The organism is Woodsholea maritima DSM 17123 (assembly GCF_000382325.1).
Lineage (GTDB): Bacteria > Pseudomonadota > Alphaproteobacteria > Caulobacterales > Maricaulaceae > Woodsholea > Woodsholea maritima.
In genome coordinates, this window is sequence record NZ_KB908056.1 from 168,976 (window position 1) to 273,096 (window position 104,121).

100 protein-coding genes, 1 tRNA gene and 1 pseudogene (1 of these 102 only partly in view) are annotated in these 104,121 nt (G+C 55.9%); 55 read left to right on the top strand and 47 right to left on the bottom strand.

Translation table 11 applies throughout. From position 1 onward, the window contains the following. Both H151_RS0100875 and H151_RS0100880 read left to right on the top strand, forming a co-directional pair. On the top strand, positions 1 to 598 hold the 3' portion of the coding sequence (locus H151_RS0100875; protein WP_019959728.1) for an MlaA family lipoprotein. The gene continues 143 nt to the left of window position 1, outside the view; only the last 598 of its 741 coding nucleotides appear in the window; the start codon falls outside the window, past its left edge; it ends in the stop codon at positions 596 to 598. Positions 599 to 832: 234 nt separating this feature from the next. After that, positions 833 to 1,459, top strand: a complete 627-nt coding sequence (locus H151_RS0100880; protein ID WP_019959729.1) for an MlaC/ttg2D family ABC transporter substrate-binding protein — start codon at positions 833 to 835, stop codon at positions 1,457 to 1,459. Between the two features lie 33 nt (positions 1,460 to 1,492). On the opposite strand, the gene H151_RS0100885 is transcribed toward H151_RS0100880, so the two are convergent. After that, positions 1,493 to 1,957, bottom strand: coding sequence for a hypothetical protein (locus H151_RS0100885; RefSeq protein ID WP_156823325.1), 465 nt, complete (start codon positions 1,955 to 1,957; stop codon positions 1,493 to 1,495). 1 nt (position 1,958) lies between these two features. Beyond that, a complete protein-coding gene (ettA, locus tag H151_RS0100890) occupies positions 1,959 to 3,623 on the bottom strand; it encodes an energy-dependent translational throttle protein EttA (protein ID WP_019959731.1) in 1,665 nt (554 codons plus the stop codon). A 196-nt stretch (positions 3,624 to 3,819) separates the two neighbouring features. Between ettA and H151_RS0100895 the strand changes: the two genes are divergently transcribed. The 4 genes from H151_RS0100895 (at position 3,820) to H151_RS0100910 (ending at position 9,213) form a co-directional block, all read left to right on the top strand. Next, on the top strand, positions 3,820 to 4,605 hold the full coding sequence (locus tag H151_RS0100895) for an SIMPL domain-containing protein (RefSeq protein ID WP_169336685.1): 786 nt from the start codon (positions 3,820 to 3,822) through the stop codon (positions 4,603 to 4,605). Between the two features lie 151 nt (positions 4,606 to 4,756). Beyond that, positions 4,757 to 7,075, top strand: a complete 2,319-nt coding sequence (locus H151_RS0100900) for a S9 family peptidase (RefSeq protein WP_083918337.1) — start codon at positions 4,757 to 4,759, stop codon at positions 7,073 to 7,075. Between the two features lie 245 nt (positions 7,076 to 7,320). Continuing rightward, positions 7,321 to 8,559, top strand: a complete 1,239-nt coding sequence (locus tag H151_RS0100905; RefSeq protein WP_019959734.1) for a hypothetical protein — start codon at positions 7,321 to 7,323, stop codon at positions 8,557 to 8,559. 21 nt (positions 8,560 to 8,580) lie between these two features. Beyond that, positions 8,581 to 9,213: a hypothetical protein gene (locus H151_RS0100910; RefSeq protein ID WP_019959735.1), complete on the top strand. Its 633-nt coding sequence runs from the start codon at positions 8,581 to 8,583 to the stop codon at positions 9,211 to 9,213. Between the two features lie 67 nt (positions 9,214 to 9,280). Here H151_RS0100910 and H151_RS0100915 read toward each other — a convergent pair whose 3' ends face one another. The 3 genes from H151_RS0100915 to H151_RS0100925 form a co-directional block, all read right to left on the bottom strand. Then, positions 9,281 to 9,793: a GAF domain-containing protein gene (locus H151_RS0100915; protein WP_019959736.1), complete on the bottom strand. Its 513-nt coding sequence runs from the start codon at positions 9,791 to 9,793 to the stop codon at positions 9,281 to 9,283. Positions 9,794 to 9,804: 11 nt separating this feature from the next. Continuing rightward, positions 9,805 to 11,595 carry a GGDEF domain-containing phosphodiesterase gene (locus H151_RS0100920; RefSeq protein WP_019959737.1) on the bottom strand — a complete coding sequence of 597 codons (1,791 nt, stop codon included), beginning with the start codon at positions 11,593 to 11,595 and terminating at the stop codon, positions 9,805 to 9,807. 476 nt (positions 11,596 to 12,071) lie between these two features. Then, a tRNA-Ile gene (locus tag H151_RS0100925) sits at positions 12,072 to 12,148 on the bottom strand. Between the two features lie 260 nt (positions 12,149 to 12,408). Between H151_RS0100925 and H151_RS0100930 the strand changes: the two genes are divergently transcribed. Then, positions 12,409 to 13,152, top strand: coding sequence for an SIMPL domain-containing protein (locus H151_RS0100930; RefSeq protein ID WP_019959738.1), 744 nt, complete (start codon positions 12,409 to 12,411; stop codon positions 13,150 to 13,152). Between the two features lie 58 nt (positions 13,153 to 13,210). Here the strand turns inward: H151_RS0100930 and H151_RS0100935 are convergent, their stop codons facing one another. Then, positions 13,211 to 13,939: a helix-turn-helix transcriptional regulator gene (locus H151_RS0100935; protein ID WP_019959739.1), complete on the bottom strand. Its 729-nt coding sequence runs from the start codon at positions 13,937 to 13,939 to the stop codon at positions 13,211 to 13,213. A gap of 82 nt (positions 13,940 to 14,021) precedes the next feature. Between H151_RS0100935 and H151_RS0100940 the strand changes: the two genes are divergently transcribed. Next, positions 14,022 to 14,387, top strand: a complete 366-nt coding sequence (locus tag H151_RS0100940; RefSeq protein ID WP_019959740.1) for a VOC family protein — start codon at positions 14,022 to 14,024, stop codon at positions 14,385 to 14,387. Between the two features lie 60 nt (positions 14,388 to 14,447). Here H151_RS0100940 and H151_RS0100945 read toward each other — a convergent pair whose 3' ends face one another. Both H151_RS0100945 and panD read right to left on the bottom strand, forming a co-directional pair. Next, a complete protein-coding gene (locus H151_RS0100945; RefSeq protein WP_019959741.1) occupies positions 14,448 to 15,176 on the bottom strand; it encodes a carbonic anhydrase in 729 nt (242 codons plus the stop codon). Positions 15,177 to 15,349: 173 nt separating this feature from the next. Beyond that, positions 15,350 to 15,715, bottom strand: a complete 366-nt coding sequence (gene panD, locus H151_RS0100950; protein WP_019959742.1) for an aspartate 1-decarboxylase — start codon at positions 15,713 to 15,715, stop codon at positions 15,350 to 15,352. A 150-nt stretch (positions 15,716 to 15,865) separates the two neighbouring features. On the opposite strand from panD, the gene H151_RS15090 reads away from it, so the two are divergent. From H151_RS15090 to H151_RS0100965, 3 genes are all read left to right on the top strand, one after another. Beyond that, a complete protein-coding gene (locus tag H151_RS15090) occupies positions 15,866 to 16,675 on the top strand; it encodes a carbon-nitrogen hydrolase family protein (RefSeq protein WP_019959743.1) in 810 nt (269 codons plus the stop codon). Between the two features lie 79 nt (positions 16,676 to 16,754). After that, a complete protein-coding gene (locus tag H151_RS0100960) occupies positions 16,755 to 17,498 on the top strand; it encodes a hypothetical protein (protein WP_040758258.1) in 744 nt (247 codons plus the stop codon). Positions 17,499 to 17,500: 2 nt separating this feature from the next. Beyond that, positions 17,501 to 18,352, top strand: coding sequence for a M23 family metallopeptidase (locus H151_RS0100965; RefSeq protein WP_019959745.1), 852 nt, complete (start codon positions 17,501 to 17,503; stop codon positions 18,350 to 18,352). A 48-nt stretch (positions 18,353 to 18,400) separates the two neighbouring features. On the opposite strand, the gene H151_RS0100970 is transcribed toward H151_RS0100965, so the two are convergent. Beyond that, positions 18,401 to 18,697: a hypothetical protein gene (locus H151_RS0100970; protein WP_019959746.1), complete on the bottom strand. Its 297-nt coding sequence runs from the start codon at positions 18,695 to 18,697 to the stop codon at positions 18,401 to 18,403. Between the two features lie 179 nt (positions 18,698 to 18,876). Here H151_RS0100970 and H151_RS16750 point away from each other — a divergent pair, with 179 nt between their 5' ends. Beyond that, on the top strand, positions 18,877 to 19,281 hold the full coding sequence (locus H151_RS16750; RefSeq protein ID WP_169336686.1) for a bacteriohemerythrin: 405 nt from the start codon (positions 18,877 to 18,879) through the stop codon (positions 19,279 to 19,281). Between the two features lie 78 nt (positions 19,282 to 19,359). Beyond that, a complete protein-coding gene (locus H151_RS16755) occupies positions 19,360 to 19,758 on the top strand; it encodes a bacteriohemerythrin (RefSeq protein WP_019959748.1) in 399 nt (132 codons plus the stop codon). Here the strand turns inward: H151_RS16755 and H151_RS0100985 are convergent. Continuing rightward, positions 19,755 to 20,204 (bottom strand): hypothetical protein, encoded by a 450-nt coding sequence (locus H151_RS0100985; protein ID WP_156823327.1) that lies wholly within the window; start codon positions 20,202 to 20,204, stop codon positions 19,755 to 19,757. The two genes, H151_RS16755 and H151_RS0100985, sit on opposite strands and share 4 nt — an antisense overlap. A 373-nt stretch (positions 20,205 to 20,577) precedes the next feature. Between H151_RS0100985 and H151_RS0100990 the strand changes: the two genes are divergently transcribed. Beyond that, positions 20,578 to 23,058: an ATP-binding protein gene (locus tag H151_RS0100990; RefSeq protein ID WP_019959750.1), complete on the top strand. Its 2,481-nt coding sequence runs from the start codon at positions 20,578 to 20,580 to the stop codon at positions 23,056 to 23,058. A gap of 35 nt (positions 23,059 to 23,093) precedes the next feature. Here H151_RS0100990 and rpoD read toward each other — a convergent pair whose 3' ends face one another. From rpoD to H151_RS0101005, 3 genes are all read right to left on the bottom strand, one after another. Further along, a complete protein-coding gene (rpoD, locus tag H151_RS0100995; protein ID WP_019959751.1) occupies positions 23,094 to 25,166 on the bottom strand; it encodes an RNA polymerase sigma factor RpoD in 2,073 nt (690 codons plus the stop codon). 52 nt (positions 25,167 to 25,218) lie between these two features. After that, positions 25,219 to 27,057, bottom strand: a complete 1,839-nt coding sequence (gene dnaG, locus H151_RS0101000; RefSeq protein ID WP_019959752.1) for a DNA primase — start codon at positions 27,055 to 27,057, stop codon at positions 25,219 to 25,221. Positions 27,058 to 27,143: 86 nt separating this feature from the next. After that, positions 27,144 to 27,611, bottom strand: coding sequence for a GatB/YqeY domain-containing protein (locus H151_RS0101005; protein WP_019959753.1), 468 nt, complete (start codon positions 27,609 to 27,611; stop codon positions 27,144 to 27,146). Positions 27,612 to 27,803: 192 nt separating this feature from the next. Between H151_RS0101005 and carA the strand changes: the two genes are divergently transcribed. Both carA and H151_RS0101015 read left to right on the top strand, forming a co-directional pair. Continuing rightward, positions 27,804 to 29,003, top strand: coding sequence for a glutamine-hydrolyzing carbamoyl-phosphate synthase small subunit (gene carA / locus H151_RS0101010; protein ID WP_019959754.1), 1,200 nt, complete (start codon positions 27,804 to 27,806; stop codon positions 29,001 to 29,003). 96 nt (positions 29,004 to 29,099) lie between these two features. Next, the gene (locus H151_RS0101015; protein ID WP_019959755.1) at positions 29,100 to 31,361 is read left to right on the top strand and encodes a S8 family peptidase; all 2,262 of its coding nucleotides are present in this window, start codon (positions 29,100 to 29,102) and stop codon (positions 31,359 to 31,361) included. A gap of 9 nt (positions 31,362 to 31,370) precedes the next feature. Here H151_RS0101015 and H151_RS0101020 read toward each other — a convergent pair whose 3' ends face one another. From H151_RS0101020 to H151_RS0101030, 3 genes are read right to left on the bottom strand one after another with little or no spacing between them, the layout of a single operon-like run. Further along, complete coding sequence (locus H151_RS0101020) at positions 31,371 to 31,613, bottom strand: helix-turn-helix domain-containing protein (protein ID WP_019959756.1); 243 nt, start codon at positions 31,611 to 31,613, stop codon at positions 31,371 to 31,373. Positions 31,614 to 31,616: 3 nt separating this feature from the next. Further along, positions 31,617 to 32,168, bottom strand: a complete 552-nt coding sequence (locus H151_RS0101025) for a hypothetical protein (RefSeq protein WP_019959757.1) — start codon at positions 32,166 to 32,168, stop codon at positions 31,617 to 31,619. After that, complete coding sequence (locus H151_RS0101030; RefSeq protein ID WP_019959758.1) at positions 32,169 to 32,687, bottom strand: hypothetical protein; 519 nt, start codon at positions 32,685 to 32,687, stop codon at positions 32,169 to 32,171. It abuts the gene before it with no gap. 365 nt (positions 32,688 to 33,052) lie between these two features. Here H151_RS0101030 and carB point away from each other — a divergent pair, with 365 nt between their 5' ends. Continuing rightward, complete coding sequence (carB, locus tag H151_RS0101035; RefSeq protein WP_019959759.1) at positions 33,053 to 36,313, top strand: carbamoyl-phosphate synthase large subunit; 3,261 nt, start codon at positions 33,053 to 33,055, stop codon at positions 36,311 to 36,313. 64 nt (positions 36,314 to 36,377) lie between these two features. Further along, the gene (gene greA, locus H151_RS0101040; RefSeq protein WP_026353748.1) at positions 36,378 to 36,851 is read left to right on the top strand and encodes a transcription elongation factor GreA; all 474 of its coding nucleotides are present in this window, start codon (positions 36,378 to 36,380) and stop codon (positions 36,849 to 36,851) included. Between the two features lie 96 nt (positions 36,852 to 36,947). Here the strand turns inward: greA and H151_RS0101045 are convergent, their stop codons facing one another. Continuing rightward, positions 36,948 to 38,339, bottom strand: coding sequence for a M23/M56 family metallopeptidase (locus tag H151_RS0101045; RefSeq protein WP_019959761.1), 1,392 nt, complete (start codon positions 38,337 to 38,339; stop codon positions 36,948 to 36,950). After that, complete coding sequence (locus tag H151_RS0101050; RefSeq protein ID WP_019959762.1) at positions 38,336 to 38,719, bottom strand: BlaI/MecI/CopY family transcriptional regulator; 384 nt, start codon at positions 38,717 to 38,719, stop codon at positions 38,336 to 38,338. The genes H151_RS0101045 and H151_RS0101050 overlap by 4 nt, the downstream gene beginning before the upstream one ends. A gap of 73 nt (positions 38,720 to 38,792) precedes the next feature. Between H151_RS0101050 and H151_RS0101055 the strand changes: the two genes are divergently transcribed. From H151_RS0101055 to H151_RS0101075, 5 genes are all read left to right on the top strand, one after another. Then, positions 38,793 to 39,752: a mitochondrial fission ELM1 family protein gene (locus tag H151_RS0101055; RefSeq protein ID WP_019959763.1), complete on the top strand. Its 960-nt coding sequence runs from the start codon at positions 38,793 to 38,795 to the stop codon at positions 39,750 to 39,752. 67 nt (positions 39,753 to 39,819) lie between these two features. Continuing rightward, positions 39,820 to 40,794, top strand: coding sequence for a thioredoxin-disulfide reductase (gene trxB, locus H151_RS0101060; protein WP_019959764.1), 975 nt, complete (start codon positions 39,820 to 39,822; stop codon positions 40,792 to 40,794). Positions 40,795 to 40,845: 51 nt separating this feature from the next. Next, entirely contained in the window at positions 40,846 to 41,544 is a 699-nt protein-coding gene (locus tag H151_RS0101065) for an ABC transporter ATP-binding protein (protein ID WP_019959765.1), read from the top strand. After that, complete coding sequence (locus H151_RS0101070) at positions 41,541 to 42,845, top strand: ABC transporter permease (RefSeq protein WP_019959766.1); 1,305 nt, start codon at positions 41,541 to 41,543, stop codon at positions 42,843 to 42,845. Before H151_RS0101065 ends, H151_RS0101070 begins: the two co-directional genes overlap by 4 nt. Positions 42,846 to 42,919: 74 nt before the next feature. Continuing rightward, positions 42,920 to 43,828 (top strand): LysR family transcriptional regulator, encoded by a 909-nt coding sequence (locus tag H151_RS0101075; protein WP_019959767.1) that lies wholly within the window; start codon positions 42,920 to 42,922, stop codon positions 43,826 to 43,828. A gap of 250 nt (positions 43,829 to 44,078) precedes the next feature. On the opposite strand, the gene H151_RS0101080 is transcribed toward H151_RS0101075, so the two are convergent. From H151_RS0101080 to H151_RS0101090, 3 genes are all read right to left on the bottom strand, one after another. After that, positions 44,079 to 44,822: a CPBP family intramembrane glutamic endopeptidase gene (locus H151_RS0101080; RefSeq protein WP_019959768.1), complete on the bottom strand. Its 744-nt coding sequence runs from the start codon at positions 44,820 to 44,822 to the stop codon at positions 44,079 to 44,081. A gap of 153 nt (positions 44,823 to 44,975) precedes the next feature. Then, complete coding sequence (locus H151_RS0101085) at positions 44,976 to 45,443, bottom strand: Dps family protein (RefSeq protein ID WP_019959769.1); 468 nt, start codon at positions 45,441 to 45,443, stop codon at positions 44,976 to 44,978. Positions 45,444 to 45,585: 142 nt separating this feature from the next. Beyond that, positions 45,586 to 46,800: a pyridoxal phosphate-dependent aminotransferase gene (locus H151_RS0101090; RefSeq protein ID WP_019959770.1), complete on the bottom strand. Its 1,215-nt coding sequence runs from the start codon at positions 46,798 to 46,800 to the stop codon at positions 45,586 to 45,588. A gap of 233 nt (positions 46,801 to 47,033) precedes the next feature. Here H151_RS0101090 and H151_RS0101095 point away from each other — a divergent pair, with 233 nt between their 5' ends. From H151_RS0101095 to H151_RS0101110, 4 genes are all read left to right on the top strand, one after another. Next, on the top strand, positions 47,034 to 47,267 hold the full coding sequence (locus tag H151_RS0101095) for a hypothetical protein (RefSeq protein WP_156823328.1): 234 nt from the start codon (positions 47,034 to 47,036) through the stop codon (positions 47,265 to 47,267). A gap of 36 nt (positions 47,268 to 47,303) precedes the next feature. After that, on the top strand, positions 47,304 to 48,605 hold the full coding sequence (locus tag H151_RS0101100) for a hypothetical protein (protein WP_156823329.1): 1,302 nt from the start codon (positions 47,304 to 47,306) through the stop codon (positions 48,603 to 48,605). After that, on the top strand, positions 48,606 to 49,628 hold the full coding sequence (locus tag H151_RS0101105) for a threonine aldolase family protein (RefSeq protein ID WP_019959773.1): 1,023 nt from the start codon (positions 48,606 to 48,608) through the stop codon (positions 49,626 to 49,628). It begins immediately after the preceding gene. Between the two features lie 96 nt (positions 49,629 to 49,724). Next, positions 49,725 to 51,191, top strand: coding sequence for a glycoside hydrolase 64/thaumatin family protein (locus H151_RS0101110; protein ID WP_019959774.1), 1,467 nt, complete (start codon positions 49,725 to 49,727; stop codon positions 51,189 to 51,191). A gap of 26 nt (positions 51,192 to 51,217) precedes the next feature. Here H151_RS0101110 and H151_RS15105 read toward each other — a convergent pair whose 3' ends face one another. The 3 genes from H151_RS15105 to H151_RS0101120 all read right to left on the bottom strand — a co-directional run bounded on the left by H151_RS15105 (position 51,218) and on the right by H151_RS0101120 (position 52,533). After that, positions 51,218 to 51,496 carry a hypothetical protein gene (locus H151_RS15105; RefSeq protein WP_019959775.1) on the bottom strand — a complete coding sequence of 93 codons (279 nt, stop codon included), beginning with the start codon at positions 51,494 to 51,496 and terminating at the stop codon, positions 51,218 to 51,220. A gap of 142 nt (positions 51,497 to 51,638) precedes the next feature. Further along, positions 51,639 to 52,172 carry a response regulator gene (locus H151_RS0101115; RefSeq protein ID WP_040758261.1) on the bottom strand — a complete coding sequence of 178 codons (534 nt, stop codon included), beginning with the start codon at positions 52,170 to 52,172 and terminating at the stop codon, positions 51,639 to 51,641. A gap of 160 nt (positions 52,173 to 52,332) precedes the next feature. Next, positions 52,333 to 52,533, bottom strand: a complete 201-nt coding sequence (locus tag H151_RS0101120) for a hypothetical protein (RefSeq protein ID WP_019959777.1) — start codon at positions 52,531 to 52,533, stop codon at positions 52,333 to 52,335. A 176-nt stretch (positions 52,534 to 52,709) separates the two neighbouring features. Between H151_RS0101120 and uvrB the strand changes: the two genes are divergently transcribed. The 3 genes and pseudogenes from uvrB to H151_RS17855 all read left to right on the top strand — a co-directional run. Further along, on the top strand, positions 52,710 to 54,953 hold the full coding sequence (uvrB, locus tag H151_RS0101125; protein WP_019959778.1) for an excinuclease ABC subunit UvrB: 2,244 nt from the start codon (positions 52,710 to 52,712) through the stop codon (positions 54,951 to 54,953). A gap of 25 nt (positions 54,954 to 54,978) precedes the next feature. Further along, a complete protein-coding gene (locus H151_RS0101130) occupies positions 54,979 to 56,280 on the top strand; it encodes a KAP family P-loop NTPase fold protein (RefSeq protein ID WP_019959779.1) in 1,302 nt (433 codons plus the stop codon). Between the two features lie 83 nt (positions 56,281 to 56,363). Further along, a pseudogene (locus tag H151_RS17855) lies at positions 56,364 to 56,477 on the top strand (UvrB/UvrC motif-containing protein); the annotation flags it as partial. A 310-nt stretch (positions 56,478 to 56,787) separates the two neighbouring features. Here the strand turns inward: H151_RS17855 and argS are convergent. Both argS and H151_RS0101140 read right to left on the bottom strand, forming a co-directional pair. After that, positions 56,788 to 58,551: an arginine--tRNA ligase gene (argS, locus tag H151_RS0101135; RefSeq protein WP_019959780.1), complete on the bottom strand. Its 1,764-nt coding sequence runs from the start codon at positions 58,549 to 58,551 to the stop codon at positions 56,788 to 56,790. 42 nt (positions 58,552 to 58,593) lie between these two features. Then, positions 58,594 to 59,160 carry a hypothetical protein gene (locus tag H151_RS0101140; RefSeq protein ID WP_019959781.1) on the bottom strand — a complete coding sequence of 189 codons (567 nt, stop codon included), beginning with the start codon at positions 59,158 to 59,160 and terminating at the stop codon, positions 58,594 to 58,596. Between the two features lie 140 nt (positions 59,161 to 59,300). Here H151_RS0101140 and ispH point away from each other — a divergent pair, with 140 nt between their 5' ends. The 3 genes from ispH to rnhA are packed head-to-tail and all read left to right on the top strand — an operon-like array spanning position 59,301 to position 61,152. Next, on the top strand, positions 59,301 to 60,251 hold the full coding sequence (gene ispH / locus H151_RS0101145) for a 4-hydroxy-3-methylbut-2-enyl diphosphate reductase (RefSeq protein WP_019959782.1): 951 nt from the start codon (positions 59,301 to 59,303) through the stop codon (positions 60,249 to 60,251). Beyond that, entirely contained in the window at positions 60,248 to 60,676 is a 429-nt protein-coding gene (locus tag H151_RS0101150; RefSeq protein ID WP_019959783.1) for a DUF1801 domain-containing protein, read from the top strand. The genes ispH and H151_RS0101150 overlap by 4 nt, the downstream gene beginning before the upstream one ends. Then, positions 60,673 to 61,152: a ribonuclease HI gene (rnhA, locus tag H151_RS0101155; RefSeq protein ID WP_019959784.1), complete on the top strand. Its 480-nt coding sequence runs from the start codon at positions 60,673 to 60,675 to the stop codon at positions 61,150 to 61,152. Before H151_RS0101150 ends, rnhA begins: the two co-directional genes overlap by 4 nt. On the opposite strand, the gene H151_RS0101160 is transcribed toward rnhA, so the two are convergent. The 4 genes from H151_RS0101160 to H151_RS0101175 form a co-directional block, all read right to left on the bottom strand. Further along, positions 61,149 to 61,484: a hypothetical protein gene (locus tag H151_RS0101160; RefSeq protein ID WP_019959785.1), complete on the bottom strand. Its 336-nt coding sequence runs from the start codon at positions 61,482 to 61,484 to the stop codon at positions 61,149 to 61,151. The genes rnhA and H151_RS0101160 overlap by 4 nt on opposite strands. Before the next feature lie 82 nt (positions 61,485 to 61,566). Continuing rightward, a complete protein-coding gene (locus H151_RS0101165; protein ID WP_019959786.1) occupies positions 61,567 to 62,034 on the bottom strand; it encodes an NfeD family protein in 468 nt (155 codons plus the stop codon). Between the two features lie 30 nt (positions 62,035 to 62,064). After that, the gene (locus tag H151_RS0101170) at positions 62,065 to 63,039 is read right to left on the bottom strand and encodes an SPFH domain-containing protein (RefSeq protein ID WP_019959787.1); all 975 of its coding nucleotides are present in this window, start codon (positions 63,037 to 63,039) and stop codon (positions 62,065 to 62,067) included. A gap of 94 nt (positions 63,040 to 63,133) precedes the next feature. Then, positions 63,134 to 63,616: a peroxiredoxin gene (locus H151_RS0101175; RefSeq protein ID WP_026353751.1), complete on the bottom strand. Its 483-nt coding sequence runs from the start codon at positions 63,614 to 63,616 to the stop codon at positions 63,134 to 63,136. Positions 63,617 to 63,738: 122 nt separating this feature from the next. On the opposite strand from H151_RS0101175, the gene H151_RS0101180 reads away from it, so the two are divergent. Beyond that, entirely contained in the window at positions 63,739 to 64,323 is a 585-nt protein-coding gene (locus tag H151_RS0101180; RefSeq protein WP_019959789.1) for a YqgE/AlgH family protein, read from the top strand. Here the strand turns inward: H151_RS0101180 and H151_RS15110 are convergent. The 10 genes from H151_RS15110 to coxB all read right to left on the bottom strand — a co-directional run bounded on the left by H151_RS15110 (position 64,314) and on the right by coxB (position 72,568). Further along, complete coding sequence (locus tag H151_RS15110) at positions 64,314 to 65,441, bottom strand: EAL domain-containing protein (RefSeq protein WP_019959790.1); 1,128 nt, start codon at positions 65,439 to 65,441, stop codon at positions 64,314 to 64,316. The two genes, H151_RS0101180 and H151_RS15110, sit on opposite strands and share 10 nt — an antisense overlap. Before the next feature lie 32 nt (positions 65,442 to 65,473). After that, positions 65,474 to 66,052 carry a GNAT family N-acetyltransferase gene (locus H151_RS0101190; RefSeq protein WP_019959791.1) on the bottom strand — a complete coding sequence of 193 codons (579 nt, stop codon included), beginning with the start codon at positions 66,050 to 66,052 and terminating at the stop codon, positions 65,474 to 65,476. A gap of 86 nt (positions 66,053 to 66,138) precedes the next feature. Then, a complete protein-coding gene (locus tag H151_RS0101195) occupies positions 66,139 to 66,843 on the bottom strand; it encodes an SURF1 family protein (protein ID WP_019959792.1) in 705 nt (234 codons plus the stop codon). A 9-nt stretch (positions 66,844 to 66,852) separates the two neighbouring features. Further along, positions 66,853 to 67,263, bottom strand: a complete 411-nt coding sequence (locus tag H151_RS0101200; RefSeq protein WP_019959793.1) for a DUF983 domain-containing protein — start codon at positions 67,261 to 67,263, stop codon at positions 66,853 to 66,855. Next, positions 67,263 to 68,159: a cytochrome c oxidase subunit 3 gene (locus H151_RS0101205; protein WP_019959794.1), complete on the bottom strand. Its 897-nt coding sequence runs from the start codon at positions 68,157 to 68,159 to the stop codon at positions 67,263 to 67,265. The genes H151_RS0101200 and H151_RS0101205 overlap by 1 nt, the downstream gene beginning before the upstream one ends. Positions 68,160 to 68,223: 64 nt before the next feature. Then, complete coding sequence (locus H151_RS0101210; protein WP_019959795.1) at positions 68,224 to 68,811, bottom strand: cytochrome c oxidase assembly protein; 588 nt, start codon at positions 68,809 to 68,811, stop codon at positions 68,224 to 68,226. Further along, positions 68,812 to 69,027, bottom strand: coding sequence for a hypothetical protein (locus tag H151_RS15115; RefSeq protein ID WP_019959796.1), 216 nt, complete (start codon positions 69,025 to 69,027; stop codon positions 68,812 to 68,814). It lies immediately after the preceding gene. Further along, entirely contained in the window at positions 69,028 to 70,002 is a 975-nt protein-coding gene (locus tag H151_RS0101220; protein ID WP_019959797.1) for a heme o synthase, read from the bottom strand. 34 nt (positions 70,003 to 70,036) lie between these two features. After that, on the bottom strand, positions 70,037 to 71,668 hold the full coding sequence (ctaD, locus tag H151_RS0101225) for a cytochrome c oxidase subunit I (protein WP_026353752.1): 1,632 nt from the start codon (positions 71,666 to 71,668) through the stop codon (positions 70,037 to 70,039). A 12-nt stretch (positions 71,669 to 71,680) separates the two neighbouring features. Then, on the bottom strand, positions 71,681 to 72,568 hold the full coding sequence (gene coxB / locus H151_RS0101230) for a cytochrome c oxidase subunit II (protein ID WP_019959799.1): 888 nt from the start codon (positions 72,566 to 72,568) through the stop codon (positions 71,681 to 71,683). Positions 72,569 to 72,786: 218 nt separating this feature from the next. Here coxB and H151_RS0101235 point away from each other — a divergent pair, with 218 nt between their 5' ends. The 4 genes from H151_RS0101235 to H151_RS0101250 all read left to right on the top strand — a co-directional run bounded on the left by H151_RS0101235 (position 72,787) and on the right by H151_RS0101250 (position 78,524). Further along, positions 72,787 to 73,437, top strand: a complete 651-nt coding sequence (locus H151_RS0101235; protein ID WP_019959800.1) for a hypothetical protein — start codon at positions 72,787 to 72,789, stop codon at positions 73,435 to 73,437. Between the two features lie 118 nt (positions 73,438 to 73,555). Next, positions 73,556 to 74,968: a metallopeptidase TldD-related protein gene (locus H151_RS0101240; protein ID WP_019959801.1), complete on the top strand. Its 1,413-nt coding sequence runs from the start codon at positions 73,556 to 73,558 to the stop codon at positions 74,966 to 74,968. Positions 74,969 to 75,472: 504 nt separating this feature from the next. Further along, positions 75,473 to 77,539, top strand: coding sequence for a TonB-dependent receptor domain-containing protein (locus H151_RS0101245; protein ID WP_019959802.1), 2,067 nt, complete (start codon positions 75,473 to 75,475; stop codon positions 77,537 to 77,539). Next, positions 77,487 to 78,524, top strand: coding sequence for a pepsin/retropepsin-like aspartic protease family protein (locus tag H151_RS0101250; RefSeq protein ID WP_169336687.1), 1,038 nt, complete (start codon positions 77,487 to 77,489; stop codon positions 78,522 to 78,524). Before H151_RS0101245 ends, H151_RS0101250 begins: the two co-directional genes overlap by 53 nt. 78 nt (positions 78,525 to 78,602) lie before the next feature. On the opposite strand, the gene H151_RS0101255 is transcribed toward H151_RS0101250, so the two are convergent. The 3 genes from H151_RS0101255 to H151_RS0101265 form a co-directional block, all read right to left on the bottom strand. Then, on the bottom strand, positions 78,603 to 80,504 hold the full coding sequence (locus tag H151_RS0101255; protein ID WP_026353753.1) for a peptide MFS transporter: 1,902 nt from the start codon (positions 80,502 to 80,504) through the stop codon (positions 78,603 to 78,605). 138 nt (positions 80,505 to 80,642) lie between these two features. Next, positions 80,643 to 82,019 (bottom strand): glutamate--cysteine ligase, encoded by a 1,377-nt coding sequence (locus H151_RS0101260; protein ID WP_019959805.1) that lies wholly within the window; start codon positions 82,017 to 82,019, stop codon positions 80,643 to 80,645. A 110-nt stretch (positions 82,020 to 82,129) separates the two neighbouring features. Then, complete coding sequence (locus H151_RS0101265) at positions 82,130 to 82,909, bottom strand: 16S rRNA (uracil(1498)-N(3))-methyltransferase (RefSeq protein WP_019959806.1); 780 nt, start codon at positions 82,907 to 82,909, stop codon at positions 82,130 to 82,132. Positions 82,910 to 83,059: 150 nt separating this feature from the next. On the opposite strand from H151_RS0101265, the gene ubiA reads away from it, so the two are divergent. The 13 genes from ubiA (at position 83,060) to H151_RS0101330 (ending at position 96,813) form a co-directional block, all read left to right on the top strand. Further along, a complete protein-coding gene (gene ubiA, locus H151_RS0101270; protein ID WP_019959807.1) occupies positions 83,060 to 83,992 on the top strand; it encodes a 4-hydroxybenzoate octaprenyltransferase in 933 nt (310 codons plus the stop codon). A gap of 57 nt (positions 83,993 to 84,049) precedes the next feature. Further along, positions 84,050 to 84,487 carry a MarR family winged helix-turn-helix transcriptional regulator gene (locus H151_RS0101275; RefSeq protein WP_019959808.1) on the top strand — a complete coding sequence of 146 codons (438 nt, stop codon included), beginning with the start codon at positions 84,050 to 84,052 and terminating at the stop codon, positions 84,485 to 84,487. An 88-nt stretch (positions 84,488 to 84,575) separates the two neighbouring features. Continuing rightward, positions 84,576 to 85,355: an enoyl-CoA hydratase-related protein gene (locus tag H151_RS0101280; RefSeq protein WP_019959809.1), complete on the top strand. Its 780-nt coding sequence runs from the start codon at positions 84,576 to 84,578 to the stop codon at positions 85,353 to 85,355. 65 nt (positions 85,356 to 85,420) lie between these two features. Then, on the top strand, positions 85,421 to 85,765 hold the full coding sequence (locus H151_RS15120; RefSeq protein WP_019959810.1) for a GNAT family N-acetyltransferase: 345 nt from the start codon (positions 85,421 to 85,423) through the stop codon (positions 85,763 to 85,765). Between the two features lie 370 nt (positions 85,766 to 86,135). Next, complete coding sequence (locus tag H151_RS0101290) at positions 86,136 to 87,635, top strand: UbiD family decarboxylase (protein ID WP_019959811.1); 1,500 nt, start codon at positions 86,136 to 86,138, stop codon at positions 87,633 to 87,635. Between the two features lie 99 nt (positions 87,636 to 87,734). Further along, positions 87,735 to 88,694, top strand: a complete 960-nt coding sequence (locus H151_RS15125) for a GGDEF domain-containing response regulator (protein WP_019959812.1) — start codon at positions 87,735 to 87,737, stop codon at positions 88,692 to 88,694. Positions 88,695 to 90,010: 1,316 nt separating this feature from the next. Next, complete coding sequence (locus H151_RS0101300; RefSeq protein ID WP_040758265.1) at positions 90,011 to 91,360, top strand: dicarboxylate/amino acid:cation symporter; 1,350 nt, start codon at positions 90,011 to 90,013, stop codon at positions 91,358 to 91,360. Positions 91,361 to 91,402: 42 nt separating this feature from the next. Further along, complete coding sequence (locus tag H151_RS15130) at positions 91,403 to 91,861, top strand: winged helix-turn-helix transcriptional regulator (RefSeq protein WP_019959814.1); 459 nt, start codon at positions 91,403 to 91,405, stop codon at positions 91,859 to 91,861. Between the two features lie 3 nt (positions 91,862 to 91,864). Next, entirely contained in the window at positions 91,865 to 92,533 is a 669-nt protein-coding gene (locus H151_RS0101310) for a DsbA family oxidoreductase (RefSeq protein ID WP_019959815.1), read from the top strand. Positions 92,534 to 92,638: 105 nt separating this feature from the next. Continuing rightward, entirely contained in the window at positions 92,639 to 94,000 is a 1,362-nt protein-coding gene (locus H151_RS0101315) for a TldD/PmbA family protein (protein ID WP_019959816.1), read from the top strand. Next, positions 93,969 to 94,763, top strand: a complete 795-nt coding sequence (locus tag H151_RS0101320) for a 3'(2'),5'-bisphosphate nucleotidase CysQ (protein ID WP_026353756.1) — start codon at positions 93,969 to 93,971, stop codon at positions 94,761 to 94,763. Before H151_RS0101315 ends, H151_RS0101320 begins: the two co-directional genes overlap by 32 nt. Before the next feature lie 3 nt (positions 94,764 to 94,766). After that, on the top strand, positions 94,767 to 94,997 hold the full coding sequence (locus H151_RS0101325) for a DUF4170 domain-containing protein (protein WP_019959818.1): 231 nt from the start codon (positions 94,767 to 94,769) through the stop codon (positions 94,995 to 94,997). A 166-nt stretch (positions 94,998 to 95,163) separates the two neighbouring features. Then, positions 95,164 to 96,813, top strand: a complete 1,650-nt coding sequence (locus H151_RS0101330) for an ABC transporter ATP-binding protein (RefSeq protein WP_083918347.1) — start codon at positions 95,164 to 95,166, stop codon at positions 96,811 to 96,813. Between the two features lie 749 nt (positions 96,814 to 97,562). Here the strand turns inward: H151_RS0101330 and arfB are convergent. Next, positions 97,563 to 97,991 (bottom strand): alternative ribosome rescue aminoacyl-tRNA hydrolase ArfB, encoded by a 429-nt coding sequence (gene arfB, locus H151_RS0101340; RefSeq protein ID WP_019959821.1) that lies wholly within the window; start codon positions 97,989 to 97,991, stop codon positions 97,563 to 97,565. Between the two features lie 12 nt (positions 97,992 to 98,003). Beyond that, the gene (locus H151_RS0101345; RefSeq protein WP_019959822.1) at positions 98,004 to 98,666 is read right to left on the bottom strand and encodes a fused DSP-PTPase phosphatase/NAD kinase-like protein; all 663 of its coding nucleotides are present in this window, start codon (positions 98,664 to 98,666) and stop codon (positions 98,004 to 98,006) included. 86 nt (positions 98,667 to 98,752) lie between these two features. Here H151_RS0101345 and H151_RS15135 point away from each other — a divergent pair, with 86 nt between their 5' ends. From H151_RS15135 to H151_RS0101365, 4 genes are read left to right on the top strand one after another with little or no spacing between them, the layout of a single operon-like run. Beyond that, positions 98,753 to 99,577, top strand: a complete 825-nt coding sequence (locus H151_RS15135) for a lysophospholipid acyltransferase family protein (RefSeq protein WP_019959823.1) — start codon at positions 98,753 to 98,755, stop codon at positions 99,575 to 99,577. Then, positions 99,574 to 100,851, top strand: a complete 1,278-nt coding sequence (locus tag H151_RS0101355) for a 3-deoxy-D-manno-octulosonic acid transferase (RefSeq protein ID WP_019959824.1) — start codon at positions 99,574 to 99,576, stop codon at positions 100,849 to 100,851. The genes H151_RS15135 and H151_RS0101355 overlap by 4 nt, the downstream gene beginning before the upstream one ends. Positions 100,852 to 100,854: 3 nt before the next feature. Then, a complete protein-coding gene (gene lpxK / locus H151_RS0101360; protein WP_019959825.1) occupies positions 100,855 to 101,865 on the top strand; it encodes a tetraacyldisaccharide 4'-kinase in 1,011 nt (336 codons plus the stop codon). A gap of 10 nt (positions 101,866 to 101,875) precedes the next feature. Continuing rightward, positions 101,876 to 102,787, top strand: coding sequence for a lysophospholipid acyltransferase family protein (locus H151_RS0101365; RefSeq protein ID WP_019959826.1), 912 nt, complete (start codon positions 101,876 to 101,878; stop codon positions 102,785 to 102,787). Here H151_RS0101365 and H151_RS0101370 read toward each other — a convergent pair. Next, entirely contained in the window at positions 102,766 to 103,599 is an 834-nt protein-coding gene (locus H151_RS0101370) for a M23 family metallopeptidase (protein ID WP_019959827.1), read from the bottom strand. The genes H151_RS0101365 and H151_RS0101370 overlap by 22 nt on opposite strands. 24 nt (positions 103,600 to 103,623) lie before the next feature. Continuing rightward, positions 103,624 to 103,851 carry a DUF2093 domain-containing protein gene (locus H151_RS0101375; RefSeq protein ID WP_019959828.1) on the bottom strand — a complete coding sequence of 76 codons (228 nt, stop codon included), beginning with the start codon at positions 103,849 to 103,851 and terminating at the stop codon, positions 103,624 to 103,626. Between the last annotated feature and the right edge of the window lie 270 nt (positions 103,852 to 104,121).

Sequence of the window (104,121 nt, forward strand, 5' to 3'; positions counted from 1 at the left end):
TAACACCACAATGGATGAGGTGTTTTTTGAGCCCGCTTCAAAGACCTATGTCGCTGTAACCCCCAAGGTGGGCCGCGAGATGGTCGGCAATGTCATGACCACGCTTAATCAGCCGGTGGTTTTTGCCAACACCACGCTTCAAGGTGACTTTGAAGGCTCGCTGATCACGCTGGCGCGCTTCGGCATGAATGCCACATTAGGCGTTGCAGGATTGTTTGATGTCGCGACTGTCGCGGGCCTACCCGAACGCCATGAAGATTTTGGCCAGACGCTGGGCGTTTGGGGCGTAGAGAGCGGGCCTTATCTGATGCTGCCAGTCTTTGGACCTTCGAATTTACGCGACACAACAGGGCGCTTTGCCGACCGGTATGCGCACCCGCTGAAGTGGAATGAAGATGAACCCGCATCCTCGACCAAAATTGGGATCCGCGTTCTCAATGGCATCCATCAACGTGCTGAGCTGCAGGACGCTATCGACAGCCTGGACCGCACCGCGATTGATCCCTATGTGCAATTGCGCACGACCTATCACCAGCGCCGGAATATGGCCATAACAAATGGTGAGGATGCCTATGCAGACTTACCAGAGTTTGACTAACCCTCACCTTACACGGCAAATTTATCACACTTTTTGAGCGATACAGACTCTGTCTCGCCATACTCTGGACGCATAGGCCAGGGATACTTATGTGCGTGTGCGCGTTCTTGAAGAAGGGCGCGCTTGCGCCTTTCTGATTATACACGCCTGCCTTCAAACAAAACACATATCCGCCAATAAATGGGTCGATCACAAAATGGGTAAGGCGGATCATAACAAAAGCGAGACTTTGACATGAACCGCCTTTCTCTCTCCCCTGTTATCATAGGCCTCTCCGCCCTCATTCTTATAGTTAGCAGTTTCAATACGGCCCAAGCCAGCAGCCCGCAGGACGCTGAGAATTTTGTGCAGACCAATGCCCAAGCCGTGATTTCCACGCTGCGCGATTATCGCAGCGGCGGCACCGATCTCAGCGCCGTTAAGCGTGAATTTCGCCAAAAGATTGACGTTCTGGCCGATGTTGATCGCGTGACTAATTTTGTCCTGGGCCGCTATCGCCGCAGCGCAGACCCCGCCGCCCTAGAGGAATTTCGCGGCGTGTTTCGCGAATTTGCCATCAATGCGTATGAGCGTGAGCTGGCCAATTATGGTGGCCAAACCTTAGAGGTTACGGGCTCGGTCCAACGCGGTGAAGGCGATTATATCGTCAATTCGCGCATTTATGGCGGGCCAGAAGGGCGTGAATATGACGTCAAATGGCGCGTCTTAGAGCATAATGGCCAATATAAAGTCGTGGATGCAGAAGTGCTGGGCATTTGGTTGGCGCAAAGCCAACGCGACCAGGTCACCTCCATCATTGGCGATCATGGCGGCGATGTCAGTGCCGCAACCCGCCAACTCCGTAACCGAATGCAGGGCTAAATCCGATGAGCTTCAAGCCTTAGCGCTTGAAGCTCAGGCCTTGGCCAAAGACGCGATATCCAACACAAAATTCGACGCCAAGCCATGGGTGACAATAACACTCTGGCCCGATGACACGCTTTGAGCGAACGCAGCGGAAATTTCAAAGCTCTTATCACCAATATCGAGCATATGGCGCTTGGGCGCTAACAGGCCCACACCGCCCGTTTGGCGCAGGCTTGCCACGCCGCTGGTGCGCATATAAGTGCCGTTTGAGAGATCTTTAGCCGCTTTCTGATAGCGCCCAAGGCACGGCCACAGCGCCCAGATCCAGATCAGGCTGAGCGGTAAAAGGATCACGACAGGGTTAATGAAAAAAGCAAATCCCGGCAGAGCCCATAGCCCTAAGGCGACGCTTAACCCGACCAAGGCCAGACCCAACCCCATCAAGCCAAAGGCCTGGCGTTGACGCCAGGCCTTTAACTTTGCGATGCCCTCAACCGAGACCATCTTGTCCAACTTAACGCTCAAATTTCTGGAATTTGATGCGTCTTGGCATATCCGCATCCGGACCCAGACGGCGTTTCTTGTCTTCCAGATAATCAGAGAATGAACCTTCGAACCATTCCACATGGCTATCGCCTTCAAAGGCCAGCATATGGGTGGCAATCCGGTCAAGGAAGAAGCGATCGTGCGAGATCACCACGGCACAGCCTGGGAAATCTTCCAGCGCCGCTTCCAGCGCGGTCAACGTCTCAACGTCCAAATCATTGGTCGGTTCATCGAGGAGTAAGAGATTACCACCCTCTTTGAGCATTTTCGCCAAGTGGACCCGGTTACGCTCACCCCCAGACAGAACGCCCAGCTTCTTCTGCTGATCGCCGCCCTTGAAGTTGAACGCACCCACATAGGCGCGGCTGGAGACCTCTTGGTCACCCAACATCATCATGTCATTGCCGCCAGAGATTTCTTCCCAGACCGTTTTATTCGGGTCGAGATTATCGCGGCTCTGATCGACATAGCCCAGCTTAACCGTATCGCCCAAAGTCAAAGTGCCACCATCAGGGGTGTCCTGACCGGTGATCATCTTGAACAGAGTTGATTTACCCGCACCGTTGGGACCGATCACGCCCACAACACCGCCCGGGGGCAGAGAGAAAGTCAGATCACGCACCAGCAATTTATCGCCGAAGGCTTTATTAAGATGCTCAACTTCCAGCACTTTACCCCCCAGGCGCGGGCCCGGTGGGATGCGAATGGTGGCGGTTGAGATTTTTTCCTTATCGGCCTTATCGCGCATTTCCTCATAAGCTGAAATACGCGCTTTAGACTTGGCTTGGCGCGCTTTCGGGCTGGAGCGGATCCACTCCAGCTCGCGGGCCAGAGCCTTTTGCTTAGCGCCCTCTTCACGCGATTCTTGCGCGAGACGTTTTTGCTTCTGCTCCAACCAGGACGAATAATTGCCCTCATAAGGGATGCCCTGACCGCGGTCGAGCTCCAACGTCCAATTGGTCAACGCATCCAGGAAGTAACGGTCGTGGGTCACGACCAACAACGCGCCATCATAATTGGACAAGTGATGCTGCAGCCATTGCACGCTTTCGGCGTCCAAGTGGTTGGTCGGTTCGTCGAGCAGCAGCATATGCGGCTTTGAAAGCAGCAAACGGCACAGCGCCACGCGCCGGCGCTCACCGCCCGACAGATTGGTGACATCGGCTTCGGCGGGCGGACAGCGTAAGGCCTCCATCGCCATTTCGATCTTGGAATCGATATCCCATGCATCGCGCGCATCGATCTGCTCTTGCAGAGCGGTCATCTTTTCCATGGCTTCGTCGGTATATTCTTCCGCGATCGCCATCGCAGCCGCGTTGTAATCGTCGTAGATTTTTTTGTCTTCCGAGCCTTCGATTACGTTTTCCCAAACGGTTTTATTGGGATCGAGCTGGGGTTCCTGCGGCAGATAACCCACGCGCACGCCCTTTTCCGCCCAGGCTTCACCGGTGAAGTCCTGATCAAAACCGGCCATAATGCGCAACAGTGATGATTTACCTGCACCGTTAACACCGACCACGCCGATCTTGGCGTCAGGCAGGAAGTGAAGAGAAATGCCAGAGAAAACCTGCTTACCACCGGGATAGGTCTTTGCCAGTTTATCCATGTGGTAGACGTATTGATAAGCCGCCATGTGCCGGACGCGCTCCTAAGGAAGAGGGGGAAGATTAAAATTTAACCCATGCCTATATCCGATCCCGACCGGGTGTGGCAATGGACCCGGTGAGATTTCGCCGTTATCCATCTCAGACAAAGGTCTGACTAAATCGAGCTATACGTTACGCCCCTTACGCGATATCATAATGGCATTGTTTTTTTTGGGGGATGTAATGATTAAATATTTAGTGGGCTTAGGCCTTACGCTTTCTGGTTTGTTCCTGTCGGGATGTGCACCGGAAGAACCCAGAACAATAACAGTCAGCGTTATGGGAGAAGTCACTCAGCCTGCTGAGACTTTTGCTATATCTGTTAGTGTAAACGCCCAGGCTTCTTCTCAATCTGAAGCGTTATCTGATTTGAGCCAGCGTTCAGCACAATTGCTTGAAGTTTTAGGCCAAATGGAAGGACTATCGCACTTCGTAGTCGAAACAGACGGTGTATACGCTAACGCCTTATGCATGAGCGAGCAATCTCGATACAATTCAGATAGGAATACCTCAGCGTGCAATGGCGAATTTATCTATGCAACATCACAAAACATTAGTGTTCGAGCCGCTCCAGCCAACATGCTTGGCAACATGATTAGCCTCGCCATGGAGCATGGAGCCCATTCAGCCCAGTTTCAAAACTTTGGTATCTTTGATGAGATCCAACTTGCAGATTTGACTGTTATTGATGCACTCGCAAAAGCAAGGCGCGAAGCATCCCTTATTGCAGAAGGTCTTAATGGTCGTGTGGGTGATGTCTTAACCGTGACGCCTCGGGTTAGTCGAGAAAGCAGTTACCTACTTCGCCAAGCCCAAAACATGGGTGAACCGCAACAAATTGTTATGCACGCTGCTGCGCCTAGAATTCCTATCCCGACCCAACCCAGTCCCATTATACATAATGAAATTATGACCATCACTTTCGAGCTTTTGCCGAAGGATGAAAGTGAAGCTTCGGATATAGAATAGCCACCCAGCGCCCCACCCAAAAGGTGGGGCTTTTTCATCGCTTGATGTTATCTGATAACACATCCTTCATTGCGCATTTGAAAAAGGCGATTTAGCCTGCCTGCCAAAGGGCGAAATCGCCCATGGTAATAAACGCGGGGAGGAGACGTTTATGCTACGAGTTTTATTACTCTCAGGGGCCAGCCTGGGATTACTGAGCGCATGTGCAGACAATACCGGCGGGGTGGAGCCCCATGCCTTCCGCGGGTCTGCCGCCTATGCCAGCGAAACCGCGCGCCAGATGGCTGCGCCGGTGGATACTCATACTGGGCCCAAGCTGGATATCGAGCGGCTTTATGGTTCGCCCAGCCTTTATGGTGCAACACCGCGCGGTTTGACATTCTCACCAGATGGCGAACGCATCACCTTCCTGCTACCGAAAGAAACCGACCGGCTAAAGCTGGATCTCTGGGCCATGGATGTCGCCGATGGGAATACATACCAGCTGGTAGACAGTGATGTTCTGGCCCCCGAAGAGCGGGCCTTGACCGAGGCCGAGATCCAATATCGCGAGCGTGCACGGATCTCTAATACCGGTATCGTCAGCTATGACTGGGATGCCAATGGCGATGCGGTTCTGGTGCCGCTGGATGGCGATGTCTTCTATGTCGATGTGGAGACCAAAGTCGCACGCCGCCTGAGCGAAACCGAAGCCTTTGAAACCGACGCCCGTGTCAGCCCCGAAGGCGGGTGGGTGTCGTTCATTCGCGACCAAAATCTGTGGATCTATAATCTGGCCACCGGCCAGGAAGGCCCTGTCACGAACGAAGGCGGCGATCTCATCTCCTGGGGTGTGGCTGAATTTGTCGCCCAGGAAGAGATGCAGCGTTATACCGGGTATTGGTGGTCGCCCGATGATCGCAAGATCGCCCTGACCCGTGTCGATGAGAGCCCCGTGGATGTCGTGGAGCGCTTTGAAATTGGCCCCGATGGCGTGGTCGTCCATGATCAACGCTATCCGCGCGCGGGTAAGAATAACGCCTTGGTATCCCTGCATGTCTATGACATTCGCACCAGCCGCATGGTCAATGTCGATCTGGGGGCAGACACCGACATCTATGTCGCGCGCGTCAACTGGTCGGCCGATGGCTCGACCCTCTATGTCCAACGTCAAAATCGTGAACAGAGCCGTTTGGATCTGTTGGCGGTCGATCCCAATACCGGGCGCTCGCGCATTGTCTTGAGCGAAGATGCTGGCCAGTGGATCAACCTCACCAATGACTTCACGCCTTTGGAAGACGGCGGCTTCATCTGGACCTCGGAGCGGACAGGCTTCCGCCATGTCTATCACTATGACGCTGAGGGCAATGCCCGCACCTTGACCTCGGGCGAGTGGGTGGTCGGCAATATCACCCATGTCGATGAAGACAGCCAAGTGGTCTATTTTGAAGGCTGGATGGAGGATCCCACCCAGCGCCATCTCTATTCGGTGTCTTACGGCCCGGATGGGGCCTCAACGCCGCATCAAATCACCTCCGGCGAAGGGCGCTGGGGCGTGTCCATGGGCGAAGGCGGGGCCTTTATCGGATCTTATTCCGACATTCGCACCCCGACCCAGACCGGGCTTTATAATGTCAATGGCGAGCGTGTGGCCTGGATTGAGGAAAATGCCCTCAATGAAGATCATCCCTACTTCCCTTATCTCGATCGCCACGTCTATCCTGAGTTTGGCACCGTGATGGCCGCTGATGGCACGACCGAGTTGCAGTATGAAATCTACCGTCCCGAGGGCTGTGATGGCGCTCATCCCTGCCCCGCCATTGTCGAGGTTTATGGCGGCCCGCACGCCCAGCGCGTCACCAAAGGCTGGCAGTCTTTGAACGATCAGCTCTATGTCCAGGCGGGCTATGTCTATTTCCGCCTCGACAACCGGGGCTCATGGAACCGGGGTCACGCCTTCGAAGCGGCGCTTCATCGCGATATGGGCAATGTGGAGGTTCAAGACCAATTAAAAGGCCTCGACTATCTCAAAAGTCTCGACTTTGTCGATGGCGAGCGGGTCGGTCTATGGGGCTGGTCTTATGGCGGCTATATGACCTTGATGACCACTTTGCAGGCGCCTGGAGCCTATGCGGCAGCCGTATCCGGCGCACCGGTCAGTGATTGGTCGCTTTATGATACGCACTATACTGAGCGCTATATGGGCACCCCTGAGAATAATCCCGACGGCTATGCGCGCTCGGATGTCATGACCCATATCGAAAACTATCAGACGCCAACCTTGATGATCCACGGCATGTCCGATGACAATGTGACCTTCGATCATGCGACACGGGTCTATCACGCCCTGCAAGGGGCCAATCAACCCTTCGAAATGATGACCTATCCGGGTCAACGCCACGGCATTCGCGGCACGGAGCGTCAACGCCATCTGTTGCGCGTCATCTCTGACTTCTTTGCGCGTAAGCTAGATGGGGAGCGTTTGGACTAAGTCCAAGCGTCAAGCCTCAAACACAACCCCCGCAAGCGCGCCTTGCGGGGGTTTTTTATGGCATGGCCCGTGCATGAATAAAATTACGCTCACGCTTTGATTTTTTACTTATCTTGGCGTGCGCACCGCGTTAAGTTTCACTTAACATAGGACCTCCGGCCCGCTATGGTCTGGGGGATAGATGACATAAAATTCGGGCGCGATGTGGGGACATCATCGCCAAAGGTATGAGGGGGAAGCCATCCATGACGTCTGAAGTGATGATCATGAACCGACAGGCCATCGCGCTGGCCGCAGATAGTGCCGTGACCTATGGCGGGGGCACCGACAGCGTTGTGACGTTGGAGGCGGAGAAAATCCTCACCCTCTCACCCACGATCGCCTTGATGGTGTATTCGCGCGGTGATGTGCTGGGCCGCTCCTGGTCACAGATTGCCCATGCCTTCCGCAAGGAATATGGCGATCAAGACTATGCCAGCGTCGAAGAGTGCGCCGCGACCTTCTTTGCTTTCATCGACAATAATCGCCGCCTTTTCCCGGAAGACGACGAGCGCGAAGAGTTTGAAGATCTGTTGCGCGCGGCCTTCTCCACCGTGCTCGATTATGCCAAAGGCCTGCGCAATTATCCCCATTCGCCCTACGCCTCCGATGAAAGCGCGTTCGAAGCCGCCCTCGATATGTATCGCCGCATGCTGGCGCTGGATGAAGGCGGGGAGGTGCGCGACACCTTGGCCGTTTTTGAAGATTTCACTCAAGAAGACTTTAATGGCCTTTATGGCGCGCTCATTGACGCCCTGATCATCGAGGCGCTAGGCATCTATGGCGAAGATGAAGCGGTCCGCGCCAAGCTTTATGACTTTGCCTATATGCTGATGGTCAAACCGGCCTTTTTGGAAACCTATGCCGGTCTCGTCTTTGCCGGCTTTGGTCAGGACGATATCTTCCCGGTATACTCCCATTATTATGCCTCCATCCTGGTCAATGGCGTGATGAAACGCGGCCATGATGAAACCATCCATGTCGCCGTCGATGATGGGCCCAGCGCCTTCGTGCGCACCTTCGCCCAGGCCGACATGACCCACGCCTTCTTGCGCGGTGTTCATCCCACCATGTTCGATCTGATGATCTCGTTGAACATGCGCGCCAATGAAATTGCGGCCGAAGTGGCGTTGACCGAAGCGGGCCTCTCGCGCGATCAAGTCGTCGAGGTCATGGGCCGGATGCAGGATCATGTGCTGCCCGAGCTCTCCATGGAGTTTATTCGAGTCAGCCAAGCCGTTTCACAAGAAGAATTTATCGACCCCTTCATCAAGGTCGTGTCGGCATCGGGTAAGCGCCAAATCGCGGAAACCGCCAAATCACTGGTTGATCTTAACATCCTCAAAACCAATCTCCATATGGTACAGACCGGTGTGGGCGGGGATGTCGATGTCGTGATGATCTCGCGCACGCACGGGGTCGAATGGTTTGCACAAAAGTCCTAATGGATGAAAAGGTTTAGTCCCATGACTACGGACAATACCCGCTTGAATATCGAACGCGCGCGTGAAGCGCTTCACCGCGCCAAACCCTCCAGCTTGGCCGCCATTCGCTCACCGCGTCCGGTGGATCTGCGCCAATTGGATGCTGAGCAAACCCAGCGCGCCAAAATTGACCTGCACGCCGATGCCTTCCGCCACACTTTGCGGGAAAAACTGGGCGTCCATACTTTCAATGGCGATTATCAACCGATGATGACGCCCACGGCGCGCGCATTGATGAATGATCCCATGTGCGATGCGGATGTGTGTATGCCGCGAAGCCTGTCCTCTTTAATGCCGCAACCGGCCCCCGCCCCGCGCCTGGATCGCGGTGAGGACGCACAGATTGATATCAACGCGGTTCTTGAAACCGGGGTCGCCCTGCGTGACGCTCAAGGCGATGACGCCGCCATCACGCCAGAGATCGAGATCACACCCGAAGAAGAGCCCGTAAGTACCGAAGCTCATGCGGAGGTTACGCCCTCCCCCTCTATCGCGACGCACGACAAGGCAATCGAAAGCGACGTTGAGATCGAGAGCCAAGAAGCGCCTTTGACTGAAATGAGCCCGGCCTCTGAAGCGCCGAAGAAGCGCAAAAAATTCCTCGGCCTTTTCTAAGCGGATACGAAGTTACAAAAAAAGCGGTCTCCGGCGAGACCGCTTTTTTTGTTGAATGAGCCAGCCCTTAAGCGACGAGCAGGCGCGCGCAAATCGCCTCCAAGCCCTCTTGGTCAATCTCATCAAAGGCCGCGGGCTGATCACTGTCGACATCCAACACGGCCCGTAAGCGCCCTTCGCCGTCGAACACAGGGACCACGATTTCTGACTGACTGCGCGCATCACAGGCAATATGGCCAGGAAAAGCGTGCACATCGCGCACCAGCTGGGTCTCCCCCGCTTGCGCGGCCGCCCCGCACACCCCTCGCCCGAAGGGAATGCGTAAACAGCCCAAAGTGCCCTGATAGGGACCGACCACCAATTCGTTGGGCTTATGGGGATCGACTTCATAAAAGCCGGTCCAGAAAAAGCGGGGCGCAAAACTAAGGGCCAAAATACAGGCCGCGCTGGCATAGCGGGCCGTGGTGCTGGTTTCACCGGCGACAACGCTTTCAATTTCTTTTAAAAGCTCACGATAGCGCGCGCGCTTGTCCGCAGGTGAGGCCTCTTGCGCCAGGGCTTCGATAGTGGGTTCCGCCATACTGAGTCCCGTTATAGCTGTTGCTCTTGCGCGCTAATATCGGGGTCTTGATGCGATTTGGGAACCACCCGGCTCATCATCGTCAACATATAGCGCTGCATAAAATCACTGACCCGATCGCCCGGCACGGGATGACCCAGCGCATAGCCCTGAACGCCATCACATCCCAATCGACGCAGCACGTCCATCTCGCCCTGGGTTTGTGCCCCCATACCGATGACGTCACTCTTCAGCGCCCGGCCCAAAGCGATCAAGGCCCCCAAAACCTGGCCCTTATGACGGTCCTGATCGGCTTCAGCGATCAGACTGCGGGCAATCTTGATTTGATCAAAGCGAAAATCATTGAGCGCATGTAGGTTAGACAGCCCCGCCCCAAATTCATCCAAGGCCAGTTTAAAGCCCAGAATGCGTAAACGCTCCAGCAAGGGTAAATGGCGCGCCAAATGATCACCCAGGGCCACTTCACTGATTTCCAAACACATCCGCTCTGGCTGAATATCAAATTCCTTCACATAACCTTTTAAAAGCTTTTCCAGATCTGGGTCATCCAATTGCGCTTCTGCTAGATTGACCGACATCGTCAAGCTTTCAGGCCAAAGCTTCAGACGTTCAAAAGCCCGGCGTAAAATCACCCGCCCCAACCCTTGCATCAGTCCACGGTCTTGCGCGATGGGCAGGAATTCCTGCGGCCCCACGGGGGGATCTTGACGCGGCCAGCGGGCCAAAGCCTCAAAGCCGCGAATTTTACCGGTCACCAAGCACGCTTGAGCTTGAAACGCTAAATCAATGCGGCGCGCCTCGATCGCTTCACTTAAAGAGATCTCCAAGGCGAAGCGGCGCTGGCGCGTGGTATTCATAGCTTCATTATAAAAGACGATGATATCTTCACTGTCGCGGATCAACGCACTATCGGTATGCTTTAATAAAGTCTCGCCATCTGCGCCATCAAAGGGATAGACCGCAACCGAGAATTTGAACTCCAAATCCTTTTCCACCGGTTCGTCATGCTTGAGATAGGCTTGGAGCTGGCCCAAAAGGCGCTCTAAGTGAGAGGACAGGGCCTCGACATCCCCACACTCTCGGATGAGCAGCGCAAATCCATCTTCCGTCAGCCGACCCAAGCGCATGGTTTTATCACTCATCGCGCGCAAGGCCTGGGCAACATGCATCAAGCAGGCATCTCGCCCCCCCGGCACATCACTCAAGCGTCCCTTCTTAAACCCAACCCCCATGCGCACGACGGCCAGGTGTTCGTGGTGCGTGGCCGCGTAATTGATCGCGCTATTGACCGCCTCAATAAACAAGCCCCGGCGCGGCAATTGGGTGATACTGTCATGGGTTGCCAGGCGATGCATTTCATCACGGCTGGTTTCCATTTGGCGCAAATCGCGTACCGCCGTGACATAACCATCGCCGCAAAATAACCGCCGGGTTTGCATCTCAACCGGGATATGGTCTTGCATGCCCTTTAAAGTCCCCGGCGCATTGGCACTGTGATAGGGTAAATCATCGCGCGGCCAACCGACTTCAAATAAATCGCTGACTTTAGTGCCTGTTAAAACATGCGCGGGCCATCCGATAAGGTGTGCAAAGGTGACGTTGACATCTACGATGCGTCCGTTTTTGTGAATGATCAAACCTTCAAAGGCGGCGTTGGCCAAATCGCGCATGGCGCGCATTTGACGACGCGCATGCCATAGCCAGGCCCCAAGGCCAGCCACACTCAGCCCCATCGCCCCAATGCCGATCAGGCTCACCACACCCGTGTGCTGGGCCAGCCACGTTACAATTGCCCCAATCATATGTGCGCCTATTGACGATCTCACCAGCCCCTAGGGCTAGCAAACCAGCCTTAAAGGGGCGTTGCACATACGGGCTGAGCATCGCTTACCTTCACGTCGTTTTCCGGTTCATCCCCGCGTGTGTGGGAAGGCTCAGTTTAAGACGTTGCGCAGGGCCTGATAAGGACGAGCTTTCAAAGTCGACATTCGAGGACAGCCCTTACCATCCAATCACCAACATCCACCGCGCGCTCGGGAACAGAGCGCATATGAACTAAGCTCCCGCTCAGTGCGCGCCTATAAGGGTCGTGAGTGACCAAACACCGGCCTGCCAGGCAGCAGCCTGGCATCACAAAGCGCTCTGAAATAAAGGAAAGGGTGGAGCTCAATGAGCCATAACCGAACCCAACGGGTTCGCAAGCGCAAACGCGCGCCGCCCGGCCAGGCCGCCCAATCGGAGGCGTCCGCGACGCGGACTGCCGCGAGATCGATGGAAATGGTGGGCCCGGAGGGACTTGAACCCCCAACCAAGCGGTTATGAGCCGCCGGCTCTAACCAGTTGAGCTACAGGCCCACAAAACTGGCGAGCGAGGAGGTATAGCGGCTCTTTTCGCCCATGCAAGGGCCTAGACCAGCCTGGTGTGATGAAGATGAACGAAGCCCGCGCACGCATTTCAGGGCGCGTTCATCGCGTGGTGTTTAGATCTGCAACGATCAACGGGCCGGGCGCGTTAACACCAGATGGACAAATGCTTGCCTTTTTCTCGCCTTCAACGAAGAGTGGGATGGCCCTTCGAGGGACAAGCGAATATTCGCTTTTTTGGGAGATACCACATGCTACGCACCGCCCTATTATCTTGCGTTTTGGCCTTACCGGTTTTGAACGCCACGCCGAGCTTCGCCCAAGGCGTCCAGATCGTCGATCAACAACCCAGCCTGACTTTAAATGTCGCCGGTGAAGTGCGCGCGGCCCCCGACATGGCCAGCGTCTCTGCCGGGGTCGTCACCCGCGGTGAAAGCGCCGCCGAAGCGCTGGCTGAAAATGCCCGCGTCATGAACGAGGTGTTTGCCCAGCTTAACCGCTCTGGCATTGCTGAACGTGACCGCCAGACCACCAATCTCAGCGTCCAGCCGGTTTATGAAAACCGCCCCTATAATGCCAATGAAGAAGAGCGTGCGCCGCGCATTGTCGCCTATGAAGCGCGCAACACAGTGACGGCGATTGTACGCGATTTGGACAAGGTCGGGCGCACCATTGACGCCTTGGTCAATTCCGGGGCCAATCAATTACAAGGCGTGGAATTTGGCCTGCAAGACCAAAGCATGATCGAAGATCAGGCCCGCCGCCAGGCCATGACCAAGTTGCGCGAACGTGCAAACCTCTATGGCGAAGCGGGTGGATTTGAAATCGGGCGTATTCTGACTTTGAGCGAAAGCGGATCTTACCGCCCCAGCCCTGTCATGTATGCGCGCGCCGAAATGGCCTTTAATGATGGCGCAGCGCCCAGCCCCGTTGCCGGGGGTGAATTGGTGGTCAGCGTCAATGTCAATGCCAGCTTCGCGATCATCGAAGACTAAGGCTCTTACACTGCCAAACACAAAAATGAAGGGAGCTCTTGGGCTCCCTTTTTTTGTCTTACGTGCCTTCAGGCTCTGATTTCGGTAGAAAGTCTTCAACCGGCCTCAGCGCAAAAGACCGCCCCGTGGCGCGTGCGCTTTGCAAGCGGTCACAGCGAAAGGTACGCGGGCCTTCACGTAGATCATCCTGGGCGATGACATACCAGACCGGATATTTCAGCAACAGATAATGCGGCTCAATCACGCGGCGCGAGAGCGCGCCATCTTCGCGCTGATAGCTGATCTCCAGCGCCTCTTGATCCATAAACGCCTGGTGGAGGGCTTGGACCACGGGTTTCGACGGTGGCGCGATGCTCGATTGCACCGGAAGAGAGGCCGTCGGCCCGATCAAGATCCGCGACTTCAAACGCTCTATCCTGGCGCGCTTTTCTGGAGAGAAAGAGGCCACCAATTGGCGACGCACCGCGCCCAGATTACCCAGAAAGATCGCCGAGCCCATATGCTCAGCCACCTCAATACTGATCAGCAAATCAACCGCTTCGGCGTAGGCAAGATTTAACCGCCCCACACCCCATCTGCGATCCAAGCGTACCCCGCCGCCACGTCCGCGATCGGCATCCAGGGGCAGGCCTTGCTCGCGCATCAAGGCCAGATCGCGCGTGATCGTGCGGGCGCTGACGCCATGATGACGCGCCAAATCCTGGACCGTGCAAAGCACATCCTCTTTCAACTGCGCGGCCAGCAGATCCAACCGCCGCATACGATCTTGGGTTTTCGCACGGGTCATCGAACAAATACGACATAAAATGTCGCATTTGACAATAAGAAGCCCTCCACAGCCCTCCCCCCCCTTAAGGAAAGGTCCTCTTATGAAAATCAGCTATTGTGTACTCGGCACCAATGACCGGGCCGCCGCCACATCGTTTTATGACGCCCTCTTCGCCCTGAAAGGCATTACCCAGGTCGCCGCCACCGATCGTATGACCTATTGGCAAACGCCCGATTTTGCCTTTGCTGTGGCCACGCCCTTTGATGAACAACCCGCCACCCATGGCAATGGCACGATGGTGGGCTTTTGCGTCGGCACGAAGGATGATGTCAAAGCCTTCCATCAAAAAGCCTTAGACTTAGGTGGCACCTGCGAAGGTCAGCCCGGCGAGCGCGGGCCGTTCTATTCCGCCTATGTGCGCGATCTGGACCACAATAAGCTCTGCTTCTTCGCCGATTTTGCCTAAGGCCCAATCAAAAAGGGAGCCCACCGGGCTCCCTTCGTTTTATGCTCTCAATGCATAGGCTTAGTGGCCCATAAAGACCTCACGCCCATGCAGATCCTGCACCGGGCGCGCATTTTCATGGAAGATATGGGCGAAAGCTTCGATCTGATCATGCGAGGCTTCCAGCGCGTGGCTCATCACCGTCCAGGACACAATTTCTGAGCAAGGCGGCGTGGTCAAAGAGCCCTGATAGCGATAACCGGCGTGATCACTGGGCAAGAAGGCGGTATAATCAATCGCGCCATCAATATCATGGCTGCCGACATCGCCGGGAATAGCGGACCAAATCTTGGCCAGCTCCGCATTCTCCGCGCCTTCTTCGAAGAAGACACCAACCACGGCGAGATTGCCATTTTCTGCGGCATGCACGAAATGCACTTCCAACGGATAGGCATGGCCATCCACAGTATGCTCACTCATATGGTGGAAGTGAAACTGGATGAGGTTATAGGTCACCCCATCAAGCACCAAGGAACTGCCCGCAGGGGTATTCACCTGGGCGGTGTGACCATTATTCGCAACCTGCAGATGATCGCCGCCGGTCCAATGCAGCTCTGGCATATGGCCATCACCGGCATGGGCATTATGAAGATCAACGGGCGATTGCTGATGCCCCGCGCTGCACACGGCAAATTCCGCGCTGATTTCGCCCCAATGTTCTGGGCCATGCGCACCGTGATAGCCCCACTCATCGCCATAAGCGAGGCTGGAGCCGAACATGACCAATGCAAGAGAAAGTGCCAGCTTCATATTAAACGTCCCTAATTGGGCCCAACCGTAGAGAAGCGGAGGGGCAGGATGGAGTTCAAATTTCAGCCAAGCATCACCCTAAGGAGTGCATACTTCTTAAACCACATATCCAAAAATTAGACCACAAAAAACCCGGCGCGCGGCCGGGTTTTTTTCAGTGTCTTTTGTAGAGCTTAAGCCGCTTTAGGCGCACTGACCACATCATTATGTTCATCCAGCAGGACAACTGTGGGCTTATACGCTTTCGCCGCTTCGGCGGCCATGGCCGCATAGGCCACCACGATGATCCGGTCGCCGACCTGGGCCAGGCGCGCGGCCGCACCATTAATGCCAAAGGTTTTCGAACCGCGCGGTGCCTCAATCGCATACGTGGTGAAGCGATCACCGGTATTGATGTTCAACACATCAACCTGCTCGTGGGGTAAGATACCAGCCGCATCCAGCAGATCGGCATCAATGGAAATGGAGCCTTCATAATGAAGGTCAGCCTGGGTCACCGCCGCGCGGTGAAGCTTGGCTTTCATCATGGTGAGCTGCATAGGGCTGCATCCTTTATAAGTCTTGGGGCCTAACGGGCGTTTTTTCTTGCCAAGAACACATGAGCCCGCATCATACTGGCGCGGGGTATACCTGATCTTACCCCACCAATATAGGGCCTGGACGCACACAGCTAAAGGGGGAGACAAGCGATGAGTGTCATTCGCACAGCGGTTTTACAACATGCCATGCAGGCCGATATGGACCTGAATGCGGATACGGGCGTGCGCATGATTGCCGAGGCCGGTGAGGCCGGGGTTCAATTGGGCGTCTTCCCCGAGGTCCAACTCTCCCCCTTCTTTGCCAAGCATAAGGGCGGCGATGCCAGCGCCTGGGCCATAGATCTTCACCATCCGATCTTGAAGCGCTTTTGCGATGCCGCGCGCGCCGCGCGCATGGTGGTGGTGGCCAATATCTATCTGGAAGATGAGGGAAAACGCTATGACGCCTCGCCGGTTTTCGATGCCGATGGGCGCCTGTTAGGCGTCTCAAAAATGGTTCATATCGCCCAGTTTGATGGCTTTTGGGAGCGTGATTACTACACCCCCGGATCGCGCTTTGCTGTCTATGACACGGCCATCGGGAAGCTGGGCGTGGTGATCTGTTATGACCGCCATTTCCCCGAAAGCTATCGCGCCTGTGCGCTGGCGGGCGCGGAATTTATCGCCACACCAACCTGTGTGGAGCGCGATGAACCCCATGACCTGTTTGAGGCCGAGTTACGCACATTGTCCTATCACAATTCCATCTATGCCCTGTTCGCCAATCGCTGCGGGGATGAAGACGGGCGCAGCTATGCCGGACGATCCGCGATTTACGGCCCTCAAGGTGATCAATTGGCCCGCGCCGGCGACGAGGCCTGCGTATTGATGGCTGATTGCGACAAAGAATTTCGCCAACGGGTCGCACAAAGCATGGATTTCTTAGGGCAATTAAAAAAAGGCCCCTTTGGCAAACCTTAAATTGCGCCCAATTTCGCCTTCTGCCTTTTCCTGACCCCAAGGGTTATGATAAAGTTAACGCAAATTGGGGGATGTGCCGATGCGTGAGCCGAATTCAGGACCCTTATCGCGATTAAAACACCTCTGGCCCATGATCGTGGGTATTGCGGTGATCATCGTGTTCGCCCTGGCCATGAGCCGCCCGGCACATAGCCAACAAGAACGCCCCCAAGCCCAAAACTTTTCCCAAAGCTTTCCCCAAAACATTCAACGCGTCCAAGCTGAAACCCCTGATACGCGCCTTCGCCCCATTGACTGGGACGCGGTCGAACGCGATCTGGCGATCCAGGCCCGGCGTAATCTCTCTTCCACTCAAGCCTTTGCCAGTCAGCCGAATTTCTTGCCTGTGAATGGGGCGAGCCAGGAAGATGTCGCGGCCGCGCGCCTACCGCTTTTGCTACCGCGCATCCGCCTAGCCTATACCTCCCCGCCAGAATTTGACGGGGCTGAGCGCGGTCTCTTCCTGTTTGCTCGTCCTAATTTCTACACCGCGACCTTCTATGTGAACGGCGCGATGGTGGAGCTGATGGGCACGCGCGTCATTCATGTGCGCCTGCCCGCCACGACACAAAGCCAACGGGTCGGCGTCCTCCTCAATAGCGAAAATGGCTTTGTCACCCGCACTGAAAGCGGCATAGAGATGAGCTTTGATCGCTATGGCGCAAGCTATACAATCACCCTCAGCTGCGATGATATGGAGGGCGATCCGCGGTGTTTAGAGCCTGATTATATTCAGTCCATCGCGCGTAGCCTTGAAATACGCGGCGGGCAAAGCGGGGAGTAATCATGAAAAGCATGAAGCTCTCTTACATCCTCGCCGCCGCTGTGGCCGTGATTGCGCTGTTTCTCTTATTCTTTTGGGAGCGCCCAGCCCCGGATCGCACTCCCGATCCGGATGGACCGCATGAACCCGGCGATCCGGACCCCAATCCAGATCCAGATCCCACTCCGGATCCTGACCCCGCGCCCCCTGTAGATAGCGCAGGCATCGAGGTGAGCTTTGGCGATCCCGGCGATCTGGTGGAAGAGTCTGGCACAGGCTTAGAACTGGATTTAAACTTCGCACCGGGCATGCGCTTCCCCGTTGAAAGGCCCCGCGCCTTTGCCAACAGCCAGGTCTATGGCGTCGGCGGTCTTCATGGCCCCGCCGGCGGGCAATGCGATGCGCGCAATTACAGCTATCCCTGGCGCGATAATTTCTGTGAGACGCGCGGCTATGCCACGCCCATGTGTCCCGCAGGAACCGGCCATCAAGGCCAGGATATTCGCCCGCCCCATTGCCCCCCGGCGCAACCGGACGATCAGCGCACCTTCTATGCGGTTGCGACCTTTGACGGCCAAATCACGGGCCTGCATCGTCATGTCATGACCCTGACAGACACTGTGGGCCGCCAGTATAAATATCTCCATCTTGATCCCAATCAGTATGAGGTCGCGTTAGGGGACCTGGTGAGCCGAGGTCAGCGCCTGGGCGTCATCTCCAATTATTTTGGCGACACACCCACCACCTATCATCTGCACTTTGAGATGCGCCAATCGGTGGAGCTGGGTGGGGCTTATGTCATGACCCCCGTCTCGCCTTATGTGGCTTTACGCGAGGCTTATCTGCGCTTGATAGAGGGCGATGAAGACGCATAAAAAAAGGGGAGCGCCAAGCTCCCCTTTTAAACGATTGAGATCTGGGCCTTAACCCTTTTTATGCTCATCGCGCCAACGCTCCATGGACGCTGAGATACCAAAGGTTTCACGGTATTTGGGCGAGCCGGTCGGACGCGGTGGATTGTCTGCGGTGAAATTCATGATCTCGGCCAGCTTGTTATGCGCTGCGCCCGATTGCCCAGCCCCGATATAAGCGTGCAGCTCAACCAGCGCATTGGACAAAGGATCATCGGCCCGGATGACGAAATACGGCTCGTCTTCGGCCAAATGGGGCAAGCAATCAAATTGAGAGGGGTTGGCTTTGGAGCCGAGGGGGGCGGTCATGGCGCGCTCCTGAAAATGGATATGATCTTATGTTAACCCTAACCTAGATTTTGACTTTCGAGGAGCCTCTTTTCCAGCCCATTCTCACAGACCCAGGGGGCGATAGATCGACGCGGGTGATTAAGACTGTACCCACCTTTGCGCGCGAGACTATGGACAAAATTCGTGAGGAGATGCGCATGCCTATTATGCTTTGGGATGACAGCCTGGATATCGGCGTGGCCGAGATGAACCGCGAGCATCAGGGCCTTCTCGACCTCATGAATGCGCTCTATGACGCCTCGCACGGGGGTAAAACCGGACCTGAAGTGCTTGACCTTCTCAAAAAGCTGGAAACCGCTACGGTTGAACATTTTCGCGATGAAGAAGCCTATATGGACAAGATCGGCTTTCCTGGCGCGCCCGGCCATAAGCTGATCCATAAGGATCTGTTGGAGAAATTTGGCACCCATGCCAACGCCATTCGTGCCCAGAACGGCCAAATCAGTGAAGACTTCTTCAAATTTCTGCGCTTTTGGCTGTCCGCGCACATTCGTGGCATCGACATTAAATATGGCCAGATGAGCCACGCCAAGGCGGGCTAAGCCCCGCTCTGCGCAAAGTCTTCTCCAAGCCTTACGAATCCGCCATACTAGAGCCTTCGCATAAGGGGTTCGCACCGTATGAGCGCTTGGAGCTCCAGATTTCAATGGAAACCCACCATGGCCACCGGGATTGAGGCCATGGATATTGACCATCAGGTTCTGATCGGTCTGATGGCGGTGATCGAAACGCGCCACCACGCGGGCCAAAGCGGCGATGACATCCTGGACGCGATCATTGCGCTAGCCAATGCCACGATGGACCATTTTGCCGCTGAAGAAGCCCATATGGCCGAAGTGGAGCACCCGGCCCTGACCCGTCACGCCCTGATCCATCGCGATCTGATGGAGCGTTTTGCGGGCCATGCCGAACGCATCGGCCATGCCGGCGGACAGGCCGATGAGGCCTTCTTCAACTTCTTAGAGTTCTGGGTTCTCACTCATATCAACGGGCTGGATAAAGACTACGCTGAACTTTAGCCCTGGGGTGTTTCGTGATTTTCAGGGTCACTTGGCGCGATGTCGCTCTCATACATTCCCGCCTCAACCACATTCTCAACCTTAGGGCGGCCAAACACGTCAACCTGAGCGCTTAACGGGTGATAGACCATGCGGAAAATAACGCTAAGGACCGCCCCGCCCGCATAAAACATCCATGCGGAAAGCCCCCATTTGAACATCTGATCCAAAGTCATCGCCACCGCGCGCATCAAAGTGCCACCCAATAAGGCCACCGCGATCATTAAACCCCAGTACACAATCATCCCAGCGATATGCGAGCGATTATAAATCCAGACCATGACATGGCCTTCCATGCGCTCTAACGCTAAAATCGGCCCACGCGAGCCAATAAGCGCCCCGATGATCAGACCCATCATAATGAAAGCGAGTACAATCTGCAGGATACCATTATCCGTCGTTTTCATGAAATGGCTCACCGGCAATATCAAAATCACCAAAATGAAGAGATATATAAAAAAGGACAGAGGCCGTTTGACACCTTGATAAACAAACCAAAAAATCGAACCGATAAGCGCAACAATTAATCCGATGAACCCACCAACCTGACCTGCACTTTGCTCAGCTTCGTATTGATCTCGACTTACCCAGCGTGTCATTCTTGCCCCCCATGTACGGACATAGCTTAGTGAATACCTTATTTTTTATAGAAGATTTATGACCCCAGCATGAATAGCCCTATTTTCTTTATGGTAGGCTGCAGCACAATGTCCAAGGTCTGATTAAGACCATCCCCATAAACTGCGCGCTATGTCCCACACGCGATTGAGGCCTGCTGGCATGTCATGGCGACATTCCTTTTTACCGATCCTTGCCGGTCTGACGTGCTTAATTTTATTTTGCCTTCTGGCCTGGTTCAGCCACCTCCAGGAAGAGCGTGCGGTTGCCGTTCAACTGGAACAACGCATTCACCATATCGAACATGAAACGAATGCGCGCCTGAATGCCATCACCAGCGCCCTGGACCGCATGGCGAAACATTGGATCGCCGAAAGCGGAACGCCACGAGACTTGTGGGAAAGTGGTGCTTATCACCTGGTCGAAGACCACCCTGAACTGCGCGCTGTCGAATGGGCATCGCCCGATTTAAAGGTCCAATGGGTTGTCCCCCTTGAAGGCAATGAAGCCATCATCGGGCTCGACTTAATGTTCGAAGAAGACCGTGCCCGATCAGTACGCGAGGCCATCGAACGGCGCGACCTCTACACCACCCACGCCATTGACCTGGTTCAGGGCGGTGTGGGATTTTTGATCTATTTCCCGTTATTTTTTGAAGATGAATTTGATGGTCTCATCGTGGGGGTTATTCAAATTGACCGGGTGATCAACAGCGTTCTGGCCGAGACCGATGAGCGTTTCATCGACCTCACCGTAATGGAAAATGGGCGACAAGTCTTTGAAAGCGGGGCCCCTGGCGTTGGCAGTATGTCCACAACCCGCACGATCGAAGTTCCTGGATCGCTATGGACCATTACCGCACGGCCAAGCCAAGCCTTGATTAACGGCGAACGCAATCAGACCAGCTGGATGCTGTTGACGATCGGTTTTTTCACTGCCCTTACCCTGGGCGGGACGGTAACCGCCCTGGTAGTTTCCAATATTCGCCGCGACATTCTTATCCAGGAACGCGGCCAAGCTCTACAAGAGCTTAAAACTCATCAAGATCGCTTCGAACTGGCGGTACGCGGATCATCAGACGGAATTTGGGACTGGGACGTCAAAGAGGATGTCGCCTATTTTTCCCCCCGCTTTAAAGAGTTGTTGGGCTATAACAATGATGAATTACCCAACTCCATGAAAGCCTTAACAAAAATCTTGCACCCTGAGGACAAACGGAGCACCTATCAAGCGCTGAGCGATCACCTTGATCAAGGCATCCCCTTTAATCACCAAGTGCGCCTCAAACATAAAAACGGTCAGTATCGCTGGTTTTCAACCCGCGGCATGGCGATCCATGATGAGAGCGAAGCCCCCATTCGTATGGCGGGTTCAATCAGTGATATTACCGAATTAGTGAGCGCCCGTGAACGCGCTGAAATCGCCAATACCGCCAAGTCCGAATTCCTCGCCAATATGAGCCATGAGATCCGTACACCTATGAATGGTATTCTGGGCATGGCCCGGATTATGGAAAAGTCAGACCTTCCCGCCAGCGCCAAAGAACGCCTGCAGGTGATTTTGAACTGCGGCGACAGCTTGATGCATATTCTCAATGACATCTTGGACCTCTCCAAAATTGAGGCCGGCCAGCTGGAGATTAATAAAAGCCCCTTCGAGCTGATGCCCTTGTTGTTACGTGTCACCACGCTTTATGGCGATCAAACGCGCAAAAAGGGACTTATTTTAACGCTAAAGACCGACGAGCCAGCGTGGCGCATACGCGAGGGCGATCCCATTCGCTTGACACAATTGCTCAACAATCTCGTCTCAAATGCCTTGAAATTCACTGAAAAAGGACGAATTGACATCACGGTCAAAGCGCGCGAAGCCCACCAGAAAAATCATATTCTGATCGAAGTGCGCGATACCGGCATCGGTATGGATGAGCGCCAACAGCGCCATGTCTTTGATAAATTCGTTCAAGCCGATAGCTCCATTACCCGGCGCTTTGGGGGAACAGGCCTAGGGCTGGCCATCTGTCAGGGACTTGCGCAAAAAATGGGCGCTAAAATTTATCTTGAAAGTCGCATCGGGGTGGGAAGTACTTTCACGATCGACATTCCCATGCCCATCTTGTCCGATGGTCAACCCGAAAACAAAAGCCCCATTCGGCACACCGAAACCCTCCTGCCCATCACAGTGGCGGGGTGCCCAGCCCGCCTGTTGGCCGCCGATGATAATGCCATCAATCGTACAGTGCTCAAGACCTTCCTGGAAACCTTGGATATTGATGTGACGATCGTCAATGATGGTAAAATGGCGTTAGAGGCGTTTTATAAAAACAACTATGACCTCATACTCTTAGACATTCAAATGCCCGTCATTGACGGTGAAGAGGCACTATATTTCATGCGCGACCATGAAGCCAATAATAGGCTTGAGCCCACGCCGATTATCGCCCTGACCGCCAATGCCATGGTCGAACAGGTCCAGACCTATCTCGAACAGGGCTTTGATGCGGTGGTTGAAAAGCCTATCAATCCTCAGCGCCTCTATCAGGCTATGCGTCAAATGCTGTATTATGGCACACGCGTTCGCATCCCGACGGCCCATATCGAAACCTTTCAAAGCGAACGAGAAAAGAAAAAGGCGCCCCCTTAGAGCCGCCTTTTTCAATCTGTAATCCGTGAAATGCCTTAGCTGTCCAAGAAAGAGCGCAGCTTGCGGCTACGGCTTGGATGCTTGAGCTTACGCAGCGCCTTGGCTTCAATCTGACGGATCCGCTCACGCGTGACCGAGAATTGCTGACCCACTTCTTCCAAAGTGTGGTCGGTATTCATCCCGATACCAAAGCGCATACGCAGCACGCGCTCTTCACGCGGGGTGAGGCTGGCCAGGACCAAAGTCGTGGTTTCACGAAGGTTGGAATGGATCGCGGCATCAATCGGCAGAACCGCATTCTTATCTTCGATGAAATCGCCCAGATGGCTGTCTTCCTCGTCCCCGATCGGAGTTTCAAGGGAGATCGGCTCCTTGGCGATCTTCATGACTTTACGCACTTTTTCCAGCGGCATGGAGAGCTTTTCCGCCAGCTCTTCCGGGGTTGGCTCACGGCCAATCTCATGGAGCATCTGACGGCTGGTGCGTACGATTTTATTGATCGTTTCGATCATATGGACCGGGATACGGATCGTGCGGGCCTGATCGGCGATAGAGCGCGTGATCGCCTGACGGATCCACCAGGTCGCATAGGTGGAGAATTTATACCCGCGCCGGTATTCGAACTTATCCACCGCTTTCATCAAACCAATATTACCTTCCTGGATCAGATCCAGGAATTGCAGGCCGCGATTGGTGTATTTCTTGGCGATGGAGATCACCAAGCGCAGATTGGCCTCGACCATTTCCTTCTTGGCGACGCGCGCTTCGCGGGCCCCTTTCTGGACGGTCTGAACGATCCGGCGGAAGTCATCGACCGGCACACCACATTCTTGCGCCAATTCGGAGATTTCCCCGCGCAAGATCTCGGTCGCTTCCGCTTCACGGTCGATATATTTATCCCAGGCTTTCGATTTGCCCTTGTAAGGCTCCAGCCAGTCGGGATTAAGCTCATTGCCTTGATAGGCTTGCAGGAATTGCATGCGCGGCACGCCGTGCGCGTCGGCCATGCGAACCAGCTTACTTTCCAAGCTAATCAGACGCTTATTGATCGCATCAAGCTGTTCGACCAGCGCCTCGATCCGCGCATTGTTCAAATGCAGCGAATTCAAAGATGTCACGATGCGCTCAAACACACCGTCATAGGTTTCCTGATCTTTCGCAGCGAGATTCTTGCCCTTCAGGCGCGCCTCAACCAGCTTATCCTGCAAGCGACGGAAATTGACGAAATCGCCCGCAATCGCGTCCAGGGTTTCCATAACCCCGTCGCGCAGCTCAGCTTCCATGGCCGCGAGCGACATGTTCGCGCCATCATCATCATCGTCTTCGTCGTCTTCAGAATTCGCTTCGCCCTCTTCACCCTCTTCAGTTTCATCATCCTCAGAGCCTTCAGAGCGCGCTTTAGAGCCCTCTTCACTCTCGTCTTCAGAGGTCGTGGCGGCGGGGGCTTCGTCTTCGTCCTCCTCCTCGGCGTCTACGCCTTGGGCGAAGGCCATGGAGTTATCTTCCTTATTGCCACCCATGGTGGCATCCAGGTCGATAATATCACGCAGAAGAACCTGACCGGTCTGCAATTCTTCGCGCCAGACCATGATCGCTTCAAAGGTCAGCGGGCTTTCGCACAGCCCGCGGATCATCGCATTGCGGCCCGCCTCGATGCGCTTGGCAATCGCGATCTCACCTTCACGCGAGAGCAGCTCCACCGAGCCCATTTCGCGCAGATACATACGCACAGGGTCGTCAGTACGGTCCTGGCTGGCATTGGTGTTCTGACCCGAAACGACTTCACCGGCGCTTTTGCGTGCGACGGCCGTGGTTTTACCCTCGTCCTCGTCGTCATCGCCGTCATCATCACTCTCTGCGCCTTCGTATTCGTCTTCACTATCGACAACCGTGATGCCCATCTCTGAAAGCTGGGCCAACACGTCTTCGATTTGCTCAGAAGAAAACTCTTCAGAAGGCAGAACCTTGTTCAGCTCATCATGGGTCACATACCCACGCTTTTTCGCCGTCTTGATCATCGCCTTGACCGACTGATCGGTCAGATCGAGCAAGGGGCTGTCGCCGCTTTCTGGATTATTATCTGCTGCTTCTGTTGCCGTTTTTGTCATTCGCCGTCCCGCTCCTTTATGAGCGTTGTAAAAAGTCCGCCCACAGGGGCCATTAATCCAGACTGCCAGAACGCGTCCGGCCCTTATGAAGTCCTGCAACCATACGCTTGATTTGTTCGGATTTGCCTTCTCCGATCATCGTCTCCAGTCGCGCACGAACTTCCGCGTCTCGGCTTTTAGACTGTGTACGCTCCATATAAGATGTTGCGCGCTTTCGCCAAGCCTCGGCCCGTGCATCCAGATCTGCGTCCTCTCCCCCAAATGCGGCCCGCATGGGCGCACGATCCAGCTCCAAGCGACGTAACATGTCCTCATATCCGCGCCGAATCAATGCAGCACGAAGGCTGTCGCGGTCCGCGACATCCCCAGAGGAGCAGGCGTCTAGAATGGCGTCACCCAGGCTGTCAAGCCCATCGAAGGAAAGTTCTGCAATTGTTTCCAAGAAAATCTCAGCCAGAACGGGCCATTCGATCAAGGCCAAAATCAGTTGGCGCGCGTCAGGCGAGCTGGTTTTTTGAAGCCGGGCACGGCGTAACGCCGCGCTAGGCCCTTCTGGAACACCCTTTTTCGCGCTCCAGCTGCGGGTAAAATTTTTCTGTGGATTGCTGGCGCGCCCAAAGGCCGTTTCCAAGCGGCGATCAAATTCGGCCTTATACTCGGCCTTGATATCGGGATCGGCGATTTTCGCGGTCAGGGCGCGAAGTCGCTTGCGAAATCCCGCGCGCCGATCTGGATCGCTCAGCGGTTCTTGATCAAATTCCCGCTGCCAGAGCACATCGACCAAGGGCTTGGCCCCGGCAATAACCGCTCGCAACGCGGAAGAGCCAGCCTCACGCAGTAAATCATCAGGGTCCTGACCATCAGGCAGGAACACAAAGCGCAGGCTCCGGCCCGGCTCCAGTAAAGGCAAGGCGCGCTCCGCGGCCAGGCCCGCCGCCTTGGTGCCCGCACTATCCCCATCCAGACAGAAGACCGGCTCCGGCCCGGCCCGCCAGAGAAGGCGCAACTGGTCTTCGGTCACGGCGGTGCCCAGCGGAGCCACCGCCTGCTTCATCCCGGCGCGCGCAAAGGCGATGACATCCATATAGCCTTCCGCCACGATGACGCCTTTCAGACCCGAGGTCGGCTCGGCCACAGCTGTGCGGGCCTCAGGATAATGATAGAGCAAGCTTCCCTTGTGGAAGATCGGGGTTTCGGGCGAGTTGAGATATTTCGCGCGCGCTTCTTTATTGAGGGCGCGTCCGCCAAACCCGACCAAGCGCTTGCGCGGATCATGGATCGGGAACATCACCCGGCCGCGAAACCGGTCATAGGGCGCACCGCCATCATCGGGGGCAATCAATAGCCCGGCCTCGACCAATTCCTTCATCGGCGCGCCTTCGGCCAGCAGGAAGTCTTTCAGGGCTGAACGCCGATCGGGCGCATAACCCAGACCAAACTCGTCCCACACATCAGGATTGACCCCGCGCCGGGTCAGATATTCACGCGCGATCGCCCCATCATCACTTTTCAGCTTGCGATGGAAAAACCGTCCGGCCAACTCCATCCACTCGATAAGACCGCGCCGGCGCTCTTCTTTCTGGGCCGCTAGGGGATCGGCTTTAGGCACTTCCATGCCAGCTTCTTGAGCGAGGACTTCAATCGCCTCGCCAAACGACAAACCTTGGGTTTCTTGCAGCCAGGAAAACACATCGCCATGCTTTTGCGTGGCAAAGCAATGATAGAACCCTTTGTCATCATTGACGAAGAAAGAGGGCGTGCGTTCTTTTTTAAACGGCGACAGGCCCACGAATTCACGGCCCTGACGCTTAAGCGCAACGGTGCGACCAATCAATTCTGACGGGCGAATACGCGCTTTAATTTCATCGACAAAGCCATCAGGCACACGCATTGCATTGCTCACAAGGCCAGACCAAAGACCTTGAACCACGCATTGCGCGCGGTCAAAGCCTATTTACTGCTGAAGGTGGCAATCGCTTAGGCGTGTGCGCCCAGAAGGGATTTAATTTCGGCCCCAGCCTTGGCAAAATCCATCCGCCCGGCAAAGCGCGTTTTCAATGCGCCCATGCATTTACCCATATCTTTCAAGCCTGACGCATCCAGCTCATCGACCACGGTGCGGGCCGCGGCTTTAATTTCAGCCTCATTCATCGGCACAGGCAGATAGCTGCGCACAATCTCGGCTTCTTCACGCTCACGCTCAGACAGATCCAGACGGCCCGCATCTTCATAGGTCTGAGCGCTGTCTTCACGCTGTTTCACCAGTTTTTGCAAGATGGAGAGAATTTCACTCTCCTCACATCCCTCGCACCGATCCTCGGCACGCGCCGCGATGTCGCGGTCTTTGATCGCAGTTTGAATGAGCCGCAAGGTGCCCACGCGAAGGCTATCTTTGGCCTTCATCGCCGTTTTTACATCTTGCGTAATTTGCTCGCGCACTGACATTGTTTTCCAACCTCAAGGGCTTGCGCAGTGATTTTCTGCTAACCCTTTAAAAATCCAACCGTATTTTTGCGAAGCTAAGAACTTGACCTTGCTTCATCACTCCCTTACCGTCCGCGCGTTTATCTGCCCCCAGGCGGGGCAGTGCTGATCCCAGCGGAACGTCACAGGCGGTGCACTAAGGAGCGGGCAAATATGCCGGATACGATCAAGAATCAAGACCAGGACCGTTCAACTCTTACCACGAGCCCCCTTGCCACAGGCTTAATCGTGCTTTCCGACGGGACGGTTTATCGCGGATTTGGCGCAGGCACAACGGGCCAAGCCCTTGGCGAAGTTTGCTTTAATACCGCCATGACCGGGCATCAGGAAATTCTGGCTGACCCCTCTTATGCGGGTCAAATTTTATGCTTCACATTTCCGCATATCGGCAATGTCGGGGCGAATAGTGAAGATGAAGAGGCCAGTTGTGGGCGCGCGCAACGCGCCGCCGTCGGCATGATCGCGAAATCTGAAATCACCGCGCCGGCCAACTGGCGCGCCAGCCAAACCTTCAATGAATGGCTGCTCACCCGCGGCATCATCGCCGTCACCGGCGTCGACACCCGCGCGCTGACCCGTAAGCTACGCGTTGAGGGCATGCAGATCGCCGCCATCGCGCACGCCAAAGACGGTCACTTCGATATTGAGGCCCTTAAAGCCCTCGCCAAAAATGCGCCCACCATGGAAGGCAAGGAATTGGCCCGTGATGTGACGCGCGAGGAAGCAGGTGATTGGAAAGAAGGCGACTGGGATTGGCCCAATGGCTTTAAAAATGGCCCTGAAGACGGACCCAAAGTCGTCGTGCTCGACTATGGCGTGAAGTCGAACATTCTGCGTCGTTTGACCTCTGCGGGTGCGCATGTCGTGGTCAAGCCGGGTTCGGCTTCGGCTGAAGAGGTATTGGCTGAAAACCCGGATGGTGTTGTCGTTTCTAACGGCCCCGGCGATCCAGCGGCGACCGGCGAATATGCGTTGGAGACCCTGCGCGCCCTCTTGGACAAAAACATTCCGATGTTGGGCATTTGTCTGGGCCATCAAATGCTGGCGCTGGCCCTGGGCGCGAAGACGTTGAAAATGGCCCAAGGCCACCATGGCGCAAACCATCCGGTGAAGAATTTCGATACCGGTCAGGTGGAAATCGTCTCCATGAACCATGGCTTTGCCGTGGATGGTGACAGCCTGCCCGCCAACGCACAACAGACCCATATCTCTTTGTTTGATGGGACGAATTGTGGCTTCAAGCTGAACGACAAGCCTGTGTTTGCCGTACAACACCACCCTGAAGCCAGCCCTGGCCCGCAAGACTCTTTCAATGTTTTTGAGGGTTTCATTGAGGCTATCAAGGCGCGTTAAAATTAGTCTTTTCTAAATTACACCTCAGCTAAGACGCGCTATAGTTAATCTGTCGCGCGTCTTTTTGTAAGCGCGCACAGGCATAAGGGGAATGCCATGTCGCTGCGTCGGATTTTGTTGAGTGCGGTTTTCACCACCGCGGCCTTGGCCGTTGCAGGATGTGGCGGTGGGGGCGGCTCCTCTGGGGGCACGCCCGTGATCACGCCGCCTCCCCCACCGCCGCCACCTCCCCCCCCTCCTCCGCCGCCCCCTCCGCCACCGCCACCGCCCGCGAGTGCATTCGAGACGGCAGAGTATAATTACCAAGACGGCCTCGGTGTCATTCACGCCTCCTCTGCCTATGCCAAAGGGGCCAGCGGTGAAGGCGTGTTGGTTGCTGTCATCGATAGCGGGGCCAACCGCACCCATCCCGATCTAGCGGGACAGTTTTCCTCAGCCTCAACCGATATTGTCGCCAATCGCGGCGTGACGGATATCGATGGTCACGGCACGGCTGTGTCCGGAGTTATTGCCGCACTAAAGAACAATCAGGGTGCACATGGGGTCGCCTATAATGCTCAGATCCTTGCCATCCGCACTGACGAGGTTGGCAGTTGCGAAGAAGATGGCGGTGAGGGCTGTAATTTCACAGACACCGATGTTGCGGCAGCCATTGATTATGCGCGCACGCATGGGGCCAAAGTGATCAATCTCTCTCTCGGCGGAGAATCCAGCAGTTCAGATTATCTCACCGCGACCTTTGCCGCGATGCGCCGTGCTGTTTATGAGGGCATTTTCATCGTCGTGTCATCGGGCAACCAAGGTGATGACGAAGACACCCCCTCACCGAGCCCGTCTTTCCCCGCGACCTTTGCCGGCGATTCTGGCGCGTTCGGATTTGCGGTCGCCGTCGGATCTGTCGATGATAATGGCGTCATCTCAGATTTCTCTTATCGCGCCCAAGGCTATGAAAATTATTTTCTTGTGGCACCCGGTGAAAGGGTTGAAACCCCTTATCTCGACGAAGATTATGTGCGCGCCAGTGGCACATCCTTTGCCGCCCCGCATGTCGCTGGGGCCTTGGCGCTGATCTTAGATGCTTTCCCGAACCTGCAAGGCAATGACGCGCTCGACATCCTGTTTGAGAGCGCGCGCGATCTGGGTTCACCGGGCGCGGATTCGACCTATGGCCGCGGCCTGATTGATCTCGAAGCGGCCTTCCGCCCCTTAGGAACCACCAATGTCGCGATGGCCAAAAGTTCAGCGCCCGTGTCCACCGATATTGTGTTTGCCCGCCCTGAAGGGGCCAGCGGCGATTGGATCTGGAACAGTGGCCTGTTTGCCGCTTCGGTATTGCGCGATAAATATAATCGGCCTTTCACCTTCGATCCTGCCGCGCCTGAAGCCTCCGCCGATACCAGTGTTGCGATACTTGAAAACGCGGCCCATCAGCAATTGGCGCAGGTTAAATCCGTAGGCGCAGGCCCGCTAGGCGTGACCTTACGTCTGGATGAAGATCGTCCCCATCCGCTTAAAAACTTGCCCGAAGAGCTCAACAAGGCTCAACCCGATATGATGATCCGCTTTTCCCAAGGTGATCTGACTTTGGAGGCGGGCCGTGGCTTTGCGCCGCGCGCGCCGCTACCGGGCGCGGGTCAATCTCACCTTTCCAGCACCCATTTCACGGGCGCGGCGGCCAGCCTCGCCGATCAACGCGATTGGGTGGCTGTGGGGTATGATTTTGACAATCTGACCGTGTCGCTGCGCGCGGCCGGTCATGACGGTGAAGGCTTCAGTGCGGCGGCCCTGACCTATCATTTCGATGATCAAGCCATCGGCTTTGAAGTCGGCCAAGCCCAAGAGCGTGACCGCGCGCTGGGCGGCAATTTTGCGGCCCGCTTCGGCGAAGACGATCACACCCGCTCCACTTTCACCGCCCTCCAATGGCACGGCAATTTGCCCGCCGGGTGGCAAGGGGCTGCACGCTTTGAGATGGCCAATGCCAACCTCACCCTGCCCGCCGGGCTTCAGCTTCACGAGGATGTGTGGGCCAGCGCCTGGAGCTTTGGGGCCGATCGCGCCTTCATGGGCGGACGCTTTGGCGTCACACTGGCTCAACCCCTTCGCGTAGAAAGCGGCAGCGTGCGCGCCGATATTGCCGTTAGCGTTGATCGTAAAACTGATCTGGCGGTCTATGAAACCCGCACCGCCAGCCTGACCCCATCAGGACGCGAACTATCCATGGAAGCCAGTTATCGCTGGGCCATTAATGATCGCCTGGATGCGGGTGTATCGCTGCGCCAAACTTTTGAGCCTAATCACCGCCGCGATGAAGGCTCCCAAAGCCTGGTCTGGTTTGGTGTGAAGTCGAACTTCTAGTATGCGGCACTAATTATCACCCTCGAGGGTGGGGGCTGCGGCTCCCTCCTCGCGGACAAACTCCAAAATATCACCGGGCTGACAATCAAGCGTATCGCAAATCGCGATCAGTGTTGAAAAGCGCACGCCCTTGATGCGCCCGGTCTTGATCTGGGATAGCGCCTGTTCAGACACGCCAATCACTTCGGCCAATTCCTTGGACCGCATCTTACGCTTGGCCAGCATAACATCGAGATTGACGACAATACGCATCGATTACAAAAAGCTTTCCACTTCTTCTTGAGCTTTTTGAGCCCGCACCAGCATATGCGTGATCAAGAAGAACACGCCCGCGACAAAAACTTCCCAGAGGGTGTTGCTGCCAAACATCAAGGACATCACACCTTCGGCCTCAGGCGCGTTGACACTCATCCACACAATGACGGCTGCTCGTGTAAAGGGCGCAAGAATGGCCGAAATTAAAATGCACATCGCAAAGGCGCGAAACGCCTGAATGGCTTTCAAAGAAAATAAAGCACCGGTGATACTGCTTTGAAAGTATAAGAATATTCTCATCAAGCCATAAATCGAAATCGCATCTGAAAGACTATCCAACACCAGACCGATCAGCCGGACCTTTATCGTGAACCAGCTGGGGTCGATCACAACCCCCGGCACATCCCAGAACAGGGTGCCCGTGGGTAAGTCCCAGAACCAGTCATAAAGCCGCAAACCGATCAGGGCGACACAGCCAATCGCGATGATAGCCTGCAATATGCGGGCAATGATGCGCATCATGGCCAGTTGGGGGGGATGAGACACCAGCATCTAAAGAAAGCTATCCACTTCATCTTGATGGACTTTGGAAATCTCAAGAGCATAGCTAAACCAGATAAACATCAGCCCAACTCCGGCTTGCCACAACAGGCGAAGTGAAGGATCCACCATCCACACCGTATCCGCGATCGGGGAAAAACTGGTGATATAGGCCATCACCAAGCTGCCTTGGATGGGCTCTAACAACGCTGAGATCAAAACGCCCAAAGCAAAGATCCGAAAACTGCGAATCGCCGTAATCGTAAAAGGGTCGCCATCAATAACCGCTTGAAAAAACTTGCGAACATACCATAGCCCTACCAAGGCTGGCACACAGGCCACACACATAATCACCGCTAAACCAACACGCGCGGCCAGACCCATCTGGCCCACGGTTTGACTGAGTTGAGGATAATCAAAAGCCACTTCCAAAAAGGTTTGCGTGTAAACAAATCCGGCCAGGTGAGACGCCACCAGAATTAAAATCCAAATCAGGGATGAAACTTTCAGTACGCGCGCGATCCATTTCATACGGCCTGAAGGAAAGTTCGAATTTAGCATTGCCGTGACCAAAGCACACCCCAGAAATTAAAGTTTTACTTTAATTTTCATCATAGATATATGAATTCATACCCCAGCTTGCGCCCGGCGCAAAGCCAGTCATGCGCCAAGATCACGCCAGTTTTATGTCCATAGACATCATCCCCTTAGGGACCTGCAGTCATACCCACCCCTCGTCCAAGTGTTATGGGATCAAAAATCACTGGCCTCCCCCCTCGCCAAGCCAGCATTTTCGGGTTAAGCCTTCCGCTCACGATCTATTTCCATACACCTTCGCGCTTGGTCCCGCCCCTCGGGCCCCGGTATGCGAGGGCGCGCGCACGTGAGCCAAGCCCATGCCCAAAAGAACTGACCTGAAATCCATCCTGATCATCGGCGCTGGACCCATCGTTATCGGCCAAGCCTGTGAGTTTGACTATTCTGGCGTCCAGGCGGTGAAAGCCCTGCGCGCGGAAGGGTATCGGGTGATCCTGGTCAATTCCAACCCCGCCACCATCATGACGGACCCGGATCTGGCCGATGCGACCTATATCGAGCCGATCACGCCGGAGATGGTCGCCAAGGTGATCGAGAAAGAGCGCCCCGATGCGCTGCTGCCGACCATGGGCGGGCAAACCGCGCTCAATTGTGCGCTGGAGCTGGAGCGCCGCGGGGTTCTTGATCTTTTCAATGTGGAGATGATCGGGGCCAAGGCCGATGTGATTGACAAGGCCGAAGACCGGGAACGCTTCCGCCAGGCCATGGATAAGATCGGGCTGGAATCCCCACGCTCCCGCACCGTGAATAATCTGATCGAAGCTGAAACTGTGATGGAAGAGCTGGGCCTTCCCTGCGTGATCCGTCCGTCCTTCACCCTGGGCGGTACGGGCGGCGGTATCGCCTATAATATCGAAGAATTCCGCGAGATCATTGCCTCGGGTCTCTATGCCAGCCCGGTCAATGAAGTGCTGGTCGAAGAATCCGTTCTGGGCTGGAAAGAATATGAGATGGAAGTCGTTCGCGATAAGAACGATAACTGCATCATCATCTGCTCGATCGAAAACTTGGACCCGATGGGTGTGCATACGGGTGATTCGATCACCGTCGCCCCGGCCATGACCCTGACCGATAAAGAATATCAGCGCATGCGCTCGGCCTCGATTGCGGTCTTGCGTGAAATCGGCGTCGAAACCGGCGGCTCCAACGTCCAATTCGCGGTCAATCCCAAAGATGGCCGCATGGTCGTCATCGAGATGAACCCGCGCGTGTCACGCTCGTCGGCCTTGGCCTCAAAAGCCACCGGCTTTCCGATTGCCAAGGTCGCCGCAAAGCTGGCGGTCGGATATACGCTCGACGAGATCGACAACGAAATCACCGGCGGGGCGATGCCAGCATCCTTTGAGCCGACGATTGACTATGTCGTAACTAAAATTCCACGCTTTGCCTTTGAGAAATACCCAGGCGCCGAAGCCAAGCTGTCGACCTCGATGAAGTCTGTCGGCGAAGCCATGGCCATGGGCCGCACCTTCCAGGAATCGCTACAAAAGGCTTTGCGCTCTTTGGAAACCGGGCTGTCGGGTCTCGATGAGATTGAGATCCCCGGCTATGACAGCGCCGAAGATGGCGCGGGTCGTCACCAAGCCGTTCTCAGCCTGTTGGCCCAGCCCACCCCGGATCGCCTGCGCGTGATCGCTCAAGCCTTGCGTGCGGGCCTCAGCGTCGAGCAGATCCACAATGCCTGCGCCTATGAGCCTTGGTTCCTGCGTCAAATCGAAGAGATCATCCAGGTAGAGGAAGATCTTTCTACCCTGGGCCTTCCGGATACGGCCGAAGCGATGCGTAAGCTCAAATCCATGGGCTTTGGCGATGCGCGCCTGGCCAAGCTGACCGGTCAGAGCGAAAAGGCCGTACGGGCCCATCGCCGCGCCCTGGGCGTGCGCCCGGTCTATAAGCGGGTAGACACCTGCGCGGCGGAGTTCGAATCCGTCACCCCTTACATGTACTCCACCTATGAAGTGCCTGGGGCCTTTGCTGAACCTGAAGATGAAGCCCAGCCGAGCGATCGCAAGAAGGCGATCATTCTGGGCGGTGGTCCGAACCGGATCGGTCAAGGGATCGAGTTTGACTATTGCTGCTGTCACGCGGCCTTTGCCTTTGCCGAGATGGATATCGAATCCATCATGGTCAATTGTAACCCCGAAACCGTCTCTACCGATTATGACACGGCAGACCGGCTGTATTTCGAGCCGCTGACCGCCGAAGACGTGCTGGAGCTGATCGAGACCGAACGCTCCAATGGCGAATTGCTGGGCGTCGTCGTGCAATATGGCGGTCAAACGCCGTTGAAACTGGCCGCCGCCTTGGAAGAGGCCGGGATCCCGATCCTGGGCACTCAGCCGGACGCGATTGACCTGGCTGAAGACCGCGAGCGCTTCAAGGCGCTACTCGACAAGCTGGGCCTGAAGCAACCGCCCAATGCCATCGTCAAATCCGAAGATGGTGCGCGTGAAGCGGCCAAAACCTTGGGCTTCCCGCTGGTACTGCGCCCGTCTTACGTCCTGGGCGGACGTGCGATGGAGATCGTGCGCGATAGCGAAAGCCTGGAGCGTTATATCCGCGACGCCGTCAATGTCTCTGGCGATACGCCGCTCTTGATCGACCGCTATTTGACCGACGCCTCTGAAGTCGATGTCGATGCGATTTGTGACGGTGAAGAGGTTTGGGTCGCCGGCGTGATGGAGCATATCGAAGAGGCCGGCGTGCACTCGGGCGATAGCGCCTGTTCGCTGCCACCTTATTCCTTGAGCGATGAGATAATCGCAGAGTTGAAGCGTCAAACGGAAGCGCTGGCCATGGCCATCGGCGTTAAAGGCCTGATGAATGTTCAGTTCGCGGTCAAAGACGGCGAGATCTTCCTGATCGAGGTCAATCCGCGCGCCTCGCGCACCGTGCCTTTCGTCGCCAAGGCCCTGGGTGGGCCTGTCGCCGCGATCGCCGCCAAAGTCATGGCGGGGGCCAAGTTGAAAGACTGCACCCTGCCCTCAACCAACCCTGAGCATATCTCCGTCAAAGAAGCCGTGATGCCCTTTGCGCGCTTCCAAAATGTTGACCCGATGTTGGGCCCTGAGATGCGCTCAACCGGTGAGGTGATGGGCATCGACACCCGCTTTGAAGCTGCCTTTGCCAAGGCGGAGCTGGGGGCGGGCGTGGCGCTGCCGCGTACCGGCGGCGTCTTCGTGTCCTTGAAGGACAGCGATAAGGCCGCGATGATCGAGCCCTGCCGCATGCTGACACAAATGGGCCTGACGTTAATGGCCACGGGCGGTACGGCAACCACCCTTCAAGAGGCGGGCGTCGAGGTCAAACGCGTCAATAAGGTCTTTGAAGGGCGTCCACACATCGTTGACGCCATCAAGAACGGTGAAGTACAGTTGATTTTCAACACCACCGAAGGGCGACAGTCACAAATTGACAGCTACTCCATTCGCCGTACAGCGTTGGAAATGCGGGTACCTTGCTACACGACGGCCTCGGCCAGCCGTGCAGCTGTGAAATCACTTGCAGCGATTGACGCAGGAGAGCTTGAACCGCGCCCCTTGCAATCCTATCGTAAGTAATGACTTGATCGCGCCACTCCTGCAGGGCTAATCTCCTGCGTTCGTTAAAGCGAGACGAACATTCATGAACAAAATTCCAATGACCGTTGAGGGTCACCAGGCCCTCGACGATGAACTCAAACACTTGAAAGCTGTGGAACGTCCCGCAGTGATTGCGGCTATCTCTGAAGCCCGCGAGCATGGCGATCTTTCTGAGAACGCTGAATATCATGCTGCGAAAGAGCGCCAAGGCTATATCGAAGGCCGCGTGCAAGAGCTTGAAGACAAGCTGGCGCGCGCCCAGGTTATCGATGTGTCGAAGATGAGCGGCGATCAAGTAAAATTTGGGGCCACGGTCACGGTGATCGATGAAGATACCGAGGAAGAGGCCAGCTACAAAATCGTCGGCGACGATGAGTCCGATGTAAGATCGGGCAAAATCTCGCTGTCATCTCCGATCGCGCGTGCGCTGATCAATAAAGAGGTCGGCGATATTGTCGAGTTTAACGCCCCCGGCGGGGTCAAATCCTATGAGATCTTGAAGGTGGAGTGGGTCTAACCCCTTCCTCCGTCCCTGCCTTTTTCGCGATCAAGCAAAAACCCCCGGCGTTTACGCCGGGGGTTTTGTTTGGCCCTGATGATAGGGGTTCGGGCTCTATCGGGCCAAACCGGGAAGATGCTCAGCCGGATCCAGGGCCTCGCCATTATGATAGACTTCGACATGCAGATGCGGCCCGGTCGACAATCCCGTCGTGCCGACATAGCCAATGACATCGCCGACATGGACGCTATCGCCTTCGCTCACCGCAAAGCCTTGCATATGGGCATAGACGGTCTGCCAGCCTTCGCCATGGTCTAAAACCAACAGATTGCCATAGCGCTCATGCGCTTGGGTTTTGATCACCCGTCCCGGCGCAGGTGCGATAATTTCAGTGCCTTCAGCGGCCTTGATGTCATGACCGCGGTGGAAACGCGGCACATCCAGCTGCGGTAAATCCCGCGGGCCAAAGCGCGAGGTAGTTTCCCCCACCAAGGGGCTGGCGGTAAAGGCCACCGGGCCGGAAGCCGCCAGATAGATATAGCTGATCTGGGCAAGCGCCAGCGGGGTCATCACCCCGGCCAGAAACACACTGATCGCGGCCATCAGGCCCATTCGGTTCGGGGTCGGTTTTAAAAGCGCAGTCAAACGCATGGTCAAAGCCTTTTTACTATCTACGCCAAATCCCATCGCAGGCGAGATCCCCGAACCGACCCGCACCACGTCCAGCAAGGTACGGGCGTAGCGGCGCACCTCTGTCTGATCTGAAAACAGTTTCAAGGCCGCACGATCACAGGCCTGCTCAACGCCCACACGGCGCTGGCGCTCGAGTGCGAACCAAAAGGGGTTGAACCACAGCGCGCAGCCGATCAGGCGCAGCGCAAGCGTTTTGATCCAATCGTTACGGCAGATATGGCTCAACTCATGCGCCAGGATCAGGGCGAGCTGATCACGCGATACACTCTCATACACCGCACGCGGTATCATGATCTGCGCGCATCCCAGGCCACAGGTGAACGGGCTTAAACGCCCCTCTATCAGACCCAGGCGCGCAGTCCTCGCCAGCCCCAGGCGTGATGACAAAGCGCTTAGCTGATCTTGCATTTCCTGCGGTGCAGGTATGGCAGCGCGTAGGAGCGCGATCAGGCGCAGCTCGCGGCGCACTTCCAACCCGAAACGCATAAGCCCGCCCAGGCCCCATAGGCTGACCCCAAGAAGGGACCAAGGCACAGACAGGCCGGATGCAGACACCGCCGGTCCAGGCTTTACGTTCAAGACATAAGGCTCAGGCGTATCAAAGCCCATCATCACAGGGCCAGGATGCGGCAGATGCGCCATGACCCCCGGCAACACACTCATCAAGAGCAGCGGCAACATTACGCTGACAAGGCCCAGCGCCCACAGGCTTTCGCGGCGCGGCTCTGATCCCCCATTTAAACGGCTTAAAGCGCCATAACTCAGCGCCCCAATAGGAAGGCTGAGGCCCAGGGCGAGGAGAAGATCGCTCATGCGCCCTCCCCTTGCGATGTGGGCTCGTTCAACAGGCCCTCAAGCTCGGCCAGATCATCGGCGCTCAACAGGGGGCTCTCAGCAAAGGCTGACGCGGCAATCGGGGCGTCCAGATCGAAAACCTGAGCCGAAAATGTCCGCACCATGGCGCTTAACACCTTGGCTTTGCTGTACGTCGCGGTGAAGACCGCAAGGCCATGCACCGCTTCACGCGCGATCAAGCCCTTTTCCGCCATCCGGGTTAACAGCGTGCGCGTGGTGGAATAGGACCAGTCTTGCGCGGCCCCGATCTGATCTTGCACCTCACGCGCGCTTTGTGGCCCATGATGCCAGAGCACTTTCAAAATCGCCATTTCACTGGGGCTAGGGGCCGTTTGCATGTCTACCTCGTCATAACATTGCTACAGATGTAACACGCTCGCGATATTCGTCAACCCTCCATGAGGAGATGACTTGACGCTGGGCGTAGAAAGCCGTTCAACCAAAACCATGAGTGCAGATCATAAAACCTGTTTTGTCGTGTCCGATGGCCGCCGGGGCATCGAGAATCAGGCCCTGGGCCTGGGCGAGGCTTTGGCCCGCAAGATGGCCTTGCAAATCATGCCGATCCAAGTGCCCCGCACGGGAGCCATTCCCGATCCAGGCTCCATCGCGCCCGATATCTGGATCGGGTGCGGACGCGCAGCCGTGCGCGCCGCGCGCTTGCATAAACGCGCCTTTCCCAAGGCGAAATTCGTCTATGTTCAAGATCCGCGCGCGGGCCATGAGCTGTTTGATTTGATCGTGCCGCCCTTTCATGATGATCTCAAAGGCCCCAATGTTTTACCGATTTTGGGCTCGCCCAATCGCGTCACCCCGGCGCGTCTGAAAGATGGGGTTGAGCCTTTCAAGGCCCGTATCGCGACCCTGGCCGGGCCGCGCATTGCGGTGCTGATTGGCGGTGATAGCAAGCATCATCATTTCACCCCGGCGGTCGGCCATTATCTGTTGGAGCGCTTGGAGGATTTGCGCGATCTGGGCGCGAGCTTGATGATCACCACTTCGCGGCGCACACCTGAGGCATTTGTGGGGCTTTTAAAAACCCGCTTCATGGATGATTCTCGCGTTTGGCTGCACGAGGGTGAGGGGCCGAACCCCTATTTTGCCTTCTTGGCGAGCGCCAATTGGATCTTCGTCACTGAAGATTCTACCAATATGTTGACCGAGGCTGCGGCCACTGGCACACCGGTTTACCGCCTGCCGCTGGAAGGTAAGCCCAGCAAATTCACTCGCCTTTATGAGCAGTTAGAAGGCCATGGCAGTGTTCGCCCCTGGCTGGGCCAGCTTGAAGACTGGACCTATAGCCCGCTTCGCGAAACTGAACGTGTGGCACAGCGCCTACTTGAAATGATGGGCCAAAAGCCTGACCTTTAGGCCCAAGATCGTAAGAGCTATCGCGCCTGCCGGGGGCGGCGCGCAAGACAAGAAAGGAAGGGCCAGCATGAGCGAGACCCGTCACCAGAAAGTTGTGATCATCGGTTCCGGCGCGGCCGGATATACCGCCGCCATTTATGCCGCGCGCGCCATGTTGGAACCGGTCTTGATTGCGGGCCTGCAACCAGGCGGTCAATTGACCATCACCACCGATGTTGAAAACTATCCCGGTTTCGCCGATCCGATCCAAGGCCCTTGGCTGATGGATCAAATGAAGGATCAGGCCGTCAATATGGGCACCGAGATTATTTCCGACATCATCGTCAAAGCTGAGCTGGAAGAGCGTCCCTTCAAGCTGACCGGCGATAGCGGCACGATTTACACCGCCGATGTTGTCATCATCGCGACCGGGGCGTCTGCCAAATGGCTGGGCCTGGACTCAGAGCAAACCTATCAAGGCTTTGGCGTTTCGGCCTGTGCGACCTGTGATGGCTTCTTCTATCGCGGCAAGGAGGTCGTTGTTGTGGGCGGCGGCAATACCGCCGTCGAAGAAGCGCTCTTCTTGACGAATTTCGCCAGCAAAGTGACCCTGGTGCACCGCCGTGACAGCCTGCGTGCAGAAAAAGTCATGCAAGAACGTCTGTTCAAGCATCCCAAGGTCGAAGTGATCTGGGACAGCACCCTGGAAGAAGTGGTCGGCGAAGACAATCCGCGCGGCGTGACGGGCGTGAAATTGCGCAATGTCTTGAGCGATGAGATCAAAGACGTGCCCGCGCACGGCGTCTTCATCGCCATTGGTCACGCCCCGGCGACATCGCTGTTCGCCGGTCAATTGGACATGAAAGAAGGCGGGTATCTGAAAACCCAACCCGACAGCACCGCGACCAATATTCCAGGGGTTTTTGCCGCCGGGGATGTCACCGATGATGTCTATCGCCAAGCCATTACCGCCGCGGGCATGGGCTGTATGGCTGCCCTGGAGGCGGAGCGCTATCTCGCTGCGCACGAAAGCGCGCACGAAGCCGAAGCCAACGCCGCTTAACACCGCATAATTCACTTGGCGCAGGCCGAAACCTACGTTACTCAGTAACGCATGTCTTCGCCTGCGCTTCGTCTTTGTGATCTGCAATTTTCCTATACACGCCGGGGTCCGCGCGTGATCGACATCGCGCATTTTGCGCTCGATGCCGGGGAAAAAGTCTTCCTTAAAGGGGCCAGCGGTTCGGGCAAATCAACCCTTCTGGGCCTGATCTCCGGCATTCTCAGTGCCCGCGCGGGCTCGATTGAATTTGCCGGTGAGGATCTGGCCCAGCTCTCGCCCGCGCGCCGTGATGATCTGCGCGCCAGCCATATGGGCGTCATCTTTCAGCTGTTTAACCTGTTGCCTTATCTTCCCGTGGCGGAAAACATCCTGCTCCCCACGCAGTTCTCCTCCGCGCGCCATCGCGCCTGCCTTGAGCATGGCGGCCCGACGAAGGAAGGCCAGCGCATTCTGGCCCGTCTGGGTCTGGATCCTGCCCTCTATTGGCATGCGAAAACCCGTGATCTCAGCGTCGGGCAACAGCAAAGGGTGGCCGCAGCGCGCGCGCTGATCGGGCGGCCCAAGCTGGTGCTGGCCGATGAGCCAACCTCGGCCCTTGATAGCGATAGCCGCGATGCCTTTATCGAGCTGGTCAAAGACGAGTGCGCCCATTCCGGTGCGGCCCTGCTCTTCGTCAGTCATGACGCCTCACTGGCGCAGCATTTTGACCGCACGGTGATCTTGCAAGAGCTCAATAGGAGCGCCGCATGAGCCGCGCCCCGATCACAACCCTGGCCTTGCGCTCGGTCTTTAACCGCCGCCTGACCGCCTTTTTAACGGTGTTAACGGTGGCCATTGCGGTCTGCCTGTTCTTGAGCGTGCAAAAGGTGCGCGATGGCGCGCGCGACAGCTTTGAAAACACCATATCCGGCACCGATCTGATTGTTGGCGCACGCTCCAGCCCGGTGAATTTGCTGCTCTATTCGGTCTTTCATATTGGCGATGCCACCAATAATATCACCTGGGATAGCTATCAGGCCGTCGCCAACGCCCCCGGCGTGGCATGGACCGTGCCCTTGTCCCTGGGCGATTCGCATCGCGGCTATCGCGTGGTCGGCACGAATAATGATCTCTTCGCGCGCTATGAATATGGTCATAATCGTCAGGTCCGTTTTGAACAGGGGCAGGCGCTGGACCAGCTTTTCGATGTCGTCCTGGGGGCCAGTGTCGCGGGCGATTTGGGCTATGATCTCGGCGATAGCCTCGTCTTAGCCCATGGCGGGGGCGAGGTGGGCTTTATTGAGCATGACCATAACCCCTTCACGGTGGTCGGCATTCTCGCGCCGACGGGAACGCCGCTTGATCGCTCACTCTTCGTCAGCCTGGAAGCCATTGAGGCCATCCATGTCGCAGGCCCCACCGGGCGCGGCATGGATATGGACCACCACGATCATAGCCATGAGGGCGAGCCAGAGGGTGATGATCACGCAGCGGCTTATGATCTTGAGGCCCTGCAGCCCGATCAAATCACCGCCTTCCTGGTGGGGCTTAATAGCCCCGTTGCGGCCCTACGCCTGCAGCGCGCAGTCAATACCTATCCGCAAGAAGCTTTACAGGCCATCATTCCGGGCCTCGCCCTGGCCCAGCTGTGGGGCCTTGTTTCCATTGCAGAAAAAGCTTTGACGATTGTGGCAGCCTTCGTGGTTGCCTCGGGTCTCATTACAATTTTAATCTCGATCCTCACCAGCCTGAATGAGCGCCGCCGTGAAATGGCGATTCTGCGCGCACTGGGGGCACGCCCAGGCCATATTTTCGTTTTACTGGTCAGTGAAGCGGGCATTCTCGCCGCGCTGGGGGCCGTAACGGGGCTTCTTCTGACCTATGGCGGATTATATATAACCGCGCCCATTGTTGAAGCTGAATACGGCTTTGCCCTGCCCGCCTTTAGCCCAAACCTCAATGACTTGGCCCTCGTCGGCATTGTCACCTTGGCCGCCGGCCTGCTGGGCATGATCCCAGCCTGGCGCGCCTATCGCAATTCTCTTGCTGACGGCATGAGCATTCGCCTCTAAGCTTCTTTTCATACCAAGATGACATAAGCCCAGGCGACTTGTTCACAAGCGTACCATGGGACGGGGACTGCCAAATGGATTGGGACAAACTCAAAACCTTTCACGCTGCCGCTGAGGCGGGCTCGCTGACCGGTGCGGCAGAGGCCTTAAACCTCTCGCAATCAGCGGTCAGTCGTCAGATTTCCGCGCTGGAAACGGATATGGGCATTAAGCTGTTCCACCGTCATGCGCGCGGTCTGATCGTGACGGAGCCGGGCCGGATCCTGCATGAAACTACCCGCCAGGTGTCAACCCAGATTACCTTTGCTGAGGTTCAGGTCCAAGACTGCCGCGATGAACCCTCGGGCCTGTTACGCGTCACGGCGCCCACGGCCCTGGGCGCATTGTGGATTGCCCCGCGCCTGACCCGGTTCAAGGCGATGTATCCCAGCATCAATCTGCGCCTGATCTTTGTCGATAACGAGCTGGATCTTGCCAATCTGGAAGCCGATTGCGCGGTAAGACCGTGGGCCTCCAGCCAAAATGATCTGATCCAACGTAAAGTCATGGAAGTGCCCCAGCATCTTTATGGATCTGAGGCCTATTTTGCCCGGTTGGGCGAACCCAAAAGCCTGGCTGATCTTGATTCGGGTAAGCACGATCTCATCACCTATGGCCCGCGCAAGCATGCCCCCCTGCCAAATCTCAACTGGATTTTGGATATTGGCCGCAGCGAGCAGCAAGGACCACGCAAACCTGCGATTGAAATTAATACGATCAATGGCATGGTTAAATTGGCTGAAGCGGGGCTGGGTTTGACCGGTTTACCCGATTATGTCGCCCGCGAAAATGCGATGTTAAAGCCAGTTTTGCCTGATTTATTAGGCCCCCCTTTTGAGATTTTCTTTGTATATCCCAATGAGTTAAAGGGATCGCGGCGCATTGCGGCTTTCCGTGAATTTTTGATGCTGGAGATCAAAAATTGGGACGTCGCCCAGCTGTAAAGAAAGCGTTAAACAACTGTCAGCTTTGCGTCACAATTGGTAAACCCTAACAGCTTGCCGCAAAAATGCATAGCTCCCCTACCCAAACATCTCTTCTGGTCATGCATGGATATGCGTATAACCCCCCTCGACGACAGCGGCGCTGTCTTCCCCTTTTGCGCATACCCGTCTCCTCCCCGATCAGGTATGCTAGACTGAGCCAGTCTGCTGAGGCAGCCTGGCTCTTTTTTTTTCTAGCGATCTGTTGAGCTTAAATATCCGCCCCGGTGTAGAGCGCGGTGAACATCAAGCTATCGACCAGCGCATGGCCAATCACCAGCGGCCAGATATTTCGCTTATAAACTAAAAACAATGTCCCCAGGATCAAGCCGATCGCGCCCGTGGTGATCAAACCGCGCAGGCCCTGATAATACATATGGCCCATACCAAACAGTGTCGCCGCCGCAATCACACCCAGGACATTGGCCAAGGGCAGCCCCCGGAAGGCACGCTCAAACCGGGTGATCAGAAAGCCGCGAAACATGATCTCCTCGCCCAGGCCCGCACCCAGCCAGGCAATGACCATCCAAAGCAGATATTTGTTTAAATTCCCGGCAATCTCGCCAAAACGCTCTTCAATGCCCTCTGGCACCGTCTGGAAGGCGGGAATGCCCATGGCTTCACCCACAACGGCGATGCCCCCGCCGGTGACCAGAATGGCCACGACACACAATAAAGCTTGAGGGATAAGCAGCCCCATGGATTTAAGACTTGAAAGATCACGCAAACCCAAATGCGAAAAAGGTTCTTTTTTCCAGATTAAATAAACCCCCAAAACGCCCAAGAGGGCGATGAGGGATACAGGCCCCGCATAACGCCAGATAAAAATAGCGAGCACCGCTTTACTGACTAAGGCTAAAGTAATGAAAAATATAAGCTCCACCAAAGCGACACTTCGCTTTGGCTTTATGCCTTGATCCTGAACGTCAAGATCCGTTGATGTCTGTTGCAGCATTGACCGTCTCCTTGTTGATACCTCCAAGATGAGTGTCAAAGCGCGAATGGATGCATTTCTTTATGATTTTCTAAAATAAAACCCGCCCATGAGATGCAAAAAAACGCCCACCCCCTAGGGTGAGCGTTTTTAAACTCTAGTATCAGAAGCGTGTTAGCCCAAAGTGGCCCGCAGCATCCACGCGGTTTTCTCGTGGGCCGTCACGCGCGGGGCCACCAGATCTGCCGTTGCCTCATCTTCATGCTCGCCCGCCAATTTCAGAGCGGCGCGCGCGGTATGCACAACCTGCTCATGACCGGCGATTAGATTTGCGACCATCTGATCGGCCGAAGGCGTTTCTGTGTCCACTTCGATAGAAGCCGACTTCACCATCTCGGTGTAGGAAATCGGCGCTTTGAAACCTAGTGCGCGGATACGCTCTGCGATGTCATCGGTTGCGGTCCACAGCTCAGTATATTGCACTTCAAACATCGCATGAAGATCATGGAAACGCGGACCGGTGACATTCCAGTGATAGGCATGCGTCTTGAAATAAAGCGCATAGGTGTCGGCCAGCAATTGTGTGACCGCTTCTGCCATGGTTTTACGCTGGTCTTCAGTTAAGCCCATATTGATTTTCATGACGAGGTCTCCTTGTACGGTATGCCGCGCCGTGTTGGCCCGACCTGTTCTACACCAGAGATATAGGCTCTGATGAGCCATAAAGCCAATAAATCGTTTGATTAAGAGGTATAGTGCGACACTATACCTCGTATTGCGTATCTTAAGCCGTCAAACCCTCACAGAAGCGGCGAATACGCTTGCCCGCCTCGATCAAGGCCTCATCAGAGGTCGCATAAGAAATGCGGAAGCCTGGCTCCGCGCCAAAGGCCACGCCGGGAACCACCGCAACGCCTTCATCTTCCAGTAACGCGCCGCAGAAATCGAGATCATTGGTGATCTTCTGGCCTTTGGCGGTGGTCTTACCCATCGCGCCAGAGCAATCGGCGAACACATAGAAAGCCCCTTCTGGGGTCGGCGCGCTCAAACCCGGTGCGGCGGCAATATCGGCCAGCACCAAATCCCGGCGACGTTTAAACGCTTCGTTGCGCGGCACCAAGAAATCATGCGAGCCATTGAGCGCAGCGACCGCGGCCCATTGCGAGATCGAGCACGGGTTAGATGTCGTCTGGGTCATCACCTTACGCATCGCCGAGATCAGCTTTTCTGGACCACCCGCATAGCCAATCCGCCAACCGGTCATCGAATAGGCTTTAGAGACGCCATTCATGGTCAAGGTGCGGTCATAAAGATCAGGGGCGACTTGCGCGATGGTTGCGAATTTATAATCGTCATAGACCAGATGCTCATACATATCGTCGGTCATGATCATGACATGAGGGTGACGACGCAGAACCTCGGCCAGGGCTTTCAAATCATCCGCCGTATAGCCGACCCCGGTGGGGTTAGACGGCGAGTTCAAGATCAGCCAGCGGGTGCGCGGGGTAATGGCCGCGTCGAGCTTTTGCGGACTTAGCTTGAAGCCTTCTTCGAAAGTCGCTGTGGCAATCACCGGCTCACCGCCGCACATGCGCACCATTTCCGGGTAAGACACCCAATAAGGCGCAGGGATCACCACTTCATCACCGGGGTTCAAAGTCGCGAGCAGCGCATTATAAATCACCGGCTTACCGCCCGGCCCGACATTGATTTGCGCAGGCGTATAGGTCAGACCATTATCACGCTTGAATTTCTCAACAATGGCGGCTTTCAGCTCAGCAATACCATCGGTCGCGGTATATTTGGTCTCACCGCGAGTAATCGCGTCGATGGCGGCCGCTTTAATGTGATCGGGCGTGTCGAAATCTGGCTCTCCGGCACCCAACCCGATCACATCAACCCCCTTGGCCTTGAGCTCACGCGCCTTTTCCGTCACCGCAATGGTCGCAGAAGGCTTAACACGAGACAGGGCATCCGAGGTTTGGATCGTCGTGGACATGGGGCATCTCTTTTAAAGGTGAAGGCGCGTTTGATGCGCGTGCGAAGACAAGTGTGCGCACCCTAAACCTCTCTTTGCGCGCTTCCAAGGGCCTTGGCACATTCACGCCGCAATTCGCCGCGACATGGCCTTTTTCGCGCCCCTTTAGCGACGAAGTGCTCGCTAATATAGCACACACGGACATCGGACATGGGGAATAGACAATGGCCCACGGGACACAGAATGAGCGCAGTGTGCATCTGAGCTCTTTGATCAGTTTTGTAATGGCGGCGCTGGCGATGATTGCTTGCTTCTGCCTGTTTTCCTCGGCGAATGCCGCGGTCTTCGTAGAAGGTCCAACGACAATGGCCCATAGCGGTGAAATCTTTTTCTCCATCGGCTTACTGGCTGCTTCTTTTGCCTTTTTTGCGCTGGCGCGCTTTCAGGCGACGCGGATTTCACCGCACTGTAACAAAGATCAGTTGTAACGCTTTTTTCAATTGAAGACGCGCGCAGCCTCGGCCATGTCTAGGGATGTGGAAGAGATCTTTGTTCAAACCCTCACCGCGCTGCGCACCCCGGACGGGCAGCGCCGCGGCATCGCCTATGGCGTCACCGGCCTGATCCATATCAGCGCTGCGGCTTTGTTATTGATGGCTCCACCTTTGATCCCAGGACAAAAGGGCGGCGGCGGGGGCGGCGCGATCAATGTGCGCCTTTATACGATTGCTGGCGGAGATAATGCGCAAAGCGATGCCCCCTTGTTTGAGCCGACCTTGGCCGATAGCGCCCAAGGCTTCACCAGCACCCACCCTGAGACCAGCGAAACACCGTTCAACGATCTGACCAGTGATCAAACACCCTTAGGCCCTGTGCGCGATGTGAGCGGAACCGGGGATGGCACCGGAGACGGATCGGGCGAAGGCGCAGGTGAAGGTCAAGGCGCCGACATCACAACACGCGATACAACGCAGCGCGTTGAAACGCCCAACCTGGAGGCCGAGCCGACAATCGAGCCGGAACCCGTCTCACCCAGCGTAGAAGAAACCCCCGACATCGCCGCCCCTGAGGAACCCATCGCCCCAGCCCAAAGCCAAAGAGATGTTAGCTTGCTGCAAACCACAGGGCGCGCGGATGATGAGGCCGAGCGCGAGGCCAATGCACGCACCACCCAAGGGGGGCAAACCTCAACTACGTCTTCAGCATCACGCGCAGGCGGCGCACCCGCCGCCAGCTTGAGCCCCGGCCCTGTGGCCACGCCGGTTCAAACCACAGGTTTGCAAGAACCGCCCGCGCGCCAGGCACGCGGCGAGCAGCCCAGCTTTGCCGACATCGCAGCACGCGCACGCAGCCCTTATGATATTTCTCATTTCCCGCTCACCGGGTTCGGACCCGTGAGCGGCGATACGGTCAGTGAGAGCCTGTGCCTTGCCTCCTCTGATGCAACGCGCGAAGCGGCTGAATGCCCGCCCGGTGCCAATCCCGAAGCCGCGCGCCTGGCCGATTATGCCCTCACTCAATTTGGCGAGCAGGCCCCGCAATTCCTGGTCGATCTGGAGCGGGCGATTTTCTTGCGCCAAAATGGGCAAAACGGCTCTTTCCTGGAACGCTGGTTCACCGAGAAAGATATTGCCCAGCGCGAATTGCGCGAAACGCCCCAGACCCAGCGCCGGGTCTTGCGCGACATGTATGGCGAGGTTGATAATCTGGGCTATCTCACCGCGCCAACCAGCCCCTGGAAATATCAAGATCCGAATGGCGAGCGCATCACCCTGCCCGAAGGCGGTACCTATGGCGAGCTGACCTCGCCCAATGAGGGCAATTAAATGAGCTTTTTGTCTGACACGACCGCCCCGGCCCATCCCAGCTTGATTGAGGCCATCGCGCGAGCCAATACGGACTTTGCGCCCAGCTATGGGGCCGATGCGATCAGTGCGCGGGTCAAGGCTCAGCTTTGTGAGATCTTCGAGACAGACCTTGAGGTGCTCTTCGTCATATCCGGCACCGCGTCCAATGCCTTGGCACTTTCCATCCTGGCTGACCCGGATGGTGCCATTTTCTGTCATGATGAAGCGCATATTCACCGCGATGAACGCGGCGCGCCGGAATTTTTCACCCAGGGGGCCAAGCTGATCCCCCTTCACGGTGAGCATGGCCGAATTGACCCCAAAAGCCTTGAAGCGGCCCTCGCCCAATGGCCGCGTGACTTTCTTCATGCCGCCCCGCCGCAAGTTTTAAGCCTCTCCCAGCTCAATGAAGCCGGATGCGCCTATAGCCGGGATCAATTGGACGCTTTGATCGCACCGGCCAAAGCCGCCGGGCTCAAAATCCACATGGATGGCGCACGCTTTGCCAATGCCTTGGTGACAAATGGCCTCAGCCCGGCAGAGCTCACCTGGAAGGTTGGCGTCGATAGTCTCTGCATGGGGGCCACCAAGAACGGTGCTTTAGGGGCCGAAGCGATCATCCTTTTCCCCAGCGTCAAAGACCGCTTTGCCCGCCTGCAAGCGCGCCAGAAACGCGCAGGCCATATGGCCCCGAAAATGCGCTTTATCGCCGCACAATACGAAGCCTGGTTAAAGGATGATCTCTGGCTGGATCTAGCCCGTCACGCCAATGCCAAAGCCCTGGACCTTAAAGCGATATTTGAAAGCCAAGGCGAGATCGGCTTCGCCCATCCGGTTGAAGGCAATGAGCTGTTCGTGCATATGCCCGCCCCCATCGCCGAACGCCTTCGCCAAGCCGGGATCGGCTTTTATGGCTGGCCAGATGGATCCGCGCGCTTCGTCACCAGCTGGTGTACAAGCGATGCGGATATTGAGCGCGTCAACGCCGCGCTGAAACCTTAACTTTAGATTGCAAATCGGCGCCAATCAGCCTAGCGATACTCCCCAGGGGTGCGTGACCATCTGATCGAAAGGTCAGATTTTACACGTGGAGTTTTTATGTTCACCCCTTCTACCCGCACATCCATTCAGGTGAAGTATCAAGGCCTGACGAGCGATCAGGGCCTTAGCTATTATGTCCTCCTGACCGCGAAATCCGTAACGGGCCTTAAAGGCATCGCGCTCAATACGGTGACAAAGCTGAATGACATTCCCAAAAAGGCGATCAGCTTTGAGACGATACAAATCGGACGGCTCTATATTGCACGCGACACCTTCACCCCGCCGCCCCTGCCCACGGGCAGTCTGGACTATGGCTGGATCGAGCTCACCAAAGTCAGCCCCAACGCACCGGTTTGGATCAATTTAACCGCCGTTGATGAGATCAGCTTACCCCTCATCCTATCCGGGACTGAAGCTGATAGCGGTAAAGCGTTCTCTCTGGGCTATCGCATTCCAATCGCTGCCGATCCCGGCGCGCCCAGCCTGATCAGCATGGTTGAAGCCATTTTGGTGGATCAAACCCCGGTCATCAACACCACGACAGGCGAAACCAAAATCGCCGCCCCGACCCAATATCCGGCAAGTTATCCCAGCTTCGCGCCCTATCTTAAAGCCCTCACCGAGAAAAAGCGCACCCCCATCACCATCCAATCTGATAGCCCCAGTAATGGCCCGCCCAAACTCTTCAAAGGCTATTTTGAAAAAGCCCAAATCCTGGCCGATGATGGCGAACCCGATGATGATTTGCCGTTGATCACCTTAACCTCGCAAGATAGCGCGAAGGATAAACTCGTCATTCAGCGCAAGGACTTCACCTCTGAGATCATTTATCGCTGCGGCGGGGGCGAGCTGATGTATAATGGTGTCAGCTATCCGCAAAATCGCACGGCTGAAAATGATCCCGGCAGCACCGCCAATCAGCGCCTGATCACCAATTCAGTTTTTCGTCGGCTGGTCATCGGGATCAATGAAGGTTATTTCAGCCCCGATGGCCCGAATGATAGCCGGATCTTCTCCGGCATGGAGCCCTTCAGCGACAATCGCGGCAATCTCTATGCCAAGGCCGTCTATCAAGCCAGCAATGCCTATGGCTTTCCCTATGCAGATGCCAATCTGAAGACTTTAATCAAGGCGCAATCTAACGGCGTCATTAAGCTGGGCATTCTGTCCAGCACCCAGGCCCAGGGGTATCAAAACTATCCCAAAACGCCCTCAGACGGGCTTTATCAATTTGGCATCGGAGCCGATAGCCAAAGCCTGGGCGCAATCCGGATTGGCGAATGGACCTATGAAGCCAATGATGCAGGGGCCTATGGCGGCTATTTGCCTTACCTGCCCGATTGGACGCGGATGCATTTCACAGGGCTGGGAAGCGATCATTATATCTGGATCAAAAACGGCGCGGTTGCAGCCGGTGATTGCCTCAGCGCTGCGCCCAGTTGGAATTCCAGCCAAACCTATCTCAGCTGGCCAGCGGACCTCAGCTGGGTCACAGGCCAAACCCCACCCGCCAAGCCGACATAACAAGGGGGCCTTTCGGCCCCCAACCCTCAATAACCGTTTTCATCACAGCTCTCAGTCCAAGAGCTACCCGTATTGTGATCATAACAAATTACGAAGATACATTCCTGGCCTTCAGGGTCCGCTGAAAAAACATGGCAGACAGGAAAATCCTCATAATTCGCCAAAAGCCGCGCGCTTATTTCATCGCTCGATAAGTAGGCAATCTGCGAACTGTTTACAGCAGAACTTAGGACCTCACCGGATGTTACATCACTAGGGTTGAAGGTCACTGACGCTAGAAGGCTCACTGCAATTAAACTGATCATGTGTTTCTCCATTGATGATCTTGCAATTTACCCTCAAAGGAGAAAAAGTAAATTTAAATTCTCTATATAAGGGAGCCTTATTAATGAAGCATACTCTATAAAACCGGCCAACTTTTAAAAATACTCTTGAAAAGCAAGCTACTCAACCAAAGTCGACATCGTCGTCCTTGCTCATATTCTGCTTATCTGTGGCGCGCCGCCATGGGCCGGTATAGCGCGGATCCTGACGCCGGCGACGATCGGGGCCGAAATAGGTCGGGGCCTTCACAAAGCGTCGCGGACGTTCAATAAGGGCCACCAAGCGATTATAAACGTCAATCGGACGCACCGGCTTGGCAAGATATTCATTCACCCCGGCCGCAATCGCTTCCATCACGCGTGAGCGGTCGGTATGGCCGGACACCATGACGATAGGCAGATATTTATTCGGGCTATCCGATGCGGTGCGCACCAGCTGGGTAAATTCCAGCCCATCCACATCGCCCAGCATATAATCGACCAGCGCCAAATCAGGATTGTGATTGCGCATCGCCTCAAAGGCGTCGGCGGCATCGCGCGTTTCATAGATCTGACGAATGCCGAACCCTTGCAAGACCTTACGCAGGATCGTCGACATATGGTTATTGTCCTCAAGGATCAGGACACGGACCCGTTCGAAACTTCCCTCAGACGACATTGCGGCTCACACGGTTAGGATACTTCTTAAAGCCTCAATCTGGCGAAGGAGGGTAACAACAAGGTTAATCAGATTAAACCCTTTGCACAAATTCAAAAAGAAAAGGGACCTGCGCACCACTCTTCACGCAGATCCCTTTTTAAAGCGGGTCTAAACCCTTTTAATCCTCTGATCCATCACAGCGACGGAAAGGATTGGGTTTTTGAGGACAGGCAATCGCCAAGCAATTGCCATGACTGTCATAAATCGCATAGCAGCCTTCAGGGATGACCGGATCTTCCGCCATCGCCAACCCCGGACCAAATACAGCCCCAGCCATCGCCAGGCCCGCAACCGCAAGGCGTTTCAGAATTAGGCGCATTCTTTCCTCCCTCGGTGTTTGTTATCACGCTTGATAGCGCGCAGGAGGCATTTTGACCGAACAAATGCTAAATGGGGAGTCCTTTTTGAAAAAATCGCCTGCCCTCCTGTCACTTGATATGTCAGGAAGCGACGGCGAGACTGGAAGTCTGCGCCAAGCCGCGCCATATTCGCCCCATGGCCAAGATTACCCGCGACGACAGCGCCTATGCGCCCCTGGATGATGAAGAGACCGAAGCCCCCGCGCGCCCTGCCCGCGGCGTGTCAGATATGGGGCAAGTCAAATTTGAGATGGACAATGTCCATCCCCTGACCCAGGCCGGAGCCGCGCCGATCGCGCTCGTCACGCCCGAGGATTGGCAGCCGCACCGCCCCTCACGCCCGCACAAGTCCCAAGGCGGCATCGCCTTTGACTGTGTGTCGGAATTCAGCCCCATGGGCGATCAGCCCAAAGCGATTGAGGAACTGGTCGCGGGCCTCAAAGAGGGCGAGCATGATCAGGTTCTGCTCGGCGCGACCGGCACCGGTAAGACCTTCACCATGGCCAAAATTATCGAGGCGACCCAGCGCCCGGCCCTGATCCTGGCCCCGAACAAGACGCTTGCCGCCCAGCTCTATGGGGAGTTCAAAAGCTTCTTCCCCAACAATGCGGTGGAGTATTTCGTCTCCTACTACGACTACTATCAGCCCGAAGCCTATGTGCCGCGCACCGACACCTATATCGAGAAGGAAAGCTCAATCAACGAGGCGATTGACCGGATGCGCCACTCCGCCACGCGCTCGATCCTGGAGCGTGATGATGTGATCATCGTCGCCTCGGTCTCGTGCATCTATGGTATCGGCTCGGTCGAAACCTATACCGCCATGGTTTTCGATCTCGAAGTGGGGGCCATGAAGGACCAGCGCGACGTGATGCGCAATCTGGTCGCCCTGCAATATACCCGCAATGAGGCAAGCTTTACCCGCGGCACCTTCCGGGTCAGGGGCGATGTGGTGGAGATCTTCCCCAGCCACTATGACGACGCGGCCTGGCGCATATCCTTCTTCGGTGATGAGATTGAAGACATTGTCGAATTTGACGTTCTGACCGGCAAAGCCGCCGCCAAGCTGAAACAGGTGCGCATCTATGCCAATTCGCACTATGTCACCCCGCGCCCAACGCTCAACGGTGCGATCAAGTCGATCAAGGCGGAGCTGGCGACCCGCCTCACCTGGATGGAGGCCAATGGCAAGCTGCTCGAAGCCCAGCGCCTGCAACAGCGCACCGAGTTTGACCTGGAAATGCTCGAAGCGACCGGCGTGTGCAACGGTATCGAGAATTATTCGCGCTATCTCACCGGGCGCAAGCCGGGCGAACCCCCGCCCACCCTGTTTGAATACATCCCGGACAACGCCTTGGTTTTCATTGATGAAAGCCACCAGACCGTACCCCAGCTGGGCGCGATGTTCCGCGGCGACTTTAACCGCAAGCGGACTTTGGCCGAGCATGGCTTCCGCCTGCCCTCTTGTATGGATAACCGCCCGCTGAAGTTTGAAGAATGGGAGGCGATGCGCCCGCAAACCGTCCACGTCTCCGCCACGCCGGGCAAGTGGGAATTAGAGGCCACCGGCGGCGTCTTTACCGAGCAAGTTATTCGCCCCACCGGCCTCATCGACCCGCCCGTCGAAGTGCGCCCTGTCGCCAAGGACGGCTTCAGCCAGGTCGATGATATCATTGATGAAGCGCGCGCCGTCGCCGCCCGGGGCATGCGCACCCTCATCACCACCCTCACCAAGCGCATGGCCGAGGATCTGACCGAATACATGCATGAGCAGGGATTGCGCGTGCGCTATATGCACTCCGACGTCGATACGGTCGAGCGCATTGAGCTGATCCGCGATCTACGCCTGGGCGAATATGATATCCTGGTTGGGATCAATTTGTTACGCGAGGGTCTGGATATCCCTGAGTGTGGCCTGGTCGGCATTCTCGATGCCGATAAGGAAGGCTTCCTCAGAAGTGAAACCAGCCTGATCCAGACCATTGGCCGCGCCGCGCGGAATGCCGAGGCGAAAGTCATCCTCTATGCTGATCGCGTGACCGGCTCGATGGAGCGCGCCATGGAGGAAACCAACCGCCGGCGCGACAAACAAATCGCCTATAATGAAGCCCATGGCATCACCCCGCGCACCATTGTGCGTGGCATCAGTGATGTCCTGGAAGGTGTCATCGAGAAAACCGCCAAGGGCCGCAGCGCCAAAGCCAAATCGCGCAATGACCGCCGTAAAGGCGTCGCGGAGGAGCAGGCGAGCTTTGAACCCAATAACCTCAAAGCCGCCATCGCCGATCTGGAAAAACGCATGCGCGAGGCCGCCGCCAATCTGGAATTTGAGGAGGCCGCAAGGCTAAGGGATGAGATTAAAGAATTAAGTGGGGAGTAAAACCTCACAATTAGAGAGATCTACAATGGAAGTACCAACTTTTGAAGAACACGACTTATTCAACAAAAAGAAACTTGCTGAAGATATAATTAAAGTATCTAACGCTAAAAGCGAGCCTATTATTTATATGCTTGATGGACCATGGGGATCGGGTAAGACTTACTTTATAAACCAGTTTATTAAACATTGCGACTCGCTAAAAATACCCGTCATTCATTTTGATGCTTTCAAACATGATATCAGTAGAGACGCGTTTGCTTCTCTAGTGGGCTGCGTAGCTAAATACGCTGAACAATCAGACCCCAAGAACGAACTAAAAAATCAAATAATAAAAGCAGGATCAAAAGTTGGGCTTTCACTATTGAGGGGCGGAGCCAGTACAATAATAAGCTTAGCGAGTGGTGGCTTAATTACGAGCCAGGTAATGGATGGAGCAGGAGAGAACTTGAAAAATGCTGTAAACTCAGGAATAGGAAGCACACTTAATTCATTAACCGAAACCGCCTTGGAAGAATGGATCAATAGCCAAACTGAAAATGAAGTCAGAATTCAAGATTTTAGAGACATTTTGACAAAAGTTGTTAAGAAAAGTATAGAGCACACTGATGCACAAAAAGCTTATTTTATCATAGACGAATTAGATAGATGCAGACCGAATTTCTCCATTGAAATTATAGAGTGCATAAAGCATATATTTAATATAGATAACATCGATTTCATCATAACCACAGATAAAAATCACTTGGAAAACTCGCTTTCCCATCTATACGGACAAAATATTAATACAACAACATATCTTGAAAAGTTTTATGATTTACGCATTAACTTCTATAGATCAAGCCACTCAGAACTAAATAATGCAAAAAAATATATTCGACACCTATGCTTACAACACCTAAACTCTAACGCCAATTCTATTGGCTATGCACTTGAATTATTAAATATTTGTGCAAACACTATTAGACTGTCATTTAGAGACATTAAGAAAATTATTATCCACCTGTCTATATTACAGCACCTTCCTGATCCAAATTACGGTGTTGCCCTGTTCCCATTAATTTTCTTGAGGCAAATTGATAATAACCTATATTTATCAGCGATAAGGAAAGAAGTTTCCGCACAAGAAATAATGCACAAATGTGGTCTTAGAAAAGAGAGTACTGAGTATTATAACGACCTAGAGTCTTCTTTGCATGTGTTAATTTTTAAAACAACCAGAGAGGACAATAATTTAGATCAAGGAAATCTTGATCAATTATGGTTAAATAGAATAAACATACCGCTTGAAGAATATTGCGATCGCTTTATTGAAATTATTTCACCTTAATATGTTGAAATTTTTACTTACTTACACCCCCCTTCGGGAGTTTTCTTTTGAATTCACAACTTAGCCAAACTCAATCTAATGCCCTCAAATCCACGATTGCCGATCTGAAAAAGCGCATGTTATAAGCCGCCGCCAATCTGGAATTCGAAGAGGCGGCAAGGCTACGCGATGAGATTAAAGAATTAAGTGGGGAGTGAGGCTTCATCATGGCTTGTCATCCCGGACAAGCGTAGCGCTCAAGTAGGCGCTAGCCGATAGCGCACATCAATAAGCGCAGATCCGGGATCTATTGAGGCTTCCTTCAATGTACATAGATCCCGGCTCAAGGCCGGGATGACATTATATTTAAACTGACATCCACTGGACCAGAATAAAAATTCTTAACCCACCTCATATCCTGTCATCCCGGACGCGCAGCGATCCGGGATCTATTGAGAGTGCCATCAATGCGCATAGATCCCCGATCAAGTCGGGGATGACAGTGTTTATCTCTTCAACAAGCGGCCACTACATCCGCTCTGGGATGTCCATCCCGATGAGGGAGAGCGCCAGGGTCAATTGATCCAGCATCGCTTTGGCCAGCGCGAGGCGAGAGGCGCGCACCGCGTCATCGCCCTCAGGCAGGATGGGACACGCCGCATAGAAGCTGGAGAAGGCCTGCGCCAGCGCAAAGGCATGTTCACAAATATGGTTCGGCGCACGAAGATCATAGGCGCGTTGCAACGCGCCATCAAACCCATCGAGACGGCGCACCAAAGCGGCCTCTTCCGGGGCGGTGATCTGGATCGCGCCGGGCTCTAGGCCTTTCTCCTTGGCTTTACGCATCAAGGATTTCACCCGCACCGCTTGATAAAGCAGATAAGGCCCGGTCTTGCCTTCGAAGGAGATAAACCGTTCCAGATCAAAGATATAATTCGTGGTGCGATAATTGGAGAGATCAGAGAAACGGATCGCGGCATTGGCGACCAGACGCGCGACCTCGGCCTTATCCTCGGCGGATAATTCTGCGCCCAGACCGGCTTCATCAATGCGGGCCGCGGCGCGCTCACGCGCTTCGCGAATCAAATCGGCCAGGCGGAAGGTGCCGCCATCGCGGGTGCGCAGGCGCTTGCCATCGGGGCCATTAACAGTGCCGAATTTGATATGCTCAAACGCGCCCTCTTGGCCCAATCCGGCCTTATAGGCGGCGCGGAACACCTGTTCAAAGTGATCAGATTGGCCCAAATCCACGACATAGAGCGTGAGATCGGGGTTCTGCTCGACTTTACGATCTTCAATCGTGGCCAGATCGGTCGTGGCATAAAGCGCAGAGCCTTGCGAGCTGATCAAGATCAACGGCGGCAGCTCTTTCTTATCATCCTCACGCGCGACCGGAATGATCCAGGCCCCATCAGACTGGATGGTCACGCCTTCGGCTTTAAAACGCTCGACCATAGGCGCGATGCGATCATGGACATCGCTTTCACCCTTCCACAGGTCGAAAGACACCCCCAAATCGCCAAAATCGCGCTTCAGCGCCGCGATAGAGACCTCAATGAAATGCCGCAGCAGGGCACGATAGCCGGGACGGCCGGCTTGTAATTCTGCCGTGGCCGCACGCGAGCGCGCCATGCGCGCCTCATCACTTTTTGCCTTGGCCGAGGCCTGAGGGTAAAGCCGGGCGAGATCTTCAATATCGACAGGGGCTTCACTGGGGTAAGGCCCGGTGAAATTGGCGTCAAAATAGGGAAGGTCGGGCTGCTCATCCTGCAATTCAGTGACCAGATGGCCCATCTGCAAGCCCCAATCGCCCAGGTGAATATCGCTAATCACCTGATCGCCGCGAAAACGGAACAGGCGCGAGAGGCTGTCACCGATGACGGAGGAGCGCAAATGGCCGACATGCATGGGCTTGGCCACATTCGGCCCGCCATAATCCATCATCACCGTGCGCGGTGTTGCCACCTTACCTGCACCGGCACGCGGATCAGCGGCAATTTCATTAGCGCGCGTCGCATAAAAGGCGGGCGTCAGGCGGATATTCATAAAGCCCGGCCCGGCGATCTCAATCTCCAGATCCGGGGCTGCGGTTTTGAGATGTTCAACAATCGCTTCGGCAACCGCGCGCGGGGCTTTTTTAGCGGCTTTGGCTGCGGCCATCGCGCCATTACACTGATAATCGGCCAGTTCGGGGCGGTCGCTTTCTTTGACCTGACCCAAATCAGCAGGCAAATCCAAAGCGGCAAAAGCGCCACCGAAGGTGGCGCTCAATTGATCAGGAATACTCGTCATCTATCGTCTCACTGCGGGCGCGAAGGGCGCGCCCAAGAGGGGTTAGTCACCAGAACCGGCAGACACGCGGAAGCGCTGACCTGACCGATTAAACTCTAATTGCTCTTCGCTCAGCTCAAAACCGACCAGGATCTCGAAATTGGCACCCGAGGTGGTTTCAGTTGCGCGCGGGATGACAATATTGTCAAAGCTCTCAACACGCTCGACCCGGTTTTGGCCGGGCTCAAATCGCACTTCAATCGGGAAAGTTTGTCGCTCAATCACCGCCAGATCGGTGCGGGTAACGGCCACAAAATAATGATAGGTATGGGTCATACCTTCCGCGGCAGGGCCACGGCCAAAGGCAAAGCGGATTTGCATATTGTTGACAATCGGATCGCTGCCCACATAGCGGCACAAAGAGCCGACGTTCAAAATCTCGCCGGTATAGCCCACATTATCGTAGGCGACGGCTTCACCCTGAAACTCGACCACGCGGTGTGCGTCATAGAGGCTCAGCGCATTGGGACAAGGCCCTGCGTTTTGCTCTGGCGTATCCAGCGCATCGCCAACGGTTGAACACCCTGATAACGCCAACCCTGCAATGGTCAGTAAAGCAGCAAAACGCATGTGTAGGTTCCTTAACTTCGCGCGCGACCCATATTACCCCTAAGCCTAAGCCTCTTACCCAAAGAGACGGGCTTTGATACACCTCTACGACGTGGAGCCCCTAAGAGCAACGCTTGAGACCGCAAGGCGCTGAGGATTTTATGACTTCTAACCCAAAATTAGCCGTTTTTTTGGCAAGCCCACGTGGTTTTTGCGCCGGTGTCGATCGTGCGATCCAAATTGTTGAAAAGGCGCTGGCCCGCTATGGCGCGCCGGTTTATGTACGTCATGAGATTGTGCACAATAAACATGTGGTCAACCGGCTAAAAGCGATGGGTGCGATTTTCGTCAAGGAATTGGATGAATGCCCCGATGATCGCCCCGTGGTCTTCTCCGCCCATGGCGTCCCCAAATCGGTGCCCGCAACGGCTGAACAACGCGATCTTCTGTATGTCGATGCCACCTGCCCTCTGGTCTCGAAAGTCCATATCGATGCCGAGCGCCATGATAAGGCCGGGCGCGAGATTATTCTGATCGGGCATGCTGGCCACCCTGAAGTCATCGGGACTATGGGGCAACTCGAAGAGGGCCGCATGGTTTTGATTGAGACCGAAGCCGATGCCGAAGCCTTCACTCCGCGCGATCCCGACAATCTCGCCTACGTCACCCAGACCACGCTGTCGGTCGATGACACATCAGCCATTGTTGAGATTTTAAAGCGCCGCTTTCCCCATATGGCGAGCCCGCATAAAGAAGATATCTGCTACGCCACCACCAACCGCCAGGGTGCCGTCAAAGCCATCGGGCCAAAGTCTGATCTGGTCCTGGTCGTGGGCGCGCCCAATTCGTCAAACTCGCGCCGCTTGGTCGAAGTTGCCACACGCGCCGGGGCCAAAGCCTCCTACCTGGTGGAAAAGGCGGACGATATCGACTGGGCCTGGTTTGAAAACATCTCCAGCCTGGGGGTCAGCGCCGGGGCCTCCGCGCCTGAGGACTTGGTCGAAGACCTCCTCGCGGCAGTGGCAGAGCGCTTTGACATCACCGTCGACACGATCGAAGTCGCCAAAGAAGACGTTATTTTTAAACTTCCCAGAGCCGTGGCCGAGGCATGAGCGAGAATAAAACCCAAGCCACGTGTGTCGATGTTCACCGCTATTTAGCCGGTGTCGAACCGCAACGCCGTCGCGAAGACAGTCTGATTTTATTGGATCTGTTTCAAGAGGCTACCGGCTGGCAACCGCGCATGTGGGGGCCGTCCATGGTCGGTTTTGGCCGTTATCATTATAAATATGATACGGGCCGGGAAGGGGATTTTTTCGCTACCGGATTTGCCCCGCGCAAAGCCAAAATGGTCGCCTATATCATGCCTGGTTACCAAGATTATTCAGACATCCTCTCGCGACTAGGCAAGCACAAGCTGGGTAAATCCTGTTTGTATTTCAACACGCTCGCCGACTTAGACCTTGAGGTCTTGAAAACTCTCATCAAGACAGGAATTCGGGATTTAGCGCAAAAATACGAAGTTTTTGATCAATGAGCCTGATTACCATTCACACCGACGGTGCCTGCTCCGGCAATCCGGGCCCAGGCGGTTGGGGCGCGATTTTGGAATGGCGCGGCCATAAAAAAGAGCTTAAAGGCGGCGAAGCGGACACGACCAATAACCGCATGGAATTGATGGCCGCGATCCAGGCGTTGGAGGCGTTAAAGCGCGCCAGCGATGTGCGCCTGGTGACCGACAGTGTCTATGTGCGCGATGGCGTCACCAAATGGATCCATGGCTGGAAACGCAATGGCTGGAAAACCGCCAATAAAAAACCGGTCAAAAACGAGGATTTATGGCGTCGCTTGGATGAGGCAACCCAGCGTCACCGCATTCAATGGGACTGGGTGAAAGGCCATGCTGGGGATCCCGGCAATGAACGCGCGGACGAGTTGGCGCGCGAGGGCATTGCCGATTTAAAACAGGACGGGGTGCAAGACGCGCCCTCTGAAGCCCCCGAAGCCCCTTAAAGTCCTTGAAAGTGCAACACGTCCTGCGCGCGATGAATATCACAGGAGATCGGGCCAAAGTGGGGCATCTGGCATTGGGCACTTTCGCGTTGACTCAAACGCGCCTGAAAACGCTTTTCATCGCGCATCCAGATTTCAAACCGGCCATCGCCGGCGATTTCACAGCGCAGTTTTAATCGTCCGCCAACGGAACAACGCGATTGCAGATGGCCATATTTGATCAGTTTGAAATCTTCATAGTCATAACTTGAAACCGGAGCATGGGCGTCCACGGTTAAATCCCCGCCATAGCTGGGAATCCCACCCATGAGCGCCAAAGCCAACCATAGCATTTTTATATCCCTCCCCAGGAACAATCTATAAAATTTGGCCATGATTTTGGGGAGAGATCAAGATTTAAGCTGTAGGTGAAATTTATGCCCGCTTCACCACCAAGACCGTACTATCCAGAGCGGTGATGATCACGCTGTCGCCTTCGGCAAAATCCTCGCCATTTTCAGCGCGCGCAGGCCAAGCACTATCGCCGATCTGAACCCGGCCCTGTCCGCCGGAAAAGGCGACCACGACTGTGGCGCGCTGGCCGACCATGCCCTGGGCTCGATCATTAAGGACCGGCCCGGAGCCCATAGATTTCAGGTAAGGCTTCACAAAGCGATCCCCGATGAAGACCAGCGCCAAGGTCAAAACGCCAAAAACGGCCATTTGAAGGCCCCAGGGCACGCCTAACACTTCAAGACTGATCCCGCCCACGATGAAGGCCGCAGCCGCAGGCCACAACAGATAGGTCGTTCCGGTGATCAATTCCCCGATCAGGATAAGGCCCGCCAGGCTCCACCACACCCAGATATTCAGCTTGTCCATCAGGGCAAAAAAACTCTCCATGGATGATCCTTTCGTTCAAAGCCCGCCGGATTAAACGCCGGGTCGACCATCACTTGTGTTCTCGCTGGAATTACGCACGGCTTGGCCCGCAATATCCTTGGCCGCCTTGGCGAGCTCGCCCACACCGCTGACCGTGGAGACGATTGAGCTAAACTCGGCCGGGATAATCACCGTCTTGGTCTGGTTGGAACTCGCCAGCTTACCAAAGGCCTCCACATAGGCCTGGCCTAAGAAGTAATTGATCGCGCTGACATCGCCCTGTGAAATCGCTTTTGAGACCATTTCGGTGGCTTTGGCTTCGGCCTGGGCTTGGCGCTCACGCGCTTCAGCATCCAGGAATGCCGCTTCGCGCCGGCCTTCAGCCTCACGGATTGCGCTTTCCTTCTCGCCTTCCGCGCGCAGGATGGCTGATTGCTTTTCACCTTCAGCTTCCAAAATTTGCGCACGCTTTAAGCGTTCTGCCTTCATCTGGCGCGCCATCGCTTCGGTAATGTCCATCGGCGGGGTTAAATCGCGGATCTCAATCCGGGTGACTTTCACGCCCCACGGATTGGTCGCCGCATCAATGACGGAGAGGAGCTGAGCATTGATCTCATCACGCTTGGAGAGAGTCTCATCAAGGTCCATCGAGCCGACCACCGTACGCACATTGGTCATGGAGAGATTGATGATTGCCAGCTCCAGATTATTCACTTCATAGGCCGCGCGGGCTGAATCAATCACCTGAATGAAGACCACAGCATCCACCGAAACCATAGCGTTATCGCGGGTAATCACGTCTTGATTGGGCACATCCAAGACGCGTTCGCGCATATTGATGCGCGTGCCGACACTATCAATAAAGGGGGTAATGAAATGCAGGCCCGGATGCAGGGTGCGGATATAGCGCCCAAAGCGCTCCACGGTGAATTGCATACCCTGAGGGACAACTTTGATCGTCGCTCCGGTAATGACCAAAGCCAGAATGACAAAAACGACGACCAGAATTAGGCCTGGATTAAGCATGAAAACCCCCTCTTGAATCTAGACGCCAAGTATAGCGTGAAACCCAAGAGGGGAAAAGCAAAACCGGAGATAAATCGGTTTTAGATCAAAGCGCTTAAAGCTTGTTCAGCACATAATCAGCGCTTGAAACTTCAAAACTGCCGGGCTCTTCGACAAAGACATCCTCAACCACGCCGTCTTTGACAATCATGGCATAGCGTTGCGAACGAAGGCCCATGCCAAAGCCGGTACCATCCATGGTGAGACCAATTTCTTTGGCGAAATCACCATTGCCATCGGCCAGCATCAACACTTGATCGCCGCCATTTTGGCTTTTGCCCCAGGCATTCATAACGAAAACATCATTGACCGAGACGCAGGCAATGGTATCGACGCCCTTGGCTTTGATCGCATCGGCCTTTTCAACAAAACCCGGCAAATGGCGCGCCGAACAGGTTGGGGTGAAGGCACCGGGCACCGCGAATAACACCACGCGCTTATCTTTAAACACGGCCGCCGTGTCCAAAGGCTCCGGGCCGTTCTCGCCCATCGTCATGAAAGTGGTTTGAGGCAGGCTGTCACCGGCTTTAAGGGTCATCACGCAATCCTTTTCGTGTTGAAGGGCAAAGATGAGGTAAGACATCCCCACGTAGAAGGCTTTTTACGCGGGCGCAAGAAAACGGCTGGACATCCCCCACGTCTTTGAGAGAAGCTTTATATATGAGCGATGATGACGATATCCAGGACGATGGCTTCTTAACGGGGCGGATTTTAATCGCCAGTCCCACCATTGGCGATCCGCGCTTTGATAAAAGCGTGATCTTTTTATGTGCCCATGAAAGCGATCACGCCATGGGCCTGATCTTAAATAAGCCGATGTATAGCCTGCGCCTACCGATGTTATTGGAGCAATTGGGTGTGGAAAAAGCCAAAATCGCCCCCGATAAGCCGGTTCTCGCCGGGGGGCCGGTGGAGAAAGATCGCGGCTTTGTGCTCCATACCTGCGATTATCTATGCCCCGAGGGGACTTTACCCATTGCCGCGGGCATTGGCCTGACCGCAACGCGCGAAATGCTCGACGTGCTGCCCAGTGCGGATGCGCCGCGCCGCGCGCTGATGGCTTTGGGCTATGCCGGTTGGGAAAGCGGACAATTAGAAGATGAAATCCAGGCCAATGCCTGGCTGGTCACTGAACCCGATGAGGGCCTGATCTTTGATGACGATCATGGGCGCAAATGGGAACGCGCGCTGCATAAATTGGGTGTTGCGCCCAGCCAGTTGATCGGATCAGCCGGTCACGCCTGATGGGCGTGATAGCGCCCGGCCCGGCCCGCGCTTAACACCGTTGAGGCCGCCTCGGGGTTCAGCGCGCCATCATAATAAAAGCCTTGCGCATAGGTACAGCCCATATCACGCAGGCGCAGCGCAATGTCACGCTCCTCCACGCCTTCGGCCACCACGCTGAGGCCCATATCCTGCGCCAAAGTCAGAACGCTTTGCACAATGGTGCGCGCGCCCTCATCACTGGCCATCGCGCGAATGAAATATTGATCGATTTTCAGCCCATCGACCCCAAAACGCGATAGCCGCGCCAATGAGGAATAACCCGTTCCAAAATCATCAAGCAGCACCAAAACCCCATGACGGCGCAAGGTTGCAATCGCGCCCATCGCCGCATCGGCATGGCGCATCACTTCGGTCTCAGTAATCTCGACTTTGATCTGACCGCGTTTAAGCCCTGCCCCCACCACCAGAGCGCTCAACTGCTCAGCAAAACCGCGCTGGGTCAGTTCCCATCCGCTGACATTGACCGCCAGATAGAGCCCGTCATGCCCGCTGGCCGTCCAGGCGGCCATATCTTTCATGGCACGCGCACGCACGGCCTCGCCCATCGTACCCAACAGGCCCAAATCCTTAGCCAGGGAAAAGAAATCATCTGGACCCAACAGGCCTTGATCGGGGTGATACCAGCGCGCCAAAGCTTCAAAACCGGCCAAGCTCTCATCTGACAGACGGATCAGGGGTTGGTAGAAGGCCGTCATCTCGCCGTCTTTAAGGCCTTGATGCAGGGCATGTTCGGCCTCAATCCGCGCCAGCCCCGCGCCCGGCCCGGTCCCGGCCGGCAAGATCAAGCCCTGCCACACCCCGCCTTTATGTGTTCCGACCAAGCGCACAAAGCGCACGACGTTTTGAGGGTCAATCAGGCGCAGGCGGATATCGCTGCGCCCTTCGCGTGCTAAAACCGTCAGCTTGGGCTGATCGACCGGCGCACAGAGGGCTTGAAACGCGTTGAGCATGCCTGCGCCAGGAAGGCTTAAGCGCGTTGATACCCCATCTATGGCGAACTGATCGCGCGGATAATCCACGCGCAGAACCAGCGCATCCGCACCGGCCAAGGCCTCGGTGATACATGCGCGATCCATACTGCGCCCCTCCCCCTTTTGCCCCGTCATGATCAGCGAATGGGATCGCCCTTGACGATGGCAAAGCGCATATGATCGCGCCACGCGCCATGAATTTTCAGATATTTGCGCGAGAAGCCTTCGGGTGAAAAGCCAATGGAAAGCAAAAGACTGCGCGAGGCTTCATTCTCGGGCCGCGTTGCCGCTTCAACCCGGTTCAGCCCCATAGGCCCAAACGCAAAGACCAAGGCCCGGCATACCGCCGCGCGCGCATACCCCTTACGCACATAGGGCGAGCCAATCCAATAGCCGATATCGGCCGATTGCAAGACCCCGCGCCGGACATTGTTGAGATTACACGCGCCCAGCAAAACCCCATCGGTTTCGCGGAAGATGAAAAAGGGATAGCCTTGACCGGTTTCCACATCCTGGTGATAGCGTTTCAGGCGGCGCTTATAGGCGGTCTTGGTCAGCTCATCATCTGACCAGCTCGGCTCCCACGGCTCAGTATGAGTGCGCGAAGCAGAGCGCAATTTGGCCCAGGCCTCATAATCATCCAACATAGGATGGCGCATTCGGATCTTGTCGGCCCAAAGGACCGTCTCGGTAAAGTCATCACGCCAAAGGGCCATGTGAACGCTTCCCATCCCGGCTTCTCAACTGGTCTTTTTATCTCTAATAGAGCGTATTTTATGCTCTAAGAGCCAGTCTAGCGCGATTATTCTTTCTTTCGCGTGAAAATCAAACGGCCCGACTGCACATGATACACGCCATAAACCACGACCAAGGCCAAGGCCATCAAGAACCAGGTCAGGGCATAGCCGAAATGACGCTCTGGCGGGGTCTGGGTCAAAAATTCTGGCAGGCTGCCATTATCCAGCTCAATCCAGCCTTGGGGAGCCAAGGCAGAGCCCGGCAGGTTCAGCGCTTGGGCCATGGCCAGGGGCTGAAAAGCATAGAAAGTCCGCTCCGCCAAATTCGCCTCAGGCGTAAATGGGCCCACTTGCAGACCTGTGGCAAAGCGATAGGCCGGTTGCGCGGTAAAGCTAACGGCTTCCTCAGCCAGAAAAGGCTCAAACCCGGTCTCGATCAGAATGGCCGCGGCACCTAAACAGGCCGGGGCCGACATCGGCTTAAACACGCGCCAGCCCGCCACATTCTGCGGGCCCCGCCCCCAGACCTTGACCGCACGGCGCTCCTCTAAGCGGGGAGGTTCCACCAGAAGCGGACGGCCCGAATCCAGATTGGGCGCACACAGGGCAGTTTCCAGATCCTGCGCAGGTTCTGCGCGCATCGCTTCAAAGCGCGCGATCAGATCCGATTTCCAGCCCATGCGCTGGACCTGCCACACCCCGAGGCCCAGCAATAAAGCCAGGGCCGGGATCAGGCAGAGCGTTAAAACCGGATAGGGACGAAAGCTCATCACGCGCCTTTAAGCGCTGGGCGGCATTGATGGCGGGCTAGCCCCGTCACCGGCCTCATCGTCTTCCAGGCGGGCCTCTTCGGCATCATTCTTAAATTGCAACGCAAACATCACCGCCTTAAATGGACGGATCATGATCAGGCAGAGAAAGAGCGATAAGGGCAGCCATAACAGCGCGTGCAACCAGTAAGGCGGCTGGGCGGCCAATTCCAACACCAAAGCCAGCGGCACAACGATAAAGCCGACAATGCTCATGATGAAGACCGCAGGGCCATCGCCAATATCTTCAGAACTGAAGTCTTGACCGCAGGCATCGCAATGCTCGGTCACTTTAGAAAACCCATCGAATAATGGGCCTTCACCACACGCCGGGCAGCGCGAACGCAGCCCGGCGATGAAGGGATCAGGACGTGTGGTCACTAGTGCCCACCGCTAACAGCGCCTTGGAAGACGACATAAACGAAGGCGAACAGGAACAACCATACCACGTCAACAAAGTGCCAATACCAGGCCGCCGCTTCCAGACCGAAATGCTTTTGCGGGGTCATTTGACCAGCCAGAACGCGCAGCAAGCAGACCAGGAGGAAGACTGTCCCGATGATCACGTGCGCCCCGTGGAAACCGGTCGCCATGAAGAAAGACGCGCCATAAAGGCTGCCCGAAATACCGAACTGAGCGTGGCTATATTCGTAAGCCTGCATGCAGGTGAACAAGAAGCCCAAGATCACGGTCAACAGAAGGCCGATTTTCGTACCCTTACGATCGCCATGCTGGATCGCGTGGTGTGCCCAGGTCACTGTCGTGCCTGACAACAACAAGATCAAGGTGTTGATCAAAGGCAGGTGGAAAGGATCAAAGGTATGAATGCCGGCGGTGAAGCCCTGCGTCGCCCAATCGCCCAATTCATACATTTCAGTGTTCCAGCGATGTCCCGCGCGGTCATGACCGAACAAAGCGCCTTCAAAGAACATCCAGAACCAGGCCACGAAGAACATAATCTCCGAGACGATGAACAAGATCATGCCATAGCGCAGACCCAGATCAACAACCGGAGTGTGATCGCCTTTGAGCGATTCTTTGATCACATCGCCCCACCAGCCGACCATGACATAGCCGATGCCCAGGAAGCCCAGGATCATCAGCCACGGATGGCCTTTGCCCAGAAAGAAATAAGCCCAGCTGGCTTCATCCGTCACCAGACCTTTCATAAAGGTCACAGCCCCAATCGCCAGAATGAACGCCGATAACGACGCGACGAAGGGCCATGGGCTTGGATCTACCAAGTGATAATCGTGTTTTACTGCGCCGCCAGCCATTTATTATTCTCCTGAACGTCCCTACACAGTCATGCGCCCGTCATAGCCGGGCTCACCGTTAACTTCAATCCAAACTCGCCGTTCCCCGATCAGGTCCGGCAGACGATATATTTGTCTCATCCGATTCTGCTTCGTAGAAGGTATAAGACAAGGTAATGATGCGCACATCGTCCAGACGTGCCGTCTCATCAAGATCAGGGTCCACAAAGAACAGAACCGGCATATCCATGCTCTCGCCTGGGGCCAAAGTCTGTTCTGTGAAACAAAAACACTCGATCTTGGAAAAATAAGGGGCCGCCTTAAACGGGGTGATATTATAGGTCGCAACCCCAGTAATCGGATGATTGGTCGGATTAGTGGCGCGGTAATAGGCCAAAACTGATTCGCCAATATGCACGGTCATCTTGGTCTGTACTGGCTCAAACACCCAGGGCATCGAATGATCAGTACTGGCGTCAAAGCGGATTTCAACCGTGCGATCAAGAACCTGGCCGGTATCCGCCTCAGCGACCTGTGTCGTGCCGCCATAGCCCGTCACCCGACAGAAAAGATTGTACAGTGGGACCGCGGCATAGGCCATGCCCACCATGGTCACCACCGCAGCCAGGCAGATCGTTAAAACGCGGGTATTTTTATCACGTAAAAACTTCATTTAGCCCGCACCCCCGGCCGAAATATTGCTCGCCAAACGAATAACGGTGACGGCGAAAATCAGCCCCATAAAGCCCACGAGCGATAAGGCAATCATGATATTGCGCTTGTTACGGGCCGCGAGCTCTTCCGGGCTCAGCTTTACAAAATCCAGCTTTTCCCCATGAAGGGTATCGTGGCTGTCATTGGTGTTAGACGTCATGTGATCTTGGTTCATTTATGCACCCCATATCCGAGACAAGGGGATATAGGCCGCCAGGCCATGTTCGATCAGGAGTGCGGCAAAAAGTAATGTCAGATGCGCGATCGAGTAAGCAAACAGATCACGCGCAGCCTTGTCGCCCGCACGCACGGCATAAAGCTCATCCTCGGCCGCATTGGCATCGCCTGCGCGCGAGAGCCCCACACGGATCGCCAGCGTGAAGAAGAGCGCGCCACCAATTACAGAGGCCACAGCATAAACGACACCGCCCAGCCCCGTCGTCAAAGGCGAAAGGCTGGCCGCCAGATAGGCAAAGGTATAGAGCACGATCTGAATACGCGTGTAGGGCGCGCCCTTGGCCACGGGCATCATCGGGACTTTGGCCGCAGAATAATCACCGGCTTTATAGAGGGCCAGCGCCCAGGAATGGGGCGGCGTCCACAAGAAGATGATCAAAAACAGAAGGATGGAATTCCAGCTGACATCCCCGGTGGCGCAGGCCCAGCCGATCATCGGCGGAAAGGCACCGGCCGCACCGCCAATCACGATATTTTGCGGGGTCGAGCGTTTAAGCACCATCGTATAGATGACGGAATAGAAGAAGATGGAAAATGCCAACAGGCCCGCGGCGACATAATTGGTAGCCATAGCCATCAACAAGCAAGCGCCCAAAGCAGCAACAATCCCGAAGGCATAGGCATTTTCACGGCTGACAACGCCGCGCGGGATCGGACGAAGGCGCGTGCGCTTCATCACCGCATCAATATCGCTGTCATAGGCCATATTCAGGGCACCGGCAGCACCCGCCCCGACCGCCAATGCCAGAATGGCAATCGCGGCAGACACAATATTCATGTCCACTGGGGCCGCCACAAGGCCGGCCAACCCGGTGAACACCACCAAGGTCATGACCCGCGGCTTCATCAGGTCAAAATAGTCGCGGGGCGACGCTGTCGAAACAGCACCGCCCGCGCGTGGACTGACACTCATGTCGGTCAAAATGGTCTCACTTTCCTCGAACAGCTTACTTGATTTTCGGCAATTCGTTGAATTGGTGGAAAGGCGGAGGAGACGACAAGGTCCACTCCAAAGTCGTTGCGCTTTCACCCCAAGGGTTCGCCTCTGGGCGACGCTTCGGTGTGTTCCGCAGTAAGATGCTTTCAACCAGAACCAAGAGGAAGAAGAACATCCCAACGAGCATGACGACATAGCCAATCGAAGAGACCATGTTCCAGAAGGCATAACCATCTGAATAGTCAACATAACGACGGGGCATACCGGCCATGCCTAAGAAGTGCTGCGGGAAGAAGATGAGGTTCGCACCGACGAAGAAGAAGAAGAACTGGATATTGGCCAGCATCTCATTGTACTTCACGCCGAAGATTTTCTCGTACCAGTAATAGAAACCGGCAAAGATCGAGAACACCGCACCCAGGGACAGAACATAGTGGAAGTGCGCCACAACATAATAGGTGTCATGGAAAGCCTGGTCCACACCGGCATTGGCCAGCATAACCCCGGTCACACCCCCGACGGTGAACAGGAAGATGAAGCCGATCGCCCAGATCATTGGGGTACGGAAGGAAATCGACCCGCCCCACATGGTGGCAATCCAAGAGAAGATCTTAATCCCGGTTGGCACCGCGATGATCATCGTGGCGGCCACGAAGTAAGCCTTCAAATTCACATTCATACCCACGGTATACATGTGGTGTGCCCACACGATGAAGCCGATAAAGCCGATGGCGACCATCGCATAGGCCATGCCCAGATAGCCGAAGACGGGCTTGCGTGAGAAGGTCGAAACGATGTGCGAGATGATGCCGAAGCCAGGCAGGATCAGAATATACACTTCAGGGTGACCAAAGAACCAGAACAAGTGCTGGAACATGATGGGGTCACCACCGCCCGCTGGATCAAAGAAGGTCGTGCCGAAGTTACGATCGGTCAGCAACATGGTCAACGCGCCCGCCAGAACAGGCACAGACAGAAGCAGCAAGAAGGCCGTCACCAAGGTCGCCCAGGCGAACAGCGGCATTTTGTGCAAGGTCATGCCAGGGGCACGCATGTTGAAAATGGTGGTGATGAAGTTGATCGCGCCGAGGATCGAGCTGACCCCTGCAATGTGCAGAGACAGAATGACCAAATCGAACGCCGGACCATTATGGCCCGAGGTTGAAAGCGGCGGATACATCACCCAGCCGCCGCCGAACCCGTTATCCCCGCCAACGCCCGGTACAAACATGGACAAAAGCAGCAGAGAGAAAGAAAAAGGCAGGAGCCAGAACGAGATATTGTTCATCCGCGGGAAGGCCATGTCCGGCGCGCCAATCATCAAAGGCACGAACCAGTTACCAAAGCCCCCGATCATAGCCGGCATCACCATGAAAAAGATCATGATCAGGCCGTGCATCGCGGTGATGACGTTATAATTGTGAGAGTTCCCCCAGAAGCCGTTATTGAAGACCTGAAGGCCTGGCTCTGCAAGTTCCCAGCGGATGAGACCGGACATCGCGCCCCCGATAATCCCTGCGAGGATCGCAAAGACCAGGTACATGGTGCCGATATCTTTATGATTGGTCGAGTACACCCAACGTTTCCAGCTCCAATAGCTTGGCGTGTGGTCGTCGTGGTGAGCGGCGGCTTCGCTTGACATGTTCAGCTACCTCTAGCGCAGAGCAGCGAGTTGGGTCTCGCCTTGAGTTTGGTAATAGGCCGTTAAAACTTCCGGCGCGGTGTAAGGATCGTTTTGAGCCGCTGCAATCCAGCGATCAAAGACATCTTGAGGCACAACGTGCAGCTCGATCGGCATGAAAGAGTGATCACGCCCACATAGCTCAGAACACTGACCGAAATAAACGCCTTCCTGCTCAACATAGAACCAGGTTTCGTTCAAACGCCCAGGGATCGCATCCATCTTGATCCCAAAGGCGGGCATGGCCCAGTTATGGATCACATCAGACGCCGTTACTTCCAAACGCACGGTCTGGCCAGCGGGAACGACCATCGGCAGATCAGCAGACAGATTGCGGTGCTGACCCGGGCCAATATCTTCGGCGGCAACCATACTTGAAATGAACTCAAACCCGCCTTGATCAGGATAGGCATAGGTCCAGTTCCACTGATTGCCCGTGACTTTAATCGTCATATCCACGGCGCTAACGGTCTCACCAGCTTCGTTCTGCTCGGTCGGCAACACATCTTCAAGATAGAGAAGACGGAAAGACGGCACCGCGATAACCACCAGGATCAGAACCGGTACGGCCGTCCAGATGATTTCCACCAAAGTGTTGTGGCTGAATTTGCTGGGGTTGGGGTTGGCTTTGGCGTTGTAACGCACAATCACCCACAGCAAGAGCGCCAAGACGACTAAGGTAATGATGGTGATGATCCAAAGGACCATGGAATGGAAGCTGGTAATGGCTTCCATGACGGGTGTGGCAGCCTCTTGCAAGCTCACTTGTTTATCCGTGGCAATACCGCGCACAGTGGCGGACGCCCCGGAGGCGAACAGGATAGAGGCGATGAAGGCGATAAGAGCGGCCTGGAAACGCATGGCTCCCCCGAAAGGTCAACGGTTCGAAATAAAGACACCAAGAGTGTCAGATTGCGGCGGAATATAGGCCGGTCCTCCCTCCCTGTCAGGAGGTTAATGGCGCCTTTTTGTCGCAGGGGTGCCACTTTTTGTCACCCCGACCCTAATTCCGCCTCTGGTGAATCTAGTTTGAGTTTGTTATTGTCTATGTGGGGTTAAACATTTGGGTGGGAATTGCAATGGCCTTTGATCAGAACCAAAGCCGGAATAAATGCATTAAAGACGCCGCCTTTGGCGGGCTTGCAGGCCTCGTCGTTGCGATTGGCCTCATCCTTTTGATGTCCTTCATCATGGGCGGCAATGCCCATGGCCAAGAAAGAGATTCGCGAGAATCGCGCGTCAATCCCGATGCCTCTTATCTGGCCGCCCTCACCGATTGTCAGGCTGGAACGCGAATGATCACTCCCAGCGCCTCGACCTTGGGGGCATGTGATTATGCCCTGAACGCCAGCACGCACGATACCCGCAAAACCGCAGAAATTCTCATTGATCGCGCCATTATCGCGCTGAACCGCAATGAAATCCGCCCCGCCCTCGCCGATCTGGAGCGCGCCATCAGCTTAGAGCCTGACATGGCCGTGGCTCATCTCAATCTCGCCGCCGCCGCTATTAAAGCCGGGCAGTTCCAGCGCGCCCTGGGGGCCGCGGAAGCTGCGCTTAGCCTCAATATCTCTGATCCAGCCCTGGCGCATTATAATCGTGCGATCGCTTTGGAGGGTCTGCGCCTGTGGGATGAAGCCTATCTCGCTTATGGTGAGGCCGCAGCGCTTGCCCCTGACAATGTTGAGTTTGCCGCTCAGCCCCGCCGCTTTCGCCAGCATCAGGGCTAGTTCGCGCCTCTTTATTCCTGCCTTATCCGCATGAAACTGCCGCGCGCCCCTCGCGCTAGGCAGTCTGGCGCGCTATGTCTTAGATCTCATCGTAAGATAATAGCGGAGCCGAGCCCTGATGACCTCCACCCCCTTTGACGCTTTTGACTTTACCGCCGAGCAAGCCCGCACCGTCCTCAGCGAGGCTTTAAGCGGGGCCGATGATGGGGAATTATTCCTAGAGGTCTCAACATCGGAATCCCTCGCCTTTGATGATGGCCGCTTGAAAATGGCCAATTTCGATTCTGAGCGCGGCTTTGGCTTACGCAGCGTTTTTGAGGACAGCTTTGGCTTTGCCCATTCCAATGATCCGACTTTGGCGGCTCTAAAGCGCGCCGCCGCAACGGCCAGCGCCGCGCGCCAGGGCCGTAATGCCGTCATGGCCCCACCGCCTGCGCGCACCAATAATGTCCTCTATGGCGATATTGATCCCATCGTCTCGCCCGGTTTCGATGCCAAAGCGAAATTGCTGGCCGAGATCGACGCTTACTTACGCAACAAGGATGACGAGGTTGTCCAGGTCGCCTGCTCCCTCAGCGGGGAGCGCCGGGTGATCGCCATTGTACGCGCCGATGGCGATGTACGCACCGATATTCGCCCTCTGGTGCGCCTCAATGTCTCCGTCACGATAGAGCGCCAAGGCCGCCGGGAAAGCGGTTCAGCCGGCGCGGGCGGACGTGCCGAATTTGAACGCTGGATCGCGCCGGAACACTGGAAAGCCCTCGCCGATGAGGCTTTACGCGTGGCTAAAGTCAATATCGCTGCCGTCGACGCGCCTGCGGGCGAATGGGAGGTGATGCTGGGGGCCGGTTGGCCCGCGATTTTGCTGCATGAAGCCGTCGGTCACGGCCTGGAAGGCGATTTCAACCGCAAAGGCAGCTCTGCCTTCGCCGGAAAAGTCGGCCAGCACGTCGCCGCCAAAGGCGTAACGGTCATTGATGACGGCACGATTGCCGACCGACGTGGCTCGATCACCTTTGATGATGAAGGCACGCCCAGCCAACGCACCACCCTGATCGAGGACGGCAAGCTGGTCGGCTATATGCAAGATCGCATGAATGCGCGCCTGATGGGCGTTGCCCCCACTGGCAATGGCCGACGCGAAAGCTATGCCTGCCCGCCCATGCCGCGCATGACCAATACCCTTATGGCCAATGGGGATCGTGATCCGCAAGAGATGCTCGCCGATGTCAAAGACGGCATCTTCGCCAAGAATTTCGGCGGCGGTCAGGTCGATATCACCTCCGGCAAATTTGTATTCCGCTGCACCGAAGCCTATCGCGTGCGCAACGGCAAAATTGAAGAGGCGATCAAAGGCGCAACCCTGATCGGGGATGGCCCCACCGCCTTGACCAAAATCTCCGCCATTGGCAATGACTTTGAAATGGACCCTGGTGTCGGCACCTGTGGTAAGGCGGGCCAAGGCGTGCCTGTCGGGGTCGGTCAACCCTCCCTCACCCTGCAAGGCTTGACCCTTGGCGGCGCGGGTTAAATCAGAACCTCGTGATTTTTAAGTGAAAAGAGAGCCAATTGGCTCTCTTTTTTATGATATGGGATCACAAGAGATAATAATGATGTGACTTTATTTCTATCATCACAACTATATCACGCGACCTTGATCGCATTCATGTGAATATGAATTCAAACACAGCCTGTTTTATAGCAGCGCGCCCATCGCTCTATTTTCTTAGAGATCAGTAAAACCTTTTAAAGGGGACGGCCGAACGCCGGCGCAGCCCTATAGGGCTGCGCCTTTTTATGAAGCGTGTGTAATATTCAAGAAATGTGACAGATGTTTAAGGTCGTAAAAATTACACCGGCCAGAGATACTGACAATGTAATTTAAATTGAAAAATCAAAAACTTGAAACATATGAATTTACTCAATTCACGCCCATCTCACACCCCCGTGAGATTACCTACCAAAAGTTCAGTACAGCTTTGATCCGGACAAAAATATGGTCCCGTCATATTTCGACCGGATTGGGGACATTGTTATGACGAAATTCTCTCTTGGGCTTGCGAGCGCACTCTTGCTCTGCGTCGCCAGCGCACCCTTGGCCACGGCGCAAAACACAGCTGCATCTGATAGCTCGATGATGAGTTATGACAGCGAATTTTTTGCCCAATTCAATGCCCTTACTGCGCTTGACATGGTTCAGCAAGTGCCCGGCTTTACCATTGATGATGGCGACAACCGCCGCGGTCTCGCCGGGGCTTTGAGTAATGTTCTGGTCAACGGCAATCGGGTCAGCACAAAGGGCAGCGGGGCCTTTGGCACGCTGCGTCGCATCCCGGCCTCTGATGTTGTCTCCATTGAGCTGATCCGGGGCAATGTTCCCGGCATTGATATGCGCGGCCAATCGAGCGTCGTTAATGTTCACCTTAAAGAAGGGGCCGGGACCAGTGGTTCAACGCGCCTGCGCCTTACCCATTGGGAAAGCAATCGCATCATGCCTAGCGGGGAAGCGTCTATGACCTTTGCCGGGGACAATCATGATATCACCTTCGGGGTTGAGCTTAACTCCGCTGGCGGTGGCAATCCGGCCAACCGCAAGCGCTATAATAGCGTGGGCGAACTGACCGATCACCTCGAAGATCGTGATCACGGTTTCTTTTACGAAGCCTCGCCCTTCATGAATGCGACGTACAATTTTGCGAATGGCGACACTTTCACCTTTTCGGCTCAAGGCTGGAACTGGCACGATGATTGGTATGGCATTTCGCGTCACTACGATGGTCAAGGACGCTATGTCGACATTCAGGAACAAGACCGCGATGTCGGAGGCTTTGTTTACAATCTCAATGCTGAGTATGAACATGCTTTCTCTGAGACTTTAAGCCTCAAATTCATTGGGTTTTATCGCGACGGAAATCGTGATGCCCGCAGAGATTTTACCACCCTTCGCGCCGACGGTCCGCTTGATCACCGTGCCTTGATTGATGATGAGGTAGAGTTTGGTGAGCAGATCCTGCGCTCCCAGCTGAGCTGGACGCCGCAGGGCCCGCATAGTTTTGAGTTTACGGCTGAACGCGCCTTCAATTTCCGTGACAGTGATTTTCTATTGCAAGAAGATGATGGATCAGGGCTGGCTCGCGTTGCCCTGCCGGTCAGTAACACCCGCGTGGAAGAAGTGCGTTGGGATTTCTCGGCCTCTCATGGCTGGCAAATCCGCGAAAACCTCAATCTTGAAACCATATTGGCTTGGGAAACCTCAACCATTAGCCAAAGCGGTGATGCTGAGCAAGAACGTGATCTTCAATACTTCAAACCCAATGTCACATTGACTTGGGATCTTGACCCGCAAAACCAGATCCGCCTGAAAGTTGAGCGCGAAATCGGTCAGCTGAATTTTGAAGACTTCATTTCTTCGGTCGATGTACGCGACAGCCAAACCAATACCGGCAACCCCAATCTGGAACCTACCCAGGCCTGGCTGGCTGAGGCCGTTTGGGAACGTCGTTTTGGCGAGGATGCCACAATCACCCTGACCGCCAATCATCGTGAGTATGATGCCGTCAGCGGCACTGTGGCGCTCGGCGGCGGGCTCAGCGAAGGGCCCGGCAATCTCGAAAACGGCAAGCGAAGCGAATTGATTTTCGACGCCAACCTGCCTTTGGACCGGATCGGATTACGCGGCGCGGTTCTTGAACCCATCTTTGCCCTGCGTCATTCTGAAGTCACTGATCCCTTTACCGGTGAAACTCGTCCCATTCCCGGCGTTTCTGACTGGCGCTTTGATGTCGACTTCCGCCAAGATTTCCAAAACTTGGGTTGGGCCTGGGGCTTTGATTATCACTATGCCAGCGAAGAAGACGTCTATAGATTGCGCGAGAACCGGTATATTCAACAATCCAAAGGTGATCTGGACATCTTTGTTGAAACCAGCCGCTATTTCGGCGTGACAACACGCTTAGGCGTTGATGGGCTGATCCACGATGCCCATGTCCGCCGGCGCGTCTTCTTCGACCCTCTCAGAGCCAATGGCCAATATAATGGGGAAGAAATCCGTGAAACCAATTTCTACCGCACGATCTATCTGGAAGTCACAAAAACCTTCTAGCCCGCCGAGTTTTCAGGACGCAGTCGCTCTGCCCCCCCAGCGCAGTAAAAACCGTGTCCTGACCCTTCGCCAAGGGGCCTTTGGCCTCTTGGCGGGGGGAATTTTATCCAGTGTTGGCGGGGCGCAAAACCTTGAGCGCACGAGCCTGCCCATGCACCAGGTCGAAAGTGGGCATTACGTGGTCGATGTCAGCCTGGGCCGCTCCATTCACCTGCACCGCGATGATGCTGAGCCCCAGAGCCGCTTTCCGTTTATCGTTGATACCGGTGCCAGCCATACCGCCCTGGTTGAGCACATTGCCACGCATCTGGGCTATCAGCGCCCAATAGAATTCGATCAAAGCGCCACATCATTGACCGAACGCTTCGATACACACATCTATCGTTTAGAAAGCTTCGACTTTGGCCTTGGTCCAAGATCTATGGACACCGTCATTGTTTTCGCTGAACCCGATGAAGACTTCTCGGCCTTTGGCCTCCTGGCCGCCAATCACTTGAGTGATAGTCCCTATAGCCTGGATTTTCACGCTCAAACGATAAACTTTGGCATCCCTGAGCCGAGCCGCCAGGATATTAAGATCAGCGATCACTTCAACATTTTATTGGGCGAGGCCTATATAAGTCGGAGACAAGAGCCAATCCACGTCATGCTCGATACCGGCTCAACCCGGACCATTGCGAATAGGGCTTTAGCACGCCGCCTGGTGAGCCTTGATGATACAATCGTGCTCAATCTTCGCGGCGTGGGCTCGCGCATCCCCCAAAGGGCAACAGCTGGTGTGTATTTGACCCATTTCAAGATTGGCGAGGTGTGCGTTGGGCGCATGCCCGTGATCGAAGCCGATCTTTTCGTCTTCCAAGAGTTAGGTTGGGCGAATGAACCTGCATTATTACTGGGCTTGGACGTCTTGCAATATACCCGCCTGAGCTTTGATCCCGATCACGCCAGTGTTGAGGTAACGGGCTATAACCGCGCGCAATGTTGAACCTTATGAAGCGTATAAAAAAACCCGCTGAAGCCATCGCTTCAGCGGGTTTTTTGTAAAGGTCAAGTCCCTTAGCGCTTAAACACCATGGGTATCTTGATTAGGGCCAGAGGCCTCAACGGTTTCCAAAACCGCTTGGTCTTCGGCACGTCCATGGCCCAGCTTCTTCAAGAAGAAGCTCAAAATACCAAAGACCACACCCAGCCCGATCGCCATCATGCCCAGGAAACCGAAGACATCGACATAGCTTTGCAAGGCAGCAGCCTGGTCAAGAACCTGACCGGCAACTGTTTCGGCTGCGGTCATCGACGCGATGATACCGGCCACATATTGCGCGAACGAACTCGACAAGAACCAACCAGCCATCATGGTCGAAACAACCGCCATCGGCGACAGCTTTGTGATCGCAGACAAGCCCACAGGCGACAAGCATAGCTCACCCGTAGTGTGCAACAGATAGGCACCCGCCAGGAAGACCAGCGGCACGCGGTAGCTGTCATCAGCGAAGTTTACGCCCCAGACCAGCAACATGAAGCCCAAACCGACCTGGATCAGCGCCAGAGAGAATTTTAAAGGCGTGTTGGGGTTGTGTTGCAACTTAGCCAGGAAGGCCCACAAAGCGGCAAACACCGGCGCAAACAGCAGAATGAAGCCCGCATTGAAAGACTGCACCTGAGAGGCCGTGATCGAAGTATTGATCGCGATCGGCCCCAGATTAATCACATCAGCCGCCACGACATCCAGCTGCGTGTTACGCGCAGCGAACAAATTCATGGACGATCCAGCCTGTTCGAACAAGGCCCAGAACACGACCGAGACAAAGATCAAGATCAGAGCCAGAATCAGGCGTTGCGCCTCAACCTTCGAGCATTCCTTGATCATGTAATAGACCATATAGCCGACAAACAACACGCCACCGACAATCAGAAGGCCCGCCAGAAGGTCAGACTCGCCAATTTTAATGGTGTGCGCTTGAACCATCAGCCAGACAACACCGACGCCCAAAGTGCCCAGAATATAGATCAACCATTCGGTGTTCACTGGACCCAGGATAGGTTTTTTCAACTCTTCCGGCTTCGGCGGATTACCGACATGGCCGATCAAGTTTTTCCCCGGCATGAAGAAGAGGACTTTACCCCGAACGAAGACCAGCCAGCCAACGCCCATGCCGACCCCGGCCAGACCAAAACCAGCCCACCAGCCGACGGTTTCACCTAACAGACCACACAAGATTGCGGCCCAGAAGGAGCCCAGATTGATCCCGTAATAGTAAAGGAGGAAGCCTGAATCGCGGCGCGGGTCGTGCTCGTCATACAGCTCACCCACGATGGAGGAGATGTTGGCTTTCAAGAAGCCGACGCCCATGATGATCAAAGCCAGCGCCAGATAGAAGATATTGACATAGCCACGATCGCGCACAGGCTCTTCCATCACAAACTCACCGGCAGGCAAGATTTGTGGAAGGGACGCCGTAGCGGGCAGATCCACGATTTCCAGATCCCCGGCTTGGCTTGCACGGAATTCATATTCTGCGCCATCAACTTCCAGATGCACAACGCGCGAAGCGCCGCGACCTTCGGTCACGAACTCATATTGCGCATCATTATAGGTCAGGAATTGTTGAGCCTCTTTACCTTCAATACCCATGGTGAAGTGACCGGCCACCAAGAGCAGAGCCCCGAAGGCAGTCGCTTTACGCGCGCCGAGATATTTATCGGCCAGGAAACCACCCAAGAGCGGCAGGAGGTATACCAGTGAGGTATAAGCGCCATATTGCGAGCTAGAAAAGCTGTCGCTGAACAGGAAATGCTGGGTCAGATAGAAAATCAAAAGCCCGCGCATACCATAGTAGGAAAAGCGTTCCCACATTTCAGCGAAGAAGAGGATGTGCAAGCCCTTGGGGTGTTTGCGCATCTGGGTAAAGACCGGTACGGCCGTCGCGATTGTCACCAAAAGGCCAATCGCCACCACGATATTAATAACCATATTCTCCCCCAGCATGCCGCCCATTCATCCCATTTGGATTGCGTTCTGCGTGCATGCTTTTGTCTGTTGATCTGGCAATAGACCATAGCCAGGGGGGAAGGCTCAAGCCCTCTTTGCTGAAACGTGTTTAATTTAGTAAGCGCTGGCTTCAAAAATCGGATCGATCTGCCCACCCCATTCGGTGTGATAGCGCTCTAACAGACGCTCGGCCGGGGTGACACCGCTGGAAGCGATTTCATCAAGATCATCAAGGAAGTGTGCTTCATTTTCGCCATGACCATTGAGCTTGGCGCGCGCTTTAAGCCCCTGGCGCGATATGGCCAGGACCTGCTTTGCGACCTCTTGAAGAGTGGTATGCCGCAAAGGCGTTTTCAACGCCGTTTTGGCCGCCGCGATCCGTAGAGAATCACGCTCGTCCTGGGTCCAATCTTTCACCAGATCCCAGGCCGCATCTAATGCCGCCTGATCATAAAGCAGCCCCACCCAGAAGGCCGGTAGAGCGCAGAGCCGGCTCCATGGCCCGCCATCTGCGCCGCGTTGTTCAAGGAAGGTTTTCAAGCGCACTTCAGGAAACAGGGTCGAGAGGTGATCTTCCCAATCGGTCACCGTCGGTAATTGGCCCGGCAGGATCGGCAATTGGCCTTTCAAGAAATCACGGAAGCTGAGCCCGGTCGCATTGAGGAATTTGCCCTCACGCTTGACGAAATACATCGGCGCATCCAACGCCCAATCGACATACTGCTCATAGCCGAAGCCCTCTTCAAAGGCGAAGGGCAAGGTTCCACACCGTTGATTATCGGTATCGGTCCAGACATGCGAGCGATAGGAGAGATAGCCATTAGGCGTCTCATCCGCAAAGGGCGAATTGGCAAACAGCGCCGTCGCGAGGGGTTGCAGCGCCAAAGACACGCGCAGCTTCTTGACCATGTCCGCTTCTGAGGCAAAGTCCAGATTGACCTGAACGGTGCAGGAGCGGAACATCATCTGATGGCCCATCGTACCGACCTTGGGCATATAATCCTTCATCAGACCATAGCGGCCCTTGGGCATCATCGGGGTGTCTTCCAAAGACCATTTGGGCGAGAAACCCAGCCCGAGAAAGCCCGCGCCCAGCTCATCGGCGACATCGCGAACCTCTTTGAGATGCAAATTCACCTCAGCGCAGGTCTGGTGAATGGTCTCCAAGGGCGCGCCAGACAGTTCAAACTGCCCACCGGGCTCCAAGCTGACAGAAGCCCCATCGCGTTTAAGGGCAATGATGAAGCCGTTTTCGATCACCGGCTCCCAGCCAAAGCGGGTCAAACCCTCCAGCATGCCGCGCACGGTCGGGCCGACAGCGCTATCATACGGGATGGGACGTAAGGTCTTTGTGTTGAAACCGAATTTTTCGTGTTCAGTGCCGATGCGCCAGGCTTCTCTTGGCTTTTCACCCTTGGCAAGCTCAGCAATGAGTTGCGCTTTTTGCTCAATGACAGCGCCTTCGCCGCCCTTGGTATAGGTCCCACTCATAAATATCCCGCCTGCCGTTAGGGTCTTTGAACACAATCTGACTTATGCAGCTTGCTTTCAAATTGCAAGAGAGCAGATCGCCCCCTTGCACAGCCCATAAAGCACACGCGTTATTGACGCGGGGTAAGCGACCAATCCCCGATCACGGCCTGAATAACGCCTAGAGCCGCACAGGCGGCCGTATCGGCGCGCAGAATTCGCGGACCCAAGCTCACAGGACGCACACAATCAAGTGATCTTAGAAGCGTGCGTTCCTTGTCATCAAAGCCGCCCTCTGGCCCGATCAGCAACGAAACCGGCTGATTGGGATCAAGGGTTTTCAAAACCTCCAACAAAGGCCCGGCGCGGCCCGCGTCTGCGCCCCAGTCCTCGCCCGGATTATCCCCCGCCTCATCACAGAAGATCAAAACCCGGCCCTCAGGCCAGTCTTTCAAGACTTTTTCCAGGCTGACCGCATCCTCGACGTCCGGCAAATCCAGACGCTCGGTCTGTTCCGCCGCTTCGCGCGCGGTCGCCATCAGGCGCTCAACGCGAACCTTGTCGGCAATCGTGCGATGGGTCAGGACCGGGCGAATAATCGATACGCCCAGCTCGGTCGCCTTTTCGACGATGAAATCGGTGCGGGTTTTCTTGACCGGGGCAAATAACAGCTCCAGATCCGGGGTCTTGCGCTGTTCACGCACTTGGCGGGTCACGGCCAGGATCGCGGTTTTCTTGCTGACATCGCCCAACTCGCCCAGCCATTCGCCATCTTGCCCGTTGAAGATACGGACTTGATCGCCGCCTTTCAGACGCATCACGGTTAAAATGTAGTGGCAAGCTTCCTTACCCAATTCAATGTGTGCACCCTCATGCAGGGGGCTGTCTAAAAATAGGCGTGGCGTGGCCATCGCAGGGGCATTCCTTCTGTAACCTGCGCCAAAGTCTGGGGCGCATAGCTGCCACCATGCGCACCCTTGCCGGGCAGTGCAAGGGGTTTAGCATTATCAAGGCGAACTTGCCCCCTTGTCAGCGCTCAAAAAGGACGGCACACCAGCGCCATGACCCTTCAAACTGATCGCCGTGTCCCTGATAGTATCGCCCAAAGCTGGGTCGATCGCGCGCCCGCCGCAATCCGGCCCTATCTGCGCCTGGCGCGGATGGACCGGCCTGTGGGCTATTGGCTGTTATGCCTGCCGTGCTGGTTCGGACTTTTGCTCGCCCGTCAAGGCCAGGGATTGGGCCTTTCTGATGTGATCTGGATGGGGCTTTATTTCTTGGGCTCGCTCGCGATGCGGGGCGCGGGCTGTACCTATAACGACATTGTTGATCGTGATCTGGATGCCCAGGTGGCGCGCACGGCGGATCGCCCGCTAGCCGCCGGAACGGTCAGCTTAAAACAAGCCTGGGCGTTTTTACTGGGCCAGGTCGGTCTGGGCTTTTTGATCTTTCTGGCGCTACCGCTGTTTGCAAAGCTGGTCGCCCTTTTCTCGCTGGCCTTAGTGGCCGCCTATCCCTTCATGAAGCGCATCACCTGGTGGCCGCAGGTCTGGTTGGGCCTGACCTTCAACTGGGGTTTATTGATCGCCTATAGCGCTGTAACGGGCGAGATCACACCGAGCGTCCTTTTGCTTTATGCAGGCGCGATCTTGTGGACCCTGGGCTATGATACGATTTACGCCCATCAGGACGCCGAGGATGACGCCATGGTTGGCATAAAATCGTCAGCTTTGGCGCTGGGCGACAAGACCAAGCCCGCCCTGTGGCTGATTTACGCCCTCAGCGCGGCCCTTACGGCGGCTGGGGTGATTTTAGAGGGCACATCCTTGATCTTCGCCCTCGTCTATCCGCTCTATGTGCTTCATCTTTTGAGCCAGATCGTCCGCTTTGACATTCATGACGGTGGCTCTTGCCTCAAAGTCTTCAAAGACAATCGAACGACTGGGCTTTTACTGGTTTTCGCGTTAAGTTTGGGGGCACTTGCCCCGATTTAACGCAAGCGAGATTCGCAAAACTTCGCATGCGATCTATTTAAGAAGGTCAAATCGCTCATGGCTCGGGTTCGCGCAACCGATCGACGATTATTCCTCTTAATTGAAGTCGCCGCGCGGCGGCTCAATCGCGAAGCGGATATGCGTCTAAAGGCTGAGGCCCGCGTGACGGCGGCCCAGGCCGCCGTGCTCTTCCTGCTGAAACGCCGCGGCGAACGGCGCATGGGCGCCATTGGCGAGGTCTTGGCCCTAAACCCGCCTGCCGTGACGGGTCTCATCTCGCGCATGGAAGCGGCCAATCTGGTCACCCGCCATAGTGATCCCGATGATAAACGCTCCAGCGTTGTCGCCCTTACCGAAGCAGGGCGTCAGGCCGGGGAGATCGCCGAGATTATCTTGCGCGATTTCAATCAGGAAATTGCTGAGCGGATTGGCCCTGATAGCGCCGATGAAGTTTATGACGCCTTGACCCGCCTTGTGCGCGATGATGAGCTATAAGCGAACACAGACTTTCAAACTTGGCCCCCTGCCCTAAGCGCGCTAGCGTCCCTTCCAAAGATAAAAACCACTGGGAGACAACCGCGCGATGAGCGATCATATTTTAAGCCGCGATGACGGCCATGTCCGTATTCTGCAGATCCACCGTCCTGACAAGAAAAACGCGCTGACCCGCGCCATGTATACGGCCCTGTCTGAAGGGTTGGAGGACGCCAGCACGAATGCAAGCGTGCGCGTTGTGATCCTTAAAGGTGAAGCCGGGGTTTTCACCGCCGGCAATGATTTGATGGACTTCATGCAAGACCCCCCCAGCATTGGCGCAGAGCCCATGCCCCCGGTGGAGCGTTTCATGCGCGCTTTGATGGCCTGCACCAAGCCTGTGATCGCCAGCGTTGATGGGCTGGCGATCGGCATCGGCACCACCCTGCTTCTCCATTGCGATCTGGTCTATTGTTCTGAAAATGCGCGCTTTAAGACGCCCTTCGTGGATCTGGCGCTGGCCCCGGAATTTGGCTCTAGCCAGCTCTTGCCGGGCCGGGTTGGGCGCGCGCTCGCCGGAGAGCTCCTCCTGCTTGGCACCGAATGGGATTATCAACGCGCAGTGGAGAAAAATCTCGTCACCGCCCATATCCCAGCCCAAGATTTGGATGCGCGCGTTCTAAACCTGGCTCAAACCCTGGCTGCCAAGGCCCCGGCGGCGGTGCGTCAGGCCAAAGCCCTGATGGCGATGGAGCAGGAACCCTTGCTCGATCGGATTGTGAGAGAGGGAGAAGCCTTCACTGCACTCCTACGCTCACCCGAGTTTCAAGAGGCGGCAACGGCCTTTATGGAGCGCCGAGCCCCGGACTTCTCCAAATTTAACGCTTAAGCTAGACAAATTCGTCATCCTGCGCCAAGACGGGAGCCCCCGCTTGGCGCAAGGTCCAAACAGCCATGACAGATACGCCCACCTTCACGATTGAAGAAGAAAAAACCGGTATCAAAGGCCGCTATATTGCGCGGGCCGCCGGTAAGTCTGAGGCATATCTGAGTTTTTCACGCCCCAATTGGCGAATCACAACCCTGGATAGTTTCACCATGCCCGAAGAATGGGCAGGCTTCAGCGTGGGCCGCGCTTTGGTCGCCAAGGCGGTTGAGGACGCGCGCGCCAGTGGTGGACGCATCCTACCCCGCTTTGATTTTGCCAAGACCCAGTTTGAACTTCATCCAGAATGGCAAGACGTTTTAGGCGGCCAGGCCAAACATGACGATGACGATGAGGACTGGGACGAAGATTAAACCCTTCATCGTCTTCACCAAAAAAGAGGGCCGGAAAAACCGGCCCAGGTAATCATTCAAAGGGGGGAAACAGATGTCATCCTTGCGGCAATTTCTTTAAATGTAGTTATTGAATCTGTTCATTTCAATATAATTATTCCCCCTGGATCACATCTTCGCCGCGCCATGGCCCGATGGGCTTCGGCCAGATAAGGCGCATCTTCGATCAAGCGCCGCAAAGATCAGTGATCGAATACGCATATTTGGTCCCTTGATGGTCGAGACCCCCAACCATCGCAAAGTCTGAACTGCACGAAATGCACATCGTGATCTTTGCCTTTACCTTCAACAGGCCTAGGTATCAGGCCAATGACATCTCTGTGAGGATAGTATGGCCTATAAATCTTTGCGCGACTTCATAGATTTATTAGAGCAGGACGGTGATCTGGTGCGAATCAAGCGCCCCGTGTCCACCCATCTGGAGATGACGGAGATCCAGCGCCGCCTGTTAGAAACCGGCGGGCCAGCGGTTCTGTTTGAAAACCCAGTTCATGAAGATGGTCGGCCCAGTGAAATGCCCGCTCTGGTCAATCTCTTCGGGACGGTGAAGCGGGTCGCACGCGCCGTGACTTTAGGGGGCCATCCACGCGAAACCGCCAAGGATCTGCGCGAGGTGGGTGAACTGCTCGCTTTCTTGCGCCAGCCCGAACCCCCGCGCGGCATCAAAGACGCGCTTGAGATGTTACCGCTGGCTCAATCTGTGATGTCCATGCGCCCGAACACGGTGAAGAAAGCCCCCTGTCAGGAGATTGTTCTCACCGGGGATGATATTGATCTTGATCGCCTGCCCATTCAAGGCTGCTGGCCGGGCGAGCCCGCGCCGCTGATCACCTGGCCGCTGGTCGTCACCAAAGGCCCCTCTAGCGATAAGGTCGATGATTATAATCTCGGTATTTATCGGATGCAGAAGCTGTCTAAGACGCGCACTTTAATGCGCTGGTTAAAGCATCGCGGCGGCGCGCAGCATTATGCGCGCTGGAAAAAGCAAAAGCCTGAGCCCCTGCCCGCCGCCATCGTGCTGGGCGCGGATCCGGGCACAATCCTGGCCGCCGTCACACCTATTCCCGACACGTTGTCGGAATATCAATTCGCCGGGCTGTTACGCGGCAAAAAGGTCGATCTGGTTGAGTGTAAGACCATCCCTTTAAAAGTCCCCGCTGAGGCGGAGATCATTTTAGAAGGCCATGTCCTGCTGGATGAAGATGGCCCTGAAGGGCCCTATGGCGACCATACGGGCTATTATAACTCAGTCGAGCGCTTTCCTGTCTTTGAGATCACGGCCATCACCATGCGCCGCGATCCGATTTATCTCACCACCTTTACCGGTCGCCCGCCAGATGAGCCCAGCGTTTTGGGTGAAGCCTTGAACGAAGTGTTCATCCCCCTCCTCCAACAACAATTTCCCGAGATTGTCGACTTCTGGCTACCGCCCGAGGGCTGCAGCTATCGCATCGCCGTCATCTCCATGAAGAAAGCCTATTGCGGTCATGCCAAGCGGGTGATGATGGGGGCCTGGTCGTATCTGCGCCAATTTATGTATACCAAATGGATCATTGTCGTTGATGAAGACATCAATGCGCGCGACTGGAAGGATGTGATGTGGGCGGTGTCGACCCGCATGGACCCGGCGCGCGATTGCACCTTTATCGAGAACACCCCGATTGATTATCTCGACTTTGCCTCGCCGATTTCTGGGCTGGGTTCAAAAATCGGCCTGGATGCCACCAATAAATTCCCCGGCGAAACCCACCGCGAATGGGGCGAAAAACTCTATATGGATGAGGATGTCATCAAAGCCGTGGATGCGATGTGGGATGACTTGGGACTTTGACCTGACAAATTACAGGATTTTGCCCGCGCGGTTTCCATCTTTTTAAGGGGTCTATGAGTAGATTAAGTTAACCCATTCAAGACTGCGGGAGCCAAGCGCGTGAACGATACCGTCCAAGCCTCTGATGTAGGCTTTAGCTCTGATGTGATTGTCGAAGCCCAGCAAATGAATGTGCTGGTGTGTGAAGCCAGCCAGGTTCAGCGCTCGATCCTGACGCGCCTGCTGACGGAGGCCGGTTTTACCGTGCAATCCATCAAGGATGCTGATTCAGCCCTTAGCCTGATGGAAACCAGCCCCCCAGCCATCTTCATCACCGGCGTTGAGGTCGGGCCAACGTCCGGGCTTGAAGCCTGTTGGACCTTGAAAGCCAGTCCCGATACCGCCCATGTCTATACGATCGTCGTCAGCGCCTCGACCGACAACCGGATTGCCGAAGCGTTGGATTCCGGGGCCGATGACTTTATTCGCAAGCCTTATGAAGCGGTGGAAATGAAGGCGCGTCTGCGCGCTGCGGCTCGCATGGTGCGCCTGCACCAACATTTACGCGATCAGATCGAAGCCGATCCCCTGACCGGGGCCGTCAACCGCAACGCCTTTATCCGCAGCTTGAAAATGGAAGTCGCCCAGGCGCGCCAATTGCGCCTGCCGGTCTCTGTGGTCATGGTCAATTTCGACCACTTCAAGAAAATCAACGATACCCATGGTCAAGAAGTGGGTGACCGGGTGATGACGCGCGCGGTCAATACCTTACGTAATGAGCTAGGGGCCTATGATGTGATCGGGCGCCTGGATGGCTCTGGCTTTGGCATGATCATTCCCCGGCTCAATCAAGGCGCGATCCAGGATCTGGCCGAAGATATGCGCCGCGCGCTGGCAAACCTGATCGTGGAAGATGATTTGGGCCGACCCATCCCCCTCACCGCCAGCTTTGGTATCGCCTATTCCCCCGCGGACCGCGAACGCATCTCCTATGACCGCATGATGGGCCATGGCGAGAAAGCGCTGAAATCCGCCAAAGATACCGGACGCAATAAAGTCGTCCTGTTGCCAGTGGCTTAACCTTTTACTTCTTTCAAGTGTGAGCCTGAACCGGGGAGCGCGCCCCTTCAAGTAGGCGATAGCCGGTAGGGCAAGAGAAAGACGCCCCCTCCGGCCTACCGCCCCCCCGCTTCGCAGGGGAGGACATGTCGGACCGCCAGCGAGGATGTCTTGAACGGCCCCTTAGGCCGCAAGGACAATCGTCCGCCCGCAGCGAAGCGAGGACTTTTCAAGAAACTGTCACCCCAAACTTGATTTGGGGTCCATGCCGGACGGGTTGAGCGTGGTTCTGATCGCGCAGATTATACGGCAAGCTTACGGCATGGATGCCAGATGTGCGCTTCGCTTTTCCGGGATGACAGCCTTCCTTTGATTAGTGGGATGCGCGTTCAAACTCACGGCATAGACCCCGCAAGAGCACACCTATCGGACATGGTATATATACTGTCATCCCCGACTTGATCGGGGATCCATGCACTTTGAAAGCAAGCTCAATTGATCCCGGGTCGCACTGCGTTTGCCCGGGATGACGGCTTTTATATTGAAGCTTCCTCGCGCACGCTGCGGGCGCACACGCCCTACCGGCTGTCGCGCACTTGAGGGCCTGTGCTCCCCTGTTTACGGGGGAGCTGTCAGCGAAGCTGACTGAGGGGGCATTTTTTACGACCCCGTTTCGCCCCCTCCGCCCCCTCAGGCCACCTCCCCCGCTAAAGCAGGGGAGGACTTATCTCTGACCTGTCATCCCCGACTTGATCGGGGATCCATAAGCCTTTGCGGCAAATACAAGAGATCCCGGATCTCACTCGGTCATGCGCAACCGTCTTCAGCCCACCTGTTTTACCGCGCATTAACTGGGTTGAACGCTTTCAGTGGAATGTGCGCCCGCGCTGGGACATCATCTCCCCATGAACAGCGCAATCACATACGGGCTACAAAGTTACGCCAACGCTACAAGCAAGTTAAACACAGCTGTCGCTCGTACCTTGCCTGTTCCTTCATCACAAACTCCATCAGCGGCCTCTCAAACAGAGCGACCCAATGAAGCCGCAAACAGAACTGGCGCGTCTCAACCTGCCCGCACATCCCCCCCCGACACCCCTGCTCGGGTTGGGCGCGCCACGCCTCTCACGCCTGACTATGTCGAAGCGAGCGTTGCACGCATCCAAGCGGAACAAGAAGCGTCCCTGGCGGTGACCTCTATTCGTGCCGCAGATGATCAAATCGGACAGATTTTGAACATCAAAGCCTAATTTCGAGCCGTTACGACATTTTATGATCACATCGTCCATCCAATTGTCCTATAGCTTCGCTGGTGGGTATGTCAGCGGAGCTTCTTTGTGTCTCAAGACGTTAAGCGAATACATTATCGCAGTTTAGGTGAACAACTCGACGCCTGGATGTCGGCGCATTTATGGGCGCAAGTCATCGCCGGATTGATCCTGGGTCTGGGCGTGGGTCTGCTATTTGGTCCCGATTTGGGCTGGATCTCCCGTCCCTTGGCCGAGACCATCGGCAATTGGCTCGCCCTGCCCGGGCAAATCTTTCTAGGCCTCATTAAAATGGTGCTGATGCCTCTGGTGGCCAGCTCCATCGTTTTGGGCCTCGCCGCGGGCGCGTCGAACCCTGAAAGTCTACGCACTTTGGGCACACGTCTGGCGATTTTCGTCACCACCACCACGGCGCTCGCCGCCACCCTGGGCGCAAGCTTGGCCCTTCTCTTTCGCCCAGGACGCATGGTCGAGGTCAGCAATATTCCGGTGCCGCGCCTGAAGCCCGATGTCACTGCGATCACACCCGATCCCTTGGTGGAAATTGCCAATGCCGCCCCGACCCTGATCGCGAAAATCGTACCCGAAAACCCGCTTGCGGCCGCAGTTTCCAACGAAATGCTCGCCATTGTTGTCTTTTCGGTATTTTTGGGCCTGGCCTATGTCACCAGCGATCACCGCGAGAAGATGGACCCTCTGGTCAGAGTTTTAGAGGCCTTGCTGGAAGTTTCTATGACGGTCGTGAAATGGGCGATGTATCTGACCCCTTACGCTGTTTTTGGCCTGACCGCGCAAATGACCGCGCAGATGGGGGTCCATTCCCTGTTCACCTTAACGGCTTATCTCGGCACCGTCCTTCTGGGCCTTTTCCTGCTTTTAATCCTTTATTTGGTGCTGGTGGGCTTTTTGGGCCGGATCAGTCCCTGGCGCTTTTTGAAGGCCGTCGGCGAAGCCCAGCTTCTGGCCTTCTCCACCTCGTCCTCCGCCGCCGTCATGCCCGTAACGATTGAAACGGCAGTGGAAAAGCTACGCGTGCCGTCCTCCATCGCCAGCTTCGTCATTCCCTTATGCTCCACCGTAAACATGGCCGGGACCGCGCTGTATCAGGCCACCGCCGTGATCTTCGTGGCGCAAATCGCCGGTGTTCATCTGGAGATCCATGAGATCGCGCTGATTATTCTCTCCCTGGTTGCCGCCTCCATCGGGGCACCGGGCGCGCCAGGGGTTTCGATTGCGATCCTTTCCAGCATCATCGTCAGCTTTGGCATCCCGCCCCATGGTCTGGTCTTCGTGCTGGGGCTCGATCGGATCTTGGATATGGCCCGCACCGCGGTCAATGTGACCGGCGATCTTGCCGCAACGCGGATTTTAAGCCCTAAACAGAGCGAATTAACCCCAGAACAGGCCCGTCACAGCTAAGCAAGGTTTGTCAAATGGCGATGGAATGCTTACATCTTGGCTATGAATGATTTATCCAACTGCCGCTCTGATTGCCTGATTGAGTATTTCGTCTCCAATTTCGGGGATCGCTGGAGCCTGATTGTGCTGCGCGATCTGATGATGGGGCGCAAACGTCGCTATTGTGAACTGCTTGAAGGCGAAGAGCAAATCGCGACTAATATTCTGGCCGACCGGCTTAAACGCCTCGAAGCGGCGGGCTTTATCGTCAAATCGCGCGATCCGGAAAATAAGCGCTCCTTCATGTATACCCCAACGCAGAAAGCACTGGATCTGTGCGAGGTTTATACCGCCATCATGCGCTGGGCCTCGCGCCATGTGCCGGCCTCACGCGTGGATGAAAAGCTCTATGATCGCCTCAAAGACGATCCCCATGGCTTTACCGCCGATTTGATGGCACGGTGCGGCGAACCAGACTGCTGTGATAGCGATGATCCTTCCCTTACCAGCAAGGCCTCTTAATCCATGACCCAAGGTAATGTCAGCGTTGATCTCGTGATGGATTTTGTATGCCCGTGGTGCTGGGTGGGCCTGCGCCAATGGCAAACGGCCCTGGAAAAACGCCCCAAAGTCGGCGTTGAAACACTGATCCGCCCTTATCAACTGGACTCTACGGTGCCGGTTGAAGGCGTTGATTATCAAAGCTTTATGCAAGCCAAGTTTTCTGGCGATGGCGCAGAGCGCTGGCAGAACATGCGTGATTATTTAGAAGAGCTTGCCCCTAAGGCCGGGATTACTTTTCGCTTCGATGAGATTAAGATCCGTCCCAATACTTTGCGCGCCCATCGCCTGATGCGCTGGGCTGGGGGTCAGGGTCTGAGCTTTGAGGCGGCTGAAGCCCTGTTCAAAGCCTATTTTGATGAGCTACGCGATATTGGTGATGTCGAGACTTTGGCGCAGCTCGGTGAAAGCATCGGCATGGATGGCATGGTGGTGCGTGATTTATTGGCCACCAACAGCGATGAAGGCGCCGTCATTGAAGAGGAATTCTTCTATCGCCGCCTCGGCGTTCAAGGTGTGCCGGCCTATATCTTCAATGGTCAATTTGCCCTCTCCGGCGCGGAAAGTCCTGATGTCCTGGTCCAGGCAATTGATCGCGCCGCGAAAATGCCGGTTCTGGCCGAAGACGAATAGACCCAGACCCACGCCTCTATCCCCAACGACTTTTTTACCGATTACCCCCGGAATTATCTGCAAGAATGTTGCAAATTCCCGCCAAAAAAGGCTATAGCCCGGCCCATGACGCACGCTTATTCTGCCCCCGACCTTCATCATCTTTCGCAACTGGCTGACGATCTGATCCGCCGGGCCAAGGCCCGCGGGGCTGAGGCCTGCGAGGTGTCCATCTCTGAAACGCGCTCGCTGGATGTCGGCGTGCGTGAAGGCAAGCTGGAAGAGGTGGAGCGCTCAGAATCGCGCGATGCCGGGCTGCGGGTCTTTATCGGCCAGCGCCAGGCGGGCGTGGCCTTCTCTGACCTGTCCGAAGCGGGCATTGATCTGGTGATTGAGCGCGCCCTGGCCATGGCCAAAGCCGCGCCGGAAGATCCCTATTGCGGCTTGGTCGCGCGCGATAAACAAGCCAAAACCCTGCCTGAGATCGCGCTTTATGATCCGGTCAGCGATGATCCCGCCGCCTTGGAAGAGGCAGCCCTGCGCATGGAAGCCGCCGCCATGGGCGTAGAGGGCGTGGCGATGATCGGCTCGTCCAGTGCCGGCGAAAGCCTGGCCGCCACGGTCTTCATGACCTCAACGGGCTTTCATGGCACACGCCTGGCTTCACAACGCGGGCTCGGCGTTGCCGCCATCGCCAAAAACGGCGATGCGATGGAGCGTGATTATGATCAAGACACGATGCGCCGCGCCGCGGATCTGAAATCCCCAGATGAACTAGGCCGCAGCGCCGGGGAACGCGCCGCGCGCCGTCTGGGCTCGGATAAAATGCCCTCAGGCAAGAAGCCTGTGATCTTTGACAATCGCATTTCAACCACCTTTATCGGTTCGCTGTTAGGCGCGATTTCCGGGCCCGCGATCGCACGCGGCACGTCTTTCCTGCGCGACAAGCTGGGCCAGCAGGTTCTGCCTGAAGGGCTCGACCTCATCGAAGATCCGCTGAAAGATTGGGGCCATGGCTCGCGCGCCTTCGATGGGGAGGGCGTCGCAACCTACCCGACCAGCATCGTTGAAGACGGCATTCTCACCACCTGGCTGCATAACAGCGCCTCAGCGCGTCAATTGGGCCAAGAGCTAACCGGCCATGCCGCGCGCAATCTCGGCGCGCCTCCCGGTGTGCGCACCTCCAATGTGCATCTCTCGCCGGGTGAAGACAGCTTAGACAGCCTCATCACCTCCATTACCGACGGGCTTTATATCACCGAGATGTTTGGCCCATCGCTTAATGGCAATACCGGGGATTGGTCGGTTGGGGTGTCGGGTTTGCGTATTGAAAACGGTATCCTGACCCACCCGGTCAGCGAAGTTACCGTGGCGGGTAATATGATTGAGATCTTGCTCAATCTGGTCCCGGCTAATGATCTAGACTTCCGTCACGCCACCAACTCACCGAGCGTCTATGTCGACACCCTGGCCATCGGCGGACGCTAAGGCGGATCGCGATCTTTTAGGATCTGCGGTGCGCGCCGCGGGCGCGCTGGTGGCCGCCTTTTATGAACGCGGGGCCAAATCCTGGGATAAACAACCCGGTAATCCCGTCAGCGAAGCCGATCTCGCCTCAGATGCGTTGTTACAACAGCATTTGAAAACGGCCCGGCCCGATTATGGCTGGTTGTCCGAAGAAACCGTGGACGATCACTCCCGCCTCAGCGCCAAGCGCAGCTTTGTCGTCGATCCCATTGATGGCACGCGCGCCTTCGTCAAAGGCCGCGCGGAATTTGTCATCGCCGCCGCCGTCATCGAAAACGCATTGCCAATCGCCGCAGCGATTTACAATCCCGTCACGCAAGAACTTTATGATGCGGCCAAAGGCCATGGCGCGCGCAAAAACGGTCAACCGATCAAGGTCAATCACCCCGATGCCTTAGAGGCGGCGCGCTTGATGGGCGATCCAGGGCGCTTAACGGCGCTGCGTGAAGTGTGTGCGGTGGCAGGCACGGTCAATTCCGCCGCCCTGCGCCTCGCGCTGATTGCCGAAGGCGTCTATGACGGCTTGGTTTCGGTGCGCGGCAAATATGATTGGGATGTCGCCGCGGGCCATTTGATCATTGAAGAAGCGGGCGGAAAATTTACCGCGCGCAATGGTGATGCGATTGCCTATGACCGCGCCGATCCCTGCCAACCCCCGCCGCTGGCCGCTGGCCCGGCGCTGCATGCTTTGCTATTAGAACGCTTAAAGACGATGGAGATCTAACCCATGAGCGACAAACAACTTCTGCATCTGGTGATCGGTGGCGAGCTGAGCGATGTTGGCCCCAATGCCGTTGAATTCAAAGACCTTTCTAAGGTCGAATTTGTCGGGGCCTATCCCGATTATGATGCCGCGCGTAAAGCCTGGAAAGCGGCCGCGCAACGCACCGTGGACAACGCCCATATGCGCTATTTCGTCATTCACGCCCATCGCCTGCTTGATCCCGCTAAAGACTAAGCCTTAGACGAAAGCCGGTCCGCTGACCTTACCGCGCCCCACTCCACCCAGCCTTACCCTGCCCCAGCCGGGTGAGGCACAATCAAGCCGTGCGATCATCGCACGGCTATGGCGTGATTGGCTGGCCTCCAAATGGAAACTGATCCTATGGGGTCTCCTGCTTTCTATCATTACCGCGAGCGCCGTCAGCTCCTATGGCTTGGCGATCAAGTATATCTCTGACCTTATCCAGGTGCGCTCGAAAGATGTGATCTGGCTGGCCCCGGCCCTTGTCGGCATCATCGTCTGCATTCGCTCCTTAAGTCTTTACTATCAAGGCCTTGCCACAAATCGCCTGGCCCTCTCGGTGATGCGTGATTTACAAACGGCGATGTATGCGCGCCTGATCAAGGCTGATTTTGCCCGCCTGCAGGGCGAGGCGGTCGGCACCCTCATCTCGCGCTTTACCAATGACATCACCATGCTGCGCGAAAGCCTGGTGCGCGCGGCCAATAATTTGATGCGCGACAGCTTTACCGTGATCGCCTCGGTCGCGGTGATGATCTATCTCGACTGGGTTCTGGCCCTGATGGTGCTGGTGATTTTTCCCCTCGCCGGGCAACCTGTTCTGAAGATCGGTAAAGCTATCCGCAAGCGCTCCACCGCCATGCAGACCCAGATGGGCGATGTGACGAGCTTTCTGGAAGAAAGCTTTTCCGCCACCCGCATGGTCAAAACCTTCGCCCTGGAAGACTATGCCGAGGCACGCGCCAAAACCACCTTCTGGGAGCGGTTTAAGATCACCCTCTCCATGGTCGCGGAACGCGCCAAGATCGAACCGGTGATGGAGCTGGTCGGCGGGCTGGCCATTGGAGCCGTGTTCGCCGTTGCGGGCTGGCGCGCTGCCAGCGGGGCCAGCGACCTGACGGATCTTTTGGGCTTTATCGGAGCGATCATGGCGCTCAGCCCCGCCGCACGCGCTTTAGGCTCGCTCAGCGGGGTCATCCAAGAGGGCCTTTCGGTGCTGGACCGGGTGTTTTCAATCCTGGATGAAACGCCCAAGCTGGTTGATCAGCCTAATGCCAAACCCCTGACTTTTAAGGGCGGCCATATCCGCTTTGACGCCGTCAGCTTTGCCTATAGCGATGGCAGCCCAGCGCTGAAATCCGTCACGATTGAAGCGGAACCGGGTCAGACCATCGCCCTTGTCGGACCGTCCGGCTCAGGCAAGACCACCGTCCTTAATCTGATCCCGCGCCTTTATGATGTCAGCGACGGCGTCTTGTCTGTGGATGGGCAGGATGTGCGCACGGTGACCCTTTCTAGCCTGCGCGCGCGCATGGCTTTGGTGAGCCAGGACATCACCCTGTTTGATGACACCGTGCGGGCCAATATCGCGCTGGGCCGCTTGGACGCCGATGAAGCGGCCATTGTGGCCGCCGCCAAAGCCGCTGATGCCCATGACTTCATCATGACCTTGCCCCAGGGCTATGACACCCCTGTGGGGCCTAAAGGCTCCAGCCTGTCCGGCGGTCAGCGCCAGCGCCTCTCCATCGCGCGTGCCATCTTGAAAGATGCCCCGATCTTGTTGCTCGATGAAGCAACCTCGGCCCTCGATGCGCAATCTGAAGCGCGCGTGCAAGCCGCTCTCGACCGTCTGGCCCAGGGGCGCACCAGCCTGATCATCGCCCATCGCCTGTCCACCGTGCGCCATGCCGATCAGATCTATGTGATGAGTGAGGGCGAGGTGCGCGAACGCGGCACCCACGAAACCCTTCTGGCGCAAGGCGGGCTCTATGCCGATCTGGTCAAATTGCAATTGCGCGAGACGCGATGATAGGCTGGGTCTGTCATCGCGGACTTGCTTTGAGATCCATCCGCAGAGTGAACGAGGATGTCTTGAAAACCTGTCACCCCAAACTTGATTTGGGGTCCATGCCGGAAGGGCTGAGCCAAGTTCTGCTCGATTAGATTATACTGAAAGCTCACGGCATGGATGCCAGATCAGGTCTGGCATGACATGTTCGACCCGAAGGGTCGCAAGCGCGAATGTCCTCAAATAGCCGACAGGCGATAGGACAAATAAGAAGTGCGCGCCCACAGCGCAGCGAGGATGTCTTGATAATCTGTCATCCCGGCCTTGAGCCGGGATCTATTGTCCGTGATGGCCATGTTTATAGATCCCGGATGTGCGCTAACGCTTCTCCGGGATGACAGGTCTTTGTTTTAGCTGTTGCTGCCAAGCGAGGAAGCTTAACAAAAACCGCCCCCTCCGGCCTTTCAGGCCACCTCCCCCGCTTCGCAGGGGAGGATAATCGGGCGATCAGCCCGCAAGCGCGAACGCGCGCCCGCAGCGCAGCGCAGCGAGGAAATTTAAAGAAAAATGTCATCCCGGGCAAGCGTTAGCGCGACCCGGGAACTATTGAGGGTGCCAGCAAAGCGCATAGATCCCGGATCTAGTCCGGGATGACAGTATTCATTGAAAAGCCCAGAGAAAACGGCCACCCCCCGTTTCGCCTGCGAGCATATATCGAGCCAACGAACTCTCCCGGTAAGCATGAGCGCCTAGCGTCCCCACCCCAGACACTAATCCCAATCCTTGGGCTTAGAGCGGGCGGCCTTAACCCCGGCGCGTTTAGATTTTGCCACCTTGTTCCGTTCAACCGAGGCGCGGGTCGGGCGTGTCGCCCGGCGCACTTTAGGCGCGATCTGGGCGGCCTCCACCATCTGGCTGAGGCGCTCTAAGGCAATCTGGCGATTTCGCTCTTGCGTGCGTGCGCTTTGCGCGGTGATCACAATCTCACCATCTTTGGTCAGCTTACTTCCGGCCAAAGTCTTCAAGCGTTGGCGGACATAAAACGGCCAGTGCTGGGCCTGATTAAGATCAAAGCGCAATTGCACCGCCGTTTCGACCTTATTGACATTCTGCCCGCCCGGTCCGCCGGCACGGATAAAACGCACACTCAGCGCGCGCTCTTCAACGCTGAGCTGGGATGTCAGATAAATGCGCGCCATCCCAAAACACCCCTATTCGCGGCGCAACAGTTTTTCCGTAATGACCGAGCCCAACCAGGTCGCCATAAAACCATCATGACAGGCCTGACGGTCATATTCGTTGCGCACCCAATCGAGGAATGCAATCGGGCTTTGTGCATTGCGCACGCGGTAAAGCTCAAAGAAATGATCGAGCATGCCGGTCTTACCCTGTTTGACATGGCCGTACTTGCCTGAAAGCTGCTTGATCGCCACCTCAAAGGGCGCTTTTTCATGCAGCAACATATACATCACCGCGACAATGCCCGCCCGGTCCGCCCCGGATTTACAATGCATCACGGCCGGATATTGGATCTCGTTAAACACCTCGATCAGGCGCTCAATACGCTCCACATAAGGGGCCTCACGCGAGCCCCAAGGCAGATCAACGATATCCATACCGATCTGTTGGCAGGTGTAATGCTCCAGATCATAATAATGACGGCCCGGCTGGGTTCCGCGCAGATTAAGGATCGTCTTGAACCCTTGATCCTTTAAATTGCGGATTTGCGCGGGGCTGGGCTGGTTACAGCGCCACATATCCGCGCTGATGCGGTGCATATTTTTGAACGCCAGTCGCAATACCCCGTGGTCACCCCACATCAGGCCCTGCATGGCGCGTTTATAGTCTTGTGGATTATCGAGATCATAGGTCATAACAGCAGTGCTTTTACTGACTTCTCTTCGATAGGCAACCACACTGAACGCTTGACCGCGCGCGCCGGTACAGCCGACAAGACATCATGGCCAGCAAACTGCTCTCTTCTCCGATTATTCAGACTGCCATTGCGGGTGTTTTGGCGAGCTATATGAGCTTTGTGAAACTCACCACGAAATGGGAGGTGCGCCACCGTGAGCGCGCCGAACCGGCCTGGGCCCTGAACAGCGGGGTTATTTGCTGTCTGTGGCATGGCCGCCTGTTGATGGCCTATCACGCCTGGCCCAAAAAGGGAGCCCAGCAAGTCTCGGTCCTTGTTTCGCGCTCGGTTGAGGGTGATGTGATCGATAAAACGATCTCGCATCACAATCTTCTGCCCATCCGCGGATCGTCTGAGAACAAGACCAAGAAGAAAAGCAAAGGCTCGCTCAAAGCGTTTCGCCTGATGCTCAAACACGTCAAAATGGGCAAATGCGTCGCGATCACCCCCGATGGTCCGCGCGGACCGTTACAGCGCACCGAACCGGGCACTTTGCATTTGGCGCGCGCGGCCGGTGTGCCCATCGTCACGTTAAGTTGGTCCACGCAAAAACGCGTGGTGATGAAAAGCTGGGACAAATTCATTCTGCCCTTGCCCTTTGGACGCGGCGTCATCACCTATGGGGAGCTGATCCACGTCCCGCGTGAGACCGATGATGAGGGCCTTGTCCATTACATGCATCTGTTAGAAGACACGATAACGGCGCTGAATGATGAGGTGGACATCGCCTGCGGGCACGCCCCCATCACCCCTGCCCCGCGTCCTCAGTATAACACGGCCTCCGAAGCGCAGAGTATTGCGAATGCGAACAATTCAGGGCGAGCCCACCCCAAGAGCGATGAGGGTGATGAAGAGGAGGCGCGCCCATGAGCCTTCCTTTTGGATTGCGCCTTTATCGCGCAGGCACGCATCTGGCCGGTTGGATCGTCCCCCCCTTGTTGAAAGACCGGGTACGTAAAGGCAAGGAAGACCCTGAGCGGTTATGCGAACGCCAAGGGCTCAGCGCGCTGGCCCGCCCCGAAGGCCGTCTCATCTGGATCCATGGGGCCAGCGTCGGCGAAAGCCTGATCTCGCTTTGCCTGATCCATGAGTTGAAAGCGCGCCATCCCAACGCCTTCATCCTGTGCACCTCGGGCACGCGAACCTCGGCGCATTTATTATCCCAGCGCCTTCCTGAAGGCAGCGCCCATCATTATGTGCCTATTGATCGCCTGGACTGGGCCAAGGCCTTTGTTGATCATTGGCAGCCTGATCTGGCGATCTTCGTGGAATCCGAGCTGTGGCCCAATCTGATCATTGAAACCGCGCGCACCGGCGCGGCGATGGCCCTGGTCAATGCGCGCATGAATGAAGGCTCGCTGAAATCCTGGCGCGCCTGGCATGACAGCGCCAACTGGCTGCTGGGCTGTTTTGACTGGATCGGCCCGGCCGATCAACGCACGGCTGAGGGCCTGTCCAAGCTGCTCGGACAAGACATCGCCGTCGCGGGCAATCTGAAGCTGGATGCCCCCGCCGCCCCCGCCCCGGCCAATCTGGTTGAGGATATGCGCACCCTGGTGGGCGATCGCCCCCTCTGGCTCGCCGCCTCCACCCATGAAGGCGAAGAGGCGCTGGTGTTGAACGCGCATAAACAGCTGCTCAGCACCGATCCCAACGCGCTCTTGATCTTGGCTCCGCGCCATCCCGAACGCGCCCAGCCGATCAGCGATCTGATCACCAAGGCGGGCCTCAGCTATGCCCAGCGCTCGAAAAAGCAAGATCCCGATGCCCAGACCCAGGTCTGGCTGGTGGATACGCTGGGCGAGATGGGTTTCTGGTTTGCCCTGGCCCCCGCCGCGCTGATGGGCGGCAGCCTGGTCGATGGCATTGGCGGGCATAACCCGGTTGAAGCCACCAAGGCGGGCGCGAAGGTTGCCACCGGGCCGTTTACCGCCAGCTTCACCGATATTTATGCCGCCTATATCAAGACCAAGGGCGCGGTGATCACCAAGGATAGCGAAGCCATCGCCGCCTTTGTGCGCCAGGTTTGGGCCGGGGACGGACCGAGCCTCGATCACGCCCGCCAAGCCTTGAAGATCGCTTCCGGCGGGGCCTTGGAGACGACGCTGAACGCGCTGGATCGCCTGATCCCTGAAGAGGCTTAAGCGATGCGCGCCCCCAGCTTTTGGAGCGCCGATGAAGCGCGCGGCTCTGCGCGCCTGACCCGCGCCTTACTCAGCCCCTTGGGTTATCTTTATGCCTGGGGCACGGCGCACCGCATCGCAACAACCAAACCCCATAAGGCCGAGGCCAAAGTGATCTGCGTCGGCAATCTGACTATGGGCGGCACGGGTAAAACCCCCCTCACCGCGCGTCTGATGGAAATCCTGCGCGAGATGGGTCATCGCCCGGCCAGCCTGTCGCGCGGCTATGGCGGGCATGAAGCGGGACCGCTAAAAGTGGATCTCACCCGGCATACACCCCGCGATGTCGGGGATGAGCCTTGCCTGCTGGCACGCACGGGCGAAGCCTATATTGCGCGCGAACGCCCAGCCGGGGCGGATCTGGCCGCGCACAATGGTGCCGATGTCATCATCATGGATGATGGTCATCAAAACCCAACCCTCTACAAAAATTACTCAATTGTCGTCGTCGACGGGCAAACCGGCTGGGGACCAGGTCCGTTGTTTCCCGCCGGGCCGTTACGCGAACCGGTTCAAGCCGGGCTCGCGCGTGCGGACATGATCATCGTCATGGGCCCGGATGACGCTTTCACCCCACCCTATCGCGCCCTGGGGCTGGAGGACTTGGAAAAGCCGATCCTGCGTGCCTGGCTCGCGCCCACATCCCCACCCCCCGAAGGTCCCTTGCTGGCCTTTGCCGGGATTGGCCGCCCGCAAAAGGTGTTCGATGCCCTGACCCGGGCAGGCGCAAATCTGGTCGAAGCGATTAGCTTTCCCGACCATCACCCCTATAGCGAGGCCGAGATTGCCCGCCTTCTCGATCTGGCCGAAGCCCATCAGGCCCGTCTCATCACCACCGAAAAAGATTGGGTACGCTTATCGCCCGCGCATCGCGAAGCGATCCTGACCTGGCCTGTACGCGCCGAGATTTCCCACCTTGACAGTCTCACCGCGCACCTACGCACGGTGATGGACGCGCCTCTCACCTTGGAGTAAACCCGCCATCATGACTGGATTTCTGCAACATATCGGATGGCGTGCCGAGGCCTTAGCCTGGGACGGGTATAATACTATGTTCCGCGCCATGGGCCCGGAAAAAGCCAGCCAGTTTGGCGCAGATCTGTTTAAAGTCTTAGGCCCCAAAACCCCGACCGATCATATTGCCCGGGTCAATATGCGCGTGGCCTTCCCCGATGCGCATGAGCGTGAGATTGATCAATTGATCGTGCGCATGTGGGATAATTTCGGGCGTACGGCGGCAGAATTCCCCAATATGCACCGCCTGGATTATTCAGGAAAAAGCGATCAGGTTGAGATCGAGGGCCTGGATATCCTGCATGAGATCAGCAAAAGCGGCGAGCCCGCCATTCTGGTCGGGGGCCATTTTGCCAATTGGGAAGTGTTAGGCGCGACGATCAGCAATCATGTTGCGACCTGCCGCATCACCTATCGCCACGCCAATAATCCCATCATCGACCAGCGCATTATTGATCAACGCGAAGCCTATGGCGTGCGGATTTTCGCGCCCAAAGGCAGCGATGGCGCGAAGGAAGCGATGAAAGCGCTAAAGCTGGGCAATAGCGTCGGCATCATGAATGATCAAAAAATGAATGATGGGATCGCTGTGCCCTTTTTTGGGCGCGAGGCGATGACCGCCTCTGGCCCCTCACGCCTGGCCATGAAGTATAATGCCAAGCTGATCCCGATGAATGTGCGCCGCCTGGACGGGGTACGTTTCAAGGTCACGGTCTATGAGCCCATCGCGCTTTCAACCCATCCCAACAAGACCCAGGCGATTTATGAAACCGCCTGTAAAGTCACCCAAATTATTGAGCGTTGGATCCATGAAGCGCCCGCGCAATGGTTCTGGGTACACCGGCGCTTTGAAAAATCGCTCTACCGCAAGACCTCGGGCTGAAGGTCCAACGTCAGGGCCGGATCGATATAGCGATCATGCCATTTGATCCGCCAATCGAGATGCGGACCGGTTGAACGCCCACCAGCCCCAATCGCGCCGATGCGATCACCTTGTTTGACGACCTGACCGACCTCAACATCCACCGCAGAGAGATGCAAGAAGGCCGAGGTGAAGCCCTGGCCATGGTCGATAAAGATCAGACCGCCCTCATAATACATATCCGCATCGGCCAAGGTCACGATGCCATCGGCCGGAGTGACAACTTCAGTGCCCACGGGACCGGCCATGTCCAGGCCATAATGGGGCCGGCGCGGCTCGCCATTATAATAGCGCTGCGAACCATAAACCCCGGTAATCGGCCCATCGGCGGGCATAATAAAACCTTCGGCAAAGCCTGGGACATCCCAGCGCGAAGTATAAGCCTCGCGCTTGCGCGCGCCTTCGGCCCGGATACGCGCGAGCACCTCGTCTGGCGGGCTGACATATTGCTGGGGCACACCCTCGACATATTGGATATCGTATTCACGCTGGGTCACGGCGATGTCTTCGCGATACGTCTCTTCACCACCCATGCGGACCACCATCTGGGTTTCGGGCTGCGCATCGCGGTCATGGCCCAGAACCACCCAACCAAAGGCGTCGGCGCTGACGGTAATATCACCCAGGCTCACTTCGCTGCCCGGTAAAGTCCGGCAGATCAGTAACGCGCCTTGAATATGCTCACCCACGCAGGAAATGGGACGGGCCGCTGGAGCGGGCATTTCGCTAGATTGAGACAGGCTCGCGATCAGCGCCAGCAGAAAAGTGGTCATATCCTCATCCCCTCAAAGGCTAGATTAATTACCCGGCGTATCGGCGTGAATTTGTAGCCAGCGCTTAGTTGCCGTCGGCCCATCGATATAGGCCTCTTGCAGCTCCGCACTCCAATAGCGCAGATTGTTCAAGGCAATACGCTCACCCGTCACCGCGCACAGCACATATGCCCCCGGCTGGAGGATGATGTAATCCGCATCGCCATATTCGATTTTGGCTTCGCCCGCAAAATCGCGGTCAAACTTGTTCATGAAGCTCTCCGTGTTCCTGCCTGATGTCTTATCATGAAGATCCAAGCTGAACCAAGACTGATGATGTGTTTTACGGCCAAGATGGGCGATGGAGGAATTCAGCCAGAAAGCGCGCGCGAACCGTCAAAGGAAGCTGTCACCCCAAACTTGATTTGGGGTCCATGCCGGACGCGTTGAGCCAAGTTCTGATCGATTAGAAATATACTGAAAGCTCACGGCATGGATGCCAGATCACGTCTGGCATGACAAAATCAAAAAATGTCATCCCGG

Coding starts and splice junctions, on each gene's coding strand:
- H151_RS0100990 (WP_019959750.1), top strand. CDS start 20,578: ATGTCATGGCGACATTCCTTTTTACCGATCCTTGCCGGTCTGACGTGC.
- arfB (WP_019959821.1), bottom strand. CDS start 97,991: ATGGCGCGCATTTATCTGACATCCCAGCTCAGCGTTGAAGAGCGCGCG.
- H151_RS0100965 (WP_019959745.1), top strand. CDS start 17,501: ATGAAAAGCATGAAGCTCTCTTACATCCTCGCCGCCGCTGTGGCCGTG.
- H151_RS0101030 (WP_019959758.1), bottom strand. CDS start 32,687: ATGAAATGGATCGCGCGCGTACTGAAAGTTTCATCCCTGATTTGGATT.
- trxB (WP_019959764.1), top strand. CDS start 39,820: ATGAGCGAGACCCGTCACCAGAAAGTTGTGATCATCGGTTCCGGCGCG.
- H151_RS0101190 (WP_019959791.1), bottom strand. CDS start 66,052: ATGGCCCTTTGGCGTGATGACTTTACCGAGACGGTCCTTTGGGCCGAC.
- H151_RS0101025 (WP_019959757.1), bottom strand. CDS start 32,168: ATGCTGGTGTCTCATCCCCCCCAACTGGCCATGATGCGCATCATTGCC.
- H151_RS16750 (WP_169336686.1), top strand. CDS start 18,877: ATGCCTATTATGCTTTGGGATGACAGCCTGGATATCGGCGTGGCCGAG.
- H151_RS0100910 (WP_019959735.1), top strand. CDS start 8,581: ATGACTACGGACAATACCCGCTTGAATATCGAACGCGCGCGTGAAGCG.
- H151_RS0101240 (WP_019959801.1), top strand. CDS start 73,556: ATGACCTCCACCCCCTTTGACGCTTTTGACTTTACCGCCGAGCAAGCC.
- uvrB (WP_019959778.1), top strand. CDS start 52,710: ATGGCCAAGATTACCCGCGACGACAGCGCCTATGCGCCCCTGGATGAT.
- H151_RS0101070 (WP_019959766.1), top strand. CDS start 41,541: ATGAGCCGCGCCCCGATCACAACCCTGGCCTTGCGCTCGGTCTTTAAC.
- H151_RS0101315 (WP_019959816.1), top strand. CDS start 92,639: ATGACGCACGCTTATTCTGCCCCCGACCTTCATCATCTTTCGCAACTG.
- H151_RS0100960 (WP_040758258.1), top strand. CDS start 16,755: ATGCGTGAGCCGAATTCAGGACCCTTATCGCGATTAAAACACCTCTGG.
- H151_RS0101115 (WP_040758261.1), bottom strand. CDS start 52,172: ATGTCGTCTGAGGGAAGTTTCGAACGGGTCCGTGTCCTGATCCTTGAG.
- coxB (WP_019959799.1), bottom strand. CDS start 72,568: ATGCGTTTCCAGGCCGCTCTTATCGCCTTCATCGCCTCTATCCTGTTC.
- H151_RS0101065 (WP_019959765.1), top strand. CDS start 40,846: ATGTCTTCGCCTGCGCTTCGTCTTTGTGATCTGCAATTTTCCTATACA.
- H151_RS0101265 (WP_019959806.1), bottom strand. CDS start 82,909: ATGGCCACGCCACGCCTATTTTTAGACAGCCCCCTGCATGAGGGTGCA.
- ubiA (WP_019959807.1), top strand. CDS start 83,060: ATGACCCTTCAAACTGATCGCCGTGTCCCTGATAGTATCGCCCAAAGC.
- H151_RS0100930 (WP_019959738.1), top strand. CDS start 12,409: ATGCTACGCACCGCCCTATTATCTTGCGTTTTGGCCTTACCGGTTTTG.
- H151_RS0101005 (WP_019959753.1), bottom strand. CDS start 27,611: ATGTCAGTGCGCGAGCAAATTACGCAAGATGTAAAAACGGCGATGAAG.
- H151_RS0100900 (WP_083918337.1), top strand. CDS start 4,757: ATGCTACGAGTTTTATTACTCTCAGGGGCCAGCCTGGGATTACTGAGC.
- panD (WP_019959742.1), bottom strand. CDS start 15,715: ATGCAGCTCACCATGATGAAAGCCAAGCTTCACCGCGCGGCGGTGACC.
- H151_RS0101150 (WP_019959783.1), top strand. CDS start 60,248: ATGAGCGAGAATAAAACCCAAGCCACGTGTGTCGATGTTCACCGCTAT.
- H151_RS0101280 (WP_019959809.1), top strand. CDS start 84,576: ATGAGCGATCATATTTTAAGCCGCGATGACGGCCATGTCCGTATTCTG.
- H151_RS0100895 (WP_169336685.1), top strand. CDS start 3,820: ATGATTAAATATTTAGTGGGCTTAGGCCTTACGCTTTCTGGTTTGTTC.
- carA (WP_019959754.1), top strand. CDS start 27,804: ATGCCGGATACGATCAAGAATCAAGACCAGGACCGTTCAACTCTTACC.
- H151_RS0101195 (WP_019959792.1), bottom strand. CDS start 66,843: ATGAGCTTTCGTCCCTATCCGGTTTTAACGCTCTGCCTGATCCCGGCC.
- H151_RS0101090 (WP_019959770.1), bottom strand. CDS start 46,800: ATGTCCACGACGATCCAAACCTCGGATGCCCTGTCTCGTGTTAAGCCT.
- H151_RS0101210 (WP_019959795.1), bottom strand. CDS start 68,811: ATGAAGTTTTTACGTGATAAAAATACCCGCGTTTTAACGATCTGCCTG.
- H151_RS0101105 (WP_019959773.1), top strand. CDS start 48,606: ATGAGCTTTTTGTCTGACACGACCGCCCCGGCCCATCCCAGCTTGATT.
- H151_RS0101140 (WP_019959781.1), bottom strand. CDS start 59,160: ATGCGTTTTGCTGCTTTACTGACCATTGCAGGGTTGGCGTTATCAGGG.
- H151_RS0101050 (WP_019959762.1), bottom strand. CDS start 38,719: ATGCAAACGGCCCCTAGCCCCAGTGAAATGGCGATTTTGAAAGTGCTC.
- H151_RS0101365 (WP_019959826.1), top strand. CDS start 101,876: ATGACTGGATTTCTGCAACATATCGGATGGCGTGCCGAGGCCTTAGCC.
- lpxK (WP_019959825.1), top strand. CDS start 100,855: ATGCGCGCCCCCAGCTTTTGGAGCGCCGATGAAGCGCGCGGCTCTGCG.
- H151_RS15110 (WP_019959790.1), bottom strand. CDS start 65,441: ATGGATCGCGCATGTATCACCGAGGCCTTGGCCGGTGCGGATGCGCTG.
- H151_RS0101110 (WP_019959774.1), top strand. CDS start 49,725: ATGTTCACCCCTTCTACCCGCACATCCATTCAGGTGAAGTATCAAGGC.
- H151_RS0101045 (WP_019959761.1), bottom strand. CDS start 38,339: ATGAGCGATCTTCTCCTCGCCCTGGGCCTCAGCCTTCCTATTGGGGCG.
- H151_RS0101160 (WP_019959785.1), bottom strand. CDS start 61,484: ATGCTATGGTTGGCTTTGGCGCTCATGGGTGGGATTCCCAGCTATGGC.
- greA (WP_026353748.1), top strand. CDS start 36,378: ATGAACAAAATTCCAATGACCGTTGAGGGTCACCAGGCCCTCGACGAT.
- H151_RS0101325 (WP_019959818.1), top strand. CDS start 94,767: ATGAGCGACAAACAACTTCTGCATCTGGTGATCGGTGGCGAGCTGAGC.
- H151_RS15090 (WP_019959743.1), top strand. CDS start 15,866: ATGAGTGTCATTCGCACAGCGGTTTTACAACATGCCATGCAGGCCGAT.
- H151_RS0101180 (WP_019959789.1), top strand. CDS start 63,739: ATGAGCGATGATGACGATATCCAGGACGATGGCTTCTTAACGGGGCGG.
- rnhA (WP_019959784.1), top strand. CDS start 60,673: ATGAGCCTGATTACCATTCACACCGACGGTGCCTGCTCCGGCAATCCG.
- H151_RS0101175 (WP_026353751.1), bottom strand. CDS start 63,616: ATGACCCTTAAAGCCGGTGACAGCCTGCCTCAAACCACTTTCATGACG.
- H151_RS0101015 (WP_019959755.1), top strand. CDS start 29,100: ATGTCGCTGCGTCGGATTTTGTTGAGTGCGGTTTTCACCACCGCGGCC.
- H151_RS0100985 (WP_156823327.1), bottom strand. CDS start 20,204: ATGAAAACGACGGATAATGGTATCCTGCAGATTGTACTCGCTTTCATT.
- H151_RS0101375 (WP_019959828.1), bottom strand. CDS start 103,851: ATGAACAAGTTTGACCGCGATTTTGCGGGCGAAGCCAAAATCGAATAT.
- ettA (WP_019959731.1), bottom strand. CDS start 3,623: ATGGCGGCTTATCAATACGTCTACCACATGGATAAACTGGCAAAGACC.
- H151_RS0101355 (WP_019959824.1), top strand. CDS start 99,574: ATGAGCCTTCCTTTTGGATTGCGCCTTTATCGCGCAGGCACGCATCTG.
- H151_RS0100880 (WP_019959729.1), top strand. CDS start 833: ATGAACCGCCTTTCTCTCTCCCCTGTTATCATAGGCCTCTCCGCCCTC.
- H151_RS0101275 (WP_019959808.1), top strand. CDS start 84,050: ATGGCTCGGGTTCGCGCAACCGATCGACGATTATTCCTCTTAATTGAA.
- H151_RS0101310 (WP_019959815.1), top strand. CDS start 91,865: ATGACCCAAGGTAATGTCAGCGTTGATCTCGTGATGGATTTTGTATGC.
- H151_RS0100905 (WP_019959734.1), top strand. CDS start 7,321: ATGACGTCTGAAGTGATGATCATGAACCGACAGGCCATCGCGCTGGCC.
- H151_RS0101260 (WP_019959805.1), bottom strand. CDS start 82,019: ATGAGTGGGACCTATACCAAGGGCGGCGAAGGCGCTGTCATTGAGCAA.
- H151_RS0101120 (WP_019959777.1), bottom strand. CDS start 52,533: ATGCGCCTAATTCTGAAACGCCTTGCGGTTGCGGGCCTGGCGATGGCT.
- rpoD (WP_019959751.1), bottom strand. CDS start 25,166: ATGACAAAAACGGCAACAGAAGCAGCAGATAATAATCCAGAAAGCGGC.
- H151_RS15135 (WP_019959823.1), top strand. CDS start 98,753: ATGGCCAGCAAACTGCTCTCTTCTCCGATTATTCAGACTGCCATTGCG.
- H151_RS0101370 (WP_019959827.1), bottom strand. CDS start 103,599: ATGACCACTTTTCTGCTGGCGCTGATCGCGAGCCTGTCTCAATCTAGC.
- H151_RS0100945 (WP_019959741.1), bottom strand. CDS start 15,176: ATGAAGCTGGCACTTTCTCTTGCATTGGTCATGTTCGGCTCCAGCCTC.
- H151_RS0101235 (WP_019959800.1), top strand. CDS start 72,787: ATGGCCTTTGATCAGAACCAAAGCCGGAATAAATGCATTAAAGACGCC.
- H151_RS0100920 (WP_019959737.1), bottom strand. CDS start 11,595: ATGATTGGGGCAATTGTAACGTGGCTGGCCCAGCACACGGGTGTGGTG.
- H151_RS0101320 (WP_026353756.1), top strand. CDS start 93,969: ATGTCGACACCCTGGCCATCGGCGGACGCTAAGGCGGATCGCGATCTT.
- H151_RS0101290 (WP_019959811.1), top strand. CDS start 86,136: ATGGCCTATAAATCTTTGCGCGACTTCATAGATTTATTAGAGCAGGAC.
- H151_RS0101245 (WP_019959802.1), top strand. CDS start 75,473: ATGACGAAATTCTCTCTTGGGCTTGCGAGCGCACTCTTGCTCTGCGTC.
- H151_RS15105 (WP_019959775.1), bottom strand. CDS start 51,496: ATGATCAGTTTAATTGCAGTGAGCCTTCTAGCGTCAGTGACCTTCAAC.
- ctaD (WP_026353752.1), bottom strand. CDS start 71,668: ATGTCAAGCGAAGCCGCCGCTCACCACGACGACCACACGCCAAGCTAT.
- argS (WP_019959780.1), bottom strand. CDS start 58,551: ATGACGAGTATTCCTGATCAATTGAGCGCCACCTTCGGTGGCGCTTTT.
- H151_RS0101205 (WP_019959794.1), bottom strand. CDS start 68,159: ATGGCTGGCGGCGCAGTAAAACACGATTATCACTTGGTAGATCCAAGC.
- H151_RS0101220 (WP_019959797.1), bottom strand. CDS start 70,002: ATGAGTGTCAGTCCACGCGCGGGCGGTGCTGTTTCGACAGCGTCGCCC.
- dnaG (WP_019959752.1), bottom strand. CDS start 27,057: ATGCGTGTGCCTGATGGCTTTGTCGATGAAATTAAAGCGCGTATTCGC.
- H151_RS0101165 (WP_019959786.1), bottom strand. CDS start 62,034: ATGGAGAGTTTTTTTGCCCTGATGGACAAGCTGAATATCTGGGTGTGG.
- H151_RS15130 (WP_019959814.1), top strand. CDS start 91,403: ATGAATGATTTATCCAACTGCCGCTCTGATTGCCTGATTGAGTATTTC.
- H151_RS0100915 (WP_019959736.1), bottom strand. CDS start 9,793: ATGGCGGAACCCACTATCGAAGCCCTGGCGCAAGAGGCCTCACCTGCG.
- H151_RS16755 (WP_019959748.1), top strand. CDS start 19,360: ATGAGCGCTTGGAGCTCCAGATTTCAATGGAAACCCACCATGGCCACC.
- H151_RS0101100 (WP_156823329.1), top strand. CDS start 47,304: ATGTCTAGGGATGTGGAAGAGATCTTTGTTCAAACCCTCACCGCGCTG.
- H151_RS0101020 (WP_019959756.1), bottom strand. CDS start 31,613: ATGCGTATTGTCGTCAATCTCGATGTTATGCTGGCCAAGCGTAAGATG.
- ispH (WP_019959782.1), top strand. CDS start 59,301: ATGACTTCTAACCCAAAATTAGCCGTTTTTTTGGCAAGCCCACGTGGT.
- H151_RS15120 (WP_019959810.1), top strand. CDS start 85,421: ATGACAGATACGCCCACCTTCACGATTGAAGAAGAAAAAACCGGTATC.
- H151_RS0101170 (WP_019959787.1), bottom strand. CDS start 63,039: ATGCTTAATCCAGGCCTAATTCTGGTCGTCGTTTTTGTCATTCTGGCT.
- H151_RS0101345 (WP_019959822.1), bottom strand. CDS start 98,666: ATGACCTATGATCTCGATAATCCACAAGACTATAAACGCGCCATGCAG.
- H151_RS0100935 (WP_019959739.1), bottom strand. CDS start 13,939: ATGACCCGTGCGAAAACCCAAGATCGTATGCGGCGGTTGGATCTGCTG.
- H151_RS0101075 (WP_019959767.1), top strand. CDS start 42,920: ATGGATTGGGACAAACTCAAAACCTTTCACGCTGCCGCTGAGGCGGGC.
- H151_RS15115 (WP_019959796.1), bottom strand. CDS start 69,027: ATGAACCAAGATCACATGACGTCTAACACCAATGACAGCCACGATACC.
- H151_RS0100940 (WP_019959740.1), top strand. CDS start 14,022: ATGAAAATCAGCTATTGTGTACTCGGCACCAATGACCGGGCCGCCGCC.
- H151_RS0101080 (WP_019959768.1), bottom strand. CDS start 44,822: ATGCTGCAACAGACATCAACGGATCTTGACGTTCAGGATCAAGGCATA.
- H151_RS0101085 (WP_019959769.1), bottom strand. CDS start 45,443: ATGAAAATCAATATGGGCTTAACTGAAGACCAGCGTAAAACCATGGCA.
- carB (WP_019959759.1), top strand. CDS start 33,053: ATGCCCAAAAGAACTGACCTGAAATCCATCCTGATCATCGGCGCTGGA.
- H151_RS0101130 (WP_019959779.1), top strand. CDS start 54,979: ATGGAAGTACCAACTTTTGAAGAACACGACTTATTCAACAAAAAGAAA.
- H151_RS0100970 (WP_019959746.1), bottom strand. CDS start 18,697: ATGACCGCCCCCCTCGGCTCCAAAGCCAACCCCTCTCAATTTGATTGC.